Origin of the sequence: Coprobacter tertius, assembly GCF_024330105.1 — a bacterium.
Classification (GTDB): domain Bacteria; phylum Bacteroidota; class Bacteroidia; order Bacteroidales; family Coprobacteraceae; genus Coprobacter; species Coprobacter tertius.
Genome location: NZ_JANDHW010000001.1, coordinates 1 through 115,343 on the forward strand (window position 1 = coordinate 1; position 115,343 = coordinate 115,343).

77 protein-coding genes and 1 tRNA gene (1 of these 78 running past the window's edge) are annotated in these 115,343 nt (G+C 39.6%); 34 read left to right on the plus strand and 44 right to left on the minus strand.

Annotated features, from left to right (window positions below):
* The first annotated feature begins 73 nt into the window (after positions 1-73).
* Positions 74-147: transfer RNA gene (locus tag NMU02_RS00005), tRNA-Asn, on the plus strand.
* A gap of 40 nt (positions 148-187) precedes the next feature.
* On the opposite strand, the gene NMU02_RS00010 is transcribed toward NMU02_RS00005, so the two are convergent.
* Positions 188-1,882: a SulP family inorganic anion transporter gene (locus NMU02_RS00010; protein ID WP_255024944.1), complete on the minus strand. Its 1,695-nt coding sequence runs from the start codon at positions 1,880-1,882 to the stop codon at positions 188-190.
* Positions 1,883-2,061: 179 nt separating this feature from the next.
* Here NMU02_RS00010 and NMU02_RS00015 point away from each other — a divergent pair, with 179 nt between their 5' ends.
* The 13 genes from NMU02_RS00015 (at position 2,062) to NMU02_RS00075 (ending at position 22,417) form a co-directional block, all read left to right on the plus strand.
* A complete protein-coding gene (locus NMU02_RS00015; protein ID WP_255024945.1) occupies positions 2,062-2,784 on the plus strand; it encodes a tRNA threonylcarbamoyladenosine dehydratase in 723 nt (240 codons plus the stop codon).
* Positions 2,781-3,473 (plus strand): ABC transporter ATP-binding protein, encoded by a 693-nt coding sequence (locus tag NMU02_RS00020; RefSeq protein WP_255024947.1) that lies wholly within the window; start codon positions 2,781-2,783, stop codon positions 3,471-3,473. Before NMU02_RS00015 ends, NMU02_RS00020 begins: the two co-directional genes overlap by 4 nt.
* The gene (locus NMU02_RS00025) at positions 3,470-4,126 is read left to right on the plus strand and encodes a NigD1/NigD2 family lipoprotein (protein ID WP_255024948.1); all 657 of its coding nucleotides are present in this window, start codon (positions 3,470-3,472) and stop codon (positions 4,124-4,126) included. Before NMU02_RS00020 ends, NMU02_RS00025 begins: the two co-directional genes overlap by 4 nt.
* 13 nt (positions 4,127-4,139) lie before the next feature.
* Positions 4,140-4,445 (plus strand): DUF3467 domain-containing protein, encoded by a 306-nt coding sequence (locus NMU02_RS00030; protein WP_255024950.1) that lies wholly within the window; start codon positions 4,140-4,142, stop codon positions 4,443-4,445.
* 18 nt (positions 4,446-4,463) lie between these two features.
* A complete protein-coding gene (locus tag NMU02_RS00035; RefSeq protein WP_255024951.1) occupies positions 4,464-4,946 on the plus strand; it encodes a pyridoxamine 5'-phosphate oxidase family protein in 483 nt (160 codons plus the stop codon).
* A 92-nt stretch (positions 4,947-5,038) separates the two neighbouring features.
* On the plus strand, positions 5,039-6,514 hold the full coding sequence (gene cysS, locus NMU02_RS00040; protein WP_255024952.1) for a cysteine--tRNA ligase: 1,476 nt from the start codon (positions 5,039-5,041) through the stop codon (positions 6,512-6,514).
* A gap of 76 nt (positions 6,515-6,590) precedes the next feature.
* Positions 6,591-6,971, plus strand: a complete 381-nt coding sequence (locus tag NMU02_RS00045; RefSeq protein WP_255024953.1) for a PaaI family thioesterase — start codon at positions 6,591-6,593, stop codon at positions 6,969-6,971.
* Positions 6,972-7,302: 331 nt separating this feature from the next.
* Positions 7,303-8,133, plus strand: coding sequence for a helix-turn-helix domain-containing protein (locus tag NMU02_RS00050; protein ID WP_255024956.1), 831 nt, complete (start codon positions 7,303-7,305; stop codon positions 8,131-8,133).
* A gap of 80 nt (positions 8,134-8,213) precedes the next feature.
* Positions 8,214-8,690 (plus strand): T9SS type A sorting domain-containing protein, encoded by a 477-nt coding sequence (locus tag NMU02_RS00055; protein WP_255024958.1) that lies wholly within the window; start codon positions 8,214-8,216, stop codon positions 8,688-8,690.
* Positions 8,691-8,713: 23 nt separating this feature from the next.
* The gene (locus tag NMU02_RS00060) at positions 8,714-11,038 is read left to right on the plus strand and encodes a DUF1566 domain-containing protein (RefSeq protein ID WP_255024959.1); all 2,325 of its coding nucleotides are present in this window, start codon (positions 8,714-8,716) and stop codon (positions 11,036-11,038) included.
* A 113-nt stretch (positions 11,039-11,151) separates the two neighbouring features.
* Positions 11,152-20,670 (plus strand): LamG-like jellyroll fold domain-containing protein, encoded by a 9,519-nt coding sequence (locus NMU02_RS00065; RefSeq protein WP_255024960.1) that lies wholly within the window; start codon positions 11,152-11,154, stop codon positions 20,668-20,670.
* Between the two features lie 60 nt (positions 20,671-20,730).
* Positions 20,731-21,156 carry a hypothetical protein gene (locus NMU02_RS00070; RefSeq protein WP_255024962.1) on the plus strand — a complete coding sequence of 142 codons (426 nt, stop codon included), beginning with the start codon at positions 20,731-20,733 and terminating at the stop codon, positions 21,154-21,156.
* 1 nt (position 21,157) lies between these two features.
* Entirely contained in the window at positions 21,158-22,417 is a 1,260-nt protein-coding gene (locus NMU02_RS00075; RefSeq protein ID WP_255024963.1) for an OmpA family protein, read from the plus strand.
* 63 nt (positions 22,418-22,480) lie between these two features.
* Here NMU02_RS00075 and queG read toward each other — a convergent pair whose 3' ends face one another.
* From queG to NMU02_RS00090, 3 genes are all read right to left on the minus strand, one after another.
* Positions 22,481-23,440 (minus strand): tRNA epoxyqueuosine(34) reductase QueG, encoded by a 960-nt coding sequence (gene queG, locus NMU02_RS00080; RefSeq protein ID WP_255024965.1) that lies wholly within the window; start codon positions 23,438-23,440, stop codon positions 22,481-22,483.
* Complete coding sequence (locus NMU02_RS00085; protein WP_255025439.1) at positions 23,412-24,023, minus strand: polysaccharide deacetylase family protein; 612 nt, start codon at positions 24,021-24,023, stop codon at positions 23,412-23,414. Before NMU02_RS00085 ends, queG begins: the two co-directional genes overlap by 29 nt.
* A 65-nt stretch (positions 24,024-24,088) precedes the next feature.
* Positions 24,089-27,409, minus strand: coding sequence for a DUF2723 domain-containing protein (locus NMU02_RS00090; RefSeq protein WP_255024966.1), 3,321 nt, complete (start codon positions 27,407-27,409; stop codon positions 24,089-24,091).
* Positions 27,410-27,619: 210 nt separating this feature from the next.
* On the opposite strand from NMU02_RS00090, the gene NMU02_RS00095 reads away from it, so the two are divergent.
* The 7 genes from NMU02_RS00095 (at position 27,620) to NMU02_RS00125 (ending at position 33,781) form a co-directional block, all read left to right on the plus strand.
* Positions 27,620-28,087, plus strand: coding sequence for a hypothetical protein (locus tag NMU02_RS00095; protein ID WP_255024967.1), 468 nt, complete (start codon positions 27,620-27,622; stop codon positions 28,085-28,087).
* Between the two features lie 28 nt (positions 28,088-28,115).
* Positions 28,116-29,126, plus strand: a complete 1,011-nt coding sequence (locus NMU02_RS00100; protein WP_255024968.1) for an NAD-dependent epimerase/dehydratase family protein — start codon at positions 28,116-28,118, stop codon at positions 29,124-29,126.
* 78 nt (positions 29,127-29,204) lie between these two features.
* Positions 29,205-29,792, plus strand: coding sequence for an LOG family protein (locus NMU02_RS00105; RefSeq protein ID WP_255024970.1), 588 nt, complete (start codon positions 29,205-29,207; stop codon positions 29,790-29,792).
* 8 nt (positions 29,793-29,800) lie between these two features.
* The gene (locus NMU02_RS00110) at positions 29,801-30,727 is read left to right on the plus strand and encodes a DUF4271 domain-containing protein (protein ID WP_255024972.1); all 927 of its coding nucleotides are present in this window, start codon (positions 29,801-29,803) and stop codon (positions 30,725-30,727) included.
* On the plus strand, positions 30,724-31,476 hold the full coding sequence (locus tag NMU02_RS00115) for a uroporphyrinogen-III synthase (RefSeq protein WP_255024974.1): 753 nt from the start codon (positions 30,724-30,726) through the stop codon (positions 31,474-31,476). Before NMU02_RS00110 ends, NMU02_RS00115 begins: the two co-directional genes overlap by 4 nt.
* Positions 31,477-31,793: 317 nt before the next feature.
* Entirely contained in the window at positions 31,794-33,299 is a 1,506-nt protein-coding gene (locus NMU02_RS00120; RefSeq protein ID WP_255024975.1) for a glycoside hydrolase family 84 protein, read from the plus strand.
* A 95-nt stretch (positions 33,300-33,394) separates the two neighbouring features.
* Positions 33,395-33,781: a hypothetical protein gene (locus NMU02_RS00125; RefSeq protein WP_255024977.1), complete on the plus strand. Its 387-nt coding sequence runs from the start codon at positions 33,395-33,397 to the stop codon at positions 33,779-33,781.
* 122 nt (positions 33,782-33,903) lie between these two features.
* Here the strand turns inward: NMU02_RS00125 and NMU02_RS00130 are convergent, their stop codons facing one another.
* The 6 genes from NMU02_RS00130 to NMU02_RS00155 form a co-directional block, all read right to left on the minus strand.
* The gene (locus tag NMU02_RS00130; RefSeq protein WP_255024978.1) at positions 33,904-36,507 is read right to left on the minus strand and encodes an ATP-binding protein; all 2,604 of its coding nucleotides are present in this window, start codon (positions 36,505-36,507) and stop codon (positions 33,904-33,906) included.
* Between the two features lie 777 nt (positions 36,508-37,284).
* Positions 37,285-39,630, minus strand: coding sequence for a type I DNA topoisomerase (gene topA, locus NMU02_RS00135; RefSeq protein WP_255024979.1), 2,346 nt, complete (start codon positions 39,628-39,630; stop codon positions 37,285-37,287).
* Between the two features lie 188 nt (positions 39,631-39,818).
* Positions 39,819-41,663, minus strand: coding sequence for a TonB-dependent receptor (locus NMU02_RS00140; protein ID WP_255024980.1), 1,845 nt, complete (start codon positions 41,661-41,663; stop codon positions 39,819-39,821).
* Positions 41,664-41,675: 12 nt separating this feature from the next.
* Entirely contained in the window at positions 41,676-44,684 is a 3,009-nt protein-coding gene (locus NMU02_RS00145) for a tetratricopeptide repeat protein (protein ID WP_255024981.1), read from the minus strand.
* Between the two features lie 128 nt (positions 44,685-44,812).
* Positions 44,813-45,556 carry an SDR family NAD(P)-dependent oxidoreductase gene (locus NMU02_RS00150; protein ID WP_255024982.1) on the minus strand — a complete coding sequence of 248 codons (744 nt, stop codon included), beginning with the start codon at positions 45,554-45,556 and terminating at the stop codon, positions 44,813-44,815.
* A 10-nt stretch (positions 45,557-45,566) separates the two neighbouring features.
* Entirely contained in the window at positions 45,567-47,951 is a 2,385-nt protein-coding gene (locus tag NMU02_RS00155; protein WP_255024983.1) for a TonB-dependent receptor, read from the minus strand.
* A gap of 208 nt (positions 47,952-48,159) precedes the next feature.
* On the opposite strand from NMU02_RS00155, the gene mnmC2 reads away from it, so the two are divergent.
* On the plus strand, positions 48,160-48,822 hold the full coding sequence (gene mnmC2 / locus NMU02_RS00160) for a tRNA (5-methylaminomethyl-2-thiouridine)(34)-methyltransferase MnmC2 (protein WP_255024984.1): 663 nt from the start codon (positions 48,160-48,162) through the stop codon (positions 48,820-48,822).
* Between the two features lie 83 nt (positions 48,823-48,905).
* Here mnmC2 and NMU02_RS00165 read toward each other — a convergent pair whose 3' ends face one another.
* From NMU02_RS00165 to miaB, 18 genes are all read right to left on the minus strand, one after another.
* Positions 48,906-49,208: a hypothetical protein gene (locus NMU02_RS00165; RefSeq protein ID WP_255024985.1), complete on the minus strand. Its 303-nt coding sequence runs from the start codon at positions 49,206-49,208 to the stop codon at positions 48,906-48,908.
* 380 nt (positions 49,209-49,588) lie between these two features.
* Positions 49,589-49,918: a hypothetical protein gene (locus NMU02_RS00170; RefSeq protein WP_255024986.1), complete on the minus strand. Its 330-nt coding sequence runs from the start codon at positions 49,916-49,918 to the stop codon at positions 49,589-49,591.
* A 490-nt stretch (positions 49,919-50,408) separates the two neighbouring features.
* The gene (locus tag NMU02_RS00175; RefSeq protein WP_255024988.1) at positions 50,409-50,972 is read right to left on the minus strand and encodes a hypothetical protein; all 564 of its coding nucleotides are present in this window, start codon (positions 50,970-50,972) and stop codon (positions 50,409-50,411) included.
* Between the two features lie 2 nt (positions 50,973-50,974).
* A complete protein-coding gene (locus tag NMU02_RS00180) occupies positions 50,975-51,955 on the minus strand; it encodes an RHS repeat domain-containing protein (RefSeq protein ID WP_255024990.1) in 981 nt (326 codons plus the stop codon).
* A gap of 127 nt (positions 51,956-52,082) precedes the next feature.
* Positions 52,083-52,637 (minus strand): hypothetical protein, encoded by a 555-nt coding sequence (locus NMU02_RS00185; protein WP_255024992.1) that lies wholly within the window; start codon positions 52,635-52,637, stop codon positions 52,083-52,085.
* Between the two features lie 23 nt (positions 52,638-52,660).
* A complete protein-coding gene (locus NMU02_RS00190; protein ID WP_255024997.1) occupies positions 52,661-53,404 on the minus strand; it encodes a M91 family zinc metallopeptidase in 744 nt (247 codons plus the stop codon).
* A gap of 117 nt (positions 53,405-53,521) precedes the next feature.
* Complete coding sequence (locus tag NMU02_RS00195; protein ID WP_255024998.1) at positions 53,522-54,064, minus strand: hypothetical protein; 543 nt, start codon at positions 54,062-54,064, stop codon at positions 53,522-53,524.
* On the minus strand, positions 54,061-57,384 hold the full coding sequence (locus NMU02_RS00200; RefSeq protein WP_255024999.1) for a DUF6443 domain-containing protein: 3,324 nt from the start codon (positions 57,382-57,384) through the stop codon (positions 54,061-54,063). The genes NMU02_RS00195 and NMU02_RS00200 overlap by 4 nt, the downstream gene beginning before the upstream one ends.
* 70 nt (positions 57,385-57,454) lie before the next feature.
* Positions 57,455-60,469 (minus strand): RHS repeat domain-containing protein, encoded by a 3,015-nt coding sequence (locus tag NMU02_RS00205; RefSeq protein WP_255025000.1) that lies wholly within the window; start codon positions 60,467-60,469, stop codon positions 57,455-57,457.
* Between the two features lie 46 nt (positions 60,470-60,515).
* Positions 60,516-61,685: a T9SS type A sorting domain-containing protein gene (locus NMU02_RS00210; protein ID WP_255025001.1), complete on the minus strand. Its 1,170-nt coding sequence runs from the start codon at positions 61,683-61,685 to the stop codon at positions 60,516-60,518.
* Positions 61,686-61,939: 254 nt separating this feature from the next.
* Positions 61,940-62,365, minus strand: a complete 426-nt coding sequence (gene folK, locus NMU02_RS00215) for a 2-amino-4-hydroxy-6-hydroxymethyldihydropteridine diphosphokinase (protein ID WP_255025010.1) — start codon at positions 62,363-62,365, stop codon at positions 61,940-61,942.
* A gap of 24 nt (positions 62,366-62,389) precedes the next feature.
* The gene (queA, locus tag NMU02_RS00220; RefSeq protein ID WP_255025012.1) at positions 62,390-63,445 is read right to left on the minus strand and encodes a tRNA preQ1(34) S-adenosylmethionine ribosyltransferase-isomerase QueA; all 1,056 of its coding nucleotides are present in this window, start codon (positions 63,443-63,445) and stop codon (positions 62,390-62,392) included.
* Positions 63,446-63,459: 14 nt separating this feature from the next.
* A complete protein-coding gene (gene truB / locus NMU02_RS00225) occupies positions 63,460-64,188 on the minus strand; it encodes a tRNA pseudouridine(55) synthase TruB (protein WP_255025013.1) in 729 nt (242 codons plus the stop codon).
* A 3-nt stretch (positions 64,189-64,191) separates the two neighbouring features.
* Positions 64,192-65,085: an undecaprenyl-diphosphate phosphatase gene (locus NMU02_RS00230; protein WP_255025015.1), complete on the minus strand. Its 894-nt coding sequence runs from the start codon at positions 65,083-65,085 to the stop codon at positions 64,192-64,194.
* 17 nt (positions 65,086-65,102) lie between these two features.
* Positions 65,103-65,324, minus strand: coding sequence for a DUF3098 domain-containing protein (locus NMU02_RS00235; RefSeq protein WP_255025017.1), 222 nt, complete (start codon positions 65,322-65,324; stop codon positions 65,103-65,105).
* 55 nt (positions 65,325-65,379) lie between these two features.
* A complete protein-coding gene (locus NMU02_RS00240) occupies positions 65,380-66,261 on the minus strand; it encodes a cell division protein FtsX (RefSeq protein WP_255025018.1) in 882 nt (293 codons plus the stop codon).
* Between the two features lie 258 nt (positions 66,262-66,519).
* Positions 66,520-67,707 carry an MFS transporter gene (locus tag NMU02_RS00245; protein ID WP_255025020.1) on the minus strand — a complete coding sequence of 396 codons (1,188 nt, stop codon included), beginning with the start codon at positions 67,705-67,707 and terminating at the stop codon, positions 66,520-66,522.
* 59 nt (positions 67,708-67,766) lie between these two features.
* Positions 67,767-69,140 carry a tRNA (N6-isopentenyl adenosine(37)-C2)-methylthiotransferase MiaB gene (gene miaB / locus NMU02_RS00250; protein WP_255025022.1) on the minus strand — a complete coding sequence of 458 codons (1,374 nt, stop codon included), beginning with the start codon at positions 69,138-69,140 and terminating at the stop codon, positions 67,767-67,769.
* 259 nt (positions 69,141-69,399) lie between these two features.
* Between miaB and NMU02_RS00255 the strand changes: the two genes are divergently transcribed.
* Positions 69,400-69,789: a hypothetical protein gene (locus NMU02_RS00255; protein ID WP_255025024.1), complete on the plus strand. Its 390-nt coding sequence runs from the start codon at positions 69,400-69,402 to the stop codon at positions 69,787-69,789.
* Between the two features lie 95 nt (positions 69,790-69,884).
* The gene (locus tag NMU02_RS00260; RefSeq protein ID WP_255025026.1) at positions 69,885-71,384 is read left to right on the plus strand and encodes a butyryl-CoA:acetate CoA transferase; all 1,500 of its coding nucleotides are present in this window, start codon (positions 69,885-69,887) and stop codon (positions 71,382-71,384) included.
* Between the two features lie 85 nt (positions 71,385-71,469).
* Here the strand turns inward: NMU02_RS00260 and NMU02_RS00265 are convergent, their stop codons facing one another.
* From NMU02_RS00265 to dusB, 8 genes are all read right to left on the minus strand, one after another.
* Positions 71,470-71,853 carry an HmuY family protein gene (locus tag NMU02_RS00265; protein ID WP_255025027.1) on the minus strand — a complete coding sequence of 128 codons (384 nt, stop codon included), beginning with the start codon at positions 71,851-71,853 and terminating at the stop codon, positions 71,470-71,472.
* Positions 71,854-71,857: 4 nt separating this feature from the next.
* Positions 71,858-73,435: a hypothetical protein gene (locus tag NMU02_RS00270; protein ID WP_255025028.1), complete on the minus strand. Its 1,578-nt coding sequence runs from the start codon at positions 73,433-73,435 to the stop codon at positions 71,858-71,860.
* A gap of 11 nt (positions 73,436-73,446) precedes the next feature.
* Positions 73,447-75,636: a HEAT repeat domain-containing protein gene (locus tag NMU02_RS00275; protein ID WP_255025029.1), complete on the minus strand. Its 2,190-nt coding sequence runs from the start codon at positions 75,634-75,636 to the stop codon at positions 73,447-73,449.
* 29 nt (positions 75,637-75,665) lie between these two features.
* Positions 75,666-77,210, minus strand: a complete 1,545-nt coding sequence (locus NMU02_RS00280; RefSeq protein ID WP_255025030.1) for a DUF6850 family outer membrane beta-barrel protein — start codon at positions 77,208-77,210, stop codon at positions 75,666-75,668.
* A 120-nt stretch (positions 77,211-77,330) separates the two neighbouring features.
* Positions 77,331-78,533, minus strand: a complete 1,203-nt coding sequence (locus NMU02_RS00285; RefSeq protein WP_255025031.1) for a DUF4876 domain-containing protein — start codon at positions 78,531-78,533, stop codon at positions 77,331-77,333.
* Between the two features lie 30 nt (positions 78,534-78,563).
* Positions 78,564-81,452 carry a TonB-dependent receptor gene (locus NMU02_RS00290; RefSeq protein ID WP_255025032.1) on the minus strand — a complete coding sequence of 963 codons (2,889 nt, stop codon included), beginning with the start codon at positions 81,450-81,452 and terminating at the stop codon, positions 78,564-78,566.
* A gap of 430 nt (positions 81,453-81,882) precedes the next feature.
* Positions 81,883-82,626 carry a head GIN domain-containing protein gene (locus NMU02_RS00295; RefSeq protein ID WP_255025033.1) on the minus strand — a complete coding sequence of 248 codons (744 nt, stop codon included), beginning with the start codon at positions 82,624-82,626 and terminating at the stop codon, positions 81,883-81,885.
* A gap of 37 nt (positions 82,627-82,663) precedes the next feature.
* Positions 82,664-83,653 carry a tRNA dihydrouridine synthase DusB gene (gene dusB, locus NMU02_RS00300; protein ID WP_255025034.1) on the minus strand — a complete coding sequence of 330 codons (990 nt, stop codon included), beginning with the start codon at positions 83,651-83,653 and terminating at the stop codon, positions 82,664-82,666.
* Between the two features lie 257 nt (positions 83,654-83,910).
* Here dusB and leuS point away from each other — a divergent pair, with 257 nt between their 5' ends.
* From leuS to NMU02_RS00320, 4 genes are all read left to right on the plus strand, one after another.
* Complete coding sequence (gene leuS / locus NMU02_RS00305; protein WP_255025037.1) at positions 83,911-86,679, plus strand: leucine--tRNA ligase; 2,769 nt, start codon at positions 83,911-83,913, stop codon at positions 86,677-86,679.
* A gap of 152 nt (positions 86,680-86,831) precedes the next feature.
* Positions 86,832-87,413, plus strand: coding sequence for a non-canonical purine NTP diphosphatase (locus NMU02_RS00310; RefSeq protein ID WP_255025039.1), 582 nt, complete (start codon positions 86,832-86,834; stop codon positions 87,411-87,413).
* A gap of 10 nt (positions 87,414-87,423) precedes the next feature.
* Positions 87,424-89,745, plus strand: coding sequence for a type IX secretion system anionic LPS delivery protein PorZ (porZ, locus tag NMU02_RS00315; protein WP_255025041.1), 2,322 nt, complete (start codon positions 87,424-87,426; stop codon positions 89,743-89,745).
* A gap of 13 nt (positions 89,746-89,758) precedes the next feature.
* Positions 89,759-90,244, plus strand: a complete 486-nt coding sequence (locus NMU02_RS00320) for a DUF4251 domain-containing protein (protein WP_255025043.1) — start codon at positions 89,759-89,761, stop codon at positions 90,242-90,244.
* A gap of 89 nt (positions 90,245-90,333) precedes the next feature.
* On the opposite strand, the gene nadA is transcribed toward NMU02_RS00320, so the two are convergent.
* Positions 90,334-91,323: a quinolinate synthase NadA gene (gene nadA / locus NMU02_RS00325; RefSeq protein ID WP_255025045.1), complete on the minus strand. Its 990-nt coding sequence runs from the start codon at positions 91,321-91,323 to the stop codon at positions 90,334-90,336.
* A gap of 485 nt (positions 91,324-91,808) precedes the next feature.
* On the opposite strand from nadA, the gene NMU02_RS00330 reads away from it, so the two are divergent.
* Positions 91,809-92,336 carry an RNA methyltransferase gene (locus NMU02_RS00330; RefSeq protein ID WP_255025046.1) on the plus strand — a complete coding sequence of 176 codons (528 nt, stop codon included), beginning with the start codon at positions 91,809-91,811 and terminating at the stop codon, positions 92,334-92,336.
* Between the two features lie 7 nt (positions 92,337-92,343).
* On the opposite strand, the gene NMU02_RS00335 is transcribed toward NMU02_RS00330, so the two are convergent.
* Positions 92,344-92,949, minus strand: coding sequence for a DUF4294 domain-containing protein (locus NMU02_RS00335; protein WP_255025047.1), 606 nt, complete (start codon positions 92,947-92,949; stop codon positions 92,344-92,346).
* 393 nt (positions 92,950-93,342) lie between these two features.
* On the opposite strand from NMU02_RS00335, the gene NMU02_RS00340 reads away from it, so the two are divergent.
* From NMU02_RS00340 to NMU02_RS00350, 3 genes are all read left to right on the plus strand, one after another.
* A complete protein-coding gene (locus NMU02_RS00340; RefSeq protein ID WP_255025048.1) occupies positions 93,343-94,119 on the plus strand; it encodes a radical SAM protein in 777 nt (258 codons plus the stop codon).
* Between the two features lie 821 nt (positions 94,120-94,940).
* The gene (locus NMU02_RS00345) at positions 94,941-98,105 is read left to right on the plus strand and encodes a SusC/RagA family TonB-linked outer membrane protein (protein WP_255025049.1); all 3,165 of its coding nucleotides are present in this window, start codon (positions 94,941-94,943) and stop codon (positions 98,103-98,105) included.
* 13 nt (positions 98,106-98,118) lie between these two features.
* Positions 98,119-99,708 carry a SusD/RagB family nutrient-binding outer membrane lipoprotein gene (locus tag NMU02_RS00350; protein ID WP_435522000.1) on the plus strand — a complete coding sequence of 530 codons (1,590 nt, stop codon included), beginning with the start codon at positions 98,119-98,121 and terminating at the stop codon, positions 99,706-99,708.
* 297 nt (positions 99,709-100,005) lie between these two features.
* Here NMU02_RS00350 and NMU02_RS00355 read toward each other — a convergent pair whose 3' ends face one another.
* Positions 100,006-100,422 (minus strand): PH domain-containing protein, encoded by a 417-nt coding sequence (locus NMU02_RS00355; protein WP_255025051.1) that lies wholly within the window; start codon positions 100,420-100,422, stop codon positions 100,006-100,008.
* Positions 100,423-100,527: 105 nt separating this feature from the next.
* Between NMU02_RS00355 and nadB the strand changes: the two genes are divergently transcribed.
* A complete protein-coding gene (gene nadB, locus NMU02_RS00360; protein WP_255025052.1) occupies positions 100,528-102,099 on the plus strand; it encodes an L-aspartate oxidase in 1,572 nt (523 codons plus the stop codon).
* A gap of 67 nt (positions 102,100-102,166) precedes the next feature.
* Complete coding sequence (locus NMU02_RS00365) at positions 102,167-102,598, plus strand: GtrA family protein (protein WP_255025053.1); 432 nt, start codon at positions 102,167-102,169, stop codon at positions 102,596-102,598.
* Positions 102,599-102,603: 5 nt separating this feature from the next.
* On the opposite strand, the gene NMU02_RS00370 is transcribed toward NMU02_RS00365, so the two are convergent.
* From NMU02_RS00370 to NMU02_RS00390, 5 genes are all read right to left on the minus strand, one after another.
* Positions 102,604-104,853 carry a glycoside hydrolase family 20 protein gene (locus NMU02_RS00370; RefSeq protein ID WP_255025055.1) on the minus strand — a complete coding sequence of 750 codons (2,250 nt, stop codon included), beginning with the start codon at positions 104,851-104,853 and terminating at the stop codon, positions 102,604-102,606.
* 4 nt (positions 104,854-104,857) lie between these two features.
* Entirely contained in the window at positions 104,858-107,212 is a 2,355-nt protein-coding gene (locus tag NMU02_RS00375; RefSeq protein WP_255025057.1) for a glycoside hydrolase family 20 protein, read from the minus strand.
* A 186-nt stretch (positions 107,213-107,398) separates the two neighbouring features.
* On the minus strand, positions 107,399-111,148 hold the full coding sequence (locus NMU02_RS00380; RefSeq protein WP_255025060.1) for an endo-beta-N-acetylglucosaminidase: 3,750 nt from the start codon (positions 111,146-111,148) through the stop codon (positions 107,399-107,401).
* Positions 111,149-111,344: 196 nt separating this feature from the next.
* Positions 111,345-113,009 (minus strand): SusD/RagB family nutrient-binding outer membrane lipoprotein, encoded by a 1,665-nt coding sequence (locus tag NMU02_RS00385; protein ID WP_255025062.1) that lies wholly within the window; start codon positions 113,007-113,009, stop codon positions 111,345-111,347.
* Between the two features lie 22 nt (positions 113,010-113,031).
* Positions 113,032-115,343, minus strand: the 3' portion of a protein-coding gene (locus tag NMU02_RS00390; protein ID WP_255025064.1) for a SusC/RagA family TonB-linked outer membrane protein. Its footprint extends 1,309 nt past the window's final position; 2,312 of the gene's 3,621 nt are visible here — the last part of the coding sequence; the start codon falls outside the window, past its right edge; the stop codon is at positions 113,032-113,034.

Consider the following 115,343-nt stretch of genomic DNA (forward strand, 5'->3'; position numbering starts at 1 on the left):
AGAGCATCTGACTGTTAATCAGAGGGTCGTAGGTTCAAGTCCTACCTGAAGAGCTCTTTAAAATATTATTTATTCTTCAGTAGCTCAGTCGGTTAGAGCATCTGACTGTTAATCAGAGGGTCGTAGGTTCAAGTCCTACCTGAAGAGCTAAAAGGGTATTCTTTTCAGAATACCCTTTTTTTATGTCTTATTTAATTACATGTAATTCTCCGACCAACCGATTGGCTACATTTACAGCTTTAGTAATATGATCGCAAATATATGCGTCGCCGATCACCTCATCGAGATGTGTACGTCTTATCGTTTCCCTTACTTCGGGATTTACCCCCGATAGTATAACCCGAATACCTTCTTTATGAGAAGATTCTACCAAAATTTCGAGATTATGAAGTCCGGTAGAATCTATAAACGGGACCTTTCGCATACGTATAATACGCACCAAAGGACGGTCTCTCATCGATCGCATAACCTCATCGAATTTTGTCGCTACACCAAAAAAGAACGGTCCGTCGATCTCATACACCTCTATCCCCTTGGCTATATCCAACGTTTCATGATGGGATGTTTCGGTACCCTGAGCAATATCGAGTTCATCGCGCAACACCGAAACCTGAACATTTTCCGAAACCCTTTTAAGGAAAAGAAGTACAGCCAGCAACAAACCTATCTCTATCGCTATAGTAAGATTAAAGACGACAGTAAGAACAAAGGTAGTAACCAATACCGCAACATCCGATTTAGGTGTTTTCAGCAAAGACCGTACCGTACGCCAGCCACTCATATTATAAGATACGATAATCAGCACACCTGCCAAGCAAGACATGGGTACGAGTTTTATAAGCGGCATCAATACAAGGAATATAAGCAAAAGTACTGCTGCATGAATAATACCGGCAACCGGTGTACGCCCACCGTTATTGATATTGGTCATAGTACGGGCGATAGCTCCGGTTACGGGAATTCCTCCGAAGAAAGGAACAGCGATATTGGCAATACCTTGTCCGATCAATTCGGTATTCGAATTGTGCTTATCCCCCGTAACACCATCGGCAACAGTCGCAGACAATAATGATTCTATTGCACCCAGTATCGCTATGGTAAATGCCGGTGGCAACAATTGATTGATAGTATCCATATTTATTTTTAACCCGGCTGGCTGAGGGATATCGCTGTTCAGATTTCCGAAACGGTCACCGATCGTTTCAATCGACGCGATTCCGAAATGTTCACGCAAAACATAAGCAAAAACGGTCATTACAACAATAGCCAATAAAGATCCTGGCAGTTTTTTAGAAATCCGTGGAGTAAAGACGATAATAAAGATACTTGCGACTCCCACAAGTAAGGATAATCCGTTTATTGTATCGAAACTCTGAAAATAAGCAACCCATTTCGAAAGAAAGTCTGCCGGAACATTTTCCATCGTCAGACCGAACAAATCTTTGATTTGCGTTGTAAAAATAGTAAGGGCGATACCACTGGTAAAACCTACCACAATCGGATAAGGAATAAACTTAATAATAGTCCCCAACCTGAAACAACCCATAAGAACGAGTATGAGACCGGCCATAAAAGTAGCGATGGCAAGGCCTTCGAGACCGTAATTCTGTATAATTCCATAAACAATAACGATAAAAGCCCCCGTAGGTCCCCCTATCTGCACATTACTACCCCCCAAAAAAGAAACCAGAAAACCGCCGATAATCGCTGTTATAAGCCCTTTCTCGGGACTTACGCCCGATGCGATACCGAATGCGATGGCAAGCGGAAGCGCTACAATACCTACTATAACACCGGCCATCAGGTCGGCCATAAATTTTTCTTTCGAATAATTTCTTAATGCCGAAAATAATTTCGGTTGAAAATCGATACTCCCTTTCATTTCTACTTTTTCAAAAAAACAGGTGCAAAGGTAGTTATTTTTTGTAAATTTCCCATAAAATAACATTGTCTCTTATTTGAAATCAAGAGAACTCCGGCCGGTTAAGAAATTTGTTTCATACAGCTTAGTACTATTTCTCAAAAAAATGTATCTTCGTAAATTGAAATGAAATAAAAATTATGGATGAATGGCTTTCGCGTACCGGTCTGCTGATAGGCGATGAAAAGTTGCAACGTCTTTCACAATCCAATATACTCGTCGTAGGGACCGGCGGTGTAGGGGCATATGCTGCCGAAATGCTTTGCCGGGCAGGAGTAGGTCGCATGACCATCATCGACGGAGATGTCGTTTCCCCGTCGAACATCAACCGACAGCTCATCGCGTTACATAGTACGATAGGAAAACCGAAAACCGAAATTCTCGCCGACAGGCTGAAAGATATAAATCCCAGTATCGTCCTGAAAGCCGAGTTCCGGTATCTCTCCTGCGACGACATCAAGGAAATCCTCGATTCTGAAAAATACGATTACGTGATCGACGCCATCGACACACTGGCCCCGAAAATAACACTGATAGAACAGTGTATAAAACGAAAACTGAAAATCATATCGTCGATGGGAGCTGGAGGCCGTACCGACCCCGCTAAAATCATTTACGGCGATATTTCGGATACATACCACTGCTCTTTGGCAAAAGCCGTGAGAAAACGCTTACAGTCCATCGGAATAAAAAAAGGGCTGAAAGTTGTTTTCTCCACAGAACAAGCCGACAAAAAAGCCGTTATCGCTACCAGTAACGAACGAAATAAAAAATCGACCGTAGGAACTATCTCTTATCTTCCGGCTATGTTCGGATGCTATCTGGCGGCTTTTGTAATAAGAAAAATCACAGAAAAAAAATGATTGAGATAAAGAACATACATAAACATTACGGAGACCTCGAAGTATTAAAAGGCATCGATGCCTCGATAAAAAAAGGCGAAATCGTATCGATTGTCGGCCCCAGCGGAGCCGGAAAAACTACGTTGCTACAGATTGTAGGAACACTCGAAAAAGCAGATGAAGGAGAAGTAATAATAAGCGACACTCCAGTTAGCCGGCTCAGAGAAAAGCAATTAGCTGCTTTTCGAAACAAACATATCGGCTTCGTTTTCCAATTTCACCAGCTTTTACCGGAGTTTACCGCACTCGAAAATGTTATGATACCGGCTCTGATTGCAAAAATGCGTTCTACGGAAGCAGAAAAACGGGCCCGGGAAATTCTCGATTTCCTGAATCTCAACGATCGAATATCTCACAAGCCGGCACAACTTTCTGGCGGCGAAAAACAGCGGGTAGCCGTAGCCCGCGCATTAGTAAACCATCCCGATGTAATTCTCGCCGATGAACCTTCAGGCAGCCTCGACTCACAAAACAAAATAGAACTGCACAGGTTATTTTTCGATTTAAGAAAAGAGTTCGACCAGACTTTTGTTATCGTAACCCACGATGAGTCTTTAGCAGCCATCACCGACCGTATCATACAAATGAATGACGGCCGCATTACCGAAGAAATGAGAGAAACAGATGACGAAACCAATCCTACGTTATGAAAAAACGGAAAATCCTATATTTGTCTATTTTCTGCTACATAGCGTTTACTCTATCGGCCTGCGATAAGGAAGAAACATTTGACTACGGTCCGTTCCGCATCGATATGGTCACTTGCGAGACGGGAGACGGAACATTGTCGTTTCTCCGCGATGACGGGTGCACTCTCGTTCCTTCCCCCTCTCAAGCAACCGATAATTACGTAGACGGACAAAGAGTTCTATTGAACTATATCGTAATTGAAAAAAATACGACAGATCTGTGCACAATACAGATAAAATCCTTAGGAAAAATCTTATATAACGACGTAAAAACGATCGATTATACGCAACTATCTATGATCCCCGATGATCCTATTTATCTGGTAACCGCATGGGAAGGCGGCAATTGTATAAACCTGAAATATAAAATCGAATACAACAGTATGCCCCATTATATGCAATTATTTTATACTCCCGAATTACAATCAGACGACGATACCCTGCGTTTACAATTAAGACATGACAAAAACAACGATCTTCCGGGCTATCCTACTCCAGGTTACGCATCGTTCCGTTATTCAGCACTACCATCCGCTAACCTCAAAAACGTTATAAAAGTATATATCAACACATCGAATATAACAGATAAATTCTATACATTCACGTTAAATTAAAATACATCACGATATGAACAATGAAAAAAATCAGGTACAAATCGAATTGAGTGCCGAAGTAGCAGAAGGTATATATTCGAATCTGGCGATCATTTCCCATTCTTCATCAGAATTCGTTATCGATTTCGTACGCCTTATGCCGGGCATTCCCAAGGCACCGGTAAAATCCCGTATTATTCTTACTCCCGAGCATGCAAAAAGGTTGATGTTCGCTATCGAAGAAAATATTCTAAAATACGAAAAACAATTCGGTACGATACGTACCAATGACGATTCTGCCGCTATCCCGCCCTTTATGGCACCGGGTGGCCAAGCCTAATCTATAAATTCATCGATTATGCGTACCAGAACGATCGAAGAACAGGAACAAATAGAGGCCGTAATACGCGAATGCAAGGTTTGTTACCTGGCGATGAACGGCCGGGACGGCATACCCTATGTCGTTCCCATGAATTTCGGATACGAAAACAATGTATTCTATCTGCACTCGGGACCTGAAGGTAAAAAACTGGAATTACTGGCAGCCGACAATCGAGTAAGACTGATAATGAATACAGGAGAAGAACTCACTTTCCAGCATCCGGATGTAGCTTGCAGTTACAGTATGGTTTCAAAAAGCGTCATGTGTACGGGGAAAGTAGAATTTATCGAAAACTTCGACGAAAAAATAAAAGCGCTCGACATTATGATGCGCCACTACACGCAACGTTCTTTCGGCTATAGCGCTCCGGCTGTAAAACATATCCGGATTTTACGTATCGCGGCTGAAAATATAACCTGTAAAACATTCGGTAATTCGATAAAAAGACGTTCTCTGTAATATCCCTTCAACATGTTTTTAACCGATTTATTACCTCTAATAAAGTTATGCTTTGCGAAAATCATTAACTTTGCAATAGAAAAAAAATAAATATGGAACATCAACTGACGATTTACAATACGCTGACGCGAAAAAAAGAATTGTTCGTGCCTATCAATCCGCCTTACGTGGGAATGTATGTTTGCGGACCCACCGTATACGGAGACGGACATTTGGGGCACGCGAGACCGGCCATTACCTTCGACCTCCTGTTTCGGTATCTTCGTCATTTAGGATATAAAGTACGTTATGTACGCAACATTACCGACGTAGGACACCTCGAAAACGATGCCGACGAAGGAGAAGACAAAATCGCAAAAAAGGCGCGTCTCGAAAAACTCGAGCCCATGGAAGTCGTACAATATTACCTCAACAGGTATCACAAGGCTATGGACGCCCTTAACGTACTACCTCCCAGCATCGAACCTCATGCCTCGGGTCACATTATCGAACAAATAGAATACATAAAAAAAATTCTCGACGCCGGATATGCATACGTAAGCGACGGTTCGGTTTACTTCGATGTCGCAAAATACAATAAAGACCATCACTACGGTAAACTCTCGGGGCGTAACATCGACGAATTGCTGAATACGACCCGTGAACTCGACGGCCAACATGAAAAACATAATAGCTTCGATTTCGCTTTATGGAAAAAAGCTTCCCCCGAACATATCATGAGATGGCCATCTCCCTGGAGTGACGGATTCCCCGGCTGGCATCTCGAATGTTCAGCGATGGGGACAAAATACCTCGGCGAAGAATTCGATATACATGGAGGAGGAATGGATTTACTCTTCCCTCATCATGAATGCGAAATCGCGCAATCGGTTGCTGCTCAAGGAAAAGAAACAGTACATTATTGGATGCATAACAACATGATTACCATCAACGGACAGAAGATGGGAAAATCTCTGGGAAATTTCATTACACTCGATCAGTTTTTTACAGGCGAGCATCCTCTGCTGGCACAGGCTTATAGCCCGATGACCATTCGGTTCTTTATCCTGACTGCTCATTACAGAAGTACACTCGACTTCAGCAACGAAGCCTTGCAAGCTTCAGAAAAAGCATTACAACGCCTGATGGAAGGCTGGGAAAACCTGAAAAAAATAAAGCCCTCGGCTGAAACGAGTGTCGAGATACCCGACCTGAAAGCTCGTTGTTATGAAGCAATGAACGATGACTTGAGCAGTCCGATCGTAATTTCCCATCTTTTCGACGGCGTACGTATTATCAATACCATATTAGCAGGAAATGCAACAATTTCAGAAACCGACCTGAACCAACTGGAAGACACATTCCGTACCTTTATGTTCGATATTTTAGGACTCAGAAACGAAGCCGAAGCTGCTGCAGGCAACGAAGAAGCCTATGAAAAGGCTGTCGACTTACTGCTCGATATACGTAAAGAAGCCAAAGAGCGAAAAGATTGGACAACATCTGATTTTATACGAAATAAACTTACCGAGATCGGTTTCGAAATAAAAGATACGAAAGACGGTTTCGAATGGAAACTAAATAAATAAACAGGCATTTCCGTCATATAATCATTATAATGATAAAAGGCGGTATCCCGCCTTTTATCATATCGGAACAACAGTTATGAACTATATCGATTTTTTTAAAAACGACCGGTTTGCAACCGATGCCGGTATACGGCTACTCATCGCCGACCCGGGCTATGCCAAAGCAGTACTTATCATAGAAGACCAACATCTCAATGCCGGTAATGTAGTACAGGGAGGGGCGTTATTTACATTAGCAGACCTGGCAATGGCTGCCGCGGCAAACGCTCATGGCCGCTTAGCCTTTTCGATACAATCCGATATTCGATTTCTGGCAAGCGCAAAAAAAGGAGACACTCTAACAGCCGAGGCTCGTGAAATCCTTCTACATAAAACCCTTTGCCATTATAAAGTAGAAATCACCGACCAAGAAGGAAAACTCATCGCCGTTTGCGACGGTATCTGTTACCGGAAATAATTTGATCGATGTAAGAGCTGAACATTACTATTCCGGAGAATAATCTATCGGAGAAATTTCTCATAATTTTTTATATTCGGTTCTCTATATTCTATAACAAGCTGCAAGACATTATTTCATATAATATTAAATACACTTTATATTCTTAAAACTATTTATTCTTCGATCTATTTTCAATACTATTATTCTCTATCAATTACTATAACCATTTTAACCCGAACTAAATATATAAAAAAAAAGAACCATATATGTAATTATCCCTCTCGATATTATATATATCTTTGCTTAATATAGTTAAATTTATTAATATGCCTATAAAAGGTTATGTAAAATGAAAATACCACTTCTTTTTACATACAGGAATTTTAGAACAGGTGAAACAATATCTTTTAAAAACAAAAGTTCTCAATTATTATTTATTTTGTCAGGAAAGATCATTACACTAACCAATAGCGCAAATCACACATACATCTGCGCCGGCCAATTTACGTTCATCTCTCCTCATTACATACCTAAATGTAAATCTCTCGAAACTTCCAGTATACTAACCGTAGAGATCTCGTCGGTTTCTCAATTACAGAAAGTTTTTCCATTAGATATATTAAAAAAAGAATGCATTCATATCACAAAATATCAAATTCAACCCTATCCTATAAATAAAGAGACGGAATATTTCCTTTATTACATAAAATCTTGTATCAAAAACGATATAATAGGAGACTCTTTTAATGAATGGAAATTGGCCGAATTGTTTTTATACTTAAAGAAATATTATACCCTAAAGGATATTGCCCATTTATTTTTTCCGATAATAAATTATACCTTCGATTTTCACTCTTTCATACTATCCAACTACAAAAAAGTAAAATCAGTAAACGAATTCGCAACTTTAGCACACTGCAGTCTATCTACTTTTAAAAGAAAATTTCTCGAAAATATGCACGCTCCCCCCGGGAAATGGATGACTGAAAAGAAAAAAGCAGATATTTTAAACGAGCTCCATAACGGGGGGAAAAAATTTATTGAAATTTCAGAAGAATACAACTTTTCTTCAAGAGCACATTTTTCTTTTTTCTGTAAAAAACATTTCGGGAAATCACCACAAACCTTACGAAACGAATATAAGTTCTTCAAACAACCGTCATTAAAAAAACAATTATAAAGATCCCAATAATTATATTAATTAATAAAATGAAATAAATGAATCAAAAAAGAAATTAATTTAAATTAACACTTTACGGTATGAGAAAAAAATTACTTCTTATTTTATCAATCATCTTTTGTATATCTTTCGTTCAGGCGCAAACCAGTATAAATTCCGCGGGAGGATCCGTCTCTCAACCGGCCGGATTTACCAGCTATTCCGTAGGACAACCTTTTATTGTCCCTCATTTTTCAGTATCGGGTTCTATTTTTCCCGGAATTCAACAAATATATGAAATTTCAATTACGGATGGAATCGATTCTTATCCCGAAATTTCAATGAATGTATACCCCAACCCCGTTGCCGACTACCTGATCCTCTCCCTCTCTTTATCCCCGAATATTAAAAACATAACGACAAAATTAATCGATATACAAGGGACTTCACTACGTTTTAACGAGATACATGACACAAAAACCCGTATCGATGTTTCTACTTTAGCCCCCGGAACCTATTTTCTGAGAATCAACATGGGAAATAGAGTCCTAAAAGTATTCAAGATCCTAAAAAAATAAACTACAATCAACCAGACATACAAATGAATACATACAAAAGAATCTTAATTGTATCTCTTTTTACCCTTATTGCCATCTCAATAAAAGCTCAGGCTCCCGATCTGATAAGTTATCAGGCGGTAATCAGAAATACTTCAGGCAATCTGGTCGTCAATAAACCTGTCAATGTAAAAATCAGCATTCTAAAAAACGGACTAAACAGTTCTCCTGTTTATATCGAAACACATACAATAGAATCCAATTCCAATGGAACGATCAGTTTATACATTGGAAACGGAAATGTTTCTTTGGGAACATTTTCGGAGATCAACTGGTCTTCAGGAACATACTTTATCAAAACCGAAACCGATCCGGACGGAGGTAATAATTATCGAATAACAGGTACAAGTCAACTACTGAGCGTACCTTATGCCCTATATGCGAAAAATGCAGGCAATGGATTCGACGGCGACTATAATAAACTGATTAATACACCCCTATTTTCCCCAGTTGCTACTTCAGGCGATTTTAATGATCTTTCAAATATACCCGATAAACAACAATTGAGCATTCAAGGCAATACAATCTCCTTGACTGATGGCGGCTCAATTACACTGCCACAAGGCTTCGAAGGCAATTATAATAATCTTACTAATTTGCCCGATCTTAAACCAGTTGCCGTCTCAGGTGAATATAAAGACCTAAATGGAATTCCCGAAAAACAGACTCTAAGTATCAAAGACGGTAATCTGGTAATAACTGGAGGCGACTACCTCAAGATCGACTCCGAATTTTTTAAACTACCCGAAGGATTCAGCGGTAACTATTCCGACCTATTAAATACTCCAGGTAAACAAAAATTAGGAATTAAAGAAGGTAAACTCATGTTGACAGGAGAAAAAGACAAAGCAACTCTTTTAGAAATCGATCCCGATTTTTCAATTCTTCCAACCGGATTTAGCGGAAATTATAAAGAGCTGACTGACAAGCCGGTAAAACAGACTTTAAGCATCAGAGAAAACAAACTGTATCTTGAAGGAGGCGATGAAAACACCGAAACTCTCTTAAAATTAGGAGATTCGGTAGAATTCCCGTCTAATTCGTTCAGCGGAAACTACAATGATCTCACCAACAAGCCTGCCGGTAACAATGAAGGAGACATCATGTATTGGTCTGATAACTCATGGACAATACTGCCCATAGGACAAGAAGGACAAGTATTAAGCGTTGCCGACGGAAAACTTACCTGGATAGAACCCTCTTATGCCAATACCTCGGCATCGACCTATAAAACTGGAGATATCTTTTATGCACGTAACGGTTTACCCGAAGGCGTGATCATAGAAGTTTCTACCGTTGGCCGTTATGGAAAAATTCTTTCACTTCAAGAAACAGCAAACAAAAAATGGAGCACATCGCACGAAACATCCGGTGCGACCAGCGAAAAAGATGGCCGAGAAAATTCCAAGACTATACAGAGCCTTCCCGATTGGAGAACAAATTTTCCCGCTTTTGCTGTAACCATTACAGATGATAATACCTGGTATTTACCTTCTATCAACGAATGGTCGGAAATATTTAAAAATAAAAATAATATAAACAGCCAACTCTTGGCAGTCGGTGGGACCCCATTATCAGGCACATTCTATTGGTCTTCTACCGAAAGTCTGCGCGAAAACGACAATAACGAGAGAGCCTATGCTACGGGGATTGCCATGAAATCCTATACGCTTCCCGCAGGTCAGGGAGAAGCTCCCATAACGGTTTTAGCCGGTGAAACTTATAATGATGATAAAACGATTGCAGGTACCGCTCGAGCCATACGTCGTTTGTCTTGGGCCGAAACAACCAGTAAACCCGTTGCAGGAGAGACCTATGCCATCGGGAACCTTTATTACACCAAAGAAGACAAAACAGATCCGATAGGTATAGTATATGAAATAACCGATGGAGGTTTACATGGCAAAATTATTTCGTTAGACGAAGCGCCTTCATCATTAGCTTGGAGTACCGAAAATATTGTAACAAATGCAACCAATACAGATAACGGAGAAAAGAATACATCTCTTATATCGGCCCTCCCTGATAATGCGACGAAATATCCGGCAAACACATGGTGTACCTCAAAAGGTAGTGGATGGTACATGCCATCGGTAAATGAAATGGTCTCTATCTGCAAAGTCGCATTTTTACTGAATGTAACGTTACTTGAAAAGGGAAAAATACCGATAGAAGACTCCGGAAGATATTGGACCTCTACCGAAATCGACGAAAATCAAAGCTATCTAGTTATAAATACATCTGATTTTAGCCGTCCCAATACCGCTAAATCGACAACAGCGAAAGTCAGGGCCGTATATGCCTTTTAAAAATATAGATTAATTATAAAATGAAAACGATGAATACTTTTTCTGAAATAACAATAACCGTTTCGAGAACTTTCCGAAATACAATGAGGCATCCGAGAAGAAAGATCATCCTGATGGCACTCTTTTTTGTCTGTTTTACTTTACAACATGCATACGCCAAACACTATTGGCCAAACGAAATGGGAGGTATAAAACAAGAATGGCTCCCACAAGAAGGCGTAATTAACTTATCATTCCCGGTATGGGATGATCATGGTTCGGACGCTTTGACCTGGAACGCCGGATTCTCTCCAAATTCCGGTTGGCTCGATCTTACGATCGGATCTTCAACATTCCGTGTTTACTGCGATTCAGGTAACGGGAAAGGAGGTAATGCGACATGTTCCCAAACGAAAGGCTCCGATAAGTTCTCATACACAAAATCCCGTTCTGGAACTATAGACTGGATTCACATCAAATTTTATGTACCACAAGGACTATTGAATACAAATGTCAATATAGGATTTAATGGAGTCTGGTGGAACGACGGAGCGACATCAGATCAAACAATCAGCCAAAGCCTGTCCATCTCTACAACAGCCACTTTGCCGGATATTTCTATCGAAAACCCCGTATTTACCCAAAGCGAAGATAAGCCCCAAGTCTCGATTTCATGGAATAAATTAAATGGAGGTACAACAGAGATTCGGAATTTAGGAAAAATAAACTTAAGGAAAGAGTCCTCAAATGGAGAAATTATTTCATCTGTAGAAACAACAGAGGACTCCGGTACTTTTTTAATCGATGCAACAGACATAGATCTAATCCGGGAAAACAAATACGTAGTCACACAGGACTTTTCAGTAGAAAACATATCCGTTTCATCGACCAGCAACACCGTCACCCTTCCGGCTTATCCACAAGTAAATAAAATAGAGGGTGCATTCGATGAATCGCAACGGCAAATTAAAATATCCTGGTCGGTTGGAGGTACTTCAAGTCAAAATTATATAAAAGATAATTTTTTGCTATCTTACAATTACAGCCTCAACGGACAAACCGAAAAAACAGAACTCGTTAAAATTCCATACAGCCTAGGAGTAACTAACTATACTTACAATGTAGATATACCCGAAAAAGCAATAGGTACCTATAATTTTTCAATCATAAGAGAAAAAACAAAAGACCTCTCTGCCTGGAATAACAAGTTCAAAAAAGAGCTGAATAATGTAACGATAAATACCATACATTTATCGATAAATGATTCGCATGTAGTATTATTAGAAAACGGAAAATCATTGATTTATTGGAAAACAAACGGAGATGTATGGAGTAATGGCAGTAAATTCGTACTTACGCGGCAGAACATCACATTGAATACGGTCGAAGACATAGAACTTCCCAAAAACAATATAACCGATAAACCCTCACCTGACGAATTTACATCGGAAGAAGAATATAACAAATATAAAGACAAATTCGAAGACGACAATTCGGGTGCATATATCGACGATATGCTGCAATTATGTAACGAATATCGGTATAAATTACAGGTAAAACCGAATCCTCTTACATATAGCCCCTTAGAACCTATATATACTCCCGAAAGCATAATTCCGACAGATCAAGGTGACCTCGTAGCCCAAATGAGTGCATCAAAAGGATATTTTACCGATCGCGTTGAAATTTCCTGGTCGGTAATAGGTGCTACTTTCGATAATTTTTCTGTTCGCCGTCGTATATATGATCCCGATCACGCAAATGATGACAATTATGATCAAATAGCGTCTGTATCAGGAGCGGCGACTCAATCGACCTATTCGGTAGAAGATAAAAACTGTGTACCTGGCCTCATTTACCAATACAAAATCGTCGGACTATCGAACTGTGCCAATAAAGTGGTCGAAAGTAAGACCCAACCAAAAACAATCGGGTTCAGAGCCCCTACCGGACAAATTATCGGAAGAATCACTTTTACAAATAGCGAACAAGCGGTAGAAGGTGTGGATGTACGAGTTAGCGGTCCAGAATCTCTCAGCGGACAAAGTGTAAAATTCGAAGGAAATGCCGATTCGTATTTAGAAACCGATAATAACTTACCGCAAACGTCTTTAGCTTATACGATACAGGCTTACGTGAAACCCTCAACTGAACATACTACCGGAACTATCCTGCAAAAAGGGAATTACGAAATCGGGTTAGATGCCGGCATCCCCTATTTTAAAATTACTAAGGGCACGCAATCCGAGTCGGTCACCGCAACCCAAATTTTAACGCCCGAAAGATTCTCACATATATCGGCCGTATGCAAACAGGTTGCAGGTAAAACACAAATGGTTTTATACCTGTATACGGCAAACGAAGCAGGTATCGATACATTATCGGTATATACGCATGACGTCAGTTTATCAAATATTCAAAAAGAAGCAGGTAAAGCGATCATAGGCAAAAATCTTAACGGACATATCGATGAAGTTCGGGTTTGGGATAGATCGTTAACTCAGGAAGAAATCATCCAAAACCATAACCGTTTTCTAGCCGCTAACGAAGACGGCTTAGCCGCATACTGGCGTTTCGATGAACCAGTTACTTCCGAATTTTACGACTTGTCATTTTACAGAACTAAATACAATGAAAATCATGGCAAATCACATAATATAACACTTGATAAAAAGGTGATACCCGAACCGGATCAGCTTTCATTCAGAGGTGTAACCGACAAAAACGGCAACTATCGTATTACAGGAGTTCCTTATTCGGGAGACGGAACGGAATATACATTAGTTCCCTATTTTGGAACTCACCAATTCTCTCCCGGTGAAAAGACCATCGTCATCGGACAAACTTCATCGATGTTTAATATTGATTTTAAAGATTTCTCATCATTTAAAATAGAAGGCACCGTATATTACGAAAAAAGTACAATACCAGTCGAGGGCGTTATGTTCTATATCGACGGTAAAATCGCATCCCTCAGTAACGGAGAAATAATAAGCAGTTCTGAAGACGGTAAATTCTCGATAAATGTCCCGGTGGGACAGCATGAAGTAAAAGCCGCTAAACAAAACCATATATTTGTAAATGACGGCAAATTGAAAAATTCGTTCAATGCCGATCTCGACTATCAGGAAAACAAAAGCGATATACGCTTCTGGGATGCCACTCGAGTACGGGTAATCGGGCGAATTGCTGGTGGAACTATTCAAGATACGATTCCTGTCGGACACTCACTTTCGAAAAACAACCTGGGAGAAAAAATATCACTAACCTTACAATTAAAAGATGATTCTAAAGGCAAGATATTTTATTATGAAGATAAAAATACTGGAAATACTCAAACAGAAGAAACAGTAACGATAAAACATTTTCATCCAGAACACAAAAACACGATAAAATCGAATGCCACTTCTGTTACGATTACTACCGATCCCGAAACCGGAGAGTTTGTCGCCGATCTTATTCCCGAGCAATACAAAATCGCCAATATCGCAGTTACAGGATATACCGGCCTAAAAGACGAAAATATATTGGATCTTTCTAATGCATTTAATGAACAAAACAGTATTTACAGCCTTCTTCCCGATGAAGACGGAACAGTGAAAGAAGATACGGTAAAGTATAACAAAATATACAAATTCATACACCGTATCGATCCAGTAGTACGCTTTAGCCAGATAAATGGTATGGGCAAAACCTATTTCGGAAGTCTTGACTACAAAATAATGAATCTCGATGGGAAAACCGAGCAACTTACCCTGTATAATGAACAAAAAAATGAGTATTTAATGGGAAAACCGATCTTCGAGAAAGGTAAAACATATAAATTTAAAATAGACGCTTACGAAGAATACCCCTTCTACCGGAATATTTCCAAGAATTCGGCACCGGAAATCACATCATACGACAAGGTTCCCGTCAAAGGAGGCACCGTTAAAATTTCAAATGGTTTTGCTAAAGTCACAAACGAACCGTATACTCTCGATAAAAACGGTTCTGTTACCGTTGCATACCAAACAAAAGAACCTGACTTAAACAATATAGAAAAAAATATTGAAGTCACATTCGAATTCAACGGTAAAACAATCTCCGCTCCTTCCGTTACGGGATATCATATAGGAGGGGTACAAACAGGAGGTAAAGATTTTGTCACCGAAGGTCCAACAGAAGCCTTAATGATTTTAAGGGATCCGCCAGGATCACAAAGTTATGCCTATGCAGAGGAAGGTTTGACAATTTCAAATAAAACTACTATCACTTCCGGGAGCATTACCGATTCGGGAGCCGGAACAACGGCTCTGATGGGTCTCAATCTAACAACCAGTGTAGGAGTAGGTGTAGAAACAGAAACCTCAGTCGATAGCGAAAATTCTCTGGGAGTAACAGTATCTACTAAAAGCGACGATAACGAATCGAATTCTACAGTCTCCTCAACGACATTAAATACACGCTTCCAAACCAGCAACGATCCACTGTATGACGGACGCAACGGCGACCTTATCGTAGCGAATTCTACAAATATTACTTACGGCATAGAAAATTTGTTGGGTATAGCCCCAATCGGTCCCAATGCAGGAGAAGATATAAAAGAAACTGTAGGCAATTACTGCATTTCGTCGAAAAAAACACTGTCTATCGGTAAACACTTCGGCACGTTATTGGTTTACCCTCAAATATTTATCGAACAAACCTTATTGCCCAAACTTACCGGACTCCGAGACGCAGTACTTCTCGATAAAGGAACGACCGACACATACGCTAAAACATTGGCTAACGAAAGAAAAACGCCCGTATATGTTTCAAAATATGACAAGAATAACGAAAACTTCGGAAAAACCAATACCGACGCTGCTACTTTCGACGGAGATAGTTATAAGATTATTTTCCCAGATGGATACGACGACAAAGCGGCAACAGACACAATCGCATCATTAAACAATTCTATTGACTCATGGATAAAGATTCTGGCCGATAATGAACAGAAAAAAGTAGAATCTATCTTATTTAAAAATTTCTCGTTCCAAGCCGGTGCCGGAATCGAATATTCCGAAGAATACAGTACAAGTGAAGAAAGAAATCAATCCTTTTCATTTACTATAAATAATGAAACTGTGGCAGAATTGGGAGCGACAGTAAACGGATTCGGTGCAAAAATGACCATTAATGAGGCTGTCGAGACAAATTCAACAACTGAATCCGGTTCATCTGAAGAAAAAACAAAAAAAATCGGATTTGTCTTACAAGAAGAAGGTGACGATGATTACATCAGTGTTGATATACGAAAAGAAAAAGGAACATCAACCGGTACCGATTTTGTTTATTATACACAAGGTGGAGCAACTTCATGTCCGTATGAGGGACCTGAAGTTACTCGTTATTTCGAACCGGGAAAACATAAACTAAGCGAAGGTACATTACGTATTGAAGTACCTAAAATTGAAGCAGCTGTTAAAACAATATCGGGAGTTCCGTCTAATAAAGCAGCAGTATTTAAATTATTGTTGAGTAACGATTCGGAAGCACAGGAAGACGCGATATACATATTAAAAATGGATGATGCCTCGAATAAAAGCGGAGCCAAATTTTCGATCGACGGAGTAGCGCTAAGTACAGGTCGTGCTTTTGTCGTTCCCTACGGTAATATTCTCGAAAAAACGCTGGAAGTACGTATGGGTGACAAATATGATTACGAAAATATGAATCTGATTTTAGCATCCCAATGTCAATACGATCCAACTGATTTCCTCGAAGATATTGCCGATACCGTTTCCCTGTCGGTACATTTTATCCCTACAAGTACCGATGTTAATATTAAATCACCGGGAAATAACTGGGTTTTAAACCTAAATTCACCCAAACTAGATAATGGAACCCATTATCTACCAATAACCGTTGATGGATTCGACATAAACTTCCGAAATTTCCATCATATCGCAGTACAGTACAAACCCTCTTCGTCATCCGATAAAGATTGGCAAAACATTAAAACATTTTATGCAAACGACGAATATTATAATCAAGCTCAGGAAACAGAAAAAGCAATGATAGAAGGCTCGGTTATCAATTGCAATTTTTCCGGTACACTCGACCAAAGTTACGATATCAGAGCCGTAAGTTATTGCACGATGGGAACCGGATATGTAACTTCCGAATCAAATGTCGTCAGTGGGAAACGAGATCTCGTATTACCGAAACTATTCGGTACACCCAAACCGGCCAGCGGAATTTTAGGAATTGACGACAACATCCAGATCGACTTTAACGAAGCATTAGCCGAAGGATATTTCACCAACGCCAACTTCGAAGTAACAGCCATTAAAAATGGGTCAAATGGGAACCATGATGTATCGGTCTACTTAAATGGCGAAACCGACTATCTGTCTACTGAATTCGATAAAAACATGACCGATAAAAGCATGACACTAGAACTATGGGTAAAACCTCGTGATCCGAATCGGTCCGGGACCTTATTTACTCATGGCAACAATCCTGATATTTTCGAGGTAAGCCTCACCTCCGATAAACGTATCGAAGTACAATTAGACAATAAAAAATACACGTCGAATGTTATCAATATGGCATCGGGGCAATGGGCTCATATTGCAGTCGTATACGACAATGACCGACATAACTTAAAAGCCTTTTACAATTATGAATCAGTAATAAACCAAAACGAGGTGCCCCCTTATAAAGGCATCGGAAAAATTGAATTCGGACGTAATGTAAACAAAACGAATTATTTTGCTGGAGGAATGCATGAAGCTCGTTTTTGGGATGAAGCTCGATCGATCTCGGATATTAAATCGAAAAGCCTTTCTATACTCTCCGGGATGGAATCTTCACTGGTAACTTATCTGCCTATGGATGAAGGAGAAGGCTCTTTAATAATAGACAAAGCTCGTGGAAACAATGCCTCTCTACACGGAACATGGAGTACTCCTGCTGGAAAAGCAACACAATTCGACAATGCTACCGGAATGCTGATTATAAACAGCTCGGAAATACCTATTAAAGAAGGTGAAGATTTTACGCTGGAATTTTGGTTCCGTACAACAGCAACCACTCAAGCCGATGCGGCGTTGGTCGATAACGGAAAAGCCGACGGGAACGAACAAGGAAACAAAGCCAACAAATTTTTTGTCGGCTTTGAAAATAATCAACTTATCTTCCGTAGCAAAGGTTACAAAGAAATCGTCAACGGTTTTTACATGAATCGAGAATGGCACCATTTTGCAATTTCTGTAAACCGGAATTCGGGAAATGCCCAAATATTTATGGACGGAGAACTCAAAAACTATTTCAGAAGCGATAGTGTAGGCGGCATATCTGGATCACAAATTTATCTGGGAGCCTGCTGTTGGTTAGATCCTAAATTACCCGATTTAAATCATAAAGACCGTTTCTTTTCTGGACAAATCGACGAACTGCGAATATGGAATAGTGCTCTTACACAATCGATTATCAGCCGGAATACCCATAAAAAAATGAATGGCTCGGAGATGGGTCTTATCGCTTATTATCCTTTTGAAAAATATATCGTTAACACATCTAACATCAAAGAATTAATATATACTCTCGAAGATCAGGCACAAAAAAAATATTCTGCTGTCGCAGAGGGAAATGCATCGGAAACCGACGAAAAAGCCCCTCTGAAATCGAAAGGTCCTGAACAGAATGTAAAATATAGCTTTGTAACCAATGGAAGCTCGATTATTATCAATCTCGAAGAAGCTCCCGAGGTATTAGAAAAAACGATTGTCAATGTAGCATTAAAAGATGTACGCGATCTGAATGGAAATGTAGATCCTACCGTTTATCGTTGGAGTGCATATATAGACCGCAACCAACTGAAATGGGGTGAAAGCAAAATTTCTATCGACAAAACTTTATATGAACCTTATGAATTCCAAGTCACTTTAAGCAATGTCGGTGGAAGTATTAAAAACTTTACCTTAGAAAGTCTGCCCGCATGGCTGAGTGCTGATCCGATGGGCGGAGAATTAAACCCGAAAGAAAGCAAAAAAATTACGTTTACGATCGACGAAGGGACAAATGTAGGAACATACGAAGAAGTCATTTACGTAAAAGGAGAAAACAATGTGACCGAACCGTTACAGCTCTCTCTGAAAGTAAATAGCAAAAAACCGGAATGGACTGTAAATCCGGCAGATTATAAATACAATATGTCTCTTTTCGGGAAAATACGTATCAATACGATTTTCTCTACCGACAAAGAAGATTTGCTTGCAGCTTTTGAAAATGGGAAATGTATAGGAGTGGCTAATAACAGTTACGATCGAGATCAAGATATGTGGTATACCTTCCTTACCATATTCAATAACAAGAAGCAAACTAATGATATAGAATTCCGGATATGGGATGCCAGCACGGGAAAAATATATTATGCAACCCCAGATAAAACAATCCGATTTGTCAACGACGGTGTAGAAGGAACTCCTAAAAAACCGATTATATTCGATGGTAAAGAGATACTCTTTCAAAATATTGATATTACAGAAGGCTGGAACTGGATATCATTTAATCTGTCAAATATAGACCTGACAAAAGTTTCTGCTACATTGAAAAACGGAAACTGGACAACATCGGATATTGTAAAAAATCAAAACTTCTTCGACTCTTATTCTAAAAATAAAGGCTGGACAGGGACTCTGACTCAAAATGGTGGTTTCGACAATGTCTCTTTATATATGATACATTCCTCTGATAATCAAATTTTAAGTGTTGACGGATCTTTTATCGATCCTAAAACAGCACCAATAAATATTTTAGGAAACCGATGGAATTATATCGGATATCTACCCTCAACAAATATTACTGTAAAAGAAGCGATGGCCGGATATGATGCTCAAGAAGGTGATATTCTGAAATCTCAAAATCAGTTTTGCATGTATTCCGGTACCGGATGGATTGGAAATCTGAAATATATGGAACCGAATAAGGGATATATGTTATTACGTACAGCTTCCGATAATGTAATCTTTACTTATCCTTCTTCATCGGGAATCTTAACTGAAAAAAAAGAACAACGAAACAAAATCGCTACATATAGCTTAATGCCTGACGCATATACTAATTATAATTATGCCGAAAATATGAGCATCATCGCTATATCTGACGAAGTGAAACCCGGAGACAAAATAAAAGGTTATATCGATGGTATATTAAGAGGTGTAAGCGAGGGAATAAAAGTAGGTGAAAGAATTCTTAATTTCATATCTATTTCCGGAGATAACAGTGACCGAGAGATCAGATTCGAACTAGATAGACAAGGAGAAACTATCGCCCGATCCAGAACAATCATCCCATACCGGTCAAACAATATCTCGGGTACCGTACTGCAACCGGTAAAAATCGATTTTGGATTCTCGGTAAAAAATGCTTCGGTTTATCCTAATCCTTTTACTGATATACTGAATATCCGAGTTTCGACAAATCCAGGAGATCGGGTAGAAATTGCTGTTTACAATATTCTCGGCCAACCAGTTATACAATGGGATAAAAAAGTAGTCCAAAGTAACATTTATCAAGTAAGTTGGAACGGTACCATGGGAAATTTGTCTTGCGAACCGGGAATTTACCTCGTACGTGTAAACGTAAACGGAACAACATCAATCCATAAAATAGAAAAACAATAATTATAAAAGCTGTTTCTAACCTTTTAATAAAAGGTTAGAAACAGCTTAACAGTTTATCTTATGAAAAATCCAATTAAATATTCTCTAACTCTTTTCCTTTTTATCCTGGGATTAAATAGCTGTCAGAAAGAAGAAGTTTATAAAACATTTCCCCCTCCGGTTTGGCAGGTAGAAGACACGAAATATTCGGTAAATATGACAGCTGTCGTGGTATTACCTCCAAACATGCAGGCACTTTATCAAAAAAACGACCAAATAGCTGCTTTTGTAAATGACGAATGCCGTGGTATAGGCCAATTTGTAGACAACGCATTTTTTATCACAATCAAAGGATTACCGGAGGAAATCTCAAAAGTTTCATTCAAATATTATAATAATCAGAATCAGTACATGTACTCCACTGATGCTTTCTTATCGTTCGAGCAAGACGCCATTTTCGGCACTATTGATGCCCCTGAAATATTAACATTGAATATAGTACAATAATATGGATAAGAATAAAAACAAAATAAAAACAACTAAATATGTTTTGGTAAGTATTTTTCTTTTAGCATATGTAACCGAAAGTTTTTCAAATTCGAGAGAAATACCGAATAAAACCGAAACACTTTCAAACTGGTATGTAGAAATGGGATTGGGCGGTCAATTTTATTTTTCTAAAGGCGCATCAAGACTGAGCTTTGGAGAACATATTTCTCCCGCTATATCCATTACGGGAGGCAAGTGGTTTTCGCCTTATTGGGGAACAAGAATTCAAGCAAACGGATACGGTTTTAACGGATACAGTACGACCGATGGCATATACTTGAACGATCCGTTAACTAATAGCTTTATTTACGGGCCGAATGATCCGGCTAGAAATGAAAATAAGATCCGCCCTGATGGAAGTTACCGCCGTAACCTCCGTTACTTAAACACACATATCGACTTTCAGGTTAGCTTGGCCAATTTGGTAATAGGCTATAATCCCAGTGGTAAATGGGATATTATACCTGCAGTAGGAATCGGATATGCCCATACGTTTGCTTACAAAGGTACACCGAATATAAATGTCGTTTCAACAAATTTTTCTTTGATCGGAAAATATAAATTTCCGAAAGGTTTCGATTTGAACCTCGAAATTCAAAACTCTCTCTTTCCCGATCAATTCGATGGACGCATCACCGGAAAAATGTATGAAAGCAATTTAGCTATAACTTTAGGGGTAACCTATAATTTTGGAAACCGCAATTTCAATTTTATAAAGCCGAAAAAACAAAAAAGAGAAAAAAGGCCGAGAAAAATTCATTATGTACAAATTATAAACCCGGAAATTTTAAATAGAGTCGAAACAATAAAAACCGTAGTAGATACTGTTTACATAAACAAAGAAGTAAAAATAGAAAAAAAAGTACCGGTAAAAAACAATACACCGATTATGCTGGGATCGATTCTGTTCGATATAGACAATGACATCCCTTCCTACGGACAAGAAATTACTTTTATAAATATCGTAAAATATTTAAATGAGAATCCGGATATAAAAATTAGACTCACCGGTTATGCCGATCAGCAAACCGGAACAACACAATATAATTTGCACCTTTCAGTAAAAAGAAGTATTATGGTCAGAGATATTTTAACGAAAAAATATCATATCGACCGCAAACGTATTGAAGTTCAGGGAGCCGGAATAGATGCACAGCCATACGAACAAAAAAAATGGAACCGGGTAGTAATCATCACTACTGTTCCTCCATCGAATTAATAAACCTCCCGCATACAAAAACAATTTTTATACGAAACTGTAATTAAACAAAACCGGGCCGGATTATATCCGGCTCGGTTTTCCATCATTTTCTACAATCGTTTTTACGTTCCGCATCAATCCCTCGTATTTAGCCCGTTTTACGGCCGAATGGCGAAATATACGGTTAAAATCATCCCGTGTAAGCTGTTGTAACCGGTCTGTGTCGAGATGAAGGAATTCATCAGAAGGCTGTAATTCATCGATAATGGTCGCACGGGCAAAACGATTCCAGGGACAAACCGTTTGGCAGGTATCGCAACCATATACTCTGTTTCCCAAATGTTCTGCAATTTCAACAGGAATAGGCCCTCGATTCTCGATCGTCTGACATGAAATGCATTTTCGAGCATCTAGCGATACCTCGGAACTGCTCAGAGCTTGTGTAGGACAGGCATCTATACACCGCCGGCATTTTCCGCAATGATTTTTCAAAGGCGAATCGGGAGTAAGAGGTAAAGTGACGACCAATTCTCCCAGAAAAAAAAACGATCCTTTACCGGGGAGTATCAATTGGGTATTACGACCGATAAAGCCCAAACCGGCCTGTTGAGCCCAATAGCGTTCGGGAATAGGTGCCGTATCGCAAAAAACACGCCCCTCACAAAAACTTAACGAACGTATATAATGCAATAGTTCGGTAAGTTTTTCTTTCATTATATCATGATAATCACGGCCGTAAGCATAATAAGCAAATTGAGGATGATCGACAGCTAACCGCTTGGCCGGGTAATAATTAAGAGCTACGACAATTACCGAACGAGCCCCCGGGACCAATGAACGGAGATCACACCTTTTATCAAAATAATTCTCCATATAAGACATACCGGCATGGCAACCTTCTGTTAACCATTTTTTCAAAGACAAACGGTATGCCTCGCTTACCGACCGGGCATCGGCTATTCCACAAGCCGAAAAACCCAATCTGAAAGCCTCTTCCTTTATCAGAGACGCGTTAACGGAGCGTTTCGAAACGGTATCCATTTTCGAGAAGCCATTCGATGGCCTTAGGTAAAACGTACCGAAGGTTCTTTTCAGCTTTCAAGGAATCGTGAAATACTACGATCGAACCGTTACGGGTATATTTCTTCACATTCTCGAGAACCAATTCAGGGTCCAGTTTTTTACTGTAATCACGGGTAACTACATCCCACATTATAATCCGGTAGCGATGGCGTAATGCCCTCACCTGAGCCAACTTCATATGACCGTGAGGGGGTCTGAAAAATATACTATCGATATATTTATCTGCTTTATCTACATTCTTCAGATAACCCGAAACTCCGAATTTAATACCTTGTATATGATTCATCGTATGATTTCCTACTTGGTGACCACGTCGTTTCAGTTCTTCAAATAAGTGCGGATTACGGGCAACATTATCACCCACACAAAAAAAAGTAGCTTTTACATCATAATGATCGAGTATATCGAGTACCCAAGGTGTAACTTCGGGAATGGGCCCGTCATCAAATGTAAGATATACGGTCTTTTCCTTTCCGGGAATCCGCCAGATAGTTTCGGGATATAACATCCGGTAAACGAAAGGAGGTTGTTCTATGAGCATGTTGTTGTTTACGAATAAGCCGGTGTCGAAGTCAAACTTCAACACCGGCTATAATAGTTTAATTTTTAATTATCGGTATCTTTAGCAGCAGTTGTAGTTTCATCTCCGTTTTGCAACATATCTTTCAGATAAGTCGACGGGTCGATTCCTACTTCTTTCAACCGTCCGATATAATCGAGCGCCTTTTCTTTTTCACCTTCGGATAGCAAAATAGGCACTACATTACGTACCATAATAAACTGATTCAACTGAATATCTCGGCTAATCGAACGCATTTGATTAGGCGTAAGTCCCATATACCATTTCAGATACTCCATCGAATTATCAGCCACTTCACAAAGTAAGTCGATTCCTTTTTTCTTTTCTCCCAATAACAGGTAATTAGCCGCCATCTGCAAAGAAAGGTAATCGTGTCGGATAGCAGTAGCCGGAATTTTTTCCATCGAAAAATCAAGTGCTTTCAACGCCTTATCGTATTTGCCTTCGGCAATGAGCGCATCGACCAGATCGCTAATCATCATACGATGCGTAAAACACATACGGCGAATATTCTCGTCGAGATATACGTTAGGATTATCTATGCCGCCCCAACGGAACTTATTTATTATGTTGTCATACATTTTCTCGGTATCGACACGTCCATCTTCACCCGTTGCAACAGGAGTCACCTGATTTGCCAATCCCACACGAGCAAAATACGGTTTCAGATTCATATACAAATCAGGCCCCACCGTCACAGCATAATAAATCGGCCGTTTCCAACCGTTTTTAGCATTCGTATTTATCATATCGAGAATAGCAATTTCGTTCATGGTTAACGTTCCTACCGATTTATATGACAAATTCATTTCGGCAGGAATTTTATCTTTCAGACTATCGGGTACAAGACCGGCTTTAACCACTGCCGCAGAATCTATAGGAATATAAAACTCCTGTGTCGGGAAGTAATTTATCTTGGCCGAATATCCCGGAACTTGCTTAGTAGCCGGATCGTCCGAAAGGAAGAAATCCATCGCGTCGTCAACAGAAAGAGGTTGCTTAAATGCATCTATCAGGTAAGCATATTCACGTTTTCCGTTTCCGTATTGTTCTCTTTTCATCGAGATAGGAAGCGGATCGGATGTATAAGCCTGGCTCTTCATCTGATCGATATACCAGTCGGTCTGCAAATAACTTAAATTACATACACGTACATCGGTACGAAAACCTTCTGTCTCCTGAGCATACCACAACGGGAAAGTATCATTATCGCCATTGGTAAAAATAATACCGTCTTCATCTACACACGATAAATAATTCATGCCGAAATCGCGAGTGGTATAACGTCCCGAGCGATCATGATCATCCCACGTCTGGCTTACCATCTGAATAGGTACGCAAAGACAAAGAAGAACAGCAATAATAGCCGATGGTACCGGTTTTATAAATCGGCTGAATCCTTTAGAAAGGGCAGCCGTACCTAAACCGATCCAAATCGCAAAGGCATAAAACGATCCTGCATAAGCATAATCCCGCTCACGAGGTTGGTAGGGAGTCTGATTCAGATAAATAACAATAGCGATACCGGTCATGAAAAACAGGAAGAAAGTCACCCAAAAACCTTCGATTCCCTTTTTACCCGAATATGCCTGGAAAAACAGCCCGATAAGGCCCAATATGAGCGGTAACATATAGAACACGTTATGCCCTTTATTATTAGCCAGATCGGAAGGGAGGTTAGCCTGGTCACCGGCGATATATTTATCGATAAAATTAAATCCTGTTATCCAGTTTCCTTTACTTACTTCACCATTACCTTGAATATCGTTCTGACGTCCCGAGAAATTCCACATAAAATAACGCCAGTACATAAAATTCAACTGATAATCGAGGAAAAATTTCAGATTCTCCCCGAAAGTAGGCTTCATAACTATACGGCTTTTTCCGTCGGGATCGGTAACCCTTACCGGTTTCCCCTTAAAATTAGTCCATTCTTTATAAGCACCTACATGATCAGGAGAAGCGGAAGGACTGTACATACGTGGGAAAAGCATACATAACTCGGGAGTATATATATAATCTTTTTTATGATCGATCACCACATAACGGTCACGTTCATTCGGATTAGCCTTAATAGCCCGACGCCAAATGGCAGGACCTTCTTTTACCATTGCCGAACCATCGTTGTTACGGGCAACATCGGCGACGAAAGTCTGTCCGTAAACCAAAGGACGGTCTCCGTATTGCTCACGATTAAGATAACTGGATAATGTAAACACGTCTTCAGGAGAATTTTGATCCATGGGAGTATTAGCTGAAGATCGTATAATAATCAGCGCATAAGAGGAGTAGCCGATAAAAATAACCATGATACATACCAGCGCGGTATTCATTATACGTAAAGCGACTTTTTTCTGGAAATAAAATAAATATATAGCCAAAGCTGCCGATAAAAGAATACCAACCCATAAACTATCACTGATAAACGGCAAACCCACCAATATTGCGCTTATCAGGAACGAGAGTTTTATCAGCTTGTCGCTACGCTGTTTATAAGTTTCGGATATAGCCCATACGAGCACTCCGATCACACAGAAAAAATAAATAATTACACCGGTATTGAATGGAGCATGAAATTGATTAACGAAAAGCAATTCGATCCAGCCGGCGACTTTCACAAATCCCGGCACTAAGCCGTAAAGCAACAATACGATAAGAGCAAACGATATAGCCAATGCGATAAGAGAACCTTTCACATTGGTATTCTTAAACTTACGGTAATAAAATACGAGAACGATCGCCGGTATACACAACAAGTTAAGCAAATGTACAGCGATAGAAACACCGATTAAATACGCGATAAGTACGATATAACGGTCGGAATGGGGTTGATCGGCGACTCGTTCCCACTTTAGGATAAGCCAGAAAACAAGAGCCGTACAAAATGAAGAATAGGCATATACCTCTCCTTCGACCGCCGAAAACCAGAATGTATCGGAGAACGCATAAGCTAATGCACCCACCATGCCGCATCCCAGTATCGTGATCATGTGTGAAAGAGACATATTATTTTCGTCTTCATCCTCTTTCAGAACGATTTTTCCGGCAAGATGAGTAATCGTCCAGAACAGTAACAAAATTGTTCCCGCACTCAACAACCCCGACATCAGATTTACCATATAAGCTACCTGGGAAGGATCGGAGGCGAAATTGGCAAAAAAACGGGCTGTAAGCATGAAGATAGGGTTTCCGGGAGGATGTCCCACTTCGAGTTTATAGGCCGATGAAATAAATTCGCCGCAATCCCAAAAACTGGCCGTAGGCTCGAGGGTCAGGATATAAGCAGTGGCTGAAATAGCAAATGCCAGCCAGCCGAAAATGTTGTTCAATAATTTGTATTGTTTCATGTTGAAAATGTAATGTCGTCTCGTTTTGAGGTTACAAATGAGCCACAAAGATAAAAAAAGAATATTTATAACCGTTTTAAAAGTTTTTAATTGTCGTAATTTTCACGTATTTACACGATTAAACGGGTGAAATACGCAATATTCGAACAGAATCGGTTAATTTTTATTACTTTCGCAGAGATTTGTTCCTAAACGGCGATCGACAATACAATGAATAAAACGGTACTGTCTATATTATCATTGACTGCATTTGGTCTCTTGTTGGCAGTAATATCATTATTTTGCGGCGGATTAGGATTCGGGCGGCTATTTAGATTATATGGTTTTATGGAAAATGCCTTTATAGGAACGCTTATAGTTTTAAATTTGCTGATCATTCATAAAGTCTTTAAGCTATATTTCATTTTTCCTAAAGCTATAATGCTATTATTCGGCCTAGAATGTTGCTCTATACTTTTGTGGTTTGCTTTTATTTATTTTGACAAAAACTTGTTAGATTGGCAAATTACAAACTATTTGTTAAAAATTACCGGTCTATATGGTTTCGAAGGAGACGAACGGGGACTGAATATGATTGCGGTTTTAAGTGGCATTATTTATCCGTTTATCGGGATCGGTTGTTTATTTACCGGAATGAGACTAATAAAAAAGATAGTAACAACGAAAGAAAACATCTGACAGTATTTCTTTCATGCCAATATAAATTATGAAAAAACACTTGTTAGTAGCCGGAGCCGGAGGATTTATCGGAGGATTTATCGTTGAAGAAGCGCTGAACAGGAGTTTCGATACCTGGGCGGGAATCCGCAAAAGTACGAGTCGCGAATTTCTCACAGATAAACGTATCCGATTTATCGACCTGAATTACTCCGATAAAGATAACCTTGTCGAACAACTCCTGTTACTGAAAAAATCGGGTCTTGTTTGGGATTATATAATATGGAATCTCGGTGCGACCAAATGTTTGAATAATTCCGACTTCGACAAAATAAATTTTGGCCTGTTACGGAATTTTGTAGATGCACTCATAGAAGCCGGCACCGTTCCCCGGCAATTTATCATGATGAGCAGCCTGGGGGCATGGGGTGCCGGAGATGAAAAAAATTATACTCCTATCTGTCCCGAAGATATCCCCAATCCCGAAACCCAATACGGAAAAAGTAAATTAAAAGCGGAAAAATACCTGCGTTCGCTACCGGGATTTCCTTATGTTATATTGCGTCCCACAGGCGTTTACGGTCCCCGTGAAAAGGATTATCTTCTTATGATGAAAACCATAAAAGCAGGATTCGATTTTTCGGTCGGCTACCGAAAACAGTTTATTACTTTTATTTATGTAAAAGACCTCGTTAAGGTCATGTTTCTGGCGATCGTAAAAGGGGTCACGCAAAAAGCCTACTTCATCAGCGACGGAAGTGCATACACATCTACACAATTCCGTAAATATGTAGCAAAAGCCTTGGGAAAGAAAATTGTAATTCCCGTACGGTTACCTCTATTTGTGGTAAAAGCAGTCTCCTGCATTTCCGGATACTTATCGAGTATTACCGGAAAAGCCGCAACCCTTAACACGGATAAATATCGCATTATGAAACAACGTAACTGGATATGCGACATCTCGGCCACAGTTTCCGAACTGGGCTTCTACCCCGATTATCCTCTCGACAAAGGAGTTGCAGAAACTGTAAACTGGTATAAAGAAAATGGTTGGCTTTAACCCGACGCAATACGGTCGAAAATAAGATTTCGCAATTAAAAAGAAAAGACTAATTTTGTACCGTTCAATTTAGTGATAATGAAAAAGATAAAAACAGTATGCGTATATTGCGCCTCGAGTTCTAAAGTCGATAAAGAATATTTCGGCGCAGCCGTGGAGTTGGGGAAAATACTGGCTGTCCATGATATTACCTGTGTCTGCGGTGGCGGCAATCAGGGACTGATGGGAACTTTATCCGACAGCGTACTGGAATCCGGTGGTAAAGTAATCGGAGTTATCCCTCGTTTTATGCAAGATGAAGGCTGGTGTCACAATAACCTGACTCGCATAATTACAACCAAAGATATGCATGAACGCAAACAAACGATGGCAAACCTATCGGATGCTGTAATCGCAATGCCCGGAGGCTGCGGGACTCTCGAAGAACTACTCGAGATCATTACCTGGAAACAATTGGGTTTATATCTTAATCCGATCGTCATACTTAATACTAAAGGATATTACGATGGGCTCATCGAGTTATTCGACCGAGCCATCAGAGAATCGTTTATGCGTCCCGAACACAGCAAGCTTTGGGAAACAGCTACATCCCCGACAGAAGTATTACCCGCTTTCTACCGTTCACAGGAGTGGGACGGCAGCATACGTAAAATCGCAGCCATATAAATTCGCACATGCACGATACTACAGACATAGCCTCTCCCACCTTAGATCTGCGCATCGAAAATCCGGCCGATACCCTCACACGAGACACAATCGAACACCGGCAAATACAAGCAGAAAAAACCGATACGGCAGAATTCGTACCCCAATACATAAATGGGTTATCTAAAGTCTGCATCAAACCGGTACCCAATCCCGTTATCGAATATCCTGTCGCTACTATAGTAGTTCCTGAAGGAATCGAAGGAGAGCATCGGAATCCGAAATTATGGGAGAATAATGGAGTCACCATTCTTCTCTTAGCTGTTTTTCTGATGGTAAGTATATCTTTCAGGCCGGGTATACGCCTCATCAACCAAATGATCGATTCTCTTTTTAACATAAGAGATCATAAGGGGGCATTTACCGGGGTAACAGTAACCGAAACTCGTTTGCGTATTATTCTGCAAATACAAACCCTTATTCTCGAAGGAATTTGCCTGGCATGGTTCTGTAACCTCACTCTCCCACAAACTTCCCTATCGATATTTCCGATGGTTATTATAGCCATTGCCTCGGTAACCCTGTATTATCTTCTGCAAAAGCTGTTATACGGATTTATTGCCTGGGTATTTACTCAAAAAGCCGAAGCGGGAATTTGGCTGAGTAGCAACGTCACACTCCATTCCCTGTTAGGAATAAGCATGTTTCCTCTTGTTTTTATTCTGATATACATCCCTCAACTATCTTTATACGCATTTATATCTGCCGGGGTATTATATATTGCTTCACGTATTATCTTTATTTATAAGGGAGTTAAGATTTTTTTGAGAGATATTTATGGATTACTTTACTTTATTTTGTACCTTTGTGCCCTTGAAATAGCACCTTTATTTTTGTTAATTAAAGGAGTTATGTGGATATATAATATAGTTGAATTAAAAGCTCTGTTATTTTGAAAATTAAGAAAGTTCTCGTTTCGCAGCCCAAACCGGCATCGGAAAAATCTCCTTATTTCGATATTGCTGAGAAATACGGAGTAAATATCGAGTTCCGTCCTTTCATCAAAGTCGAAGGATTAACGTCAAAAGAATTCAGGCAACAAAAAATTTCAATACCTGAGTACACTGCCGTTATTTTCACTGCCCGCACTGCGATCGATCATTTTTTCAGGCTTTGTGAAGAATTGAGAGTGAATATTCCGGATACCATGAAATATTTTTGCGTAACCGAATCGGTTGCACTTTATCTGCAAAAATATATCGTTTATCGCAAAAGAAAAATATTTTTCGGTAATTCGGGAAAAATAGATGACTTGGTCCCTGCTCTGGTAAAACACTCGGGAGAAAAATTTATTTTCCCGGTCTCAGACGTACATACTGATACCGGTATCCTCGATAACAATAAAATAAACTATACCAAAGCGGTTATGTACCGTACGGTAAGCAACGACTTTGCTCCAGACGAGAAATTCGATTACGACATGTTAGTATTTTTCAGCCCTTCGGGAATCAATTCTTTACTAAAGAATTTCCCCGACTTCGAGCAAAAAGAAATTAAAATCGGATGTTTCGGCCCGACGACGGCAAAAGCTATTCGCGATGCCGGCTTACGACTCGACGTTGAAGCTCCCCGTCCTGAAGCTCCGTCGATGACCGCAGCACTAGAACTGTATTTAAAAGAAGTAAATAAATCTTCGAAAAAATAATTTTCAAAAAAGAAGGATGGGTAGTTTCGTCCATTCTTCCGAAAAAGAGGAAACACCCCTGTTACAATGATTTGTAACAGGGGTGTTTTGTTATATCCTAAATTTAAAATAACATTCATAGACAAAAGCCACAAAGACTTTCGTTTCACTTTTTTCAATCAATAAAAAATATTCTCCATTAACTTTATATATAATAATCATTAAAAAAAAATCATTATAGTCTTATTTTATGATTACCGATTGTCTATTCCTTAAATCATCTGCATCACGAATCAAGAAAGATATAATTTATAATGCCATTTAACCATTACAATATTATGAAAACAAAAATTTTTATATTTTTACTTTGTTCTACTTTTTTGTCCGAACTACATGCAGCCGGGTATACGATTTATCCTATACCGCAAAAAATGACCACAGAGATTACCGAGATCACCCTCACCCGAAAAATAAATGTTATCGTCGAAGACGGCGTCCGCAATATTACAATAGAACGCCTGAAAGAAGTTTTCGCAAAAGCCGGTTATAAGCTACTGATCAATCCGGCAAAATCAACCTCACAAACTCAATCTAATCTTTGGATCGGGATAAACGGATCAGAAGGTCCGGCCGATAAAGCCACTTCAATTTCCCGTTCGGTATTCACTCCCGGAAATAATAAATTCGACCCTTATATCCTCCAAATAAAAAATACATTACCTAAAGGAAAAATCGTTATCCTCGGTAATAACGAAGGTTCTGCATTTTATGCGATGGCCTCTCTCGAACAAATATTGGAACAAGCTAAAGGAGGTCCCTTAAAAGAAACGTCAATAGAGGATTTCGCCTATATGCAATATAGAGGGATCGTAGAAGGATTCTACGGATATCCGTATACCATGGCATGCCGTCTGAGCCTGTTAGAATATTGTAAAAGATACAAAATGAACCTTTATGTATATGGGCCCAAAGGCGATCCCTATCACTTGGGATACTGGCGCAGAGATTATCCCACAAGCCTTACTCCCGCCGAAAAAGAAAACAATATGATTACGCAGGACGACCTGCGAATACTGGGGGAAAAAGCATTAGCATGTAATATTAATTTCGTATGGGCAGCACATCCGGCAATGCAAGACAGTATCAGATTTTCGAGCCAATTGTTGATGAATCCCGGTATAGATGCTATTATGCAAAAATTCGACCATCTTTACAATTTGGGTATCCGGGGATTCGGTGTTTTTATCGACGATATAGCTTACACGCCACAAGGAAGCATGCAAGCCTATTTGGCCGATCAAGTAGAAAAAAAGCTCGCTTCTCATTATAATACTTCCGACTCCCGGCCTGAAGACCGGGTCTCACCCTTATTTTTCGTACCTACAACATATGCGCTTAATTATGGTAATTCATATACACTCAGAGACTTAAAAAACGTCGATACCCGTACTGTGATCGCCTTTACCGGGTATGACTGTTTCTCAAACATACGTGGTAGCGCATGTACCGATATGGCCGAAAGAATAAACCGTAACCCACTCATGTGGTGGAACAATCCGGTAAACGACGACCACGATGACCGCCTGTATATGAGAAAACTTACAACTCACTGGAAGATAGAAGATAAGCAGCCCATTTCCTCTCTTTTAGGTCTTATACTCAATCCTATGGCACAAGGGCAAGCCTCAAAAATAGCCCTTTTCGGAGGTGCAGACTATGCGTGGAATCCCGCAGCTTTTAACGACAATACCAACTGGGAATATGCAATTGCCAGTATTTCGGGTGGGAATACTAAAATAAAAGACGCACTACGTACATTTGCTCTAAATGCCGACGCTTTTTAGTAGAACCCGAAAATCTTAAATCCTTATATGATTCTTTCCGAAACGAATATTCAGCCGATCACCTTCCCTCTGTAACAGATCAGCTCATTTCAGAAATGCAAAAAATACACAATGCATGTGCTGTATTACAAACGATGAAAGACAGTAATGATAAAGACCTTGTTTTACTTTATGGTGAAATAAAAAGCTGGATTGCCAAATTAGAGGCGATGAGCGATGTTATCCTAAAATCATTACAATTTTTGAAATGCAAAGGTGAAGATAATTCTTCCCGGAAAAGTTATCTTATATTACAGGATAAATATAACACTTTACATACCGATTCGGCATATTTTATAACTCAACTCGAGGGATCAGGTACGAATACTATTAAAAAGATTTATGAAGTACATCCTTCGCAAATAAATATGGAGTCATTTATCGATTATATCGTGCCATTAACTAAAAAATATGCGTCATCATTGCACGAATGCCAGAAGTAGGCAAAATCAAAAGATTTTATCTGCGTTACAATTTATTACATAGCTAACTGATAATGAACCAATTTACCGATCAGGACAACAACAATTACTATTGTATTCTTCTTTAAAAGTTCTGTCTTTTCTTAATCCTTGTTAACCAGAAAAGACAGAGCATCAAACAACCTGTCCTGTGAGATCGGCTTGGTTATATATCCCGTAAAACCACTTTTCATAATACGATCGATGTCGTCGGAAAAAGCATAAGCGGATACTGCAATAACAGGAATATCTTTATCGAGAGCACGGATGCGGGCTACCGCCTCATAACCGTCTATTACCGGCATTTTTATATCCATAAGAATAGCTTCGGGGTGCTCTTCGATAAACATTTTCACAGCCTCCTCTCCATTCCAGGCGTGCAATAAAGTAAACTTATGTTTCAGCAGAGTATGATATAGCCGATAATTATCGGCTACATCTTCTGCGATTAACAACACCGGTTTCCCAGAAATTTTTATCGATCCCGGTACTTTTTCTCCTAATGTTTTTTCATCACTGTAAGAATCTTTCTTTTCAGGTAATACCGGTAGTGTAAACCAAAAAGTACAACCTCCCGATTCATTGGTTAACACACCTATTTCACCGTTTAAACGATGTACGATATTCCGGCAAATCGGTAATCCCAAACCTGTGCCGATAGTAAAAGTATCTAATTTTACAAATCGTTCGAAAACCTCCTGTTGTAATTCCACAGGAATTCCTTTTCCCGTGTCGGCAACATAGAAACGCAAGCCGTTATCTAAAAGGTCATATCCGAAACGGATACTACCCTTTTCGGTAAATTTCATCGCATTACTTACCAAATTGGAAATAACCTGTAATACCCGGTTATTATCTGTTTCTATAATACATTCTTTCAGAGAAGGCTCGAATATTATATCTACTGCAGGATGAAACGATTTGCTACGACTGCTCATTTCGAGTCCTTTCAACATCTCGTTCACATCTACTTTACCGAACACGAACTCAAGCGTATTTGCCTCTATTTTCGACAAATCGAGAATATCATTTATCAATTGCAACAACAGCTCGTTATTTCGAGCAATAATCGACATATATTCATTTTTATCCTCCACTTCTTCGGCTGTCGCTAACAACTGACTGAACCCTACAATCGCATTCAAAGGAGTACGTATCTCATGGCTCATATTAGAAATAAATAACGATTTCAGTCGATTTGAATTTTCGGCGGCTTCCTTAGCGGCTTTCAATTCGGCCGCAACTTTCAATCGTTCCGTCACATCCTCATATTTAAGAACGATACCCCTGATATGATCTTTATGACCTTTATCGAATACAGGAATCGCCGTAATCTCTACTGTCATCCCACCCGGAAGGCTACGTACCCCCTTTTCTATTTTACCCGAATGCATGGCTCTTCTCGCAGAACAACTGGGGCATGGTTCGTCTTGCCCTAATACCGACCGGTAACAACAGCCCCCCCTACTATAACGTGAAGCGAGAGGATGATGTGAATATTTACTCACATTCTCCCATTGTACGATATAATCGGGAGAAAGAAACACCAGTCCGTTATCGGTATGATTAAGTATCAATTGGTTTATTTCCTGAATTTCCTCTATACCCTTTTTAGCCTCAAGTAATCGCTCTTCATTCTGCTTATTCTCGGTTATATCTCTCAACGTACCGATAATGCGAGCCGGTAGACCGGATTCGTCTCGTTTATCGACAGCCAAATATAAATCATAACAAGTCTCGAATTTTCCTTTCACATCATAATATATTTCCCGATGTGCATTTTCTATCTGGCCTGTACGAATATCTTCAAGCATTTTTGAAACTTCTTCTCGTTCGCCGGGTCGAATATTCCGTACGACTTCCGAAACGCTTATTCCATTACGATCTTTAAAAAAATCTTCCCGGTTTTCCTTATATTCCGGAAATTTCAAACAGATATTATCCGCTATGACATCCCATATAACAGGTACCGTATAAGTAACCATAAATGCGATTCTCATCTGACGGTTGGCTTCCTGTAACTTTTCCTGTACCTCTATCAAATCGGTAACATCCCAACGGGTCGCCAACAACCAATGATGTACATCGTTAGAAATTACATCTTTATTCACTACTGAATAATGTTTTATTCCGTCGGGAGTGACATATATCTCCTGAGCGCGGTACGACCCACCCTCTTCAATAATTTTTTTATCGACTGATTGATAATAACAACCTCTTTCTTCTCCATAAATTTCGATATCGCTTTTACCGATAATCTGCTCGCGCGTATATCCTCCGTTCAATTCACATTGTTTATTCCAGAATATATATTTCAGTTGGTCATCGATATCTTTTACAATCAACGGCATAGGCATATTATCCAGTACGGCATTCAACAATTTTCCGTTCTGCTCAATTGCCATATCTTTTATTCTGCGCTCTGTAACATTTCGCTCGAAACAGGCAACCATTCCCTCGCTCACCCTTTTGTAACGACCCTCATAATATGATTTTTTTCCACGAAAAGTTATAGAATATTCCGCTTCCGATACTTTATCAGACTTCAATGCTTTTCGGACGGCCTCCAGCACTTCATCTACACAATCGGAATCTATACAAACTTTCAAGTTTCTGCCGATCAGTTCATCCGCCGGAACCGAGAGTTCTCCGGCATCACAGTTAAATATTTTACGGATATTAAAATTCTTATCGACTAAAAATATCATATCGGGAATCGATTTAATAATCTCATCCGACACTTCATTTATGCTTATGTTTAAACGTTTTCTCAGAAATCTGCGATATCTGAGGAAAATATAAATATTTAATAATAAAAGAAAAGCGACCCCGATTACATACCCGACCATTGTATTTTTTTATTGAAATGAAAATTAATTAAAGACACTCAAATAAGCTTTTCGGAAAAACATATAACTGTAACAAAAATACAAATATATTTTAAGAGTATTACCTTTTCTTATATGTTTCTACCTAAATGTCAGTTATTCTTTGTATTTCAAAACACAATGATTTTTTCTAAAATTTACTTTCTTTATTAATAAGAAAACATAACTACTATAACATGCATTATTTTATATAGAAATACGTTTACAGGAAATGCCTAATCGTTATAATTTAGGCAACAAAGACATGCTGCTGTAAATAACGTAAACTTAGACAATAATTTTAAAAACAATTTTTTCAGGCTAAATAAATCGTTTTCTATTTATTTTCAACAAAATGTAGAATAATTGTATTCTACATTTTGTTGAAACGTCAAAACTACTGTTTTGCGTTTACAGTTCTATTGCAATTATACGAAAGAAAATACTTTCTTTTTCCTCCTTAGATCTAGTCTATAATAATAATTATTTGCAAACCGATTAATGCTTTTTTGCCCACTGATTCGTAATTTAAAAGACACAGATAGTACTAAATCATACCGAAATTTACCGAAACATCTTCTTTCTATGTTTTTGATTTGTTGTAATAAATTCGTATTCTCACGATTTTCTCTTTACCGTACGTCGTTTAACCGTAGGACCCTTTTCGTCACTATCTTTAATAATCTTCATACTCTCCTCGTATGTAAGCGATGCCGGATCGGTTCCTTTCGGTATCTTATAATTCTTTTTCTTATAGGCTATGTAGGCGCCATAACGTCCATTAAGTATTTGCAAATCGACATCTTCTACAAAGCTCTTTATATGACGCCGGCTTTCCTGATCGCGTTTATCCATTATCAAATCAATGGCTTCCTGCAATGTAACCGACAAAGGAGCATAATCTTTAGGCAATGAAACATATTTACCGTCGTGACGGATATACGGACCGAACTTACCTACACCTACTACTACCTCTTTATCCTCGTACTCACCCAATATACGGGGTAAATCGAAAAGCTTCAGAGCTTCTTCGAGCGTAATCGTGCTCATCGACTGACCTTTGAGTAATGAGGCAAATTGTGGTTTCTCTTCATCTTCATTCGTTCCTATCTGAACCAACGGGCCGAATCGGCCGATTTTAACCGATACGGGTTTACCGGTTTTGGGATCGGTTCCGAGTACGCGTTCTCCAACTTTATGTTCCATTCTCAATGCCAGAGCATCTTTCACAACAGGGTGAAACAATTTATAAAAATTGTCGATAGCATCAGTCCACACCATTTTTCCTTCCGCAACATCATCGAACTTTTCTTCTACATTAGCCGTAAAATTATAATCGAGAATATCGGGGAAATATTCGGTAAGAAAATCGGTTACCACCATACCGATATCGGTAGGTATGAGCTTTGCTTTTTCCGTTCCCGTAATTTCGGTACGCACGATATCCTTAATATGTCCATTTTGCAAAGTAAGAGTATTATAGCTGCGTTCCGAACCTTCCCGGTCTCCTTTTTCAACATATCCACGCTGCTGTATCGTCGAGATAGTAGGCGCATAGGTAGAAGGCCGGCCAATTCCCAATTCTTCGAGTTTATGTACCAAGCTGGCTTCAGTATAACGGGGCGGCCGCTGAGTAAAACGTTCGGTCGCCTCTATCATCTCATTTTTCAGTTCTTGATGCAAAGTAAGCGGCGGCAACATTTTTCCGTCACCTTCAACTTCAGTCTCATCGTCTTTCGACTCGAGATAAACACGCAAAAAACCATCGAATTTAAGGACTTCCCCAGTAGCCACGAATTTCTCGTTACGGGTAGAAATACCGATAGCCACTGTCGTTTTTTCAAGTTCTGCATCGCTCATTTGAGACGCAAGGGTACGTTTTCGAATAAGTTCGTATAGGCGTCTTTCCTGCGCCGGAGCCTCTATCTCCTGCTTATCCATGTAAGTAGGACGAATAGCTTCGTGCGCTTCCTGAGCCCCTTTAGAACGAGTATGATAATTCCGCACTTTCAGATATTTTTCACCCAAAGCGGAGACAATCACATCCTTTGCTGCATTTATCGCCAATCCCGAAAGATTCACCGAGTCGGTACGCATATAAGTAATAAAACCGGCTTCATACAACCGCTGCGCCACCATCATTGTCTGAGCGACCGAGAAACCTAATTTACGGGCAGCCTCCTGCTGCAAAGTAGAAGTAGTAAAAGGAGGAGCCGGAGATTTTCTTGCGGGACGCACCGAAATATCTTCAATTTTAAAGTCCGCGCTTTTACACTCCTGAAAAAACGCCTCAGCTTCGGCCTTAGTCTTTAACCGTTTATTTAGCTCTGCTTTCATCTCGACAGATGCTCCCCCATTAACATTGGGTATCATAAAAGTCGCGATAACACGATAAGAAGCCTCTGGTACAAAATTATTTACCTCGCGCTCACGCTCTACAATAAGCCTTACCGCTACCGACTGTACACGACCGGCTGAGAGAGCAGGCTTTACCTTTTTCCACAATACGGGAGAGAGCTCGAACCCCACGATACGATCGAGTACACGGCGGGCTTGTTGGGCATCTACCCGATCGATATCGATAGATCGAGGGTTTTCTATCGCCTCAAGTATTGCTGTTTTTGTAATTTCATGAAAAACAATTCGTTTCGTATTTTCCGGCTTCAAATTCAAGACTTCGAACAAATGCCATGCAATCGCTTCTCCTTCACGGTCCTCATCTGATGCCAACCATACCGTCTCAGACTTTGCGGCTTCTTCTTTCAAAGTTTCCACTATTTTTTTCTTATCGGCGGGAATCTCGTATATAGGAGTATAATTATGGTCTATATCTATACTGAAATCTTTCTTTTTCAGGTCACGGATATGGCCGTAACTCGATAATACCTTATAATCTTTTCCAAGAAATTTCTCTATCGTTTTCGCTTTCGCGGGAGACTCTACTATTACTAAATTTTTTTGCATGAGCAATTATTAATATTGTACCTTTTGGTTTCAGTGCGGCAAAATTAGAAAAAAAACCTGTTGAAACAGAGAACATTTACCGCTATTTTCATTTTTTTTTAAAATAAAGCCGTAAACCGCGGGCAAGAACGATTACTGCCCGTGATTCACGACCTCTTATATGTAACACCTTTCGGTATACTTTGTTTTCAGAAATTTATTCCGGCACCGGCCATAAAATTAAATCGCTGAGCCGGCATACCATAATATAAATTATAGCTACGATTAAGTATATTGTTGAATTGTACCCTTACATGTACATAATCATTGAATCGGTATGTAGCCCCTATATTTACATTGTGTATATTACGTAATTTGCCTTGTGCGACCTCTAATGAAGTTTCATAAGGAGCTTGTTGAATTTCGCTATTACCTGTAGCCGGCATAGTTATGCGTGATATAGTATTATATCTGCGACCGGTAGCCATGAAATAATCAAGAAGGAAAGAAAGGTGGTCACTGGTTTTTAAGCCCAACGAAAGATCGAGTTCATCTACCGGACGTCCACTCCAAATTTGAGCTTTTCCATCTTTTCTCTGCCGCCAATAATTATGTTTCCACTGCAACGAGGCATTTAATATATCGAAATACCGGTATTCGAGTTTTACTCCCGCATTCCAGTTTACAGCATCTATTCCTTGATAACTTATCGTACTGCGAGACATATCGGTAAAAAAGGTATTTTCTCCCGAGAGAGTAACCGTACCGTCGTAATCGTATCCCTCGAATGCCTGATAATCGAACAATGCCGATGTTACGGTCTTTATTCCGCCGAAAAGATCGAATGTGAAAGATTTAAAGAAATTAGATCGAAATCCTAACGTCCAATCGGCCGGTGTATAAGAGCCGGATGGTTTCTGCGAAGGATTGAAATAAATATTTTCTTTAGCCAAAGAAGTAAAAGTATGAAGTTTTTTGCCCCCTGTAAGATTACTGTATAGGAAGAAATTATCGACAAACATCCATCGGAAATAAATATCAGGAGCAAATCTTACAACGGTTCCGTCATTTGCCGAAAAATCGGCATTTACACCCAAACGAAATTTTATCCGGTCATTCTCCATATTATAATAAGGATTCAGGGTAACCATAGCATAATTATCGATAAGAGGAGCATGCGTATAAAATAAATAATCGACTTTACCATCTATACCGATTGCATTATTTTCATCGATAGGAGCAACCAGTTCTACTTTAGCAAAAAGATTATTTTCGGCGCTTCCCGGATATGTACACAAAGCACCCAGACGGTTGGCATAACGTCCGAAACCAGCTGTAATCCGGTATTTTAATTCATTATTTTTATCCTGTGATTCGATAGCCGAATAAACATCCCATTGGTTTACAATCTGATTACGTCCATAACCCTGCAAATTATCTTTCATAGCACCATAAAATGCCGGAGATAAAGGCATTCCGTAATAATTAAACAGATTATAGCGATAATTACCTCCGAGGCTCCAAACCAACCGGTCGAAACGATGTTGATACGATACATTCAGGAGATTATCACTCCGCTTAGGAGAAGCTTTTTTATTCAGCCCATAAGCTTCAACAAGCTCTTTCTCGAGATATTTCACTTTTCCATGAGTAGAAAAATGCCGGAACCAAATATTCAGCCTGTCTTTTTCCGTATCGAGAAAACGATAACCGGCCGAGGCTGATGCATTTAAATAGTTCCCCATCGAAAGATCGGCATACCCATTTTTTACCTTATACGGAAAGGATGTTCCAAACTCTGCAGCAGGCAGTGTTTGCAATTGTGGAACAATTGTTACAGGTACCAACCAATCGACATATTGTATAGTTGTTTTATTTACTTTCGGAGCTTCCACCTCCGGTAAAACATTTATTTTTGATGCGTCGCGTACAATCGGGGTAAAATCCTTTTCAATCGTCATTTCACGGGTTAATGCATCATTGGTCTGCGCTTGTATTCCACAGGTAACTGTCATAAATACAAGAATAATAATATATATTTTTCGCTTTTTCATCTTATTCTTTTTTTAATTCTCACCCAGTTTTTGTAAACGCACCTCTATCATACTGTCGATATCATCTTCGCCTTTATAATTATTTTTCAGGCTTAACAGATATTGGCGGGCCTGGAAATTATCATTTTTTCCGATATAAATATCAGCAAGCAAAATAAATCCGCGCGCCATCCAATACTGATGTGGCGTACCCGCATCGATCAACCGGTTTATCTCTTTTTCGGCAGCAGAAACATTTCCCTCATCGAAATACTGCTGCGCGAGGCGATAAGATGCCTCGGCACCATAAACGGTACGTGCATCGGCCGAAAGAATTTTAAAATCGGCAACAGCTTTATCTTTTTGTCCTGACTTTAACGCTGACATAGCCCGATAAAAACGAGCTTCGGTACTCAACTGAGGAGACAGTTTCGTATCGCTGAGCAAATTATCGGCAGCTATAATAACTTCTTCATTATTTTCAAGTTCATAAGCACTCCGTAAAATACCAAGACGAGCGGCTAAACGGTTTTCGGTCGACGAAGCTTTTATTTCGAGTTTTTTAAACGTAGAAATCGCTTCATCGTATTTATGGTTCTTATACTGTATATCCGATAACCGGATAAGAGCATCTTCTTCATACGGACTGTCATTCTGCTGAAGTACTGCTGTCAACTGCGGCAGAGCCTGCTCGTACTCACCATTATTATAATACCACATACCTAAATAATGATGAGCGGCAGTAGTAAATGCACCTTCCGGGAAACTTTGTAAATATTTTACAAGCCCATCGGCAGATGTTTGTGCCGGATTTTTCAGAAATACCCGCTCGGCAGAGAGGAAAGAGAGTGAATCCATTTCCGAAGCCTCGTAACGGACACTGCCACCCAATGATTTTAAATAATCGGCGTACGTTGAGACATCATTCATTTCGAGATAAACCGATTTAAGATCGTCAACAGCAACTTTAGCTTCTTCACTTCCTGGATATTTCTCGATTACCTGTTTATACGCTGCAATCGATTTGTCTGATTCTCCGGCATTGAACCAAACCATCCCCAACTGCAAACCGGCTTTACGGGCAACCGGACTTTGAGGAAAATCTCCAATAATCTTAGTAAACGACTGGATAGCCGGTTCTCGCTGACCGACCTGTAGATAGGTAAGCCCAGCCTCGAATAAGGCGTCATCTACATACTGTGACTGCGGATAATCGGTAACCAAACGGTTCATTCCGGAAATTTTCGCCTGATAATTTTTTTGCAGGCCCGCCATAAAACTTTTTTGAAACAGAGCATAATCTCCTGCAGCGGGCATAAGAGACTGAGCCTGGGCATAATTACTTTCGGCCTGGGCATACTGCCGATTATAATACAAACAGTCACCCATACGGTTATAAGCGTCGGCAAGCGTCGCTGCTTGCCCTGAGGGAGAAGAAGCGACATATTTACGAAACCATTCGAGAGCCTGTGAAAAATCCCGCAGTTTAAACAAAGCATATCCCAAATCATACTGGGCAAGCCCGTATATCGGTTTCCCGGTTTCCCGCGTACTCGAAAGATAGGCTCGATAATCAGCGGCAGCCTGGGCATAATCTCCATTACGATATTTACACTCACCCCTCCAGAAACAAGCTTGTGCCTTTATCTCTTTGTCGTAATTTCCTAAAGCGATTGCTGCAGTAAACTCCCGTTGCGCTTTATCGATCTCATTGTTAGTAAAATACTGAGTTCCTAATTGAAAAAGAATTCGCTGTTTAGCTTTTAATATTTTAGCGGTAGGATCTTTAATCTTATTGATGGAGGTAAGGGCTGCATTATAATTACGTGTATTGAGATATACTTCTACCAGATAATCATTTATACGGTCGGCATAACGAGAACGGGGAAAAGTGTTCAAAAATTTCTCAAATACGAGAACCGATTCGTCGAAGGGGGAATACGATGTCTCATGTATCGTCATGGCATAATTATACAACGCAGCCTCTTGTACCTGCTTATCGAAGGTAGCCCTCGATGCTACATCGAAAGCCAAGCGAGCATTATTTTTGTCTCCGAGCTTCAGATAACTCTGTCCTAAATACAAATATGCATTTTGAGATAATGCATCGTTTTTGTTCGTAGTACGGCTGAGCTCTTTAACTGCACCCGAATAATCTCCCGTACGATAAAGAGCAACCCCTAACGAATAAAGACTGTTGCGCAACGGTTTAGCTGTTGCTGCAACGTATTTTTCGAGATAGCCGACAGCTTTTGCATCCTCTCCCATACGGAACCAACTTTCACCTACTAAGCGGTTTAATTCTGTATTGAACTCATTCCCCGGATGTCGGGCAAGTAAGGATTCACCTTCTTGTATCACCGTTTCATACCGGCCTTCGGCATAATTAATCTGAGTAATATAGTATGAAGCCGGAATGCCATATTCGGCATGATCTTTCACCTTATATAAACCTTGCAATGCTTTATCATATTCTTTTTCGGTATAAGCGATATAAGCATTGTAAAATACGGCAGCTTCCTTATATTTCTTACCGACCGAAACTAAAGCCGAAAAACAGGGTTTAGCCTCCTCGATACGATCTGTTTTTATATAAGACAATCCTGTCCGATATAAATATTCTTCCTGATTATCGGGAGTCAACCGATCGATATCTATCTTTTGGTATTTTTTTACTGCCGATGCATATTTACCGGAGAAAAAATAAACATTTCCCTCCATAAATTGAGCTTCGATAAGATTGCCCGAAGCCGGATATCGCTGTATATACTGCTGTAACAACGATAATGCCTGAGGTGACCGCATATAGTAAGCCGATGCGGCAATTAGGAAGTCGGCTTCTTCGATAAGACGAGGATCATCACTCAACGATTTATAACGGGTTAATTGGTCGGTACACCCTACATAATTACCTACGCTATACATCTGTTTTCCACGCTCCAGCCAAGAAACGGGAAGGTCCGAACGATACGAAACCTGTGCCATGGCTGGGATCAACACTTCTGCCGAGAAGAACAAGGCAAGTATTATCTTTTTATTCATTATACTGTTTACTTAAAAGAATAAACTATTCTTAAGTTACAAAAATAAAAAAACTTTACCGTTACTACCGGTTACCTCGTAATTATTAACGAATATTTAAAAGATATGCGATTTTATATAACCGGCTTTTAGGTATATATCATTTTTCGAGTCATTCCTCCGTCAATAACAAAATTCTGCCCGTTAATAAAATCATTTTTTTCATCGGCCAAAAATAAACATGCCCGGGCAATATCATCGGGAACACCTACTCTGCGGGAGGGATGCTGCAAATGATCTTCGGGTGTCAGCAACGAATAATCCCCGGTTTCTATCCATCCGGGAGAAATACAGTTCACTGTAATGCGGGAATCAGCCAAAGACATGGCCAAAGCATGAGTAAGCGATACAATAGCGCCTTTAGATGCTGCGTACCCTTCGTTACCCGGCTCGCTCATCCGATAACGGGTAGAAGAAATATTTATAATACGGCCATACCGCTCGCAAGATACCGAACGATGAATAGCCCATAGTCGGGATATAATGAAAACCGGTCTTACATTGACCGATAAAATACGATCGAAATCGTTAACGGAAGTTTCTATTAAAGGAGAAAAACAACTGATACCCACATTATTAATAAGAATATCGATATCGCCCCATTGCTTAAGAAGACCGGTAAATACCTCCGTCAGCGATTTTTCATCAGACACATCTGCTTGAAGAAACTCGCTTCCGGTCTCTTCCGAAACACAACGACCTTCTTCCTCCTGGATATCACAAAACGCAACCTGTGCATCTTCATTACGAAAGGCTGCCACGATAGAGCGACCGATTCCGCTCGCTCCGCCGGTTACAAAAACTCGACGACCTGCAAACAATTTCTCTTTCATATCGACTCAATTAAAATTCTACTGTAATGCCCAACGTAGGCAATATCGTTCCGCTTTTTTGTTCGATATATTTCATTTTATAGCGGCTTACGCCATTATTATCGACATATTTTTCTCCCGTACTCACAAGCACAGGCTGATTATTATATTTCTGATTCAGGATATTTTGCAGGTCGATATAAAATCCGAGCATCACACCTTTGAAATAGAAGGTCTTGTCGAGACGAAAATCAACCTCTGTAAATGTCTTTAGCCGTCCCTGATTATACAGCGTATAGTCGTAGTAAGGCCTCGATGTTGCATCCCATGCCGAAACAATCGAAGATGTATATTCGTCGTAAGGGGTATAAGGAGCTCCCCCAATCAGCCGGAATTTCAGTCCGAGATCCCAATTCTTCGGTAATTTGTACATCCCCGTGAATGTGAGCAAATGCTTATTATCCCAAGCCGATGGAATATATTTCCCGGTAGAAGGACGTATAAACTGGCTACGGAAAAAAGTATAAGAGGTAAGCAAATTAAATTTTTTGCCGCCGAACCAACGAAACATCATCTCCACCCCGTAAGCCCTGCCCACCGAAGTAGAAGTCGCGGCTTCATTACCCGAGGCACCGTAATCGGTTCCTTTTGATGCCAACGGAATTTGATCTTCTACCGATAACGGAGCATGCGTGTATTTTTTATAAAATCCTTCTACCGATAAACGCGCCCTCTGCCCAAAACGATATTCTCCTCCTAATACAGCCTGATCGGAACGTATATAAGTCAATCCGTTTTGTTTGTTTACCAATATGCCGTCTTCTTTATATCCCATTGTGGTATAAGCCGGTAATTCGTAATAACGCCCTATATTTCCGTTTAAATAAAAATCGGCAACAAGATTATAAGATAATGATAACCGGGGAGAGAATTGTTTCAACGGATTATTCATATAAGAAGAATAATTATTACCATCGATACGGAAGCCGAATGAAGCCGTAAATTTACCGTTAAGCCCCTCATAGGCGGCCGAGCCGAAAAGTCCGTATTTTACCATATCGAGGTCTGTCCGGTATTCATGTATCATCGGTTCGTCATTTACGAATGCTTTTTGAAATGTACGATTCCGATATGTTGCATAATCGAGATTTAACCCGGCATTCACCGTTACCGGGCCCAGCACCGACAGATTTTCACCCCTGAAATGGCTTTCACCTTCATTAGATCGATACCGTAACGTCAGGTTTTCGGGCGTCGACTCGTCATTATCCCGGTACTTAGTATTATTATTTTGCAAGAAATTATGACTGAGTACCAACGTCTGCGTATGGTTTCCTGCGTAATGTTTGTATACAGCTCCTACGGTATAGGTATTTTGTTTTATTACAGGAAGATAATTCAAAATATACTGTTTCCCTTCATCTTTGGGATCGGTATCTTTATTAAGCCTCATGTCGTCTATGGCACCGATGCCCAGTATCGTAAGTTCGTGCTGACGGGAAAACCGAGTCTTTATTTTAAACTGTGCGTCGGTATACCTCGGCAGAAACGGCATATCGAGTAACGAGAACAACAATTGAAGATACGATTGACGTACCGATACGAGATAGGTCGTTTTTTTTTCGATATGTCCGTTAGATGTCACGGCAACTTCCGATGCTCCTAACGTAGCTTTTACCGAACAACGGTCGGGATCCCCGTCTATTAACTTAAAATCGAGTACCGAACTAAGCGCATTTCCCCGATTTGCCGGAAAAGCACCTGTATAAAAATCGACTTCCCGGATAAAATCTGCGTCGATAATACCCACCGGCCCACCAGAAGCACCCTGTGTACTGAAATGATTGATATTTGGAATTTCTATCCCGTCAAGGAAAAATTTGTTTTCTGAGGGACCGCCACCTCTCACCAACAGGTCGTTACGATAACCGTTACCCACAGTAGAACTCACTCCGGGAAACGAATTTACGACTTTAGAAATATCCCGGTTTGCCCCGGGACTTTTTTCGATTTCCTGTAAGCCTATTACACGTCGTGATATAGGACTCTCTGCAGAAGGCCTGAAAGGCGAAGCCGTTACACTCACTTCTTTCAACACATAACGGTCTTCCTCTACTTCCACATCGAGACGGTAATTATGGGAAGATACCCTAAACTCGGGGGTAACCGTCGTTTTATACCCAAGACCAGATACCTGCAGACGATATATGCCCGGAGGAACATCTGCAATTACATAATTTCCTATGCTATCGGTCATCACTCCCTGCGTCGTCCCCCACAAAACGACATTTACATAGGATACCTCACTCCGGGTAGCTTTATCTGTAACTCTACCGTATATATTATATCGTTGCTGACCGAATACTGCAAAAACGGACAAAACCAGTAAAAAACAAATACAAAATATTTTTCTCATTTATCTATATATAAAACAAACCGATGGTATCCGGTTCAAAAATCGCGTCAAAGTTAATCTTATTTTTCTTTACATTTTGTAAACAAGCGATATAACACATATTTCCAAGTTTAAATTTAAATAAAATTATCTCCCATCTTCTTTAAACTGATTCTAAATAAGATATATTGACATCTCTTTTATTATCTTTGCACAGAACAGAATCGATATGAAAAAATTATTAGAATATACCGACGACGGATTGCCTACATTGTATCTTCCCGAACTCGATGAACACTACCATTCGATAAAAGGAGCATTCACCGAAGCTTTACATGTTTACATCGAATCGGCTTTAAAATATAGCAAAGCAAATCCTGTACATATTCTCGAAATAGGTTTCGGAACCGGTCTTAACGCTTTTCTTTCGGCCCTCGAAGCTGAAAAATCAACCCGTACTATTTATTACACTACGACCGAACTTTATCCCCTCGAATGGTCCGAAATAGAACCCTTACAATATCCGCAAATGATATCTTCAGGCCATATCGAACTATTTCACCAATTACACTTATCACCTTGGGAAAAAGAAATCCGTCTATCCCCCAATTTTACATTCTTGAAAACAAAAACAGATATATCGTTTCACATACCCGAAGGATATTATCATGTAATATATTATGATGCATTCGCACCCGAAAAACAACCCCAGCTTTGGGAAGAAAATATATTCACACGCATCGCTTCAATGACGTCTAAAGGGGGCATCCTCACAACATATTGTGCGAAAGGGGAAGTAAGGCGCAGGCTGCAACGTGCGGGGTTCGAAGTAGAACGCCTACCGGGTCCGCCCAAAGGTAAAAGGGAAATATTAAGGGGAACCAAATTATAATTATCTAACCATTGAAAACCATCAACCCCTTGTATTATATGCTCTTTTATAGTACTCTATAAGCCATATCAATAGTTTCATCGCTATAGAATAAAAACATAAAAAAAACACAACCATAAAATTCCAATAATTACCACTACAAAATTTGCATTGGCTTTTGCCGTCTTATTTCTACAATAAAGATAAATCATCTCGCCTGTCATAAGCAGGCAAAGTATTACGGTTATAATTAACGAGACAACTACACACCCCAAACTAACATTGGTCCTATAGGGGAGATCTTCGGGACTTTTCGTAAACAACAACAAAGCAAGCATTCCCGCGAAAGGAACGGCAACCAAAATAGCAAGTCTGATAAGTAATTGCTTAATACTAAGGTATTTCATTACAGTTTTATTTCTATTCATGCATGTTGCGACTAAACGCAGTTCCGGCAATCCTATACATTACAGGTAAATTTACATAAAAAGTTAGATTCTTCCAACACCACCCGGTTACTGCCCAGGTAATCACTCTGGTAACCGTAGACCTTATGCGTGGCACCGCTTACCTTGATATAGCCCCCCGGGGACATCTATTCGCGATAACCGGCCGTTGACGTATTCCTTATTACCGATATAATCTTTACTGTAACTTACAGATCGTGTATCACCGCTTCTTGTCGACAGACTCGTGACCGGGGCATTCATCAGGTGTTAGCCGTTATGCTATTCTACTCTGGTTTATAGACCTTTTTTGTGTTTTTAATTTCAGTATCATTTACTTTTTACCAGAATTGAGGTTCTATAATAATATCTTTAAAACATATGCAATCTATATTATATAAATTCCCTCTAAAGATTATTCTTGTTGCATAAACAAAATCTCTTGAATAAAACTCAGAACTACGTTCCTCTGCTTCTTTGATTTTTTTAATATCCCATTCTGATATTAATCCACGCACATAATATGAAAATGGAGATTTTTGTGTCAATTTTCCATCATAATCATTACAGAAAACCGAGTCTGTCCGAGTCCAGGATGCATAACTATAACTCCCTTCAACTCCACGACATTCTAATATAAAAAGCGTATCCCCAGTATCTTTTATACTCATGCCCAGCTTTTCCAAGAGTTTATTCCGGTCTCTAAAATATTTTAGTTCATCCGTCCAATTATTTTCTCCAAATTTTAATTTTTGAAGCTCATATATTTCATCTGATATTCAGGACATATCATAAGTTATCTTACACCCTATATTGATAAATATAATTAATACGATAACGAATACAAAGATGATTTGATTTTTTACTCTAAATCTCATATACTCTCGATTTTTCATAAGCATAAAATATTTAATGTTTTTTCAGAAAACTACCCGTGTACTTTCTAATCCGACCTTTACTCCATCCTTTATTTCATATACATAATGGGTTCTAACCGGAATATTGTTTTCTAAACGAATCTTATTTTCTACAGATACCGCATATTTCTCTGAATTATATATGACCCATCCATCAACATATAAAAGTTTCTTATCTTTAAATATTTGAGCATCTATATTTTTAAGCTATTGATAAAAGACAAACAAGTTTAAATCATATATTTTATCTCTTTATCTTCTTTTCTATCTCATTAAAATCAAAATTGGATAATTTATATGGATAAATTTCATAAACTACATATTCAATATCTTTCCAATGCTTTTTACACATTGTATAACTTTTTGAATGTCCCATGTTTTTAATATCAGGAGTTCTTATAAACAATTCATTACGATTTAAAAAATAAATCGATTTATTACAAACATTTGCTACTTTATCAAACGGAAATGAATATTTACTCTCCAAATTAGTGCTATCATCTGTCAATATAACAACAAACCACTCCACATCATCATTAATTTTATAATAATACTTAGATTGTGAAAATGAATACATTAATATCATAATAAATAAAAATACAGACTCAAATATCCAAACGTTTTTAGATTTAAAAAATTTTATAATTAATCTTTCAAAAATAAATATAAGAATTAAACAAATAAACATCAATAAAATAAAGAATAAAGTAAAAGAAGTCCAAACATTTGTTTTTAGATTTAAAAAATAAATTATACAAAAACTTATTAAAGTTATAAAAATTGGGGTTACCTTCAATATATTTTTCATAGTTATAATTTTTTAATGTAAATACCATTCATGTTATTTTTCATAATTGTTTTAAATGCGATACTTGGAATAAAGGGATTACGTCTAACTGTAAAAGAAGATTCGCCTAAAAATTTATTAGCTGGTATTTTTTGTATCTGATCTGTTTTGATACCAGCTGCGTTCAAAGACCGTTGAACAACAGTTGCACAATTATTAGATATTATCCCATACTCTTCATTCACACTTATATCTAAAAATTTTTCCTTTATAATTTTATCTTGTTCTTTATCAGTAGGTAATATATATCCTTCAATATAGCCATAAGAGTTTATGTGTTTATCTTCCTTATCACCTTCTTTATTATAATCACTATTTAAAAATTGTTGTGGACTATCCCACACCCCAATACCTAAATCATCAAATGTCCTTCCTCCTACATGATTTCCAGAAGAATAAACATTATCTCCATTCACTGAATAATATTGCCACTTTCCAGCATCGTTTTGAATTAACATTGCCATATGCTGATTTGTACCGGTTCCTAAATTTAATATTGTAACACTATCCCCTCTCATATCAAAACAAGACATCGGATTATTCATACAATACACATACGGGGAGACGGAGTAATATTTCTCGGCCAGGGGATCAGGACACATCCAACGTCCGATCGACTGATCGTAAAGACGGGCGCCGAAGTCAGAACACTCCAAACCACCGAACGAAATATATTCCTTGCCGGAATATTTATAGGGCTGTAATTCCTTCCAGTAACACTCCCTCTGCTGTAATCCGAAGGGATAATAGCGCATGTACTGCACCACATTACTGCTGTTAGCAGCATCCAATACAACACGGTTACTGCCCAGATAATCCGTCTGGTAACCGTAAACCTTATGCGTGGCGCCGCTTACCTTGATATAGCCCCCGGGGACATCTATTCGCGATAACCGGCCGTTGACGTATTCTTTATTACCGATATAATCTTTACTGTAACTCATCGAACGAGTTTCCCCGGTTGTCGCTGACAAACCCGGACCAGGGCATATAATAATTATATACAATACCGCCTCCTACTCCGCTTTATAGGCTTTTATCTGGATCTTTAATTTCAATATCGTTTACTTTTTACCAGAATGAGGGTTCTATAATAATATCTTTAAAAAATATGCAATCTATATTATATAAATTCCCTTTAAAGATTATTCTTGTTGCATAAATAATGGGCCTAGGATAAAAATCGGAACTATATTCCTCTGCCTCTTTGATTTTTTTTATATCCCATTCTGATATTAATTTTCGCTTATAGTATGAAAAGGGGGATTTTTGTGTCAATTTTCCATCATAATCATTACAAAAAACCGAGTCTGTCCGAGTCCAGGATGCATAACTATAACCCCCTTGGGCTCCACGCTTTTCTAATATATAAAGCGTATCTCCAGTATCCTTTATACTCATGCCCAACTTTTCCAAGAGTTTACCCCTGTCTCTAAAATATTTTAGTTCATTTATTTTAGTATTTTCTCCAAATTTTAATTTTTGGAGCTCATATATTTCATCCGATATTCGGGACATATTATAAGTTATCTTACATCCTATATTGATAAATATAATTAATACGATAATGAATACAAAAATGATTTGATTTTTTACTCTAAATCTCATATACTCTCGATTTTTCATAAGTATAAATATTTAATATTTTTTCAGAAAACTACCCGTGTACTTTCTAATCCGACCTTTACTCCATCTTTTATCTCAATTGCATAATGGGTTCTAACCGGAATTTTATTTTCTATACGAATCTTATTTTCTACAGATACCGCATATTTCTCTGAATTATATATAACCTCTCCATCATTAGTTACAGTCCATATCCCTTTATCAATCGTTCCGTTCCACGTGTCTTGAATATGCGCCATTTCATGCCCCAAACCTATATAACTGGGCCGCTTATCATTGCCTTTACTATCTATCCCTCCTTCCTCACTTTCAGGATTCCATGTAATCTGATCCCCTTTTTCATTTACTCCATTATCTTCACCTTTTCCAATATTTACAGTCTTAGTCGATTCCGTTAATTCTTGAACCAACGCTGATCCCACCGGCCCTTTACTCATATTTTTTATCGCTTTCGTCAATTTCGCGATAAAGCTGTTATCGCCGGAATATATTTTTCCATCAGAGCCGATAAATCCATATTTTCCACTCGAGTCTTTCCCATAATAATATTTTTCATGACGTATTCTTACATTGCCGTTCTCATCCTCTTCCCTGATTTGAATTACAGTAGTGATGCTATCCCCTCTCATATCAAAACAAGACATCGGATTGTTCATACAATACACATACGGGGAGACGGAGTAATATTTCTCGGCCAGGGGATCAGGACACATCCAACGTCCGATCGACTGATCGTAAAGACGGGCGCCGAAGTCAGAACACTCCAAACCACCGAACGAACATATTCTTCACCCATATGTTTTTTATCTAAAAGTATTTTTACCCTTTAACAAGGAATATGTAATAATTAATAATATCCTACTTTAAAAAAAATTTCTAATTATCTAATTAATAAAAAAAGATTCTATTAATTGAAGACTATCAGAACTTATTATTTTATATATCTTTAAAGGTGCATCAAAATTAACATTAGGGTCAAAGTTCATAATACCTTTATAACCAGGAATAGAATCACCAATAGGAATTAATCCTTTTTCATCAACTAACATATTATTACAAGAATTTGCTAAAATACAACAACCTATTATTTCATTATCAAGGAATGTGTATCCAATAATTTTTAACTCAGTTTGATTTTTTATTGAATCAGAAGATATTATAAATTGTTTTGAATTTTGAATTATACTCGAACCTAATGCAATTATGGCAATACACTCATCATTTTTATTATCTCTCAAAATAACAACATTACAAACTTTATATTCATTATTTCCATACTTAGTTTTATTTTTTTGTAAACTAAGCATTTCTCTTATTTTTTCTTTTAAGATAGGATTAAAAACATTCGATTCATGTTCAACATTATTTTTACATGAAATAAAAAACAAAATAAATATTAATAGTAACAATGACATTTTTTTTCTCATTTTATATTCATTTTATGATTCATAATTAAACTTTTCATCATTTTATAAGTTAACGCTTTACCAACATATTTAGAACTATTCATATGATCATAGTTATATATTCCTCCTGATTCTTTGTGATATATATATAGAGTGGGATATTCTTTTGGCCATTTTTTATTTGCTTTTTTCGCAATATTAAATTGACTATTCATAAATTCCGCATCAGAAGATCCAAATTTTATACCATTTTTATACAACTCATAACCAGAAGCTTTCTTAGTTTCATCTCCCCCTGGATGACTATGTATATGAAAAGTCATGTCTTTCCTTTCATGCCCCATAGTATTTAAGGTTACATTATCTTCAATTAAATCCGAATTGATAACATAATTAATATTTCCTTTATTTTTATAACCACTTAAACCCCATTCGACACTTGAATTATCAACTACAAATTTAAACACGTTAAAAGCATCATTTGAGTTAATAGTCTCAGCGGTCAAAAAATTGTTGCTATTTGTCAATTGAGGTAATAAACCTTTATCCATCACATCAATGTATTTCCCAGAAATTGATGTATAACCATAAACATCAGTATAAGAATTATATAATCGATCATATTTATCATCTGTCTTTAATGCCAATATTGTTCGACCATCTGATGTCAACATATATATATCCATTCCGTCCGGATCGACATACCTCATCGGGTTATTCATGCAATACACATACGGGGAAACGGAGTAATATTTCTCGGCCAGCGGATCAGGACACATCCAACGTCCGATCGACTGATCGTAAAGACGGGCACCGAAGTCAGAACACTCCAAACCACCGAACGAGATATATTCCTTGCCGGAATATTTATACGGCTGTAATTCCTTCCAGTAACACTCCCTCTGCTGTAATCCGAAGGGATAATAGCGCATGTACTGCACCACATTACTGCTGTTAGCAGCATCCAATACAACACGGTTACTGCCCAGATAATCCTTTTGGTAACCGTAGACCTTATGCGTGGCGCCGCTTACCTTGATATAGCCCCCGGGGACATCTATTCGCGATAACCGGCCGTTGACGTATTCCTTATTACCGATATAATCTTTACTGTAACTCACAGATCGCGTATCAACGCCTCGCGTCGACAAACTCGTGACCGGGGCATAAACAAGACTCTTGCCCGTTACGCTGCCTACCCGGAGTTTCTTTCCCTCCCCGTCATAGGCGAACTGGCTCGTCGAACTCTTCGTCTTCACACGATAGGGCAAACCCAGCGAGTTATACTCTACGCTGTCGATATTCGCGTTCGCGTTATACGTCATACATCCGTTTTTATTATAACGGTAATGAGCTCCAGTTTGTTGTTTATTCTCCGTAAATTGATACAGGTGGTAATCGCTGGTTGCCGTCGATTTATCCGTGATCCGCTTCACCTGGTTGCCCTCGTAAGTATAAGTCAGGTCGTCGATAACCTGTGGATTATTCAGATTCGAGATCCGTTTCAGAGTCATAATATTACCGTTCTTATCATACGTCAGGGCCTCGGTATGACCTCCGCTTACGGCTACCGTCGTTTTCAACCGGTTCAATCCGTCATAATTATATTTATATTCCCAGTTCATTTCAGGTTGATCGTACACTCCCGAGAGATATACCGACCCTTTCAACCCCGTTACATTGCCACCATAATCGTAAGTGATCTGTTCGCTGTATCCCGGATAGTTAGAAGCCCGTGTACGCCACCCTCGGATATTATATGTATAAGAGCATGTAGCAGTTATGCCTGAATTACCCGTCAGCTGGCCCACCGCGTTATAGCTGCTGCCCAAATAACAACTCACCTTGCCGTTCGTGTAAGAGATCAGGGTTGGCTGTTGCAGCTGGTTATATGTCGTAGTATAGGTCTCCGTGAGCCCCGATCCCGATCCCGAAGTACTGCTTTGCACCCTTCGTTGGCTCTCCAGACCCGTATACGTATAATCCGTCGTCTCTATTTCGTAGCCCCCCAAATGGTTCGTCGAGCGGCTCTGGCTGATTCCTCCACGGGGGTTATAGTAAACCGACGTTATATTCTCCTGACCGCTTTCATCCAGCAGGAAGACCCGCTTGCCCGAGACTTTATCCTTGGCCGAATAATCTTTTCCTCCGATCAGGAGCGTATGCTTTTCTTCCGGATTACCCGTATACAACAAACTGTCTTTATGCGGCGCGCATGCCGGCAAATCCAGAAAGCCGTAATGATCGTAATAATATACCGCGTGTAAACTAACATCCGTCAGACTCAGGTTCGTCTCGTAACCCGTTCCCTGCCAGTTCACCGACGCGTTATATTTCGCCGTGATCACATGGTTAACAACATATAGGGAATCAGCCCCTTTTCCCTCTCCCGATACGACCGGACGGTCGAAGGCGTCGTAAAGGGTAAAGCTCCATTTCCCCGCAGAGCGCTGTTCCTCGTCTCGGCTCAAGATCAACCGGTCGTTCTTGTCATATGCCATCGTAACATTTCCGCATGACGGGATATGTTTTCGGATCATACGGTTACGGTGATCGTACTGATAGTTATAAGACATTTTTTTTAAATGGGGAGAAGCCCACGAGAGAGAACCCATCTTATCCGGCAGCAATGGGTCGCCAGGGGTAAAGACATAAAGAAGGTTACCATCTTCATCATATCCTTTCGTCGTATTGTAATACTCCGTTCCATCGACTATGCGCGTGAGTACCTCACGGCCCTCCTTATCCGTAAAAACATAACGGACTTGGCCCGACTCATCCGTTATCTTCTCTACTACCAAGCTCCCCGAAGGATACAACCGGTTTTCTATAGACCCGTCACTTTTCCGGACGCCGACATGGTAACACGACAGAACGTCGCCTGCTACAGACGTATTGGTCATATATTCCGTTTTAACTCCCTTGCCAGCGTTTCGCCATTCCTGACCCGGGCCGTATCGGACACTTAACCGGTCCAGTGGGCTGTCTTCATAAACAGGCTCGCTGTATGGATAAGAATCTTTATAAAATCCAACCGCTTCGGTTTTCAGTTGGGACTCCGGTACAAATGAGCCGTTACCTCCATAAGGAACCGGGAGCCAGCTGCGCCCTTGTCGACCTGCCCCGTCGTACTCCTGATAACTGACCAAATCCTTGTTCCCTGCGCTCACTCCTTTCCGCACCGTTTGCACTGGTCGGCTAAAGCCGTCATAGTACTGGTAAGTTACCAGACTCTTTGCCACTAATTCACTCTCGTTCACACCGTCCGTTGCGCTCTGGGGTGTTAACGTTTGTACATAACTGGGCTCACGCGTTTGTCCATATCCGGATAATACCCTCATGATGAATAATACACCAATAATGAATCTAATATATTTTACCTTTCCTAAAATAAACATCGTGGATCCTCCCTTAATTCATGTAATGATAGCGGTAACTCTCGATCACACTCTTTTTCCCGTTCTTGTCCTTAAACCAGAGACAAATCAAACGACCGGCTGCATCATAATCATAGTAAAGCGTACGGCCGTCGGCTTCCGTCCGACTGGTTACCCCTACTCCCGGCTGATGAGTAAAGGTTATTACGTTCGCCTCCGGCAAATAAGTACGCAACAGATTTAACGCTTTTACATCCGAATCCAAGAGTAATGGATTGGACGATATTGTCTCAAGAGAAGACTCAGAAATAATGGAAGTTACCTCTTCGTATGTCGCATTCGTGATCTCAGCTATCGGATACCGGTAATTATACCCCCATATATAAACCACTTTTTTATAACCGTCCTGTATAATATATACAGGATTACCATATTTATCATAACGCATAAACTGAATACGTTCTTCTTCGATTCCATTACCGTTATTTTTCTGCGAAAGACTCTTTTGTAACAGCAAACCTCCGAAATCTCCAAAATAAGCGTTCTGAGTCGTACCATTAGTTTCAAGGTCTTTATAATGACGGCTCTGTAGCAATGTCGTAAGGCGGCGTTCTTGTATCAACCGTTGGCGTGCTGTTTCATTCTCTCCCGTATAAGTAATGGTTTGCGGATATTTACGCTCATCGACAATCGTTTTTCCCTCGCTGCTCTTCGTGGTTATTCTTATAGGGGCCAATAACGGCGTTTTTCCGGTAGTAGGTTCATAATAGGTATATGACTTAACCGATACGACCGAATCATTACCGAAATATTGTTTCGTTGTAATTGATTCAGGAACTTTACATCCGGTTTGTATATAATAATATCTCCAATCATAATGATCGGAATATTTCGACAAACGATCCTCTTCTTCGCGGGTAAGTCCCTGCCTTACAACTTTCTGAAATATTTGACCGGCCGGTATCGAATCGGTGTTCATTTCTTTATACTTATAATCTTCACTTACGACGAGGTTATAAATAGTCCCTTTCCGTTCATACATTTTTTTACTGACAAGTTGCCCTCTCCGCCAATCATTTTTTGTATCTATCACGATCGTTGTAGAATCAAATAACAAAGAGTCTGCATAGGTACCGTCATAAAATAAATAATTGTAAACGGTTTTCCCCGCATCTACCGTGTCGTTTCCATTCACATATAACCGGTATTCAGTTATATCTTCATACATAATAGGCATACCACCGGGATACAAAAAATTAGTTTTAGGCCGTGCCATATAGTTTCTCGATCTTACTGATTCATAGCGATTGCCGTTCACATAATATTCTATCTCTTGGCTATAGTAATAATCATAATCATTCGGTATATGCAACATACTACCCGGACCATATTCGAGCCTTTTTATCATAGTTTTACCGGATACAGGATCATATTCCCTTATTTCTCTTATATGCAACCCCCCAACCAATCGAGCAGGCGTTTTCTCGGGTCCGTAATAATTTTGTTCATAATCGAACTGTGTAATTCCTCCTGTGGGAAAAACAATACTTTTTAATACACCCCGTCGACAAGTCAGTTCTCCTGCCTGTTTCTCATCTCCCATTACCGTAAGTTCCAGATTATCGTGCGGTATGCCCGAAATTACATTACTTACTTTAATACGTTCTTTGGGCTTAGCTATCGCAGTCATTGTTTGGCTAGGCTCTCCTGAAAGATCTTTTTTCCAAAATCCCCAATGATCAGGTTCACGTAAAGAGCCATGTAAAGGAGTATATGAATGATCGTAATATCCCATACGATAACGCTCTACCATTTTGCCATCAGAATCTATAACGTCTATCGAATCGAGTAAAAAACAACTTTTCGATCTGGAATCAGAGAAATCGGAATAGTAAAAACGCACTTTTTTTAATAATCCTCCAGCGATATCATATACGGATATATATTCGAGGTTCTGATACGCATCCCGCTGAAATTCCGTCCATCCTCCACGATAGCTTATCTTTTTAAGCATTAATTCTTTCATAATAGGATGTTTCTCAGGCATTGCACCCACACTCACTTCATTAAGTATAATATTCAGCAAAGAAGAAGGTTCGGTAACATCTACCGAATTTATATACGTTCTATTATTAATGAAATTCGTAAGTTTCGGATATATTTTCTCTCCTGTAACCGCTCCTGTATAAGTCGATCGGTCTTCTATTTGTAAAAAATCATTCCCTTTATCGATATCTGTCATATGCTGATATTCATCATAAATAAACGATACCGTATCTCTTCTCGAAGGAGAAATAATTTCAGTTCCCTTCCATGATATTACTTTCCAGTCGGTAGCATCTTGTAAAACATTATAAGAAGTAGCCGACCTTTCCATATAAATTTTATTTCCTGATATAGAACGGCCGAAATGATATTGAAACCCATTTTCATCGGTAATGTGGAATTCATGACCAAAACGGGAAGACTCAAAACGATTGGTTGTTATCTCTACCGGTTGGTAAGGATGCGTTTTTATAACCCGGGTATCATTATCCCGCTTATACGAAAAATAAAAACTACCGCTTTTATCAATCAAACTATAAAAAAACTGATCGGGTTGGCCATCATCTTCACCTTTTGCCCATTTATATAAGAAATTTACATCATTTCGTTTAGAAGAACAACCCATTGAATAATATCCATAAGTATCGAAATCATCCTGCCCTGCTATCGAACGGGATATAGACGGTTCGGCACTCAACGACCAACCTTCGCCTACCCAACTTTTACCCGTACTGTTAGGACGAAATCCGGATGCATGATAACTCAGTGCGATAGGAAGCGTAATTTCACCGATCTTTATTTCATAAATCGGAATATTGATATCAACCAATCCCGAACTATAATTTACCGGATAAGTAACATTTCGTATCAAAGCCGCTGCCGCAGGTGTAGTAGGCAATATTTCGGGCCGGCTTACCGAAATAGGGTCGGTATCCTGGGCGATACTTTTACTGCACAAAGCCAGCAAGCAAACGATAGCGGCCGTTAACATTCGTGTTTTCATACTATTTGTTTTCTCTTTCTTGTCTTTATTGAATTCTATCACTTTCTTATCTTCTCAGAATTTTCTCGCTTATTTCTTTTTCACCTGCTTTTATGTACAAAAGATATTCTCCCCGGTTACGGTTCGTAAAATCGATTTCTCGCTTCACTGTTCCCTCGGCTCTGTCTTGGCGATCACGATAAATCAACTCACCTGTAATTGTAAATATCGCATAATCTACTTGTACAGGCTCCGGCAAATAAATTTCTACCTGTAAAACCTCTTTAACCGGATTGGGGTAAAAATTATAATAAACCTCATCAATCGGATGACGGTTCTTCTTTTTCATCCCCGGAAGAACCGGATTCTCCGCCCCGGGGATCTCTCGCAAGCCTTCAGCTTCTTGTACAAGACTATCTCGTAGAGCCGTATTCACCGAGTCATTCAGATAAGTTTGTTCATTTGGAGAGCAAAAAAAACTCGCTGCAAATACCGTATCGCATCGCAACCCCGCAATTTCACTATGAATAACGGTTTCAAATACCGGATAACGATACCCGGGTGCATACCAACGAAATGTTTGGGTTTCCATTTGCAAAGTATCGGTTGCCAAACGATAACGTATGCTATCTTCCGTTACCGGATAAATTTGTTGCAAACTGTCTTTTGTTTCGGAAAAAACAACTGGGACATGCTCTTCGACAAAACGTTTTACCGTATGTGTCCGCAATACATTTCGAAGGGTATCTTTCGAAGGAAGCACCAACAATCCCGAAGCGTCAGCTCGAGTATAAACATATCCTCCTTCCTCGAGTCGCAGCTTGTCACAATACAATCCTGTCGCATGGAAATATCCTCCCAATGAATCCCCGTAAGCCATCGGGTAACGAAGTAGCAGTTCGGGTATTTTATGTCGAATAAGGGTTTCCCGATTTTCGAGACCTTGAAGAAGCAAACTATCGCCTCGGAGCCGATAATAATAAGATGTATTATGTTCCCGGGCAATTAACAAAGTATCTGAAGATCCGGTATAATACACCTCATAAGAGCCGTCTTGTACCGAAAATTCGGAGAAATCCCATAAGCAAGATTCTCCCGAACGACCCGAATCTTTATAACTGATGAATTGTTTAGTCACCTCATCTCCGGCTACTATCCTATTATTTTCATACGTGAGCTGTGCGGAGACTGGTGAAAAAAATAACAATAACCCCGCGAAACAGGCATGTTTTTTCATGGATTTATAAATATTTGTAATGAATTCAGCACAAATGTAAATAAATATATTTTATATCCAAATTTATTTTATAAAAAAATAAAGCCCATATAAAATTAATATTTAAGCAATTAGTAACACCACATCATATAACCGACTTCTATATACTGATTATCGACAGTCATATCGATATAAATACTACCTAATTTTATACAAAAAAATAACAAAATCCTATTATATTAGTTTACTACTATACTAATATAATAGGATAAATATCAAATGGATTTTCCCATAATTTTAAGACATTCCCGATAAGGAACAGAAAAGAAGGGTCTGTTGTAAAGTCCCGGATGCGGCAAAGTTAGCTGAGGTGTACTTATTATAAGGGAGTCATAGGCAAGCAAGTCGATATCGATAATACGATCATGATATACCCCCCCGACTGATTTATCGAGACGTCCCATATCTCTTTCGATCTGCTGGGTCGTCTCGAGTATCTGATAAGGAGAAAAAGACGTTTCTACACAAATGACCTGATTAATAAATGAATGGAGAGATTGAAAGCCCCACGGCTCGGAATAAAAAAGAGCAGATCGGGCGACAACAACACCCACCTGCTCTTCTATTTTGTGTATGGCTGTTATAAGATTATTTTTTTTATCGCCCAGATTAGTACCCAAACCCAAAAATAACTCTGCCATAATTATACTTTTATTCGAACCTCCTCAACGATCGAGTATCAACATTGCATCACCATAAGCTCCGAAACGATATTTTTCTTTCAAAGCGACATTATAGGCTTCGAGAACCAAATCATATCCACCGAATGCGGCAACCATCATCAGCATAGTCGATAAAGGCATATGGAAATTGCTGACCAAGCTTGTAGCAACTGTAAAATCATAGGGAGGGAAAATAAATTTATTCGTCCAACCCGAATATGCTTTCAAATGCCCGTCGGTACTCACCGTACTCTCTATCGCACGCATCACCGAAGTTCCTACTGCACAAACCTGCCGATTTTCATCTTTAGCGTTATTCACAAAATTAACCAATTCCGGAGTCACGAGCATTTGCTCCGAATCCATTTTATGTTTAGTAAGATCTTCTACATCGATCTCTCTGAAATTACCTAATCCCGAATGTAATGTAAGGAAATTATATTCGATTCCCTTTATCTCCATCCGTTTTAATAACTCACGACTAAAATGTAAACCTGCTGCCGGAGCAACGACCGCACCTTCATTTCGCGCGAATATATTCTGATAACGCTCTTCGTCTTCAGGCTCTACGGGACGATTGATATAACGAGGAAGAGGAGTTTCACCCAGTTTATACAACGCCTCTTTAAATTCGTCATGAGTGCCATCGAACAAAAACCGAAGGGTACGTCCCCGAGAGGTAGTATTATCGATTACCTCAGCTACCATAGAATCATCATCGCCGAAATACAGTTTGTTTCCGATACGAATTTTACGGGCGGGATCGACTAATACATCCCATAATCGATTTTCCTCATTCAGCTCACGTAACAGAAAAACCTCAATCTTAGCACCGGTTTTCTCCTTATTCCCATAAAGACGGGCCGGAAATACTTTCGTATCGTTAAATACAAATATGTCTTTATCATCGTAATAATCCAGTATTTCTTTAAAAATACGGTGTTCTATCTCACCCGTGTTACGATGGACGACCATCAAACGCGATTCATCTCTGTTCTTGGCCGGATAAAGAGCAATCTGCTCTTCGGGCAACTTAAATTTGAACTGCGATAACTTCATACTTTTCTTATTATTTAATTTCCTTTTTGTTCCTGTTCTTCCCGGGCAAGCATCTCCTGCCGAGCCTGTTCCATAATCTCATCGACTTGCTCTACATGATAGCAATCTCCAAGTCTTACTTCCCCCACTCTCGTACGCACGAGCGCCGTTAAATGCGCACCGCTACCCAACGCACGTCCGATATCCCGGGCCAAAGCTCTTATATAAGTGCCTTTACTACATACTACACGTATTTTTATATCAGGCAAATTTTCTTCTAATAATTCTATTTCGTCTATAACAAGCTCTTTCGCCTTCAATTCTACCTCCTCGCCATTTCGGGCAAAATCGTAAGCCCTGCGTCCATCGACTTTACAAGCTGAATATACCGGCGGTACCTGTTGAATAACTCCTACAAACGACTGCAAAATTTTCTCGATTTCTTCCCGGGAGATATGTTCAATCGGGTAAGTAGCATCTATTTCCGTTTCGAGATCGAACGACGGTGTGGTAGCCCCCAACTTTAGTGTCGCCACATATTCTTTGGTTTTATATTGGAAACTTTCGATCAGTTTAGTCGCTTTTCCCGTACATATAATCATTACGCCCGTTGCCAAAGGATCGAGAGTACCCGCATGCCCTACTTTAATCTTCTTTATTTTCAGTTTATGCATGATTTTAGCACGCACACGTTTTACCAGATTAAATGAGGTCCAGTGCAGAGGTTTATCGAAATATAATACTTCTCCTTCCAGAAAATCCATTTATCAGCCGATTTCTAATTCATACCCGAGTAACATCATTACAATAATGACACCTCCCACAATAATACGATAATAACCAAACGCTTTAAAACCATATTTGGTTACAAAACTGATAAAAAACTTTATCGCAAGTAAAGCGACTATAAAAGCGACTACATTTCCCACAATAAGCGTGGTCATATTCTCCCGCAATATCTGAACTCCATTTTCGGAACCAACCAGTTTAACCAGCTTATACGCTGTTGCTGCGAACATAGTAGGAACAGCCAAAAAAAACGAGAATTCCGCCGCATTCTTTCGGGTGAGCTTCTGCGCCATACCTCCTACGATAGTCGCCATCGAACGGGATACCCCCGGAATCATGGCAATACACTGAAAAAGACCGATTTTAAATGCTCTTTTCTTTGTTATGGTCTGATCGGCAGAAACCCGGGCAAACCACTTATCGACAAACAACATGACGATACCACCGATAACTAACATTACCGCAACTACCCCTACACTCTCGAGCATCATATCGATATAATCACTAAATAATAAACCGAAAAAAGCGGCAGGAATAAAGGCAATCAGCAATTTCCAATAAAAATCATATTTATACAGAAACCGTTTACCATAAACAACCCATTTCGAAGCACCCGTTTTGCCAATGACAGCTTCGGCATCGAATATCTTACAGGGGTTAAGCCTGAAAAAACGTTTCCAATACAACACGATTACCGACAAAATCGCTCCAAACTGTATGATCACCGTAAACGCCTTTACAAACTCACTCGAGGGAACGCCTAACAAATGCTGGGCAATAATCATATGGCCGGTAGAAGATACCGGAAGATATTCGGTCAGTCCCTCCACTATTGCGATAATAATGGTTTGAAATAAATTTAACTCCTCCATCTTGTCTTATCGGTCTATTATTTCGGTTTTCTCATGATTGCAAAAATCATGAAAACAAATCCCAGAAAAGATATTGCCGGAGCAATAACGATACGGCGCACACTAAAAATATCGGGATTGAAATGCTCAGGAGTAGAACCGGGACCGGCCATCAGAGCAAAACCAAGAATAATCATTACAAAAGCTATACCGATAAGTATAAAATTCTGTCTCCCTAAAGCAAATTTCTGAATATCCATATTTAATATGATAAAGGGTTGATATATAATAAATCTATCTTTTTTATATAGAAATTTAAATATAATAAAGTTCATCCCGGCCCATACGAATGTAACGGTTTACCGCAAAATAAGCCGATATTGCCGTCAAGACAATTCCCATCAACAATACGATGGCAAATACCCCGAGCAAGGAAGACATGGTCACCAAAGTAGAAAAATTATCTATTTCATTCATCAGGTAATAAATACAACCGCCCAGCAATGCCATAGCGATAAATGCTGCGATTATGCCGTTTACGATATTCGAAAGAATAAACGGTTTACGTATAAATCCCGGAGTGGCTCCCACCAATTTCATTGTATGTATAATAAATCGCTTCGAATAAGCGGTTAATCGTATCGTATTGCTGATAAGGGCAAAAGAAATAAGCATAAGTACCAATGCCAATACAAAAAGAATAAGACTTATACGGCGTACATTATCATTTACCTTTTGAATAAGATCTTTCTGATAAATAATATTATCGATCGCATTCGTTCCCCGACGTATACTCTTCTCGATCCACTGCAAACTGTCTGCATTAGCATAATCAGACTTCAATTTTACCTCGATCGATGCTTTCAAAGGATTCATTCCCAAAAGATCCTCCGGATTTTCACCAATTTCAATTTCCAGTTCTTTCAAAGCATCTTCTTTCGATATAAACTGAGTAGCCCTCACATAAGGTGCCGTATCGAGCTTTTTTTGAAGGCGCTTTATATGGGCTTCCTTGGCCGAGTCTTTCATCACGATCGAAAAACCGATATTTTCTTTTACAAACATAGTCAACTGGGTCGTTACGATTCCCATAAGAGCGATAACACCAAGAATAAATAAAACCAGTGAAATACTGATAGTAGAAGTAAGCCGGGCATTAAAGAATGTTATGTGTTTGCCGTTTTTCGATTCGCTCATCTTTTCTTTTATCTTTTTACCTTTATATTATTTTCGGAAATTATGATACCGAAATGCAATATACTCGTTGTAAATAACAGTATAAAATACTGTATACAAAAAAATTAAAGTCATACATTCCGGTATATACTACCTTATTCTTTTACAAAAGAACGCTTTACCCGGAATTTTATGCAAAAGAACAAATAAATTACGGATTTAAGACCTTTTATTTTAATCTTTTAACGAATTTCAGTAAATTGTTTTTCAGGATTACAATTACCTCAATTTATTTCTGTTAAAATGCGAAGCCGTAAATAACCTGAAAAAAACAAATCCCAAAACAACCAAAAAGAGTGAAAATAAATAAGCTGCAGAATAATCGGCCATTTCTGCGATACTCCCTCCCACAAGTACCCCGCAACCCAGCCCGAGGTCCCATGCCGTAAAATAAGTAGAATTAGCCGTCCCACGCTGGTTATGAGGCGCAAGATTAATAAATAGGGTCTGAAAAGAAGGACAAATAAAACCATATCCCATACCGAGCACGGCTGCAGAAAGATAAAATCCGACCGGATTTTTCAGAAATATAAACACACTGTATCCGAGAAAAAGAAAAATGACTCCGAAAGTTATAATACGGGTAATATACCCCTTGTTTAACCAACGGCCGGAAGTAAGACGCGAAAATATCAATCCGCCGGCCATCATCATAAAATATAATCCGGCACCCGACTCTATTCCTACTTCTTCTTTTCCGTAAACAGCCAAATAGGTAGAAAGTACCCCATAACTGAAAGAAAGAGGAAATAGTGCGATTACACCGGGAATTCCTTTTATCAGAAAAAAACGGTCGAGCGATAAAGGTTCTTTTACTTCCGGTTTTACTTTATCTTTTACCGGCATTTTTATCGTTGTGACACATATAAAACCCAACACACATGAAATCAACGAGATACCGAACAAATAATCATAATTATGGAATGCGTCGAGCAAATACATCGAAACCGTCGGACCTGTTGCCATTGCCAAATTACTGCTTACCCCGTAATAACCGATGCCTTCTCCCCTACGATGCGAAGGCATAATATCTATGGCTACCGTGCTGTTCGATACGGTAACCGTACCGAAAGCCAATCCGTGAGCTGCCCTTATTGCCGCAAACACAAGTACCGTACCAGCCAGTAAATAACCACCGAAAAACAAAGTAAAGGCAAAATAACAAACCAATAATAATTGTTTTCGCGAGAACGAATCGACCATATAGCCGGCAAAAGGACGTATAAGCAAAGCCGTTATCGTATATGAAGAAAGGATTACGCCTACCGTGGATTTCGACACCGAAAAATTATCCAGCAAATACATCGGTAATGCCGGTAATAAAAGATAAAAAGCGAAAAACAATAAAAAATTTCCTCCGCAAACCGCAAAAAAACTACGAGTCCAGAGACAATTGTTACTACTCATACAATTTTTGTACTTAAAAACACCGGAAAAATTTCCGGTGCCCTTTTTATGTCACAAAATCAATCTATCGGTTCACCAAGCAAGGTAGCCGAAGAAGATCCGGTAATCTTCACTCTCACAAAATCACCGATACGATAATTTTTTTTAGGGAACACGACTACTTTATTCTGCTGTGTACGGCCGAATAAGTCCTCTCTCGATCGCTTGGAATATCCTTCTACCAAAACTTCAAAAATTTTACCGACATCTCGGTGGTTGCTTTCTGCCGAAAGTTCGTTTTGCAAATCGATCATTTCCTGTAAACGACGCACCTTTACTTCTTCGGGAACATTATCAGGAAGATTTTTCGAAGCATAAGTACCAGGACGTTCTGAATATTTAAACATAAAAGAAGCATCGAAACCTACCTCTCTCATCAGAGACAACGTTTCGGCAAAATCTTCTTCAGTTTCAGAGTGAAACCCACTGAACAAATCGGTCGTAATGCCGCAATCCGGTATAATACGATGTATTGCCTCTATCCGCCCCAAATACCATTCACGAGTATATTTTCGGTTCATTAGGTTCAAGATACGACTACTGCCCGACTGTACAGGAAGATGTATATGTTTGCAAATATTCCCATATCGAGCTATTGTTTCGAGTATACCGTCTTCCATATCTTTGGGGTGCGAAGTCGTAAACCGTACCCGCATACCTTCTCCGGCAGCAATGGCAACCAGTTCAAGTAAACGAGAAAAAGTAACAATCTCACCGTTTTCCTTTTCGAAACGGAACGAATTTACATTCTGGCCTAATAACGTAACTTCTTTAAATCCGCGCGATTTCAAGTCGGCCAATTCGTTCAATATACTTTCCGGATCGCGACTTCTTTCACGTCCCCGCGTATAAGGAACAATACAATATGAACAAAAATTATTGCACCCTCGCATAATAGAGATAAATCCCGATATACGGTTACCACCAATACGTGAAGGTATAATTTCACGATAAGTCTCGGTTACCGACAAATTTACATTCATCGCTTTTTCTCCCCGTTCTACAGCCGCAACCAAATTAGGCAGATCGAGATATGCATCGGGGCCTACGACCAGATCGACCTGGTGCTCTTTTATCAACGTATCCTTTACACGTTCGGCCATACAACCGAGAACTCCCACAATCAACGCCTTTTTTCTTTTTCGCAAAGCATTAAAATACAGCAAACGAGAAAATATTTTCTGTTCTGCATTATCCCGTATAGAACAGGTATTTACAAAAACAGCATCTGCCTCGTCAATCGACGAACATAATTCGTAGCCCTGCATTTTCATTACAGAAGCTACAACTTCACTATCAGCTACATTCATCTGACAACCATAGGTCTCGATAAATAATTTTTTGTCTCCGTTTCCGGTCGCAGATTTTAAGTCTACTCCTGTGAAATCTTTCATTTGTAAATTATTTTATGTATAAAAATTATATTATGCAAAAATTTAATGCCAAAAACTATCAAAAAGCAACAATATATTTGAGTCTTAATAATTTACTCTTATTTTTGCACGGTAAACATTATGAAAATTTTTCATAGTTAAGGTTTAGGTTAAACCGGATAAGGGTAGTTGTGAAACTACCCTTATCTATTTTTAATTCAGTAGGTTTGATTATACGTGAATAATTCGTACATTTGGGGTACAAAAATACAAAAAGCATATGAATCTCTGGATCATATTAATTATTATTTTATTTTTCGTTATACGATCGGTTATTAAAGCCAACGAACAAGTAAAGAAAAATCAGAATGCACAAATTCCTGAAGAACAAAACGTAAACCCGGAGAAAGAAATTACCTGGGAAGATATTTTTATGCCTCAAGAGAAAAAGCAGCCACAGCCTATACCCATCTTATCCGAAGAAAAAAAAAGAAAGAAGGAAATAAAAAAAGAAATACCCGAAGAAGTAGCTAACGCCAAAGAAATAGAAATGGTTCCCAACCTCGATTACGATAATGAAGAGAATTCTTCCGGGTGGTTTAAAGATACCGAGGACTTACAACGGGCAGTTATAAATTCCGAAGTATTATCCCGTAAATTTCAGATATAAAACGACTTTTATTTATTCAAGATACTCTTTTTGAAGATAATTAATTAATTTCGTCGCGAAATTAATTCTAACGCCTAATAAAATACACAGAAACTATGTCTTTAAAGTTTATTTCAGCGGAGGAAGCCGCTTCTCATATTCATAATAACGATACCGTTGGATTTAGCGGATTTACGGCAGCCGGCACTCCGAAAGTTGTAGCTCCCGAAATCGCCCAAAAAGCAGAAAAAGAACACGAAGCAGGCCGCCCGTTCCGGATTAATGTCTTTACCGGTGCATCTACCAACGACTTTGTAGACGGAACTTTATCAAGAGCAAAAGCTGTTTACAAACGTACTCCATACCAGTCATGTAAAGACATGCGCAATTCGATAAATAATAACGAGACCTCATATTTCGACGTTCATCTCTCGGAAATGGCACAAAATACACGGTATGGGTTTTATGGTAAAATAAATACAGCAATTATAGAAGCGGCTGATGTGACCGAACAAGGAGAAATCGTTCTTGGAATCGGAGTAGGTGCATCACCCACTTTCTGCGATATGGCTGATAAAATTATTATAGAACTCAATCATCATAACCCCAAATCGCTGAGAGGTTTCCATGATCTGTATCAGCCACTTAATCCGCCTCATCGTAGAGAAATACCTATTTATAAACCAAGTGATCGCATTGGAAGCGAAATTTTAAAAGTCGATCCGAAGAAAATTGTGGGTATCGTAGAAAGCGACCTTTATGATAATGTAAAAGAGTTTTCTCCGGTAGATGAAGTCACCGAAAAAATAGGAGAAAATGTTTGTAATTTTCTTGCCTCACAACATAAGTCAGGCCTTATTCCTCGCGAATTTCTTCCTCTTCAGTCGGGTGTAGGAAATGTTGCAAATGCAGTATTGAGCGGATTAGGAAACAATCCCGATATACCGGCATTCGAAATGTATACCGAAGTCGTACAGGATTCTGTTATCGGCCTGATGAAAGAAGGCAAATGTAAATTTGCCAGCTGCTGTTCTCTCACAATCAGTAATAAGTTGGTCGATGAAGTATTTGCCGATCTCGATTTCTTCCGTAATAAACTGGTCATCCGCCCCGGAGAAATCAGTAATCATCCCGAAATCGTACGCCGTTTGGGTATTATTACGATTAATACAGCTCTCGAAGCCGATATCTTCGGTAATGTAAACAGTACACATGTTACCGGAACAAAAATGATGAACGGTATCGGAGGCTCGGGAGACTTCACCCGTAACGCCTATCTTTCAATCTTTACCTGTCCCTCTGTTGCAAAAAATGGGAAGATAAGCGCGATCGTTCCTATGGTCTCACACCTCGACCACAGTGAGCACTCGGTGGATATTATCATTACAGAACAAGGTATTGCCGACCTTCGGGGAAAATCTCCGATTGAAAGAGCTCAAACTATTATCGATAATTGTGCTCACCCCATGTATAAAGGATTATTACGGGATTATCTGAAACTTTCTGCAACTAAAACCCACACGCCTCACACGCTAAGTGCTTGCTTCGGGTTCCACAACGAATTTATCAAATCGGGAGATATGGCATTGACTAACTGGAGTGACTACATCAAATAAGTTTTACGATCATACTATAAAAACAAGCGGCATTAAAATATATTTTAATGCCGCTTGTTTTTATATATCCCTCCTGAAATAACGATTATTGACCAAGAGGAGTTTCCACATCGACACTATATCCCGAAGCGGGAGCCTCGGTGGCTTCGTCATACGTTACATTTTCATGATAAATGACGCCTCCGTTACCTTTTCCCGAAGTACCGCTATTGGTTTTCATACGTTCACCGCAGAAAGCAATATCCCAGTCATTACGAGACGCCCACTGACGATCTTCTTCTTCCGAATCGAACGCACTATAACCGACAATACTCCCTTTTACAAACGAAAAATAGGTCCACTTCGATTCATCCGCCAACGGCAAAGTCACCATATTTTCAATGGCCACTTTATCACCTGAGCCATCATTATCATCGTTACAAGCCGATAACAAACATACAGCAAAAATAATAAATATCCATTTTTTCATATTCTTACCTCCTTAAATTACGGCTTCCATCACCCTGATAGAAATAACGGAAAGTCGCTTTTCCCGTATTCTTATCATATCCTGTAAATTGTACTTTTACATAGCGGCCATCGGCTGTTTTCATAAAGAAAATGCCCGACTTCACTTTTTGAGTTTCTTTATCCTTCCATTGTTCGGGACTACAAGATACCGAAGTTCGGGGAGCTGTAGTGGCAACCGTCAATTTAGTCGCTCCTTTTATAACCGTTCCTTCCGCATTTTCACAAACAAATTCTTTAGGATTTTCACTTCCAGACCTGTAATCGACTACCGAGAAATGTTCTATCATACCACTTCCTTTTTCTCCGTTAACGATCTGCCTTACCTCAAGAAAATATTTCGGTTTCTTAAACGATTCCATACGAGGCAGCATATCGGTAAAATTCAATGCAACCTCCATTTCATTTGCATTAGCAAGATATGCATATCCTTGCATGGGAAAATCGCCTCCCTGCCGGCTCATTATATCTACCGCCATAGAATATTCAGGCACGTCGGCGTCCTCTCCATCTGCCACTCCGAGAGTAAAACTAAGATCGTTTCTCGATGTATAATTCAATTTTACTTTAAATACAATCTTAGGCTCGTGTATTTCAGGAGTCATACAGGTAGCCGTAGCATCGCTTTCGGAAAGACCGCCATTCTCAACCGGATCGAGGAAAAATTTAAATGGGAAATATGATTTTCCCTGATCTCCCCACCAGGTTCCCCAAGAATTTACAAAAATAAAAGCACCTTTTTCATCTTCTTGTATCGCACCGTCTCCATTTAGATCGAAACTCACTGTACGATCATATCCTACAATTGTCAATGCGTGAGCTCCGTCATCGGGTAAGCGATCGATATATTTTTTTATACCGGTAACCGAAGTGCCGGTATAAGTTGCCGGCGTAAAATTTGCTGCCTTACACGAAAAAGTCACAACTCCACCCGAAGAACTTCCATCTCCCCGGTCATACAAATAGCGCATTACTTGTTCTATCCCTTCTTTTGTTTTCATCGGAATCTTCGAAATGCTTTTCGTTCGGTAATGCATTGCCCTTAAATATTTATCGTAACCCGATTGCCACCTTTTATCAGCACTAATATCCGGCATATCGGCAAGCGTCATCGCCCCGTTTTTTTTAGTCAGGTTAAGTCCCATTTCGGGAAAACTCCCTTCGTCCTTCCCGTCATTTAAAAAATTCCAAGTATAAAAATAACTGAATATCTGGTTATTATCTACTACTTCCCGATCGAGGAGCCGATTTATCTCATAAGTAAACATATATCGAATACCCGAAGCCTGTGAACAAGAATTACCCTGTTGGGAAAAAACAGGAGGAAAATATTTTTTCAACGAATTATCTACACCATCGGGCAAATCGACTGCACGGGACAAACCGCCTCTCCATACCGGAACAGCATCCAATACGGCCTTTTCAGCCGCATTGGGAACTTTTACCGGATATACAGGATGTTGTTGCGCTTGTACGGAGAAAACCGCCGCAAAAAGTAAAACAAACCATCCAGCATTTTTATTTAAATATTTTTTCTTTTTCATCTCTTACCTCATCAATGACCCGTCAAACGGTTATACGTCTTCAAGGCTTCATTTCTTATTGCTTCAGAATAACTATTATTTTTACTCATACTCAGTGCCACCTTAGCAATTTCAGGAGCCTGATAAGAATAATTATACCATCCGAGAGCTTCGAGAAGGTTTACCTGAATTTCTTCATCATTTGCACTCTGTACGTAAGCCAGTAATTCGGGAACACAATAATGTACCGTATAATTCCTCAACGATCTTATATCCTGTAACCGAGTTTTCCGCTTTGTATCTTTTGCAACGATTTCTTCAGCATTTTTAGCCCACCGACCTCCTTGCACCTCGATAGAATGCCTGATAGCTTTCCTCACCCCATCCTTGTCGCTGTATTGTGTAGTTTTGGCGAACTGACGATCGAATTCATCCAGCAACTTTTTCTTATCATAAAGCGCCATCGCTTGTTTCACACTAAACTCGATTCTTTCGGCTGTATTATTCCGGATCATAGTACGTACAATAGCCGGTATCAGACGTTCGTCTCCAGATTTTGCAATAAAATTCATTGCAAAACGCTGTACCATCTCATAACTATCATCCATTGCCAAATCGAGACACTGAATAAAATTATCATCATTTATTTCAGACAAACTTACCAAACATTGTACCCTTACAATATCATCGGAACTGTTTTTAAAAATATCGAGCAAACGAGCCGAAGTCATCTTCCCCGATTGCATCAGTTTTTCTATCGCCATACTGCGTACAGCAGGATAAGGACTATTCTTTAATTGTTTTTCCCAAAATGAAGAAGAGGCGTTTACCAAAGCATCATTTATATCGAATACCTTTACAGCCGGGGTAAACGAAAATGTGGGATCCCCAATAAGATGAGATTCGAGATAGGGATTATATTTTACCATATTCCCCACACGCATTCCAAGACCTACCAAACCGGCATAACGATCTATCCATTTATCTTGCAGTACATTTACACTATTTGCCGTAGCAGCGACCGTTTCTCCGTCACTGAAAATATAAGCATTGGCAATACTGTTATCAAGATGGAACGAACCATTGAAACATGCATCGAATATTACAAAACGTACATTCGGGTTATAGTTATAGATTTTAAAATCTGCCAGATAGAGGTCGAGATTATCGATATGTAAAGAATCGGCACGTTTTACTTTCGGATCAAAAGCTCCTGAAAACCAACTATCAGGCACATCGAAACGATTTTTAAGCACTACCTGTATACTATCAACGCTTTTTCCTCTTTCCTTAGCATGGCGAAGCGATTCACGCAAATATATTTTTATAGATTCTATCTCCTCTTTTGTACCATGAGGCAGTGGCAGGTTATTGAGATATTGAATATCTTTATCTCCATGATGATGCAAAACAGCCAAATCGAGATCGGGCCGTTGCAATTCGTTCATTAATCTGAATTTAACATATTTATCACGTAGATGATCGATATATTCAATTCCGTTTTTCTGCTGTTTCAACCAAGGAAAATTCTCGAGAATAGCTATTTTTTCATCGATACGGGCCATCATCGATTCCGAAATATAACCATGACCGCTGAAATACATCATTTGATCGAGTACATTTCCAGAAACTTTTTGTGCCACCGCTTTACGCAGGTAACGACGTAATTTTTCGTAACGCGAAGTACCGTCAGAATCTCCCGGTTTTATACGTCCGGTATAAATCTCGGGAGAAAGGTGTTGAGACGACTCGGGAGTGAGTGAATAATAAAAATAAAGAGGTTCGTCATTATCTCGGTCGATATATTTGAATTGCAGATCGAAATCATCGTAAAACCGATCGGAAGGAACCGATGATAATTTACGATCGAATGTTTCCTGATTCATTTTAAAAGCACTCGTCATATGTTGCGCATCTCTTACCATAGCAATAGGAATATCACCTACAAAAACGGCTCCTTCTATCGGATAATCTTTTTGCTTATACATAGAAATCAAACAGGCTCGTATCGAATCGGGAACCCCCCATTTATCTTCCACAATAAATGTTTTCAAGCCCGAGTTTTCGATAGAATGCGCATAGGCATCTACTTCAGTACGAGCTTCAGCATAACTTTTAGGATCGATCACAATCGCAAAACCATGCTGTTTTGCCAGCAAAGCTGCAGGTATCATAGATAAAAAGGCGATCAACGCCATATATCTTCCAAAGACTTTTCTCATTCTCTATTCTATATTAAAATTGTTGTTGTTTAAAATATAAAGTTCACGCCTGCATTTACATGACTTCGGTTAGCGTTCTTCAAAGGCTCATATTCACTCGAGAGACAAGTAATATAACCTCCTCTGGCAAACATTCCCAGATAGGATGTAAAACCCTTAAAAGGCAACGGTAATCTTACATTGAGTTCTCCTCCTGCACCCACAGCTGAAGCAGTCGTATAACCCCACATGGGTAGAGTAAATTCATTATAAATACGTAAATCCCGGGTATCGAGATCAGCAGATAGCTTATTACGGTAATTGCCATAAAGCGAAACCGTAAATACACTTTTTTTGATATTAAAATGTTTAGCTATATCGGCTTTCACATTCATATAGCTGTGATTTGCCGTATAATCTTCAGGATAATTATGTGTTTCAGTCTTTCCGTATCCGAGAGTAACCGACCAGGTAAGAGTAGGCGTTTCGCCCCTCATTATATCCATACGATAGCCTAAACGAGCTGTCATGGTTTTTTCTTTATGTTTTATTTCACTCGACATAACCTCCCAATAACCTTCCCCGGTATCGCTATTCATTTGCTTTTGATTATACCAAGTTCCTTTCGAATCGGAATATAGGGCATCGAGTGTTATATTGTGGTACAACCGTTCGCTTCTTACCTGAAAACGTTCAGTTACAAAAAAAGTCGAATTGTTGTATTTTCCTCCTAAAAATTTATCTGATTTTCCTCCATCGATGGCTTCTTCCTGATTGCGATCGATACCGGCCTCGATCATATTCGAGATAAAGCCGTTTGCAAATACCGCTTGTAAAGCACCATTGTAAGCCCGTCCTTTATATTGACGACTGTAAGATACTCCGGTACGACCCAAATAAGTTCCCAATCCACTAAAAAGAAAAAATGTATAATTTTTCTCGGTACGTACACAAGTATAATCTGTTTGTTCGTTCATCATTCTGTATTCTCCCGAAATACCTAATTCCCAATAACGACTCAATGCAAACGTAAGCCCTGGATTGATGCGAAATTTCATCGCTTTCGTATCGGGACGCGGGTCGGTCTGGTCAGCCGAACTCCCTACTTCATAAAATGCGCGTAATCCGAGTTTCACCATCGGGGATATCTCATATGCAAATCCCCCATTAAGGCTGAATCTTTCTACATTATAACGACTCGCCACAGAGTCGGCGAGAATAAACGGATTAGACGGAGCGATAAATAATGTCGTATTCCACGATTTATCACGCTGCACATCATTATAATAAGAGATACCTCCTTCAAAAGAAATTCGGTTAAATTTTTTAATTCCCCACATCGAAACATCGAATCCTGTCTCTTTACCGGTCTGATCCTTTGCTCTGAAATCACCATCTTCAAAATGATATTTTATACCGATATCGGCAATCGAAAGAAAGGGTGCATGAGAGATCGCTACCGGATTGGTGCTTCCCGAATATATATTCCCCAGATACAAAGCATCCCGGTAATAAGGATAAGTACTTTTTTCCTGAGCAAATACCATCAGGGAAAACATCGACACAAGGATAACCGATTTTATTTTTAGCAACATAATCTTTTCTTTAAATAAACAAGTAATTAAGAAAAGCTGAATAAAAGTATTCTGTTTTTAATAAAAGAAAAGTGTGGCGTCGAAATAACTTCCGCCACCATCACTTTTCCACCATAAATATTATTCATCAACGGTTGTCGGTTGAACACCCGGAGTAGGAGTCTGATCGATAAGGAAATCTACCGATGAGTTGTTCGTATCTTTATATTTTACACGTCCGTTTTCGATAGAAACCACTTTACGACGTATGCTTTTTCCGGTAAATGAACCGGGAGTTTTTACTATACCGGCATCATCCACATTCAGAATATGCTTGTAATTTACAGCATCTGATCCATCTACGATATCGATAGCGTCCAAAACATATTTACTCGGAATCATGATATATAAATCGCTCCGGCCAGTTGTCGGTTCAGCCATGAAGTTACTTTCATCAGCAGCAAAATCTGCAGGAGTGGTCCCCTCCGGTAATTTAGCGATAATAAGAGGATTTATAAACAGGCCCATAGCAAAATCTTTCTGAGCCAGACCATTCCCATAGATTACATCGAGATTCTTCACGTTTTCATTATCGGTATCCCCTTTTCCGGGTACAAAAGTTTCCCAGTCGGCATTGCTCAGATCAACCGGAGAGTTAGGGTTTTGTGCATGATGATTTACGGCATTCTGTGCAACTACAACACTTTTACCGGGTTCCAGCGGATAGCTCTGGCCTGTTCCGGGGAAAGCCATCAGATAATTGTAAATAGGATAGCGATCTAACAGATTGCCTTGGCCATCGACCCATAGAGAAGGTTGATTGGCTACAGCTGTTTTAGAATTCATGTACATTACCACACCGATCATTACATTATCGAGGTATTGTACTTTATCTGAATTATTATATATTTCGATAAATTGATCGGTTACATAATAAGGTGGCAGAGGAGCTCCCGAATAATATACTTCTTTAATAATCAATCCGCTCGAAACCGCAGAAACCATATCGATAGAAATATTGGTATCGGCATACACCCCAACCTGGTCTTTCGATCCGTTAATAGCAAATTTACCGGCTGAACCCGAAGCCATTATATTATATTCTCCGCCGGCCAGCGTAAATTCAGCTTTGTTATTTGCGACATCCGCAATAAGTTCTTCTTGAGTCGACTGGTTTTTAACAGTTACTTTCAAGTCGGTTACATCAGCTGCGTTTATATCCGAAGGCAGATTTACCGTTACCGTTAATTTATATTTTACCGCCGCTTTATTATCATCGTCGGAACAAGACACCACCAAGACTACTGCCAGCAGTGTCAAAATAGAAATTATACTTTTTCTCATCGGTTAAAAATTTAATTATTAGAATTTGATTTATATTTTTATTTTTATTTCCGCACCGAAATACAAATCGGTATACATTTGTCGGTATCCGTCTCGTGTTTTATACTTCACGAGCTTCGAACTTTTCAGGAAGTTATTGGCTGTAAAAGACAACTCAAGTAATTTTCCGAATTCTTTCGTAAGACGAAAGTTAAACATAACGTATGGAGAAAATTTTTCTTTATCGTAATACTTCAGATTACTGTATCCCGATATCATTTGTTTTCCAACCGAAGATGAAGCCAATTGATCATTCCAGGGGATAAAATCATTTTTTCTATCGGTATAACCCAGCGGATTTACCTGCAAACGTTCTTCCATTTTTCCACCGTTATCTACGACAGCATGATAAAATAGGTCGTTTCCGTCTTTATCTTTATAAATATTTTGAACACTCTCGCTCCACACAACCTGAGCTGTTGTCGTAAAAATCATTTTCAATCGGGGAATATGAGTAATAAATCTGAAGTTGGTATTAATTCGCTGATTTATACTACCGCTTCCGGCAGGCATCAATACAGCATATTGCTGGCGGACATTATTTATACTCGTCTCCATAATAGAATAGCTGTTCTCCATATTCTGTCGTTTAATATAAAACCAGGCCCCATCTACAATCAGGCTGGTACGTATATAAGGAATCTGACCGAAATCGAAACTATATTCTATACCTCGTTTTATCGTACGTATGCTGTTCGAAGGACGAGCATAAGAAAACATTGTCGTATCTACTACCGAAGGTGCTATTTGTGTATGCCCCGAAGCATCGATGTAACTCAATACACCATCATTATAAACAGGTAAAGTACCACCTTGAGGAATCGTATATTTATTAAACAACATATTATAGGGCAAAGACCTGAAAGAAAATTCGTTATCATGCTTTTCATAAAAGAAGGTAACATTTCCCTTAACACGACCGATCATTCCGGCAAGGCCTCCTTCCACTTTTTGAGACCGAGCTGGTTTCAAATCAGGGTTTGCTGTATTTTTGATAACCTTTGTAGATATAATCGCCATCGACTGAGAAGGATCATTCGGATTATAACGGTTAAGTCCCACTTCATCGAAATATGCACTGTTTGGATACAGATACATTAAAGTAGGTGCTTTAGAGGAAATACCATATCCTCCTACAATACTCAAATCTTTAAATAACCGGTTATTAGATTGGTTGAGCAACTGATAACTCACATTTACCCGAGGCTCTACAATCCAGATATTGTTCTGTAATGACAACGGATCGAGAAACAAGTTCGAAAAACGTACTCCACCCTGCACAGTCAGCATTGTTTTACCCAGTTTAGCCTCGGTTCTGTCTTCTATAAAATACGAAAGAGTTTTCATAGAAGGTACGTCTTTATATGCCCTGGGACGAATAGAATTTCCCGAACCGGCAGATATAGGATAACCGGGTAGATAAGACATTCCGTTTCCATTATTATCTGTCAAATTGAAATCCACTCCGACTTTTATATTTGTATAATTATCGCTGGAGAACTGAAATAATTTGTTTCCTTTTAGTTGTGCATATATTTCGAGAGGCTTTCCATCGATTGTATATTCTGTCGTATAATTTCCTTGAAGAAAATTTCCTACATATTCTTTATCAACGTAGGAATCACCGAAAGGCATCATTGCCGTACCTAAAGTTACCTGCAGCCGCGAAAAATCCTTTAAATGGCTGTACTGAGCCATCGCGCTGTACGAAAGATTAGATATCCATGGTAAATTCAAACGCCAGTTACCCTCTATATTGAGTCGGAAACTGGTATTTTCATTTTTCAGACTTTCATCTTCGTACATCTGAGGATCTTTCTTTACACTGTTGATATTACGGTAATACATCGCTCTTACATTAAATGTAAGGGGTTTCGTATTTTCCATAAATGTCTTCGAATATCCCAGATTTGCCGTTATACGATCGTAACCCTGATAGTGTTTACGAATATCGGCATACGATTGCGAATAATCGGCAGCAATATTCATCGCTCCTCCTTTACCCGGTAAAAGAAATCCTTTTCCGGCATATACCATTTTCGAAAAAGGGTCGACCTTTACTTTCGCTTCCCAGGGAGTTACCCCCGATTTAGTCTTTATTACCAAAACTCCCGAAGTAAGATTTCCATATTCTGCTGAAGGTATTCCACGGATTACTTCTATCGATTCGATATTATCCGGCGACAGCGTACGCAAATCGATACCGCGACCACCTGTTGTTTGATCGGACATCCCATTCATTCGTTGACCCGATTTAGAACCCGAAACAGCTGTAGACATCGATTGCATGTTACCGTCGTTAGACATCGGCGCGCCATCGACCATAACCGCTACACCCAACGAATTATTATCGTTGGCCGAAATTTCACGTACACTTGCTTGCCCCAAATTACTTAAATTGGGATTTTTAGTCAGATTCCCGGGTAAAAGCTGCAGCATATCTTCAATGCTTTTGGGCTGTAAATGCTGGATAGCCGTCTGATCTATTTTCGAAGCAGAACCCATCTTCTGTTCTTGAGCTGTTACCACGACTTCATTAAGACCCAAACTGAGCGGGTCCATCTTTATCACAAGATTATTTATATTTTTACGTACGATAAGTGTATCTACGTATTTCTGATATCCGAGGTACGAAACTTCATATACATATTTACCTGCTTTTATCGCGGGAATAACGAATTTTCCTTTTTCATTGGCAGTCGCCCACATATTATTTCCTTTTATTATAAGGGTTGCCATGTCGAGCGGTTGGTTATCGGCTTTACTCAATATATGACCTTCCACCTTATACGTATCCGAAGTCGTATTTCGTTGTGCCTGCACAGAAAATGTCAATAATATAACCGACATTAGCACCAAAAAATATCGAAAGTATTTCATCAGCAACTTATTCATCACCATTATATATAAAATATATTAAGTAAATATTCCAATGCTTTCTCGTTTTTACAAAAAATTCAATTACCTGATTATTAACACCACATCAAACAGCATCGAAATGTGGGCTCAAAGATATTCCGGTTATCCTCATTCTACAATCACCATAAATAGGTATTTTTTTATAGAAATTTTTTTACAACATTTTAATGTCAACAAAATAAAGAATAAAAAACCAAAAAGAGAAATAATATTAAAAATAAATTACTTTTTGACCTCTAATTATCGATTTTAGAAACGATTTTACATCTAAACGTCGATCTTTCTATTTTATTTTATCCCAAGTTAAAAAGAATAAAGAACGGGCGGAATATAAAATTTTATATTCCGCCCGTTCTTTATTAAAATACACAAAAGTCGGTAATTTACAATTTTATTTGATTTCTACATCTTCGGGCAAAGGTTTTACTTTTCCAGCTCCAATCGTATTTTTCTTTATTTCGGGGTTTCCTTTATAATATACCGTTCCCGCACCTGTAATCAATGAGTTCAATTTTTGTTCGGCATAACATCCGATAGTAGCATTACCGGTAATCCTGCATTTAACATCACGGGCAACCAATTCGTGTGCTTTTATTTCGCCCGTACCGGTTATAATCAATTCTGCCGTACGGCAAGTACCTTTAAGAAAAATATCTCCGTTTCCTGCCATTATTTTAGCTTTTACCACACCGAAATCGATATCGTTAGCTCGTATTTGGCCATTTCCCATCAGTAATAATTCTATTTCGGAACCGTTAATTTCACCAGCAGTTTCAAAAACAGCACCGGCATCATTTTCAACTTTTCTCAAATCGGTTGAATAAATATCGACGACAACGACACCGAAATCTTTTTTTGAAGTATTAGCAAACTTAATATTCAATACTCCGCTTTTCGACTCGGGAGCCATGGCATCTAAAATATTTTCTTCTCCGTATAATTTTATCAAACCGGCCGAATCGGTACTGTGATGATAAATCACATTGAATGCTCCATTTATTTTTACAGTGTTAAAATCATCTACCTTCAAAACTTTATTCACATAACGATCGTTACCTTCTACTTTTTGGGAAAATACGTTTAAAGATAACAATAGCATCGACACGCACAATAACAATCTATTTATCATTTTCATATTCATTTTTTTTAATTTTTTCTTTCATTGAGAGTATTTATTTCGATGTTGTCAACAACATTTCCTCCACCTTATCGAGTATGGCACTCAGAGTAATAAGATCTCCCGCCTGCAGCATCGCAATGCGGATTTCCCTAAAATTCGGAATTCCTTTAAACAAAGGAGTTGCTGCAAGATGACGGCGTATATGTAAAATACCTCGTCTTTCATCGATCCGCTCTACACTTTCTCTTAATTGACGCCGCAAAACTGCCATTTTTTCTACTACTGAAAGTTTACTTTTTTCTCCTTTGGCAAGATATTCTTTTATCTCTTTAAAAATCCACGGACAACCGATAGAAGCTCTGCCGACCATTATGGCATCTACTCCGTAACGAGAAAAACGTTCCCAGGCAATCTCCGGACTTGTTACATCCCCATTTCCGATAATCGGTATTTTCATTCTGGGATTTTTTTTTACTTTTCCGATCAATGTCCAATCAGCCTCTCCCGTATACATCTGACTGCGTGTACGACCATGTATAGCAAGTGCTGCTATTCCACAATCCTGTAATTGTTCGGCAAGTTCAACAATAACTCTCGAATCGTAATCCCATCCTAAACGGGTCTTTACCGTAACCGGTATATTTACAGACTTTACAACAGCGCGAGTTATCTCGAGCATCTTGGGAATATCACGTAACATTCCGGCACCAGCTCCTTTCCCCGCTACTTTTTTCACCGGACATCCGAAATTTATATCCAATATGTCAGGATGCGCTTCAGCACAAATGCGAGCCGCCTCAACCATCGGTTCCACCTCACGACCGTATATTTGTATGGCAACAGGTCGTTCCGCCTCACAAATTTCCAATTTACGGCGAGTTTTGTCAACACTGCGCACGAGTGCATCGCTCGAAACAAATTCGGTATAAACCATATCGGCTCCGAATTCTTTACACATCAATCTGAACGAAGAATCAGTCACATCCTCCATCGGCGCCAAAAATACCGGATATTCTCCAAATTCGACAGAACCAATTTTCATTTTCGATCATGTTTGTTATACAAACGTACAAAATTTTTTGTACACCCCGAAAAGATGTCATTCGACACTCCGCTTTTTTACACATTTTTGAAAATAAAATCTCTTCTCCTTACATTTTAAAGCTAAACTCCTTTTACAAAATCAACAAGTCTTTTTTTTTATTACTTTTGCAGGGAAATAACAAAACCCGAATACCGGGTGCAAGAAAATCTCCGTTAAATCAGCTTTAAAATACCGAAACAAACTACGTTACGACTATGGAATATAATTTTAGGGAAATAGAAAAAAAGTGGCAGGAATTTTGGAAACAGAACCGGACTTATCAAGTATCGGAAAACAAAGAAAAGCCTAAATTTTATGTGTTAGACATGTTTCCATACCCATCGGGAGCCGGCTTACACGTAGGCCATCCGCTGGGATATATCGCATCCGATATCTATTCCCGTTTTAAACGGCTCAACGGTTTCAACGTATTGCACCCCATGGGTTACGACGCATACGGTCTCCCGGCCGAACAATATGCCATACAAACCGGACAGCATCCGGCCGTAACTACACAAAATAATATCGACCGGTATCGCGATCAACTCGACAAAATCGGATTCTGTTACGATTGGAACCGGGAAATACGTACTTGTGATCCCGAATATTACAAATGGACACAGTGGGCATTTATTCAAATGTTCAATCATTATTACGACAACATTAAACAAAAAGCCGTACCGGTTACCGAACTAATCGCTGCTTTCGAAAAAAAAGGAACCGAAGGTTTACAGGCTGCATGCAGTGAAGAACTTTCTTTTACTGCCGAAGACTGGAAAAATATGAGCGATAAAGAAAAACAAAAAACTTTATTGAATTACCGCATCGCTTATTTGGGAGATACGATGGTTAACTGGTGCCCTCAATTAGGTACGGTTTTGGCCAACGACGAAGTAAGTGAGGGGGTATCGGTGCGCGGGGGATATCCTGTAGAACAAAAAATTATGCGTCAGTGGTGTCTGAGAGTTTCAGCATACGCACAAAGGTTGCTCGACGGATTAAACACTATCGACTGGACCGATTCTTTGAAAGAAACTCAGAAAAATTGGATCGGTCGTTCAGAAGGAGCGGAAATGCAATTCAAAGTAAAAGATTCAGACATCGAATTCATCATATTTACTACACGAGCCGATACGGTTTTCGGGGTCACTTTTATGGTATTGGCTCCCGAAAGCGACTATGTAAAACAGGTTACTACTCCCGACCAGAAAAATGCCGTAGAAGAATATATACAAAGCATAAAACACAAAACCGAAAGAGAACGGTTGATGGATAAAAGCGTTACCGGTGTATTTTCGGGAGCCTATGCTATAAATCCGCTAAATAACAAAGAAATACCTATTTATATAAGTGATTACGTATTGGCCGGTTACGGTACAGGTGCCATAATGGCTGTACCGGCTCATGACAGTCGTGATTATGCTTTTGCTAAAAAATTCGATTTACCCATCGTACCGCTTATCGAGGGTTGCGATGTATCGGAAGAAAGCTTCGATGCCAAAGAAGGAAAAATGATAAATTCCTGTGGAAACGGTCTCGATTTGAACGGACTCGAAGTGAAAGAAGCAATTGCACGTACAAAGGATTTTATTCGTGAAAAAGGCATCGGACGGGTAAAAGTAAATTATCGTCTTCGCGATGCTATTTTTAGCCGGCAACGCTATTGGGGCGAACCTTTCCCGGTATATTATAAAGACGATATGCCCTATATGCTCGATGAAAGTAAGTTACCTTTATTATTACCCGAAATAGATAAATTTCTCCCTACCGAAAAAGGAGAACCACCTTTGGGAAGAGCCAAAAATTGGGTAACTGAAGATCATTTTCCGCTCGAGCTTTGTACGATGCCCGGATTTGCCGGTTCTTCGGCATATTATCTACGTTATATGGATCCCCATAATGACAATGCTTTAGTATCGAAAGAAGCAAACGAATACTGGCGTAATGTAGATTTGTATATCGGAGGAACTGAACACGCGACCGGACACCTTATTTACAGTCGTTTCTGGAATAAATTCTTGTATGATCTGGGAATCGTTTGTGAAGACGAACCCTTCAAAAAACTGGTTAATCAGGGAATGATACAAGGACGATCCAACTTCGTATACCGAATAAAAGATACGAATACTTTCGTCTCATATAATCTTAAAAATAATTACGAGACGACTCCTATTCATGTCGACGTAAACATTGTAAATAACGATATTCTCGATATCGAGGCCTTTAAAAAATGGCGCCCCGAATTCTCTACCGCAGAATTTATTCTCGAAGACGGTAAATACATCTGCGGATGGGCCGTTGAAAAAATGTCAAAATCGATGTTCAACGTAGTTAATCCAGATGACATAGTAGAGCGATACGGAGCCGATACACTCCGGTTATACGAGATGTTCCTCGGTCCGCTGGAACAAAGTAAACCCTGGGATACCAACGGTATAGACGGTGTACACCGTTTTCTGAAAAAATTATGGAATCTTTTCTTCGAAGGTGAAAATCTTTCGGTTACCGATGAAAAACCTACAGCCGAAGAACTGAAGTCATTACATAAGCTCATCAAAAAAGTAAGTTGGGATGTAGAGAATTTCTCATTTAATACTTCGATTAGTGCATTTATGATTTGTGTTAACGAACTTTCGGCCTTAAAAAGCCATAATCGTGAAATACTAAGCAACATAATAATACTGTTGGCTCCTTTCGCACCCCATATCAGTGAAGAATTATGGTACCGAATAGGCAACAATACAACTGTATGCGATGCTCCGTGGCCTGCTTTCAATGAAGAATACCTGAAAGAAGATAAAATAAACTATACGATATCTTTTAACGGTAAAGCGAGATTCAACATCGAATTTGCTGCCGATGCATCGAAAGAAGAAATAGAAAATACAGTACTTTCACACCCTACATCAGCTCGATGGACCGAAGGAAAAACTCCTAAAAAAATTATAATCGTTCCGGGCAAAATTGTAAATATCGTACTATAATCATCATAATTGCATATATAAAAAAGCCGGATCTATGTATCCGGTTTTTTTATATCCTTACTGTCTATATTATTTATTATATATAAATACATAATAATAGAACCTCTTTTATCGTTTTTAATTTAGCGGTAATAGGATTAATAACAAACATCATGAAAAAAAAATTAGTATTTGCAACTAACAACATACATAAATTAAAAGAAATTTCTGCCATTATAGGAGACAAAATTGATATACTTACTCTGAAAGATATCGGTTGCTTCGAAGACATTCCCGAAACGGCTGATACCATTGAAGGAAACGCTCTCATCAAAGCTCTATATATAAAAAATAAATACGGATACGATTGTTTTGCCGACGATACCGGGTTGGAAATAAAAAGCCTCGATAACCGGCCCGGAGTTTATTCGGCTCGCTATGCCGGAGAAGAACATGATGCCGAAAAAAATATGTGTAAAGTTCTCTCGGAACTTCAAGGAATTACCGATCGGTCGGCACGTTTTAAAACCTGTTTTGCTCTTATTTACGAAAATGAAACACATACTTTCGAAGGTATTGTTAATGGTCGTATTACAGAAAATAAAAGAGGGGAATCGGGTTTCGGATACGATCCTATATTTCTTCCCGAAGGATACGACAAGACTTTTGCCGAAATGGGTGATGAAATAAAAAACAAAATAAGTCACAGGGCTATTGCCTCACAAAAACTCATAAATTTCTTAATTAAAAGATAACCGAATATACATGAAACGTTTCTTTTCCATACTGTTTTTTCTCATACCCGTATTTTCCATTTGGGCACAAAATGCCGTGGGAGAGTGGAGACTGTATCCTACTTATTATACCCCTACCAAAATCGTAGTGACCCCCCATTATAACTACATATTAGCAGACAGTAGCTTTCTATTCTCTTACGATAAAGATTATGACGAACTCAGGGAACTAAGCAAACAGAATATTCTCAGTGATAATGTCGTAAATAACATGGCGTATAATAACGAAACAGGGTTACTTGTCATAACTTATTCAAATGGAAATATCGATTTGTATATAGATAACAGAACTTACAATATTCCTTATATTAAAAATACGTCTTTAAAATCGAAAACAATTAATAATATTTCTTTTTACGGAGATCATATTTATTTAGCTACCGATTATGGAATTACAGTCATCGACTCTAAAAAGAAAGAAATAAAAGATACGTATAAATTCGATAAAAGAATTTTATCTACGTGCATATTCAACGGTAATTTAATGGTCGGTACAGAAGAAGAAACTTTTGCAGGGAAACTTACCGATAATCTTCTCGAAAACAGTAATTTCAAATTTTATACCGACGTCAAACCCAAATATATGATATCGAATGAAAAACGTATTATTTTTCTCGATATTTATAATTTGATACATTCCTATGATTCGGAAAACAACTATTCCTTTTTGGAAAGCGCAAGAGGAACAAAAAAGATATTTCCTTATAAAAAAGGCTTTATAGCCTCTAACGATGAAGGTTTTAAAATTTATGACGAAAATAATAATCTTACGTATACGGTAAATTACGACGATTATGAAATATTGAAAGGAAATAAAATATTCGATATTTTCATGACCGATAATAAACTTACCGCATTAAATGAAAAAGGAATTTACAGTTATACTTTTAAAAACAACGAATTTACATTAGAAAAAAAGATCGATCTTTCCAATAATTCCATCGTCACAAAACCTTTTAATCTTTTAGTAAATAACGGTAAATTATATGTAAACAGTTATGGAGTAAACTATATGAATACCGTCCAACGAATAAATGGAAACATATCTATTCTCGAAAATGGAAAATGGACGAATATAGATGCAAGAAACGTTCCTGTATTTATTAAAACAGACGAAACATTTTGTACTTTATCCAATATTGCGGTAGATCCCGACAATGATAATATTTTCTATGTAGGTACTTGGCTCGAAGGACTCTATAAATTCAACAACAATGAAGTAGAAACAACTTATAATGCCACCAACAGCCCCATACAACAAAAAAACAACCATTGGCAAACAAATGTAGGAGGAGTAACTTTCGATAAAAATAAAAATTTATGGATGAGTAATTTCGCTGAAAATTCGAGTTTACTCGTACTCAAAAAAGACGGTACATGGGTTAAGCTGGTTTACAATGATATAAAAGATCAGCAATATATGAACACGATTTTCATTCCCGAAAAATCAAAGACAAAATGGATTATAAGCAACCGGGATGTCAACATATCTTACAGAGATAAAATTATGGCTTTAAACGATAACGGCACTCTCGAAAATAATAACGATGACATAACCCGTACTTTCACCTCTTTTACCGATCAGGATGGCAAGCAAATCGAAAATCCCAATATTATATGTATTACTGAAGATAAAGACGGTAAATTATGGATAGGAACAGATCAGGGACCTATCGTAATTAATAATCCCGATAATTTCAACAGTTCCGATTTTCATTGTAACCGGGTTAAAATAGCCAGAAACGACGGAACAAATGATGCAGACTTATTACTCTCTAACGATTATATACATCGTATCGCCATCGACGGCGGAAATCGTAAATGGATAGCTACTGCATCATCAGGCGTCTATCTTCTTAGCGAAGACGGTACCGAAACCATTCAACATTTTACGACGCAAAACAGTCCGTTACCCTCTAATACAGTATATAACATAGCGATCGATCCGAATAGCGGAGAAGTATACTTTGCCACTACCGAAGGTTTGGCCATGTATCGTTCCGATGCAATCGAACCTAAAGAAGATTTTTCAAATGTATATGCATTTCCAAATCCTGTAAGACCAGACTTTACCGGATGGATTACAATTACCGGACTACAGGAAAAATCGCTGGTAAAAATTACCGATGTTTCAGGCAACCTTATTTATCAAAATTACTCTGAAGGAGGACAACTTGCCTGGAATGGAAGAACTCCGGACGGAAACCGAGTAAAAACAGGAATTTATCTTGTTTTTGCAGCAAACAAAGAAGGAAAACAGGGTGTTGTAACCAAAATTATGGTGGTAAACTAAATACTTTACATATATGAAAAAGATACTTTTATATTCGATCCTTTTTCAACTGATTATAGGCCTGTCTTTTCCCATAGCGGCACAAGATAAAGAAAACAATACTCCCGAAGAAGAGATTATAAGAAAATCGGTAGAAAATAAAAAATTCAATATTGCGGTAGATTTTGCCATGCCGGCAAGTATGCCTTCACGCTATTTGACGGGAAATTATTCTTTAATTGTAAATAACGATTCGGTTACAATAGACCTTCCTTATTTCGGAGTCGCCTATTCTATGCCTTATGGTGCCGACGGTAGTTTAAAATACAAAGGTCTTTACGAAAACTACAAATCGAAATACAATAAAAAAAAGAAACAATTTACCCTTAATTTCATTATAAGAAAACCAGAAGACAGTTATGTCATAACTATAAATATTTGGCTCAACGGAAAAACTGATATTCATATAAGACCTAACAACAAACAATCCATATCTTTTACCGGGGAACTGAAAAACTGATAAGTTATACTTCAATATACATCAAAAGGGGAATAAAAGAGTTTTTAAGCGACTTTTATTCCCCTTGTATATAATTTATCGTTTTTAAATTATAAGCCCAAACGAGCCGAAATATCGAGCATTCTGCGGATCGGTAACAAAGCTCTCTCTGCAATCTCCTTTTCTACATTAATTTCAGGCAATTCATATTTCAAACTCAAATATAGTTTTTCAAGCGTATTCAAACGCATAAAATTACACTCGTTACAAGCGCATGTACTGTCTTCCGGTGGTGCCGGAATAAATACTTTATTGGGATTTTGTTTTTGCATTTCATGTAATATGCCCGATTCGGTAGCGACTATAAAACAATCAGCTTCTGATTGTGAAGCAAATTTCAATAAAGCCGCAGTAGATCCTATTTTATCCGCCAGCATCAATATAGTTTTTCTGCATTCGGGATGTGCCAGTAACAAAGCCCCAGGATGTTCATCTTTCAGATCGACGATTTTCTGTAAAGAAAATTGTTCATGTACATGACAAGCTCCATCCCATAACATCATATTTCTACCGGTAATACTATTGATGTAATTTCCGAGGTTACGATCCGGACCGAAAATAATCTTTTCGTTTTCCGGAAAACTTTCTACAATCTGACGAGCATTCGAAGAAGTAACGACTACATCGGTTACCGCTTTTACTGCAGCACTCGTATTCACATAAGAAATTACCGTATAATCCGGGTGATCGGCTACGAAACGCGAAAAAGCACCAGCTTCACAACTATCGGCCAGCGAACAGCCGGCATTCAGGTCGGGAACGATCACTTTTTTATCAGGGCACAATATTTTTGCTGTTTCTCCCATAAAATGGACACCGCACATAACCAATATACGAGCATCGGTTTTTGCAGCCCATTGAGCCAGTGCCAGACTGTCTCCTACAAAATCGGCGATATCTTGCAATTCACCGTTTTGATAATAATGAGCTAATATGACTGCATTTTTTTCTTTTCGCAATCGGTTTATTTCTTTCTTAAGGTCGATACCTTTTTCTATCGGTACATCGACGTATCCTTTCGAGATATTCACAGCATTCATTTATTATTCTTTATTTCCTTTTTAATTAAAAATAAATTTAATAACAACAATAATGACTGTTGAAAGTATTTAAATCTTTCGGTCTCTTTTCTTGCTTTTAAAGTTATTAATAAAGAGCCTTGCATTATGAGTTATATATAAACAATAGTAATACTTTATAATAAAGCATTTACAGATGTTATCTACATATTGTTTATAATGTGCAAAGTTAAAAACTTTCTCATATTAAGTATCTTGATAACTCTTTATTTTGACGTTTATAACTCATGAAATACTTTTTTAAGTTATCGCATGAAAAGAAAAAATACTTTATCATATATTCGAATATTTTGATATAGCATTTTTATTTCTCTAAAATTTATCAGGAAGTTATACAGTTTTATTTACTATTTATAAGAAGTTGTCAACAGTTTATTCATACTCTTTTATTTTGTATCTTTGGTGCCTGAATAAAAGATATATACTTTCTTTAAACTAAGGTAGAAATGGAGAAAAAAACAATTTTTGATCTGAAAAGAATTTCCCCTGAAGAATTTAAAAGAGTTGATAAAATACCTCTTATCGTGATTTTAGATAATATTAGAAGTTTAAATAATGTAGGGTCGGTATTTCGTACAGGAGATGCTTTTAGAATAGAGAAAGTTATATTATGCGGAATTACGGCAGTTCCTCCTCATCCCGAAATACATAAGACGGCATTGGGAGCAGAAGATAGTGTAATGTGGCACTATGAAGAGAATACCTGTAAAGCTGTTGATGATTTGCAGGAAAAGGGATATGTGGTTTATGCCATAGAGCAGGTAGAAAACAGTATTTTATTAAATGATTTGTCTTTAGACAAAAAGAAAAAATATGCTGTCGTATTAGGTAATGAAGTAAAAGGAGTACAACAGAAAGTAGTAGATATATGCGATCAGAGTATTGAAATACCGCAATACGGAACCAAACATTCGTTGAATGTGTCGGTGACGGCCGGATTGGTAATTTGGGATTTTTTTAAACAATTGGGATAAGCATTGTTTATAACTGTCCCGATTCTACCAATATACAAATACGCTCAAGCATGGCATCTTTATTTTCAGGTTCCCATTCTGATTTCAGGCTAACACCGAAAACAGCTCCGAAAGTTTGCCAAAAACCGGCTCTGAATCCTCCTAAAAAGGCTTTTATTAAATCATAAGAAGATTGGTTACATTCTCTGTCTATTAATTTAATCAATAATTTTCCTTGTCGGTACGACATTTGTTTTAATACGGGTTTGTATTGTTTAAAAAGATCTTTTTCCATTTTTTTTAAATGAGCTTCCCGTTCTTTTTGCGTAGGCAGAGTTTGTATATATTCATACGTTTCTATTAAAGCCGCATGTACGAGTTTGGCGTAAGGTAATGTTTTTTTTACATCTCTTACGGTTCTCCAGTAATATTCTTCTTCTTTTTTATTTTTAAATTTCATCGGAGGAAAACAATATATAGGTTTCATATCTATTACCCATATAGTATCGCCGTTTCCCTGTATAAGATGATAGGAACGGGAATATGCACCGAATCCATATTGTGCTTTCGACTCCTGTGAATATAAAATACAGAATAAGAAAAGACTATATATTATGAAGATATATTTTTTCATTCTATGCAAAATTAGTGTATTCGACTTATTATATAGGGTTTTTTGCATTATTTATTATTATCGCATACATTATGCTTATTTTAGAGTATATAAGTTGTTTATAATCATTTGACATTATATTTAATAATATATATAAATATTTTATTTACAGATATTTATTATTTTATATATCTATTGTTGATAACTCCATTTTTCTAATTTTTTATTTATGTTGATAATTTAATTGTAAGTTGTTTATAATGGGTTTATTATATAAAATAAATAACTAGTTTACAAATAAATAAGTTGTTTATCAACAAATTGATAATGTCGCTTGTTGCTTAATTTATATGTTTTCATACGATCTTTTGTTTATGAAAGATTAATTTTGTACACGATAAAATTAAGATGCAAATGGCAACAATATTATTTGATAAAATAGTTTTCGGGCCTATACACAGTCGTAGATTAGGTATATCTTTAGGTATAAATTTATTGCCGATAGACGGTAAATGGTGTTCGTTCGATTGTATATATTGTGAGTGTGGATATAATGTTCAGGGAAAAGGTAGTGGATTACCTCAGCGGAAAGAAGTATACGAAGCTCTTGAAGAAAGATTGAAAAAAATGCATATCGATAATGAAAAACTCGATGTAATAACTTTTGCCGGAAATGGCGAACCCACCCTTCATCCTCATTTTGCCGAAATTATAGATGATACGATCGAATTACGGAATAAATATTATCCTTCTGCCCGGGTAAGCGTATTGTCTAATGCAACGCGAATAGATAATAAAGCGGTTTTCGATGCTTTAAATAAAATAGATAATAATATTCTTAAGCTCGATTCGGTTTATGTCGATACGGTACGTGCGATAGATGTACCTAATTCTCCTGATTTTTCTGTGGATAAGTTGGTGGATAACTTGAAAAAGTTTAACGGTAATCTGATCGTACAGACGATGTTTGTAAGGGGAGAACATAATGGAAAAGTAGTCGACAATACGACTGAAAAAGAAGTTTCAGGTTGGTTAAACGCACTTAGGGAAATAGCACCGAAACAAGTTATGATTTATACCATCGATCGGGAAACTCCGGAAAAAAGTTTAGAGAAAGTATCGCTTGACGAATTGAATTCAATAGCTGAAAGAGTAAAAAAACTAGGATTTGAAGTATCGGTCGCCGGATAAAAATAAATTTGATATATATAAATAGAGGAGTTCGCTTCATACTTCAAATAAGATTTTTAAGTTGCTTATTTAGCATATTGACGATAGATTATTGTATTAAATTATAAAATCTATAATTAGGTTTGTGATGAAATTTTTATTTTTAAATTACTGTAAAAATCGACGTAGTTTTTTATTACTCTATAATTCATATGAATTTGATATAAAACAATATTTTTTTAATATATTCTCTATATTCAATAGTTATATTTCTTAAACTTTATAAAACAGCTGATTCGATGAGTTTATGACCTTATTTTTTACTTTTATTTTTTGATAATAATAATGGGTCTGAGAGAATAATACCTTTTTCTGTTTATTAATGACTGTAAAAATATTGTTTTTGTAATTATCATTCGACTAATATAAAAGATAATTAAAATTTTTAGGTATTAAATTAAAAAGTGATATTTCAATTACGTAAATATTTTTTGTATGAAAAGTAAAAATGCGTTTATAGCGTCAAAAACGTATATTCTTTGTTTTTCAAGCGTCAAAAACGTATATTCTTTGTTTTTCATAGGTATTTTATTACCTAATTAATAGATTCTTTTTCTTGATATTTTATTTCAAAATGTTACTTAGTTCTTCTTCTATATTACATTATTTTGATTCTAATGATTTATATACATCAAAATGTAATAAATTTTAAATATATCGATGTATTAATAATAATTGTTATCAAAAATTTGATTATATTCATAGTTATATATCTTTGCAAAATATTTATTAATAAATAATAGCTAAAATTTTAAGTACTTGATTAATTAAACCGAGATTTTATGAAGAAAAAACTTATGTTACTGCTGTCATGCGTATGTTTTACCGTATGCGTGGCTATGGCACAAACTACAAAAGTAACAGGTATTGTTATTTCTCAGAGCGACGGTCTCCCTGTGGTGGGAGCGACGGTAGTAGTAAAGGGTAGTACCAGCGGAACGATTACCGATATAGACGGTAAATTCAGTTTAAATGTTTCGGAATCTGCTAAAACATTGGTCGTATCTTTTATAGGTATGAAAAAACAGGAAGTAGGTATTAAAAAAGGACAGATGAAAATTACGCTTTTGCCCGATGAGCGTAGTCTCGATGAAGTAGTTGTGACAGCTATGGGTATTTCTCGAGAAAAGAAAGCATTGGGATATGCAGTGCAAGACATTAATTCCGATCTGTTGAATCAGGCTTCCAATGCCGATTTGGCCGGTTCGCTGCAAGGAAAAGTAGCCGGGGTGCAAATTACGCCTTCGAGCGGTATGCCCGGGGCATCGTCACAGATTATGATACGGGGTGCCCGCTCGTTTACGGGGGATAACAGTCCTTTGTACGTAATCGACGGATTGCCGGTGAATTCTACGTATGACGAAAGTACACTGGATGGAGTTAGTGGGGCTGATTTTTCAAATCGAGCGATAGATATCGACCCGAACGATATAGAATCTATCGATATATTGAAGGGACAGGCGGCTTCGGCGCTTTACGGAATTCGTGCCTCGAACGGGGTAATACTGATTACGACCAAAAGCGGCCGTGGTTTGGCAAAGGGTAAACCGCAGATTACCTATTCGACAAGTGTAAGTTTCGATAAAATTTCACGGTATCCCGAGTTGCAAACGATGTACGCACAGGGTTCGAAAGGCGTTTACGATCCAACTTCATCTATGTCATGGGGACCTAAAATATCGGATTTACCGAATGATGCCAACTACGGAGGAAATGTTGCCAATAAATATAATAATTTCAATCCTTCGGGAACACAAGGAATGTATTACGTGCCTCAGCGTGCGGCGGCCGGTCTCAACCCTTGGGTAAAACCGCAAGCGTATAATAATGTAAAAGAGTTTTTCAGGACGGGAGTAACCTGGAACAATTCGTTAAATGTTGCTCAGGCAACCGAAAAGGCGAACTATTCGTTTTCACTGGGTAATTCAGACCAAAGCGGTATTATTCCTTCTACCGGCATGAAACGTTATAATGCGAAGGGAACGGTAGAAGTTAAACTGAATTCGAATTGGACGACTGGTTTCAGTGCCAATTATGTAAATACATCGATCGATAAATTACCTACGGCTAACGATGGTATTCTGGCAACTGTATTCCCGGCACCTCCCAGTTACGACCTGGCCGGAATACCTGCGCATATCGCCAACAATCCGTACGTGCAGAACAATTATCGCGGTGGTAGTTTTGAAGCGGCTTACTGGATGCTCGACAATGTAAGTTTCGATGAGCAGACGAGCCGGTTTTACGGAAATGCCTATGCGAATTATAAAACGAAATTCCATACCGATAATCATACATTGAATGTAAAATACCAATTGGGAACCGACGCTTATACGACCGATTTTGAAAATGTGTGGGGATATGGGTCTAAAGGTTCGTCTAAAAACGGACAGATTGAAAATTACGGATGGAAAAGCGTTATGCTGAATTCACTCCTTACCGTTAATTACGACTGGAAAATAAACAGCGACTGGTCTTTCAACGCTTTATTAGGTAACGAATTTATACAAAATAACCGTCTACGATATTATGAATACGGGGACTCTTTTAACTTCCCTGGTTGGAATCATATACAAAACGCGACTTCGAAAAACAATGAAATGAGAGATTTAACCAATCGTACGGTCGGTTTCTTCGGTAGCGCGTCGGCTTCGTACCGCAATATGCTTTACCTGACGGTAACCGGACGTAACGATTACGTTTCGAATATGCCTACCGGCAACCGTTCGTTTTTTTATCCTTCGGTTTCGGCGGGGTTTGTTCTTACCGAGCTCGAATCGTTAAAGAATGATGTGGTTAACTTCGCTAAAATACGGGCTTCGTATGCAGAAGTAGGACAGGCAGGAGATTATTTTAATAATTATTACTATACTCCTTCTTACGGAAGCGGTTTTTATATGATAACTCCCTTGATGTTTCCTATAAACGGGGTAAATGGTTTCAAGCCTTATTATGTTGTATTCGATCCCAAACTGAAACCGCAGAATACGCAATCATACGAATTCGGGTTCGATCTTAATTTTCTCGATAACCGTATCGGTCTCAGCTATACCTTCTCTCGACAAAATGTAAAAGACCAGATATTCGAGGTACCCCTTGCCGGTTCTACCGGCGCTCAAAGCATGCTTACCAACGGTGGCCGCATACATACCAATGCGCACGAGATAACACTCTCGGCTAATCCCGTTCGTATGAAAAACTTTAACTGGGACTTTGCTTTTAACTGGAGTAAGGTAGATAATTACGTCGACGCTCTGGCCGATGGTGTAGAAAGTATTTTCCTCGGAGGTTTCGCTACCCCGCAGGTAAGAGCCGGTATCGGTGATAAATTCCCGGTTATTTACGGTAACAGTTACATGCGTAACGAGAAAGGAGAATTAATCGTAGACGATAAAGGTTTGCCGCAAATTGGCGAGGCTAAAGTGATCGGTAGCGTATCGCCCGATTTCCGCCTCGGATTCAATACTTCTTTTAGGGTTTATAAGTTTACCTTGAGTGCGGTACTCGACTGGAAACAAGGAGGTCATATGTACGGGGGTACCGAAGGTTTACTCGACTTTTACGGGGTAAGTAAACGATCGGGAGACCGTGAAGGCAGTTTTATCGTTCCCGGTGTGAAGGAGAACGGCCAGCCAAACGATATAGTTATCTCTGGGCCGAAAGGTTATCAGTCTTATTATGAAACGATTAATGATATACACGAGGCGGCCGTATATGAAACTTCTTTTGTGAAATTACGTGAACTGGCCTTGAGTTATCAGGTATTGAATAAGCCTTGGCTGAATATTTCGGTAAACGCCTTCGCGCGGAATATTTTATTGTGGACGGCTATGCCCGATTTCGATCCCGAATCGAGTCAGGGAAATACCAATATGTCGGGTGCGTTCGAGCGATTTTCATTACCGGCGACATCGAGTTACGGTTTAGGTTTAACGGTTAAATTTTAAAGATTTGTCAATGATGAAAAAATATATGATTAAAAACAGCGTTTTAGCGTCGTTGCTTGCGATAGCCTCTCTGTCGTCTTGTACCGACAGTATTATGGACGATATCAATCGTGACAGGAATCATCCCGAAAATGTTCCGGCCAAGTTTTTGCTTACCGAAGTAATAACCTCAACGGCCTTTAATGTAACAGGCGGAGATTTTTCGTTGTACGCTTCGGTTTATATCGAGCATGAAACGGGAATATTCGGACAAATGTATAATGCCGATATCAGAAACGGAGAGCCTAATGTGGCTACAACGTATAATAATGCCTGGAACAATGCTTACGCTAATATTAAGACTCTTAAAATTGCGATAGATAAACTGGAGAACGATCCTTTCGAGCAGGGAAACAATGTGAGTTTAGGTATTGCCAAGGTATTGCTGGCGTACAATGGCGCCATACTGACCGACCTTTTCGGCGACGTGCCTTTTGTACAGGCGGGCGAGATCAATCCCGACAATACCCCTAAGTATATGCAGCCGAAAATAGACAAGCAGGAAGAGGTATACAAAGAGGTATTCCAGTTGTTGGATGATGCGGTTATATTATTCGATAAAAAAGACGAAGGAAGTAGTGGCGCCATCGGACGCAACGATTATATTTACGGAGGTGATGCCAAAATCTGGAAAAAGGCTGCCTATGCTCTCAAAGCCCGGTATATGCTGCATGTACTCGACCGCAGTGCCGATAAGGATGCCGATATGCAGACGATTCTTACCTGTGTCGATAATTCGTTCGCTTCGGCGAAAGATGAATTGAAATTCGCTGTTTATAATGGTAGTTCACAGTTGAATCCCTATGCCGGTTTTACGATGAGCCGCGATGCGATGGGGGCAAGTAAGAGTTTGGTAGATAAAATGATCGCACTGAACGATCCCAGGGCTAAATGCTCCTTCATGCAATGTACCGATCCGAGAAATTATACATTCGAGCAGATCACCGATCCGGCGAAAATAGAGACTGCTCCTAACGGAGAACCGGTACAGACGCAATTTAAGTATAGTTATTCGATGCCTTCTCTGGCGGCGTCGGCACCTACGCAACTGATGAGTTATCATGAACTGATGTTTATCAAGGCAGAAGTATTGGCTCGTAAAGGACAAAACGACGATGCCTATATAACTCTTAAATCGGCGATCGAAGCCGCTTTTGCTAACTTGCAGAACTCGATAAAGGCAACGATAGATTATTGTGATTTTACGGGCGATGCCGATCCGGCGGTAGACTTGTCTAAAACGGTAGCTGACGCTTATCACACCGCTTTAAAAGCCGCTTTCGATACCGACCCGCTGCGAATGGTCATGTTACAGAAATACCTGTCATTTTTCGGTTCTTCGGGAGAATCGGTCGAGGCTTATAACGACTATCGTCGGTTGAAAGGAGAAGGCAAAGAAGATTATATCGACTTGAAAAATCCTTTGAACGTGAAAGAGAAATTTCCGTTGCGCTATGGGTACGGACAGTCGGACGTATCGGCTAATCAGGAAGTAAAAAAAGCGTTCGGCAACGGACAGTATGTTTATACCGAACCGGTATGGTGGGCCGGCGGAACCCGATAATATATTGTTGATGAGTTTTATTGATTAATTAAGAGAACCGGTCTGTAGGAATTTTTCCGACAGACCGGTTCTCTTATTGTATAAACGAGAGAAATAAGGGATATTACAAAATTTTTCGATTTTCAGTTCGGCAACTTATATCTGGTAGTTTTATATGCTTGTATTCCGAAAATAAAGATCTGTTTCTTTCAGATAAAAAACAAGTAGCCATTTAAGGAAAACGAGATAAAGATTTTATATGCAATAGCGTGAAAAATAATGAACATGGCGAATAAACGTATAATTTGTTTTTTAAAATTATATGTTAATAACGGTAATTGTCGGATTTAATCTCCGCATATAAGCGATAAAGCCCACAGGATCGGCAGGAGATACACGCGTACGATGAATGTGGCCCGATTTCCAGATAATTTTAATACGGGAAAAAGAAACGGCGTATGCCGGTCGGTAACTCTTTATCGGTGAAACGGAAATAATTTGGTCTACCGGTATTTGTATGGTGGGTGCATAGCCCGATTTAATCAGTAGAATATTGTTCTCTGTAAAAACGTATTCGGTACGTAACAGAGCGGCGATGAGCCAGATATCGCAAGCCGCTAAGGGAATGGCCCAAAGAATATGCCGGAACCATACACAATAAATAAGAAGTCCCGAAAGTAAGAGTACCGTGATGAAAAACCATTTATCGGTTTTCGATTTGAAAGTACGCACCATAAAATAGATTTTGCGGCAAGGTACGAAATTTCCAGTTTATTTGTACATTTGTACAAAGATAAAAACGGATGCGACCGACAGCCGCATCAGAAACCGAATACGAGAATGGTACATAAATTTGATTTTCTGGTCATCGGCTCGGGAATTGCCGGGATGAGTTTCGCGTTGAAAGTGGCCGAAAAAGGCAGGGTAGCTGTTATTTGTAAAACCGGCCTCGAAGAAGCCAATACGTTTTATGCCCAAGGGGGAATAGCGTCGGTAACCAAACCTACCGACGATTTCGAAAAACATATACAAGATACGTTGATTGCCGGAGCCGGTGTTTGTGATCGCGTCGCTGTCGAAAAAGTCGTGCGGGAAGCCCCCGGCCAAATACAGGAACTAATCAACTGGGGGGTGAACTTCGATAAAGACGAGAAAGGAAATTTCGATCTGCATAAAGAAGGGGGACATTCCGAATTCCGTATTTTGCATCATCAGGACAATACAGGGGCCGAGATACAAGACAGCCTTATACGGGCTTTGAAAAAACATCCGAAAATCGAAGTGTTCGAGAATCATTTCGCTATCGAAATTATCACTCAGCATCATCTCGGTGTAGAAGTAAACCGGCATTCGGACGATATCGAATGTTATGGTGCTTACGTACTTGATCAGCGCACCAATCATATACATACTTTTTTGTCGAAAACGACACTTATCGCCACCGGAGGTATCGGGAATGTTTACAGTACGACGACTAACCCTCCTGTAGCTACAGGAGACGGTATCGCCATGGTATACCGGGCAAAAGGGGAGGTAAAAGATATGGAGTTTATACAGTTTCACCCCACTGCATTATATAATCCCGGAGAAAGACCCAGTTTTCTGATTACCGAAGCGATGCGGGGTTATGGGGGCGTGTTGCGTACCAAAGACGGAAAAGAATTTATGCAAAAATACGATGACCGTCGTTCTTTGGCTCCGCGTGATATCGTAGCTCGGGCAATCGATAATGAAATGAAAATACGGGGTGATGAGTGCGTTTATCTGGATGTTACGCACAAAGATGCCGAAGAAACAAAAAAGCATTTTCCCAATATATACCAGAAATGCCTGACATTGGGTATCGACATAACGAAAGAATATATACCCGTAGCACCGGCAGCTCATTACCTGTGTGGAGGAATAAAAGTGGATGTAAATGCTCGTTCGTCGATTAAGCATCTGTATGCTGTAGGTGAATGTTCATGTACGGGATTGCACGGAGCCAACCGATTGGCTTCCAACTCGCTTATCGAAGCAGTGGTGTATGCCGATGCGGCTGCCCGGCATGCGGTAAGCGTATTACCCGGAATAAAACATCAGGAAAATATTCCCGACTGGAATGACGAGGGGACTTCTTTGCCCGAAGAAATGGTACTTATTACACAAAGTGTAAGAGAAGTAGAGCAGATTATGTCGGCTTACGTAGGAATCGTACGGTCTAACTTACGTTTGAAACGTGCGCTCGACCGTCTCGAAATCTTATACCGGGAAACCGAAGACCTCTTTTCGAGATCGGTTGTTTCACGGGAGATTTGCGAATTGCGTAATCTTATCAATGTAGGCTATCTGATTATTAAACAGGCCATGGCTCGTAAAGAGAGCCGCGGGCTGCATTACACGATCGATTATCCTAAAAAGAACAAGATCTGAGATAAGAAGATAATAAATACGGGATTTGCCGCCGGAAATTTGTCCCGAGAACCAAAACCGAAATTACGTGAGTCTGAAATCAAGAAACAAGCCCGATAAATTCTGGCCGCAGCTGGGAAGATATACGATTGTAGGAGGTATATCATTCGGTGTGGATGTCGGCCTTTTGTATATTCTTACCGATTTCCTGCATCTTTTTTATATTTTATCGGCGACTATTTCTTTTATCGTAGGCTTATGGATAAATTATTACCTGAGCTCGCTTTGGGTGTTCGAGGATTCTAAATTCACCAATAAGAAGATAGAGTTTTTACTCTATGCTCTGATCGGTTTTATCGGCTTGGGCTTCAATAATTTATTTCTTTGGGTATTTACTCATTTTTTACATATTTATTATTTGTGGTCGAAGGTTTTGGCGGCCATTCTCGTGTATATGTGGAATTTTCTGGCGCGTAAATATTTCTTATACGACAATAAATCTGGTACAGATCGCTCTTGAGTTTTTCAGCGTACGAAAATTTCATCGACGAACATATACCCGTCTTTTTTCGGAACCGCACGGGCTACATAACGCAGATAGCGGGCTTTGTAATTTCCAGTGATTCCGAAATTGTGGAATAAAACCCCTTCCGTATCTCTCGGTGTCGTATTTTCAATTCGTTTCAGCAGACTAAATTTTTCACCGTCCTCCGAGGCATAAATTTCTACCGTATGCGGAAACCATATCCAGGGGCCGGTTTGTTGCATGAAACGAGCCGTTATATTGTGTATCGGGGTAGATTTACCCAAATCCAATATGACGTCCATATCCCCGGTGAAACCTTGCCAGTGACCGTCGCCGTAACTTCTACCTCCGGTATAGCCGTCGGTTAAGGCTGTTTTGCCACCGGCATTGTAATGTTGGCTGTAAGGTGTGTTATATGTTACTTTCGACCCGATGGCTTTGTGATAATAAACGGTAAAATTCTGGGGTTCGGTAAACTGTTTCCCATTGCCGAATTGAGCGACTGCAATGTGAGCAGAGTCTTTTACTGTTATAGGTCCGGTGTATAGTGTAGATGTAGGTGATGGTAAAATACCGTCGAGGGTATATCGTATTTCAACCGGTATGCGGTTGCAGGTAAATGATATTTTTATTTCGTGTGCTGCAGTATCCACGGTTTGGTGCATTTCTACACTTTTAGAAATCGGGTGTGCGTTTATACCTTGATCGTGCAACCATGAGAGTTGACGGTTTACAGCGGGCAGAAAGCGTTCCCATGATTTTTGCGGAGTATCGGTCCAGGCGATCTCCGAGAGGGCTAATAAGCGCGGATAAATCATGTATTCGGCATGTGAATAGGTTGGCATGTATTCGGTCCAAACGTTGGCTTGTACTCCGAGAATACGTTGACTTTTATCTGCGGTGAGCGAATCGGGTACTGGATTATAGGAATATACTTTTTCGAGCGGAAGGTAGCCTCCGATAGCTTCGGGTTCGAGAATCGGATCGTCTTGATAAGCGTCGAAATAGCAATATTCTCCCGGAGTCATAATCACATTATGTCCCATATTTACTGCTTTTAGGCCTCCCTGTGTACCTCTCCACGACATGACGGTAGCATCGGGAGCCAAGCCGCCGTCGAGAATTTCGTCCCATCCTAATAGTTTCCTGCCTTTACTCTCGAGATAATCCGAAATGCGGTGAATAAAATAGCTTTGCAGTTCATCCACGTTTTTCAGTCCGTTATCATGCATGCGTTTTTGGCATTTCGGACAACTTTCCCAAGTAGTTTTATTGGCTTCGTCACCTCCGATATGAATATATTTCGATGGAAAAAGTTCTATGACTTCATCGAGAACGGTTTCGAGAAAGCGGAACGTATCTTCATTGCCGGCACAGAATTCCCCGTTTTTGTAGGGTTCACCCGAACAAGACAGTTCAGGATAAACGGCAGTTACTTCTTCGCTGTGCCCCGGCATCTCTATTTCGGGAATAACCGTTATAAAGCGGTCGGCGGCGTATTGTACGATTTCGCGTATGTCTTGGGAGGTGTAAAAACCACCGTAGGCACCGGGAGTATCCTGCCGGCAATAGTGTCGGTCTGAGTTCCACCATTCTTTCCAGGTATGCTGAGGACGCCAGGCAGCTACTTCGGTGAGTAGCGGATATTTCCCGATATGAATCCTCCATCCGGCTCCGTCGGTAAGATGCCAGTGGAAACGGTTGAGTTTGTAGGAGGCCATTACATCGAGTTGTTTTTTGATAAACTCTTTATCGAAGAAATGGCGGGATACATCGAGATGCATACCCCGGTAGGCAAATCGGGGGATGTCTTTTATATGTATAGCGGGTAGTTTTGCCGGCGATGTAGATCGTGCGATCTGTAACAGAGTTTGCACCCCGTAATACAAGCCTTCATCGTTATCGGCTTTAATGAGTATGAGGTCGGGGGTAATATCCAGTGCGTAACTGCCGACCTTTTCTCCGGTTTTTTCTTTTATTTTTTGAATGTGAACACTTGCGTTTTTTTTGTATTCCTCCGTCAGAATACTATCGGGCCATATACGGTACAGCACGTCGAGCAACCGGTCTTTTTCTATGGGCGTTACCTCTGAGAAACAGATGGCCGGAGACGGATGTGAGAAGTATCCCGCCGAGGTTTTTAATTCCTGCGGGTACGGAATCAAAAAAAGACCGGACGTTCCCTGTGATATCACAGGGAACGAGCCGGTTATTAATAACAAAATGAAAAAAAAACCTTTCTTATTCATAGAATCAGCGTATTTCTATCTCATCGACAAACAGGAAAGCTCTATTACCCTTTGACGGATGCCAAGAGGGAATTTTGTCTGTTGTCGTTGCGATGATGCGTACATATTGCGTGGTTACGGGATCGAACTGTACGCCATTTACTATGCGGCCGTCTGTTTCTTTTTCTTTGGGTGTAGGGAACGATTTATCGCATACGGTTTTAAAATCTTTATTATTATCCGAAACTTCGATTTTGAGATTTGTCGCCGGGAAAATCCAGTCGCCTTTCAGAAATAACATTCCCAAATATACTTTCGATATCGGGGTGGGTTTTCCCAAATCGATCGTTGCGTCGAGATTTTCTTTATTAAAACCTACCCAACGACCATTGGCGAAATTTCGGTCACCGGTAATTCCGTCGACCAGTGTATTTCCCCCACCGAAAGTATAACGAGTATCCGGCTGGGTGTTCAGTACGATTTTTTTTGCAGTAGCTTTGTTGAATAAATAATCTTTGGTCGTGACTACATTCTGGATACCGGAAAAGAAAGCCGTGGCTTTTAATATGCTGTTCTGGTTTATTTCGATGGGTTTACCGTCATACTTGGGACTGTTTAGGGTAGGTTCGGTATTGTCGAGCGTATAATAGATAGGGCCGTCGTATAAGCAAGACAATTCGGCTTCGATGCATCCTTTATCGGGATTTACCGACGATTTTATTTTTACTTTAAATATTTCCTTACTGAAATTGTACCCTTTTAGTTGGTATATGCCGATATTGTGTTTTAGTCTCAAGAGAAAATCGTTCAGATTCATATTCCCGGGTTGGGTCCATAAGACTTCGCTCATCGCATCGAGGCGTGGGAGTAGCATATATTCTATATGGTTGAAATCCGAAATGTATTCGGTCCACATATTCGCTTGTGCACCCAAAATGTATTGGTGGAATTCCGGTTCGAGTTTATCGGGAACGGGATTAAAAGAATATACTTTTTCTAACGGAATATACCCGCCTATAGCCAGTGGTTCGTCTTGAGTATCTTCACTTTGGTAATAATCGAAATATGCATAATTTACGGGGGTCATAATTACGTCGTGTTTTTGTCGGGCCGCTTCGATACCACCTTCTGTTCCTCTCCATGACATGACAGTAGCATTACCGGATAATCCGCCTTCGAGGATTTCGTCCCAACCGATAATCTGACGACCTTTGGAATTAACGAATTTCTCGATACGGGAGATAAAATAACTTTGCAGTTTTTCTTCAGCGGTATGGTCTTTATCCGCTTTTAATCCTTCTTTACGAATACGAGCCTGGCAATACGGGCATTTTTCCCAATTGGTTTTAGGACATTCGTCGCCTCCGATATGAATGTATTTCGAGGGGAACAGGTCGATCACTTCAGAGAGAACGTCTTCTACGAACTTATAAGTGCTTTCTTTTCCGGCACATAACACTTCGTCGGCTACACCCCATATCGGTCTAACTTCATAAGGTCCTCCGGTACATCCTAAATAAGGGAATGTCGCCAGTGCCGCAACCATGTGCCCCGGCATATCTATTTCGGGTATCACGGTAATAAAATGTTTATTGGCATAAGCGACGATTTCACGTATTTCATCTTGTGTGTAGAAACCGCCGTAAGGGGTGTGATCGAATTTATCCCAGTCTTTTCCTATCATTGTTTTTTTGCGAACACTTCCGATACGGGTAAGTTCGGGATATTTTTTTATTTCGATACGCCATCCTTGATCATCGGTCAGATGCCAATGAAAAGTATTCATCTTGTGCATCGCCAAGATGTCGATATATTTTTTAACTTCATCTACAGTAAAAAAATGGCGGCTTACATCGAGATGAGCGCCTCTGTAGGCAAATCGCGGAGCGTCGTTTATTTCTACACAGGGTACTTCCCATTTTTTTACCGTAGAAGTTATGGTATCGGCGTAGATTTCTATGGGTAAAAGTTGTTTCAGGGTATTTATACCATAAAAAAAGCCGGAGCCGCTCGAAGCTTTTATGGTAATTCTTTTGGGAGTGACTTGTAATGAATAAGCTTCTTTCGACAATAATGTATCTGCATCGAAATATAAATTATGGCCGTCGGTTTCATTATCGTTGCTTTCAACAGCCATATCCATTCCCGAAACATTTTTTAGCTGGGTGGCGAAATCATCGATTACATTTTTCGAAACCGAATCTACACGAGAAGTATAAATAAAACGAGTTTGGTTATCGAATTCGAAAGCGCCGTTTCGGATAGTCATTTGGTTTGGTAACGGAATAATAGAATAATTGTCTTTTGTGTTTTTTTGCTGGCACGAGATCAATAAGATCATTAAGACGAACAGTGTTCCGGGTAAAAGATTTTTTTTCATAGATATCCTCTTATTTAAAAATTGGTATTGATTAATTTATAAAATATATTGTTGTTATATAGCTATTTATCGATATATAAAAGGGCATCCCCCGGTTTTACAAAGTTATGAAACCTGCTGGGATGCCTCTTTTCTTTTTAGTTAAAATTTTGTATTATATCAGAAAATATTTATAATGCCAAAATCTTATTGTTTATTTACTTTTACCGTACGTACGTTTACGCCGTCTTTCGATACCCGTACGATATACATACCCGGCGTGCCGTTAACCGCTACGCGTACGATCTCGCCGTCGGTTACTTCGAGCGATTTTTCGTCGATCTGCGTACCGTCGATGGCAAATACAATCATTTTATAAGTACCGGCGTCTCTGAATTTCATATTTACCGCATCGGTAAACGGGTTGGGATAAACGCCCAATTTTTCTATCGCTTCGGTGTCTTCGATGCCGTCATAACCGCTTACCACGATATATTCGGTTTTTTTCTTCACATCTTTGCCCCACATGTTTTCGAGTGTGAGAGTAACATCGTAATTACCGTTTGCCGTATAAGAAGCGGTAGCAGTGCTGCCATCTTGTACGACGCTGGCATCTGGCATTTCGAATTCGGCTGTGGTTTTGATATCGAGCGAACCGGATATTGCTGGGTTTCCTAATACGTCGATATTGGGTTTCTGCGTTTCTTCGATTGTACCCGAAGTGCTTTCTCCACCTCCTCCGATAAAGGTAATGTATCGTCCTTCGAGTCCGGTGCCGTGTCCTTTATTTGTAAAGGTATTGTCGGGATTTACGGCTTCGAAATCGTAATAACCGCGTACGTTAGCCGGGACTTCCCTGCCGTCGTATCCCTTCATGGCGTCGAGTACTTCGTCGTCGGTCATGGCTTTGTCCCACACCTGTACCTCGTCGATCGTTCCGTTAAAACCGGAATGGTACTGGTTAGAACCTCCGAAATAAATCGGAGATATGCCGCCGTTTTTATAATAAGAAACAAACTCCCGTCCGGTTTCCTGGGCTACTTTCTTACCGTTGAAGTACATGGTTAGCGTTGTTCCCCCTTTTAAGGTTATCGCCAGGTGGTTCCAGGTATTCAGCGACACGCTGTGTCCTGTGCTCATACAGTCTCCGTTCGGATTTTCATGTTGGTTTACCCGTTGGCCGCCGAAATTAACTGTGTTACCGAAAGTAGTGTACGATATTTCGTTGGCCGGGTGTACATTGCCTCCTTTTCCTACTTGCGGCCAGATGTGTACCCAGAAGGCACCCCAGTTGTTATTCGGCCAGGGAGTTTCGGTGGTACGCTTGTTGATGAGGTTGGTACCGTAACGGTCGTGTGAGAAATTATCGGCCTTGAACCATAGAGCTACCGAATAATCCTGTTGGTCGTAGCCAATGGCCTCCGACGGAAGGCGGAACATGGTGGGGTCGTGCAAGTCGAGCCCGCGAGAAACCTTTCCTTCACCCAGCCGGGCGGCGGTATAGCTTACGGTCGTCGTTTCGTCGCGGTCGAGGGTTGTTTTGTCGGCGGTAAAATCCGCGATAATAGGCAAAGCCCCGGTACTTTCGGGAGAGATTTGTACGAACCCGCGTACGGTGATTTCGCTGCCGTCGTTCATCGATACCACCACATCGAACGAACCTTCCTTGTCGATAGAGGTGGTCATCGAATTACCGCCTTCTACCATTTGTACGGGGTCGCCGGTTAAAGGATCGTTGATACTCCAATATGAGGCTTCCTCATGTAATATATCTTTAAAGCGTACGGTAAATTCCTCGCCTTTTTTAATAATGACTTTATCGATCTCGAGATCGTCTACCGGTGTTACCGCCGGATGATCTTCATATTCACTCCATACGATTTCGCTTTTGGTTTTACCGTCGGGTGCTACGGCACATACGCCTATGCGATACCGGGATACATTCGGCAAAGCCGGAGCGCCTACCACATAAGCGGCCCAGGAGGTCGTAGCGGTACATAAAGTGGGTTCACCGCCTTCGGGTTGGCTCCAAATTTCGAAATACCAGGTATCTACGTCTTCGTTATAGATCGGTGTTGCGGGATCGTTCGGGGCTTGGTCGCGGCTTTTGAAAATTATTTTGTAATCGATGTTATTGTATTTCCGGTCGAGAATGCGGGTAAGGGTGATTTGCGGTGCGACGGGATTCCATTGCTTGTTATTATTCACAATCGAGAATTCTCCCAGTAAAATCTCGTAGTCGGCAGAAGTATTTTCTACCGTAACCCCTATGCAAGCAACCTTGCCGTTCATTTGCAGTTTGTTGGCGTTCGATTTAAATTCGGTCCATTCTCCGCTTTTCGCGGCGGCCGGTATAACAGCCGAGTGCATGGTATTTTCGCTGCCGACGAAAGACCAGCATAATTTCAGGTGAGGATCGGTACCGTTTTTTACTTTGTAACGCAGTGATACGATATCGCCTTTTTTCACGTCGAAGTTTGTTTTGAACAGACGTACGTTCGATTTCTGCGTGGCGCCTCGCATCGCCAGACACGATCCGGCAAACCAGGAATCGTCGAATGTAAATTCACATTCTATGGCGTCTTCGGGAACGTTGCCGTTGTCGTCGGTAATCCACCATCTCCAGGTAGGCAGCATGTCTTGGGTAGAAATGTTGTACCATTTCTGGTTGAAAGTCGTTTTTCCTTCGCTGCGGAAAGCCTCTCCGTTACCTAAACCGAAACGAGTGACGAAAGGCAGTTCTTGCAAAGTACTTCTTGCGGGAAGGTATTTGGCGATCCCGTGGAATTTCTTCATGGCGTTGATGCTGCTCGTATTTACATTATCGTTGACGGGAGGCAGGTTCTTGACGTTGCGCAACCCGCCGCAGAATACCTGTTCGAGTTTAATCTGGTAAGTCTTTTGCACGGCTTTGTCGTTCGAACCCAATTCGCCGGAGTTTCCGTATACCTGATTGGTTTGGTGGGCTCCCCAGAAAACGATCGAGGCCGGAGTGGTCGTTAGTTCGGTCCATCCGTGGTTACCCGATGCTGTATTCTGGTCATGTATCCATCGTCCCTGAATGTCGAAACCGGCGTATATGTCGTAAGTACTGCGTCCGTATTGAGTCGCGGCGTTTGCCGATCCGGAAAGATAGCCGCCCCAGTTGTAATTGAGCATATACATGTCGGTTACATTCTGTCCGTTTTTCGACAGCCAGTTTTCTTTTCCGCTAGGGAAAGTGCTACCAAAATTCACCCCTCCCGAGTTCGACATGGTACCATACCAGTACACGGTAAAGTGCCAACCCAATTCGGGTGCGATACGATGGCATTCTGCCAGGAAATCCTGAAAATCGCTTGCTCCGGAGATGTAAGATTCCGGGTTGATGCCCAAACCGTCTACTCCGTAATATTTCATGAATTTAATCAGTTTTTCGGCGTTTTTGAAGTTTCCGTTTTCCTTTTCATTCAGCATATTTATGATCCGTTGTGCAGAAGCTGCTCCGGCTCCCGAGTCGAAGAACAGCAGACAGCCGTTGGGTACTCCGTTTTTGTGGCAAACATCGCTGAAACCGCCGGGTACGCGAACCCAGTTGATCGCCCAACCGCCATGAGAATCGATGTAGGACCACAGGCTGAAATTATCGCCGTCGAAGACGTAGCGGGGTAGCGGCCCCCAATAGTTATCGGCACAACCTATAGGTACCCACCAGCAGAATTTGCGATCTTGGGTCATTGTAGGGTCTACTTGTGTTTGTGTATTTACAAACCTTTCTTTGGGTTTTACCCTCGAGATATAAAAATTCTCGTCTTCTGAAAGGGGCGTACCCGGTTCCCAGGCGGCGAAGTAATCGGCGAAACCTTTATCGCCTTCGATAGCATTTATGTATTTCGGGTGTGTGGGCAAGGATTGTCCGAAAGCCGAAAAAACATATAACCAAACCAGTGCGACTGAAATGAGTGTCGTTTTTTTCATGATCGAAAGTTATTAATTAATAAATAGTGTATTGGTTAGTATCAGTAAATGATTGTACTTATAAATAGTTCGTGATTCTGTGATCGTTATCTCTTTCCCCCATTTCTTTACATTTGTCGCCTTTTTGTCCTTTTGAGACCGCCAGTGGAGGCAATCCCCCTTGGCGACAGAGTAAAGAGAAGACCGGGAAAACGGATTATAATCCGTTATTTCCCGTATCCCACCACAATCGGGTCATTTGATAATTACCGCCGCCGAGTGCCGGAATACCCAAACTTTCGATGTCGGCTGCTGTAGAACTTTCGGTAGCTACCCAAGGGATGCGGCGTATGAGTTTGCCGTTACCCAGCGAACCGTCGCCGATATCGTCGACCGGGAATACTTTTGGGTAACCTGTACGGCGCAGGTCGTTCCAGGCTTCGAGTCCCATGGGAAAGTTGGCGATGTATTTTTGGGTAATGATTTTTTCCAGTTTTGTCTCGTTATCATCCGCATTATTCCATTTTACCCCTATCGTAATAATACCCGGAGTATTGTTTCTCGGATTTTGCGGATCTACGTAATCGATTGTCGCATCGGCGCTTTCGAGATCGATATAATCTTTGTATTCCTGTGAAGAAATGCCTATGCCTTCGTCTTTGAACGATTGTTCTATTCCTTTTTTATATAAGAACGAAACGACTTCGGTACCGACGTTCCAGCGAAGTTTCGCTTCGGCTTTCAGGAATAAGACTTCCGAAAGTTTAAATAGGGAAACGGGGCGGTAGCTGTAGGTACTGCTCGGGCTCGAATAGCCGAGGAACTGGTTGGTATCGTCGCGCCGTGGCATATCTATTCCAGCCCTGATACCGATATAATTACTTCCTTCTGCCATTACGACATTCCCCTCTTTGTCGGTGATGTTTTTGTTATTCTTGTCGAACCATTTGGCCAGCATCGGGCTCTTCAGCCGTTTGAGCATATTTTCGAACGAGGCGTTCAGCCGGGTATCGTTCCATTTGGTAGCGATATAGGTCATGGGGTGTATTTTACCTTCTAACGTTTCGTCGTAAGCTACGTTATGGTCTCTGAGTACACCGGCGGCGATAGCATCGGCGGCCTCTTGTTTCGCTCTTTCGGGATTTACGTTACTCATACGTACGGCCATTCTCAGTCGAATAGAATTAGCGAACTCGATCCAGGTGGCGATGTCTTTTCCACAAATTCTGTCATAACCGTTAAGTATCTTCTGTATTTGCGTTTGGTGTTCGTCGGAGGTAGAAGGAAATTCTTGTAGAATATCTACGGCAGCTTTAAGATCGACGAAGAGCGAATCGTATATCTGGTCTAAGGGATAATAGGTTAGCGGCGGGTCTTGCTTCTCCTGTTTGTAATCCCACCAAGGGAAAGGACCGTAAATATCGGACAATTCGAGGGCCGAGTAAGAATAGATGATGCTCGCGATAGCACCCAGTTCCCGGATATCGAGATCGTTGGCTCCCCGTATAATCGGTAAAACTTGTTGAGAGGTCCAGAAGAAACTGGTCTGGGGTCCTCCTGCAAAATCCGGGAAATAGGCGTATATCGAAGGCTGTTTGCCGTCGAAATTTTGCGTCAGGCTGAGATAACCGCTGTAATTATCGATATGCAGGTTGAACTGGTACTGGTATTTATGTTCGCGCAGATCGTGCATATATTGCTGTGCCGAAAGAAACATGCCGGCAGCCTGGTCGATCGTAGCGACTTTATTTCCTTGAATAACCTCTTCGTTATCTCCTAACGTATCGAGCAGCGAATCGCCGCAAGAAGAGAACGTAAGAGCCGAGGTAGCCGACAGTATCAGAGAGGTAAGAATTACATTGATTTTATTTTTTATTTTCATAATGGGTTATGATTTATAAGGTTTAGAAAGAAGCTTTTATAGCGAAGCCGAACATACGGGTGGTCGGCATGCTGAATACATCTACGTTGCCGAGAGCGTTTTGTGTGGTCATCGATGTTTCGGGATCGATGGGGGCATCTTTATAAATAAAAAACAGGTTACGTGCGTTAAGGCTGAGGGTAAGGTGCTTACTTCGGCCGAAAACATCTCGGAATGTGTAAGCCACCGATATTTCCCGTAATCTGAAATTGGTTCCGTTATAAATGTAATTGTTACCGAGCAGTCCCATAGTTTCGTAATACGCTTGTATAGATGTCAACTGACCGTCGGGCAGGTACATAGCGGGAAATTTGTCGCCCTCTTTATTCTCCCAGACAAGGTTGTTTTGCTCGGCAAACAGGCGTGCGTCGGCCGTACGCTGCGAAGTTCCGAAATAATCGAGACGACCTTCGGTGAGCGAAATTACTTTTCCGCCGATTTTACCGTCGATAAGGAAATAGAACTGGAAATCTTTGTAGTTGAATGTATTGCTCCAGCCGAGATGATATTTGGCATTCATATTACCCATATATTTGTCTGATTGTCCGTTTTTCACGAAAGGACGCCCGTTCCTCGGGTTGATGATGATTTTTCCGGTGGTTTCGTCGCGCATGTAATCTACCGCATATAAATCTCCGTAAGAGCCGCCTTTAAGGAATTTAACTTTCAAGCCGGTAGAATTTCCCATAGATACCTCATATTTCAAGTCTTTCCCGTCGCTTTTTTTAGCTGTTGAAAGTATTTCGTTGGTGTTATATGAGAAATTTACGCCGGTCTTCCACGAGAAATCATTATTGGGGGCGAGAATATAACTCGTGGTAAGTTCGATTCCCTGATTGAGTACTTTACCGCCGTTTACAAATACGGTTTTTCCGCCTTGTCCCTTATAAGACATAAACTGGTTCTCCATAAGGGCGTGATAATAGGTAGCTTCTATATTTAAGGCTCTGCCGAACAGACTCAGGTCGAAACCTGTTTCTACCGACACCGTCGTTTCGGGTTTGGGGTTTTTGAAATCTTCGATACCTGACATGATGTATGCGCCCGTAGCCGGGTTACGGCTGGCCGAACTGAGAAACAAACTGTTGGGGATTGAGTTCCCGACTTCAGAATAGGACAAGCGCACTTTGAGTTCATCTATCGATCGGGGCATTTCCCAAATGTTGGTCAGAATAGAGTTCGCCCCGAAAGAGAAGTACGGATAATGTTTTTTCATATTCCTGAATTGGGTAAAAGCCCGGTACCAGTCGTCGCGGTAGCTTCCCTCGATCGTAGCCTTGTCTTTATAACTCAATTGAGCGGTAGCGAAAATGGCTCGTGTCCAGTCCGAGACCTCGAGGCCGCCTTGAGTAATCCCATCATTCGGTCCACCCCCTTTGATATAGATATCGCCGAGATTGAACTGGTTTACCGATTTGTCTTCCTGATAGGGTGCTCCGCTCGATGCGGGCGGAGTAAGAAACCATCTGTTTGACCGAGAGTTCATCATACTGCCGCCGGCATTGACATTCAGGTGAAAGTCTTTGATATCTTTATAGTAACTGAGCATAAAATCACCGTAGAAATCTTGTGTAAACGAGGTTCCCCACAGCCAGCGGCCACGATCGTTCATGGCTTCAGGAAGCATGGTGGTGGCGTATTGTCTGGATTCCGAATAGCCACTGTTACGATCGTATTTAATACGGGCCTGCAGACTCAAGTTATCGATGATCTGGTAATCGGCCGAAATATTTCCGAAAACGCGATTCGATATCGATTCGTTCGTCACCCGGTTCAGCAACCACCAGGGGTTGTTCATCGTAGGGGCATCTTGCATATACCATATCTGTTTTCCGTATTTGTTATCGGAAAGTTCCGAAACGAAACCGGGTTTGAGTATCGTCAGTTGGTCGCTGGGATTATCGGGATTGGGAATTTTTACGATTACATCGTAAGGCGAAGAATTCCATTTGCCGTTATAATCGACGTAGTTTTGGCGGTAATAGTTCATATCGGCATTCCTTGCCGCAGTATACAAATTGAATAGGGGCGAAAATATAACACCGCTTTGGGGACGGTTTTTTCCTTTCTGATTAATGTAGTTCGCCGAGAAGTTAATTTTCAGTTTATCCTTGAAAAACGAAAAATTTTCGCGTAACGTTATGTTATGCCGGTAAAATTTATTGGTGGGAATAATACCCATCGAAGTCGTATTCCCGTAAGAGAAATACGATTGTACCTTTTGAGTACCTCCACTGAAAGAGATCGTATTGTTATAGGTACTACCGGTATTGAAAAAGTCGGCGATATTATAGG

Bases quoted from the DNA above. Each gene is read 5' to 3' on its own strand.
- dusB (WP_255025034.1), bottom strand. From the start codon at position 83,653: ATGAAAATTGGTTCTGTCGAATTTGGAGAATATCCGGTATTTTTGGCG.
- NMU02_RS00200 (WP_255024999.1), bottom strand. From the start codon at position 57,384: ATGAGGGTATTATCCGGATATGGACAAACGCGTGAGCCCAGTTATGTA.
- NMU02_RS00065 (WP_255024960.1), top strand. From the start codon at position 11,152: ATGGCACTCTTTTTTGTCTGTTTTACTTTACAACATGCATACGCCAAA.
- queG (WP_255024965.1), bottom strand. From the start codon at position 23,440: ATGGATACCGTTTCGAAACGCTCCGTTAACGCGTCTCTGATAAAGGAA.
- NMU02_RS00380 (WP_255025060.1), bottom strand. From the start codon at position 111,148: ATGAAAAAAACGACACTCATTTCAGTCGCACTGGTTTGGTTATATGTT.
- NMU02_RS00285 (WP_255025031.1), bottom strand. From the start codon at position 78,533: ATGAGAAAAAGTATAATTTCTATTTTGACACTGCTGGCAGTAGTCTTG.
- NMU02_RS00240 (WP_255025018.1), bottom strand. From the start codon at position 66,261: ATGAGCGAATCGAAAAACGGCAAACACATAACATTCTTTAATGCCCGG.
- NMU02_RS00310 (WP_255025039.1), top strand. From the start codon at position 86,832: ATGAAAAAAAAATTAGTATTTGCAACTAACAACATACATAAATTAAAA.
- NMU02_RS00045 (WP_255024953.1), top strand. From the start codon at position 6,591: ATGAACTATATCGATTTTTTTAAAAACGACCGGTTTGCAACCGATGCC.
- NMU02_RS00275 (WP_255025029.1), bottom strand. From the start codon at position 75,636: ATGAGAAAAGTCTTTGGAAGATATATGGCGTTGATCGCCTTTTTATCT.
- NMU02_RS00265 (WP_255025027.1), bottom strand. From the start codon at position 71,853: ATGAAAAAATGGATATTTATTATTTTTGCTGTATGTTTGTTATCGGCT.
- NMU02_RS00375 (WP_255025057.1), bottom strand. From the start codon at position 107,212: ATGAAAAAAAATCTTTTACCCGGAACACTGTTCGTCTTAATGATCTTA.
- NMU02_RS00235 (WP_255025017.1), bottom strand. From the start codon at position 65,324: ATGGATATTCAGAAATTTGCTTTAGGGAGACAGAATTTTATACTTATC.
- NMU02_RS00050 (WP_255024956.1), top strand. From the start codon at position 7,303: ATGAAAATACCACTTCTTTTTACATACAGGAATTTTAGAACAGGTGAA.
- NMU02_RS00180 (WP_255024990.1), bottom strand. From the start codon at position 51,955: ATGAGTTACAGTAAAGATTATATCGGTAATAAAGAATACGTCAACGGC.
- NMU02_RS00035 (WP_255024951.1), top strand. From the start codon at position 4,464: ATGCGTACCAGAACGATCGAAGAACAGGAACAAATAGAGGCCGTAATA.
- cysS (WP_255024952.1), top strand. From the start codon at position 5,039: ATGGAACATCAACTGACGATTTACAATACGCTGACGCGAAAAAAAGAA.
- leuS (WP_255025037.1), top strand. From the start codon at position 83,911: ATGGAATATAATTTTAGGGAAATAGAAAAAAAGTGGCAGGAATTTTGG.
- NMU02_RS00295 (WP_255025033.1), bottom strand. From the start codon at position 82,626: ATGAAAATGATAAATAGATTGTTATTGTGCGTGTCGATGCTATTGTTA.
- NMU02_RS00255 (WP_255025024.1), top strand. From the start codon at position 69,400: ATGAATCTCTGGATCATATTAATTATTATTTTATTTTTCGTTATACGA.
- nadB (WP_255025052.1), top strand. From the start codon at position 100,528: ATGGTACATAAATTTGATTTTCTGGTCATCGGCTCGGGAATTGCCGGG.
- NMU02_RS00085 (WP_255025439.1), bottom strand. From the start codon at position 24,023: ATGCTCATAGAACAACCTCCTTTCGTTTACCGGATGTTATATCCCGAA.
- NMU02_RS00355 (WP_255025051.1), bottom strand. From the start codon at position 100,422: ATGGTGCGTACTTTCAAATCGAAAACCGATAAATGGTTTTTCATCACG.
- NMU02_RS00150 (WP_255024982.1), bottom strand. From the start codon at position 45,556: ATGAAAGAGAAATTGTTTGCAGGTCGTCGAGTTTTTGTAACCGGCGGA.
- truB (WP_255025013.1), bottom strand. From the start codon at position 64,188: ATGGATTTTCTGGAAGGAGAAGTATTATATTTCGATAAACCTCTGCAC.
- NMU02_RS00320 (WP_255025043.1), top strand. From the start codon at position 89,759: ATGAAAAAGATACTTTTATATTCGATCCTTTTTCAACTGATTATAGGC.
- NMU02_RS00020 (WP_255024947.1), top strand. From the start codon at position 2,781: ATGATTGAGATAAAGAACATACATAAACATTACGGAGACCTCGAAGTA.
- NMU02_RS00385 (WP_255025062.1), bottom strand. From the start codon at position 113,009: ATGAAAATAAAAAATAAAATCAATGTAATTCTTACCTCTCTGATACTG.
- mnmC2 (WP_255024984.1), top strand. From the start codon at position 48,160: ATGAAAAAATTATTAGAATATACCGACGACGGATTGCCTACATTGTAT.
- NMU02_RS00170 (WP_255024986.1), bottom strand. From the start codon at position 49,918: ATGAGTATAAAAGATACTGGGGATACGCTTTTTATATTAGAATGTCGT.
- NMU02_RS00030 (WP_255024950.1), top strand. From the start codon at position 4,140: ATGAACAATGAAAAAAATCAGGTACAAATCGAATTGAGTGCCGAAGTA.
- NMU02_RS00205 (WP_255025000.1), bottom strand. From the start codon at position 60,469: ATGAAAACACGAATGTTAACGGCCGCTATCGTTTGCTTGCTGGCTTTG.
- folK (WP_255025010.1), bottom strand. From the start codon at position 62,365: ATGGCAGAGTTATTTTTGGGTTTGGGTACTAATCTGGGCGATAAAAAA.
- NMU02_RS00110 (WP_255024972.1), top strand. From the start codon at position 29,801: ATGCACGATACTACAGACATAGCCTCTCCCACCTTAGATCTGCGCATC.
- NMU02_RS00025 (WP_255024948.1), top strand. From the start codon at position 3,470: ATGAAAAAACGGAAAATCCTATATTTGTCTATTTTCTGCTACATAGCG.
- miaB (WP_255025022.1), bottom strand. From the start codon at position 69,140: ATGAAAGATTTCACAGGAGTAGACTTAAAATCTGCGACCGGAAACGGA.
- NMU02_RS00055 (WP_255024958.1), top strand. From the start codon at position 8,214: ATGAGAAAAAAATTACTTCTTATTTTATCAATCATCTTTTGTATATCT.
- NMU02_RS00350 (WP_435522000.1), top strand. From the start codon at position 98,119: ATGAAAAAATATATGATTAAAAACAGCGTTTTAGCGTCGTTGCTTGCG.
- NMU02_RS00260 (WP_255025026.1), top strand. From the start codon at position 69,885: ATGTCTTTAAAGTTTATTTCAGCGGAGGAAGCCGCTTCTCATATTCAT.
- NMU02_RS00280 (WP_255025030.1), bottom strand. From the start codon at position 77,210: ATGTTGCTAAAAATAAAATCGGTTATCCTTGTGTCGATGTTTTCCCTG.
- NMU02_RS00245 (WP_255025020.1), bottom strand. From the start codon at position 67,707: ATGAGTAGTAACAATTGTCTCTGGACTCGTAGTTTTTTTGCGGTTTGC.
- NMU02_RS00070 (WP_255024962.1), top strand. From the start codon at position 20,731: ATGAAAAATCCAATTAAATATTCTCTAACTCTTTTCCTTTTTATCCTG.
- NMU02_RS00090 (WP_255024966.1), bottom strand. From the start codon at position 27,409: ATGAAACAATACAAATTATTGAACAACATTTTCGGCTGGCTGGCATTT.
- queA (WP_255025012.1), bottom strand. From the start codon at position 63,445: ATGAAGTTATCGCAGTTCAAATTTAAGTTGCCCGAAGAGCAGATTGCT.
- topA (WP_255024979.1), bottom strand. From the start codon at position 39,630: ATGCAAAAAAATTTAGTAATAGTAGAGTCTCCCGCGAAAGCGAAAACG.
- porZ (WP_255025041.1), top strand. From the start codon at position 87,424: ATGAAACGTTTCTTTTCCATACTGTTTTTTCTCATACCCGTATTTTCC.
- NMU02_RS00125 (WP_255024977.1), top strand. From the start codon at position 33,395: ATGCAAAAAATACACAATGCATGTGCTGTATTACAAACGATGAAAGAC.
- NMU02_RS00340 (WP_255025048.1), top strand. From the start codon at position 93,343: ATGGCAACAATATTATTTGATAAAATAGTTTTCGGGCCTATACACAGT.
- NMU02_RS00155 (WP_255024983.1), bottom strand. From the start codon at position 47,951: ATGAGAAAAATATTTTGTATTTGTTTTTTACTGGTTTTGTCCGTTTTT.
- NMU02_RS00060 (WP_255024959.1), top strand. From the start codon at position 8,714: ATGAATACATACAAAAGAATCTTAATTGTATCTCTTTTTACCCTTATT.
- NMU02_RS00210 (WP_255025001.1), bottom strand. From the start codon at position 61,685: ATGAAAAAACATGCCTGTTTCGCGGGGTTATTGTTATTTTTTTCACCA.
- NMU02_RS00015 (WP_255024945.1), top strand. From the start codon at position 2,062: ATGGATGAATGGCTTTCGCGTACCGGTCTGCTGATAGGCGATGAAAAG.
- NMU02_RS00120 (WP_255024975.1), top strand. From the start codon at position 31,794: ATGAAAACAAAAATTTTTATATTTTTACTTTGTTCTACTTTTTTGTCC.
- NMU02_RS00145 (WP_255024981.1), bottom strand. From the start codon at position 44,684: ATGAATAAAAAGATAATACTTGCCTTGTTCTTCTCGGCAGAAGTGTTG.
- NMU02_RS00075 (WP_255024963.1), top strand. From the start codon at position 21,158: ATGGATAAGAATAAAAACAAAATAAAAACAACTAAATATGTTTTGGTA.
- NMU02_RS00140 (WP_255024980.1), bottom strand. From the start codon at position 41,663: ATGAAAAAGCGAAAAATATATATTATTATTCTTGTATTTATGACAGTT.
- NMU02_RS00335 (WP_255025047.1), bottom strand. From the start codon at position 92,949: ATGAAAAAATATATCTTCATAATATATAGTCTTTTCTTATTCTGTATT.
- NMU02_RS00175 (WP_255024988.1), bottom strand. From the start codon at position 50,972: ATGAAAAATATATTGAAGGTAACCCCAATTTTTATAACTTTAATAAGT.
- NMU02_RS00330 (WP_255025046.1), top strand. From the start codon at position 91,809: ATGGAGAAAAAAACAATTTTTGATCTGAAAAGAATTTCCCCTGAAGAA.
- NMU02_RS00230 (WP_255025015.1), bottom strand. From the start codon at position 65,085: ATGGAGGAGTTAAATTTATTTCAAACCATTATTATCGCAATAGTGGAG.
- nadA (WP_255025045.1), bottom strand. From the start codon at position 91,323: ATGAATGCTGTGAATATCTCGAAAGGATACGTCGATGTACCGATAGAA.
- NMU02_RS00165 (WP_255024985.1), bottom strand. From the start codon at position 49,208: ATGAAATACCTTAGTATTAAGCAATTACTTATCAGACTTGCTATTTTG.
- NMU02_RS00130 (WP_255024978.1), bottom strand. From the start codon at position 36,507: ATGATATTTTTAGTCGATAAGAATTTTAATATCCGTAAAATATTTAAC.
- NMU02_RS00345 (WP_255025049.1), top strand. From the start codon at position 94,941: ATGAAGAAAAAACTTATGTTACTGCTGTCATGCGTATGTTTTACCGTA.
- NMU02_RS00095 (WP_255024967.1), top strand. From the start codon at position 27,620: ATGAATAAAACGGTACTGTCTATATTATCATTGACTGCATTTGGTCTC.
- NMU02_RS00100 (WP_255024968.1), top strand. From the start codon at position 28,116: ATGAAAAAACACTTGTTAGTAGCCGGAGCCGGAGGATTTATCGGAGGA.
- NMU02_RS00370 (WP_255025055.1), bottom strand. From the start codon at position 104,853: ATGAATAAGAAAGGTTTTTTTTTCATTTTGTTATTAATAACCGGCTCG.
- NMU02_RS00290 (WP_255025032.1), bottom strand. From the start codon at position 81,452: ATGAAATACTTTCGATATTTTTTGGTGCTAATGTCGGTTATATTATTG.
- NMU02_RS00185 (WP_255024992.1), bottom strand. From the start codon at position 52,637: ATGAAAAATCGAGAGTATATGAGATTTAGAGTAAAAAATCAAATCATT.
- NMU02_RS00195 (WP_255024998.1), bottom strand. From the start codon at position 54,064: ATGAGAAAAAAAATGTCATTGTTACTATTAATATTTATTTTGTTTTTT.
- NMU02_RS00010 (WP_255024944.1), bottom strand. From the start codon at position 1,882: ATGAAAGGGAGTATCGATTTTCAACCGAAATTATTTTCGGCATTAAGA.
- NMU02_RS00270 (WP_255025028.1), bottom strand. From the start codon at position 73,435: ATGAAAAAGAAAAAATATTTAAATAAAAATGCTGGATGGTTTGTTTTA.
- NMU02_RS00105 (WP_255024970.1), top strand. From the start codon at position 29,205: ATGAAAAAGATAAAAACAGTATGCGTATATTGCGCCTCGAGTTCTAAA.